Below are 107,458 nucleotides of genomic sequence, written 5' to 3' on the forward strand. Positions count from 1 at the left end.
GGCACCGCGCCAAAGTAGCTCTCAAGGCAGGAAATGGCAGTCGCTCCTTCGCTCAACTGCCTCTCCAAAGAATCCTTTCTCAGCCTAAACTCAACCCCAAAATCGCCATATGCGATTCCCCTGCCCTCGAGGGGGGGGATTAACTAAGGCTCGGCCTCGAACACCGGCGTCATCGCCCTGATCGTGCAGGGCGTCGGGTTGGCATGGCGAATGCGCACCCGCCCCTGCCCTTCCCAGCTATCGTCGATCGGCACCTCGACATTGCCGGTGAACAATTTCGCCATGCCGTCGGGAGCAACCACGGACGGGATGCGAACCTGCTCCCAGCGGCCGCGGATGAACGACTGGACCTGAAGCCCGGTTGTGTCGGTTTCCAGCAGCGAAAGAATGAGCTTGGCCACCTTCTTGCGCCGGCCGACGATCGATCCGTCGCGGCCGCCGACGTCGAGCTCCAGCGTGTTGGCTTCGGACTGGTAGCCGAGCCCGACCTGCCATTTGGCTGCCGTAGCCCCACCGGGCAGCGAAACCGCGCCAGCCGCCACCGCAAGGCCCTTGTAGACCTTGCCATCGGCCAGGACGTCGACTGTTTCGCCGTTGAGATGACCAAGCCCTGAGACCGTGCCGACAGCGACGCCGTCATAGGTCAGGCCGCAGTCGACTTCGAATGCATCGCCGATCCTGCCATACTCGAACGGCGCGGTCTTTATTTCGATATAGCGCCTGGTCACGCCGCCGATCGTGCGCTTGACGATCAGCCAGAGATCGTCATTGCCGTCCTGGCCGGGCGTCACCACGGCGCTTTCGACAACAGCCCAGTTCGATCCGGCGAAGCTTCCGGCGATCTGGTGGATATGCATACCGCGAACGTCTTGCGACGGCTGGTGCGTGTAGCCGCCGAGCTCGCCATCCCCGAGCGGAAACCACAGCAGCGGGTCGGGGTCGGTCTGGAAGGCGAGTTCGACGACGCCTTTCTTCGCAATGTGCTCCGATATTTGACCGACATCGTCGGAAGTGAAGCGACCGGTGGCGTTTTGCGTCAGCTCGGCGATCGATTTGCGGGAGCGGGTGACATATAGGAACGACTGCCCCGCATCGACGGGACGCAGCGGGGCACAGCCAAAGGTCCGGGACCGGCGGTTCTTGAACGAGGACGGCGTCAGCGCCTCGTCGATGCCCGAGCCCGACAGCGCCCTCACCCCGCCAAGCGTTCCGATGATCAGCGCACCGTCCGATTCCGCCACCCACGTAATGTCATTGGCCTGGCCGCCACCTGCCTGCACGAATTCCAGCGCGTCGGTGTCTTTCTCACCGGTGGCGAAGTTATCGAAATCGCCGGTTTGCGAGGCATAGACCGAGAATTTGCGGCTGAACGCCAGGCGCTCCTCGTAAAGCGAACCGCTCTGGACATACTTGCCGGGCACGAACGTGCCGAAACGCCAGCGGATGATCGGGCTGAGATCGGGCAGAGCATGCCCGTACAACTGGACCGTGACCACCGTGGCGCTGGTCCGGGCAACGATCTTGACCCAGCGCCAGAAGCCATCCGCGCCAAGCAGACGAATGGCGCGGCCGACATCGCTGGTCTGGAAGCCGATGCCGTCATTGATGCCGACGATCGAGGAGGCCGAAAGATCGAACGGCGTTTGCGACGGCGCGTATTCGTGCAGGGCCAGTTCGGCGATAGCGGTTCCATCGCTGCCGCCACCTGAAAACAGTAGCTGATAATATTCATAGGCAACCGTATTGCTGAAGCCGTCAAAGAAGCGGGTTTCCGACTTGGACCAGCCGGTCTCTCCGTCCCGGCTGTCGAGCGTCGTCCAGTCGGTGCCGTTGTGCGAGGCCTGGAACTGCCACTGGGTTGGCGATGCCGTGTCTGAGTGATCATTCGTCGCTGTAATCCAGTAGGCGTCGACGGTCTTGGACCCGCCGCCGCCGAACTGGTAACGCAGATACCCGCTGGGAAAGCCCGCTATGTTCTCCCCCTTCTGCTTGTCGCCATCGAACACCTGCCACACGTCGGATGAGCCGTTGCTGTTGCTGACCGTGCCGCTTGGCAGCGTATTCGAGGCCATGACCGGCATGGCGTTGCCGGTTGCGGCCGGTGTCAACGTCGTGGCGGTGGTGTTGATCTTGTCGTATGGGCCGTCGAGAAAGACGAAATCGGCGAGCGTCCAGGTCGTATGCGCGGTGCGCGTCAGTACCTTGACCGGATGATCCTTGTGGGTGATCCACATCTGGTCTGCCGACTGGACGAATTGCAGGTGGAACAGATCGGCCTCGAGATAAGGCGAAACGACTTCGACCGTGCTGACGCGCGCGCCATAGGCATAGACGCGGATGTAAAGATCGCCGAATTCGAGCGCATAGGCCTGGTCGGCCGAGAAGATGAACGGGATCAGCCGTGTCGCCTTTGCCGGAGCCTTCACCTCCGCGCAAAAATAGGTGCCGCCGCGCTTCCTGATGCCGCCATGCGGCAGCGTGACGAAGTTGGTGCATTTCGACAGCGCCGCCCGGTAAAGCTCGAGCGAGGCGCGAGCATGCAAGCGGGGAGAAATCTCGCCGCGGATGAAAGCGTCCTGGACCGGATAGAGCGTGGTCATCGGCCGACGAACCTGTTGTCGCCGCGCTGGAGAGCCCAGGAGGATCTGCAAAATCTGCCGCCGCGCTGGATGGCATTGGCCGAGTAGGCGGCATCCAGCGCCCTGTCATAGGCGCTGCGGGCGACGTCGATCATGCCGGCCTTGTGGGTCAACGGATGCGCGATCTTGATGGCGAGCGCCGCCACCATCACTTCGCTGAACAGCGCGTCCCAGTCGTTGGGGTCGGTCAGATTGGCGACATAGCGGATGATGCGCGGCCCGGCCAGATCGGAATAGATCAGCCCGGCCTCCTGCCGCCATGAGAGCGGAACGCCGTCCGGCTCGCCATTCCCTGTCAGCGGCAAGGGCCGCAGGCAATCGGCGGGAAGCTCATAGGCGAAGTTCAGCGTGCCAGCGCCGCTGCCGGTGTCGAAGCCGGCGACCGAGGCCGCCAGGATGGCGAAGACAAAGGCGTGCTTGGTCAATTCGGCCTCGCGGGTCAGGTCGAAATGCAGATTGAGCAGGCGCGCCGCCTTGGCGTCCTGGTCGAGGCTGTCGATCGGCGCCTCGTCGAGCACGGCGAGCGCCATGTTGGCGATGTCGAGTGGGGTGATGGCCATGGCTCAGGCCTCCGGCTGTGTGATTGGTCGGGGAAAACGGGACATGGTGCCTCCACGGCAAAAGGCCGCTTCGAGGCGGCTGGGGATTTCTTGTGATTTTGGCTTGGGCGGAACGTTGCACGTCTCGTGCATGGGCCGTCACGACGCCAGCCGCCCGTCAGGAAATGGCGTGGCAGACGCTTCGTCAGCCGTCTTTTTCCCATTCGAGCAAGGAAGACGGCAATGCTTGGGCTATTGCAGTTTCACGACACCGCCGCGCAACGCGGCGATGTCTTGAGTGAATTGTGTCAGCCGATGCGTGCGCTGGTCGAGATCCCTGTTTGGGCTGACTTGGCAAAGGCGCTTGGTTTCATCTTTCCGGCACCTCCCGCCATAGCCAAGCCCTTGTCCAGGGCATCCTGAAGACTCGGCGTGTAGTAGGCGGTGTTTTCCAGACCGCTGAAGAAGTTTATGCGATGAACCTCCCCCTTCTTGCTCATGACAATGCCCGCTTTTCGGAGCACTTCCTGAACTGTCTTGTACTTCATGTTCATAGTTACCTCCCTTGCCGAGACAGGCAGCATCGCCCTTTCTTGTAACTGTTTGGTGCCGTCGATTGACCAGAGGGCAACATGAATGTTGTAGCGAACCCCAAATTCACATCACTCTGACGCAGCGCGGCGGGTGAACTTGGGATTCGCCACAGTGGCCGACCTGGCGTCCCGAAGGAGCGGGACGTCTGACGCCCGCCCCTTCGCCCGATCACGCCTCGGTGGTCTTCAGCGCGATGAACGTCATGTGCTTGACGCTCGACGCCGTGCGGTCCCAGTTGGCCGCCAGTGCCAGCTCGGCATCGGTGGCGAATTCGCCGGCCGAGGACGCGTCGAGAAAGCGGGTGCCCGGCACATGCGGCACGAAATGCCGGCGGCCGACCATTTCGGTGACGCCGCCGCCATGGCCCTGCCGCGGCTTGCGGTCGAACTCGAGCGGCCCGCCTTCGGTGTTTACCGGCAGCTCGTTCCACAGAATCGCCTTGTCTTTGAACATGAACGCGGTGTAGACGCCGCCGGCAACCGGAATGTCGTCATCGACGACGGCCCTCAGCCCCATGTAATAGGGGATCAGCGGCCCGCCCTGCTCGGACGACGGCACATAGTCGATGAGGTCGGCGAGCTTCAGCGCCTTCATCTGCTTCGAATGGATCCAGATCGTCTTGAACTTGTCGGCGCGGTCGCCCATCAGGTAGGCGGCCTCGATGATATCGGTGTCGACGATGGAAGCACCGGTGATGCGCACCAGGTCGCCACCGTCATTGGCAATGTTGTCGGCCAGCACGCCTTTCAGTATGCCGAGCAGCGTCAGCTTGTTGGCGCGCTGCCAGTAGTCGGTCTGGCGGCGCACGATGAGTTTCTGCGGATCGTCGCCGGCAAGGATCGAGGTCAGGTCGGGAATGCCCCAGGCCTGCGCACGCACATTGCGGGCAGCCACATCGCGGCGCGCACCGATCTTCTTCATCTCGATCGAATCGGCCGGGTCGTCATTGACCGGCTCGGACGGATCGTTGCCGAGATCCTTCCAGCCGGGCATGTCGACGGAACGCCCGCCCATGGAGAGCTTCGAGGCGATGGCCGGGTCGGAAAACAGGATCCCGGCCTGGTAAATCTCCAGCGACTGGACGTGCTCCTCGAACGAGTATTGCGCATAGACGGACGGAACGATTGCATCCGCGATACGGGTATAGGCGTCTGCCATTTTTGTCTTCCTTCAGGTTTGGGGTCAAAGAGGGTTGTTGGGCATCCATAGGTCGGGGTTTTCGCCGGCCTCGCGTGCCAGCCGCCGGGCGCGGGCGGGGTCGCTTTTGACCAGGGCCGAGATGCCGGTCAGGTTGCGCTCGCCGGCGGCATTGCGCTTGAAGGGATTGCCTCCGCTCAAGGCAGCATTGCCGTCGATCGTGTCTTCGCGGAACATCGCCTCGCCGATGGCGTGGAACGCCTTGGCGATCTGCGGGTCTGTCAAGGCGCCGTCCGGCAGAAGGATGCCCTTCGCCTTGTAGGCATTGACCAGGCCGAGCTTCTTCATCGCCCGGTTGGCGACCTCGAGCTTCTGGCGAAAGCCATCGCTGCCGGTCGGTCCCCAATCCCTGACGAGGTCGTCGTGCGTCGTCTCGACCGAGCGGGCAACGGCGATTTGCTGTGCCTTGGCCTGCTCGGCCATGTAGCCGACGAAGCGGTCGTGATAGGCCTGCGCCACCTTCGGCGTAGCGCCTGCCTCGACCGCCCAGGCCTTGGAGGCATTGGCGAGTTCGTCCGAATACGCGAGGTTTTCGGGGAGCCCGTCGGGGCGCCGGTACTCGACCTTCTCGGGCGAGGTCAGCGGACGCATCGCCTCCGGCAGCCGGGCATGAAACCTGTCCCAGTCTTCCGCGGCTGCATCGGCTGCCGGAACGCGCAGGCTCTCACCCTGCTGCCGCTCCAGCTCCGCATAGGAGGCGAAAACCCGATCGAGGCTTTCAGGCTTGGTCCAGCCCTTGGTTTCAGCGAGCTTGCGGTTGCCTTCGGAAAGACCGTCAAACCAGCTTGCGGCCGTAGGCGGCGCGGACCCGTTTTCGCCGTCGGCCGGTGGCCGTGCAAGGTTGCCCGCCGGTGGCGCCGCCACCACGGACCCGGCGTCTGCCAGATCTGTCATGAGAAGATTCCTTTGCTGAGAGTTTGAAGGCCGGTGATGAGAGCACCGGCGGTGAACTTGGTATCTCCCCCCTCGAGGGGGAGATGGCCGGCAGGCCAGAGGGGGTAGCCGCGCGTGGAGCGCCGACCTCATCTGTCGCCGGGGGTCGCGCCCGGTCGAACCGACCCCCTCTGTCGCCTTCGGCGACATCTCCCCCTCAAGGAGGGAGATTGGCGCCTACGCATTGTCGCCCCAGTTCTCCCAGAGCAGCGTGACAGTGCCGGTCACGGCAATCGTGCCGTCGGCATCGATGTCGGTGCCGGTGGCAAACGCCAGGTTGAGATAGAGGTCGACCGGCGTCACGGTGCCGTCGAGCGTCAAGGCTGCGGCAACATCGGCAATCGACGCGCTCGACGGCGCGGCACCCGCGCCGTCCAGCGTGCGGCCGGTCGCGGCCAGCACATTGACCATGGTCAAGGCGAGCGCTGGGGTCGATGCGGCCGTCGAGCCGAGCGACCAGGTCAGCGCGGCATTGTCGTTGACGGTCGAGGCTCGCGGCGTCAGCACGGCGAACTGCAACCTTGCCGTGCCGCCCTTGATGCGGATCTTGCCATCGACGAAATCGAACAGCTTCTGGCTGGCATAGGCCAGTGCATCGGTGACCGGCACCGGCATGGCATTGAAGGAGAAGACGGTACGGTAGGCGCCGCCTTGTCCGGTCGTCCTGGCGGTAAGCCCTGCCTTGGGCGGGGCAAGGCCGGCTTCTCTGGCGGCGGCACGCGAAAGCGTCCGGGGAAGACCTCGGGTCATCTGGTATCTCCATTCTTTGGGATGAGGAAGGATTTGGCCGCTGCGCAGAAAAGCAGATCGGGGCGGCATAGCGCCGTCAAAGATGATCTAGTTTGGGCATGGTGCTACCAGACCGTAGTCACCGGCCTTCAGAAGAAAACAACCATGTCTTATTTCGTGAGGCACGGTGCCTATGTTCCGCCGCAAATGCGACCGTACTTGGCAAAATCGGCCCGTGTATTAGTTCATAGACTTCAAGGGAGTACCAGACGATGACCATGTCCAGAGCCATTGCCGCCATGCTCGTGACTGCCGCATTGGCAGGCTGCGCGCAGACCGAAGCACAGCAGAGAACCAGCACCGGGGCGCTGCTCGGCGCCGGCGCCGGCGCGCTCGCCGGCCAGGCCATAGGCGGCAACACCAAAAGCACGGTTATCGGCGCAGCCAGCGGCGCCCTGCTCGGTGCGGTCGTCGGCAACGCCACCACCCCGCAACCGCGCGGCGAACAGCTCTGCCGCTATCAGGATCGCTACGGCCGCATCTACACCGCTCCCTGCGACGACCGGTATTATAACGGTAATTATTGAGCGTAACGAAGCGCCGGCGGCAGCCAATCTCCCCCCTCGTGGGGGAGATGTCCGGCAGGACAGCGGGGCGCCGTAGGCGCCAGCCATAACAGCAATTCCAATCAATGCAGAACATTCAATCCACGAAATTTTCGTCCGCGAACATCTCGGCAAATTTCTGGGGTGGAGGGTTACGCCATTGACGCGAGCGATTTCGAGATTCCTTGCCACATATCCCGGATTGCTGCCGGCATCCCCTGCGGTATGTGGATAGCCTGGGCAATTGCGTCATGCCATTGTCCCTCGCCGCCATAGATAGATTGCAGTTTGGGCCCATTGCTGTCTTGCCAGCTTCAGCAACTGATCCCACCACGGCGTGCCCTGTTGTCGATGGATATCGCGGGGCAGCGCGATCCGGGTAGAATCGAGCTCATCGTCTCCGGTGCTGATTTCGGCAGGAGGCAAGCGCATGACGTGCCTAGGTCGGGTTTTGCAGTCCATCAGCTAAATCTCTGACGTGCGGAGTCACCAGGATCATTCAACCCTTTTCCGGCTCGTCGAATGAATGAATCCCGGCCGACTCATTGCCGAGGCGCTCAAACACGTCTAGCGCACGCTCAGAGACAACAAGCGTGTGGTTCGAAGCCATGCCGAAGTCATCTTGTCCCGGCTGCCCATGAATCTTCATCCAGACAAAGGTTGGAAGTTTTGTTTCTGGCTGCAGCCGATGAAACAACTCCGAAGCAGTGACCTCGACGTCGGCAAACGTCGCCCCTGAAACTCGCATCTTCAGCAGCTCCCGCTCGGCTTCTTTGGTGACAAGATAACAGGGAAAACTCCTTATCAGGACATCTCCGATCCAAACGTCAATCTCGTAGTGAAGTTTGTGCACAATCGGCGGGTGAACGCGGTTGTCGAGAACCGTATTTTTGCCAAAATCACCAGCAACAAATGGCTCTACATAATAGTAATCCATTACTCACCTATATATTCCGACATGCGGCACGAAATGGTGGCCATACTTCTTATCAATCATTGTCGAATGATCTAGAATCTGCTGCTCTGTCGGGTGCGGGTACTTTGCATAGAAGTTATCATTTTCGCTCCTAATGATAACAAGATGCAGGATATCATTTAAATCCTCGGGAATCCCGCGGAGATTTTCTAACGAGTTGATCTTTTTCTTCGACAGGAAATTTAGAAGCCTCTTGAGTAATTGCTGCTCAGCCTGATGATGAATTACTAAATCCTCGATGTTCACGTCGGGGTGCGCTTGAGCATACGCTTTCCGGTAATTATTGGTAGTCGCCTCGCCAAATTTCGCACCCGGATGCTCCACGCGACTGGGATCTCTGGCGAACAGTTCACTCGCCACCGCAGCAACCAACTCGCGGTCCAGTTTTGACTTCCGAGGCGAACGGGTCGTCTGGCTCCCGCCTTGCACGGGGCTGGGCGTCGTAATGCCAAAGAGGGCGTTGGAGTCAGCGATCGGAAGTTCCCCAGCGGCATCAAGCGACGTCCCGGGTAGTTTTGTGAAATTCTCCGGCTGTGAATTCGCCGGCATGGCTGGCGCAGTGCCTTCGCCGGCACCTAGCTTCTCAAGCTGACCAGGAGCAAGCTTGGAACTTGGCGCGGCTTCCAGACTGCCTATGGATCGTTCTGCATGCCCTGCCGCGCCAGAACCGACCGACTCAATTGCTCGCGCAATTCCTTTTTCGGGGACAACAGTTCGACCAAAAGTGGGCCACGGTATCGACCAGCCCAATGCATCAGATCCCTGATGCATCATCAGATTTTCGCCGCGGTTCGACGGCTCGTAGTAGGCATCCTTGTAATCTGGAGGGCTGATCGTTCCTCCGGATATGCCGTAGGCAACCCAATCATTTGCGTTGGCCAGGGCGATCCCTGCATTGGCAACTACCTTGCCAAGGGCTTTCCCCTCTGATGCCAACACCGAAAGGGTCGAAGGGGCCTTGTAGCCAGACTCAACTGGCATAATCCAGGCCAGATCGGCATCGGCCAGTTGCCGGGCCACGGCCGCCCGAGCGACAGGGCCGGACGTTCCCGCAAGCAGTCCGCCTAGCTTCGCATTTTTGTCCTGCTGGTACGCGATGCGGCTGTCATGGTTATCGGAGAGATCACGCAGAATGACCTGCGGCACGGGCTGAGGGTTCTCGATACCCAAATATTCTTGCGCGGCGACCGACATGGCTATCGCTTTGTCATAGGCGTCCTTGTCATAGCCGTTTGGATCCTCAAGCCCGCCGCCGATCACGGCTTTCCAGGCGGCATCGATATTGGGAAACACCTCGCTGACGTAGCCTCCGGCATCGGTTCGCCTGTGGTTCATGACCAGCCCTACCGCAGCAGCGGTCGCCTGACGGCGCGCCTGGTCTTCCTGCGAACCGTTCGGCCCGGAATCGGCGTCGCGTAGCGCCGCATGGACCGCTTGGTTCGGCATGGTGCGCATGCCGAAAACCTGCCTACCGACATCGGCTCGCCAGTCGAAATCCCGGAAGCGTTTGTCGCCCTTGTCGAGCCCATAGGCGATCCTGAAGGTGCCCCGGCCAGGCATCTTGCCGGAATAAGCGCCAGTCTGTGCGATGGCGTCCGGCGCGTTCTGCTCGGCGAGACCGATGTTGGTGCGAAGCTCAACCTGCTGAGCAGTGTTGGCCGCCTGCGCCTGTCGGATCAGCGCTGCCTGTTCCTGTTGCGGAAGGTCGTCCCTGAACGCCTGCGCCACCCTTTCATCAGGCGTCTGCTTGCCGACGCGATCACCCTTCGCTGCCGCCGCATTGGGCGCACCAAAGGCGCTGGAGCCGCCAACGACTTCGGTGGTGTCGTCCTTAGTTCGGTTTCCAGCCTGCGCGGCACCCAGCATCTCTGCAGCACGTTTCGGGTCCTGGGCGATCATCGCCTGGATCAGCGCCTTGGCCGTATTGCTGCGCCAGGCGACTTCCGCCGCTTGTCGGGCAAGCGGGTTGCGGAATTTGGCGATTAAGTCAAAGCCGTTCTGCCGGATCGCGTCGAAGTTCTCGGTGTCCTTGGGGTTGCTTTGCGCGATGGCACTGGTTGAGATGTTGTCGACCTTGGTCCACTCGGCCTGCTCATATTCGTCGCGCCGCTGAAGCTGCCTCGCAGCCATCCGTAGTGAGCCGGCCTCGCGCAATGCCTCTTTCTGCCTGGCGAAATTGGCGCGCTGGCTTTCGGGCATTTTCGGCAGGGCATCGGCGAACAGCGTGTCGAAAAGGCCGGTCTTGATCATCCGGCCGGTGCGCGGATCGACCTGGCCATACGTCGCGTCATGCAGGCCGGCACCATCGGCCGGCGCGTTTGCCGCCACCTCGTCTTCCGCCTGCCCGATCTGGCCGTTGAACCGACGGCGCGCGAGGTCGGCGTCGAACGCCTCCTCCTGCTGCTTCTGCTGCTGGTAGCGTTCGGCGACGGCAGAGAGCTCGTCGCCAAAACCCTGGATCGCCCTGCCGACCGGCGATCCTTCGGGATAGGAGAGCACATTGCCGGCATCGAGCCGGCGCTGGGCAAGCTGGAGAGGTATGGTCGCCATCTATTTGTGTCCTGCCATGAGCGCGCCGGGGATCGTGGCGCGGCGCTGCCGCGCGCCGGCCCCGTGCCGCCGCCTTCGTCGGGTCATGAATTTTGGAGAGGTCGCCAATGAGAGTGCCGCCGGCACTGAAGATGCTGGCGGTCTGCGCCGTCGGCTAAATGCCCTCGGCAAAATATTGTCATTCCCTTATGAGTTGGCCGGGCTCGCGGACTCCCGCGAACGATCGGTGGAGCAGGCCATGACTGTGGCAAGGCCGGCGCTCCTAAAGCCCCTACCCCTCCAGCCTCGCCGCCTTCTCCAGCGCCACCAGCTGCGCTTCGTCCAGCGTCAGGAAACCCATAATGTGCTGCACCACTTCGGCCCGCGCGTTGCTGAGCGCGCTGTGCAGCTCGAAGCCGATCGGCGTCTTGGTCTTGGCCAGCCATTCACCGTAGGACGGGCGGCGGTAATAGCCGGTCGCAGCCGTCAGGTCGGCCAGCACCATCTCGCCGTCCTGGCCCGAGAATACCCTGAAATAGGCTTTGGCCAGGGCATCCCGCGCCTTGGCCGGGCCGCCGGCCTGGCTGGAATGGGCGAAGCGTTTGCCACTCATGCCCCGCCACCCTGTACGTCGCCACCCTGTACGCCGTTGCCCTGCGGCATCAGCCCGCCGAGCCCATCGAGCAGGCCGCTGTCGCGCGCCTGCACTGTCGCCGGCACGGCATCCTTGGCCAGCTTGCCGGCAGAAACGATCGAAGCCATGCCTGCTTTTGCGGTTTGATCCTTGGCTCTGGCATCGCGGATGCCCGCCACTTCATCCTGGCGGCGGAAGATGCGTTGTGGGCTGCGGCCGGCGCCCTGCACGATCTTCAGCGCCTCGTCGCCGTCGATATTGTCCATGACGCCGGGGTCGAACTGCGCCATCTGCATGGCGGTGGTGACCACCTGGATGGTGTCGCGCGCTTCGGCCGAGCGGCGCAGCACGTCGAGCGGGCCGGTGAAGGTCGGCCGCAGCGCCTTGCCGGCAAGGCTCGCCGGCGGCAGGAAGCGGCTGTCTTCCTCGTAAAGTCCCTTGTCTTCCAGAATACCCAGCTCGCGGTCGAGATTCGAGGCAAAGCCGGCCTGGATAATCGAGCCGGAGGGGCCGAGCAGAGCACCCTTTTCCTCTTGCCGGATCAAGGCCTCGGTCGCCGTCATCTGCGGGTTCTGTACCAGCGTCTGGAACAGATTGACGAACATCATGTCGCGGATCTCCTCGGCCCGGCTGTCGGCGTAATTGAAGGCATAGGTCGGGTTCTGGCCGGTGGCGATCGGCGCGATCAGCGGTCGGCCGGCATCGTCGATCAGGCCGGGATAGTTCTCGCCGGGATTGAGCACCGGCACATAGTCGAGCCTGGCCTTGGAGGCGGTCGCCGGATCGGTGATCTGCTGAAGTGCGCGCAGGCCGGAGCGCCGCACGGCGTTCTCTTCGCGCACCGTCGTCAGTGCCTCGATGGTTGGCGAGATGCCGTAGGGATCGCCCTCGTAGCGGCGCCAGTTGAAGCACGACACCGGGAAGGAGCGAAAACCGCTTTCCCTGACGATCGCCTCCTCGTCCTCGATCACATGATAGGACGCGAACGCGGTGTCGAGATACTGGTAGGAGCCGCTCAGGCTGTACATCTTGCGCTCGTCGCGCGGCTGGATGCACTGGATCAGCGAGATTTTTGTCTCGCATTTGGCGGGGTCGTCGACCAGAACTTTGATCCGCGCCGGCAGTCTGTCGTAGCTGAGCAATTGCGCCGCCTGTCTTGCGGTGCGCTCGTAACGGCGGTGGAAAATGTCGACCTGGCCCCAACGGTTGCGCGAGAGATAGCCCTCGACCACCGGGATCGAGGCATAGCGGATCAGCGTGCTGCCAAAACCCTCCTCGGCGTAGAGATAAGCCGGGCCGTAGCGCACGACATTGCGCAGGCAGGCCTGCGTTGCCGGCACGAAGTTCGAATTGGCGGAGTAGCGCAGCGAGAACAGGAAATCGCGCAGCGCTTCCGCCCATTCCTTCTCCTCGTCGGTTTCCTCGTCATTGATTGCCGCGGTCGACAGCCCATGCCATTTCTCCGACTGCGGGATGATCAGGCTTTCCAGCCCCGCGGCCAGCCGGTTGGCGGCCGAGTTGATGGTATTGGCGTAGACACGCGCACCGTGCCGCTCCTGCCGCTCGGACTGCGAGTCCGCGCCGGCCTGCCGGCCGCCGCTCCACATGTCGGGCGCATCGGGATCGCAGAATTCGGACACCGCCTCCCAGACATGCTCATACTGGCTGCGTTCGCTCTCCAGTTCAGCCTGTCGCGACAGAATATCGCGAGCACGGGAATCGCTCATGGTCAGCCTCGCTTGATCGAATTGATTGAAAAAGAAAACGGCGGGCACGCCGAAGCCGCCGATCTCCCCACTTGAGGGGAGATGTCCGGCAGGACAGAGAGGGGTCGTCTCGCGTGGATCGGCGACCCCTCTGTCGCCTTCGGCGACATCTCCCCCTCAAGGGGGGAGATTGGAAGCGCCTTATTCCGCCGGCGTCGTCTCCAGCGCGGCTTTGCGCCCAAAGCGCTGCACCACGAAACGTCCCATCTTCTGGCCGGGCACTTCGATCAGCGTATAGGTGATCCAGGACAGCAGGCACACCACCGGCAAGACGACGACAACAACGATCGCGAAGCGCAGCGGCGCCGACAGCTCGTGGCCGAACTGGGTGATGACCAGAGCCGCGACCGGCTGGAGAACCAGCAGATGGATCAAATAGATGCTGAAGGAAAGCTCACCCATCAGATGAAAGAATCTGTTGGCGAGCGTGATGGCGATCTTTCTGGCAACGGTGCCCATCATTCCCGGCAGCATCCGGTAGAGAACCAGCGCAAAGAAACCCACAACGAGCGCTTCTCGCATCAAAAGCTTGCTCAGCCCATAGCCGCCGCCGAATGGCAGCGCGGCCAGCAGCATAGCCAATGTCAGATGCACGAAAGGCCGCTTTTGCCTTTGATGGACGACGCCCGCCAGCAGCATCCCGCAGAGGAAAATCTGCATCTTCAGCGGCAGGAACGACGGCATCGGAAAATGCACCGACAATTGTCCCATCAAGAACACGATCGCGCTGCCGGTCGCCGCGACCAGCATGGCGCTCGATATCCAGTCAAGCCTGCGGACCAACAGCATAATCGCCGGGAACACTGCATAGAACTGCATCTCCAAGCCAAGGCTCCAGTCGGGCAGCGGCGTGCGATAGGCGAAATTCGGCACCAGGCCGAACAGGAACAGCAGATGGGCGCCGACGTTTTTCAAGCCGCTGTCGAGATAACGCTCGGGCGCCTGCGGCGACCTCAGCAGGAACTCGTCGATGACCATCCTGGACTGGTAGAGATAGGGGCCAAGCGCCAGGGCGGCGAACAGCATGACGTAGAACAGCGGCGCAATCCTGAAATAGCGGCGGGTCCAGAACTTCAGCCAGGTTTCCGGCCTTTGCCAGGGCTCCTTGTCCTGGCGCAGCTGGTAGTGGAACACCATCAGGAAGCCGGACAGCATGATGAAGAGGTCGACGCCGAAATCCGGCTCGCCGAGAATAGGAATATGCCAGCCGGTCAACAGCAGGCAGTGTCCGATGAGCACCCAGATCGCGGCGAGCGCCCGAAGCCCGTCCAGGCACTCGATGCGCGATGACCGGGCTTCTGTCATGCCGGACTCCTCGATAGCCATGTTGCATTGCAGCATGGCGGCTGAGGAAGGAATGTCAACCGTGCGGAAGGAACACGAATTGCGCTCGGCTGTTACGGAAAACGCGGAAGCTGCGATCTCCCCCCTCGTGGGGGAGATGGCCGGCAGGCCAGAGAGGGGCGCTGTCCCGCCGGCATTTCAGCCAACCGCTGCACCCTCAGGCCCGTTCCTGATTGGAAACCGCAAAGGCGAGCGATCCTTCGCGCCCCCCTCTGCCCTGCCGGGGATCTCCCCCACGAGTGGGGAGATTGGCAGCTTCACCGCTTCTTCACCAACCTTGCGTGCCGGCGCCAGTATCACCAGGCCAGCACCCGGTTGCGGAACACTCGTCTCATGGCGCCCATGTCAAACCCCCAGCAGCACGCGGCGCTGGCCGGTCAGATCGCCGGACGACAAATCGGTCTTCACGGTTCCTGCAGTGCCATCATTGGCCGCAAGCTGAGCCCGTAACGCGGCTTCGCGCGCCTGCACGTCCTTGTCGGCAATGGTCGGTGTCGGCGGCAACGGCTTCAGCGCCGGCGGCTTTTGAAAAAGGCACATGGTTTTCTCCAAGGTGAGAGCTTCTTGTCCAGTCGTAGAGCAGAAAGTCCTCGCCGTTCCGGCCATAGCCCGGCAGGCGGCAGCGTTGCGTCGCGCCCAGCCGTGCAAGCCAGCGCAGCGCCAAACCGTTGGCGGCCAAGGCGCGGGCCTCGACCCGCCAGGCGCCGCGCGCGGCAACCTCCGGCCCGAGTACCGCGTGAAAGAACTCCGTAGTGGCAGGCACGCAGCGCCTCATGCGGCGCGTGCCCCAACTCCAGGCGATCCACAATCCGCTCCGCTGCTCGGCAGCACCGAAGCCGGCCTCCGGATTGCCGTCGAGCTCGGCGACATAAGCAAAGCCCTGCAGCGCCGTCAGCGCCAGCAAAGCCGGCGACCATGCGTCGAACTGGCAGTCGATCTCGGCCCGGTCTTCGGGCCGGAGGTTGGCGGCGATATAGGAGAGATCGCGCAAGGTGGCGGGGATGATACGGACGGTCATGTTGGGCCACTTTCCAGCAAGCTGCGAAGCGGAGAGCCATAGGAAAACGAGGCCGCCAAGCTAGATTGACTCTCTTTGCCGTCTGGATTTCCTTGGCCTATGATTTGTGGGTTTACCTATGGGGACAAGCGCATGACTTGTAGTAACTGCGCGCCGATCGAGGAGACCCGTACTATCTTTAGCACCGGTCGTCTCGCGGCGGCGATCACGATGGCCAAAGAGGCCATACGCGACGGCATTCTGCAGGAAGTACCGGGGGGTCCTATGTCGAGTGTCATCCCGTTCTCGGATCTCAACCCGGATGGACCATGGGACGATCTGCTTCGTTACCGCTTTCGGTGCACGACCTGCGCACAGGTTTTCTTGCTCTCGGCTGAGACCTATCACGGCAGTGGCGGCGAATGGGCTAAGGAGGCCGGCTAAGCTTTTCGGCGCTTCGTCACTATGCGTCCGCCGCGAACCTCAGTCCTGGCGTATCTTCGCGGACATCCGGCTGTCGATCTCGGTCAGCTTGGCGAGAATGCCTTCCTGCGCCTGCACCATCGCCTGTTGAACGCGGATCAGCTTGAAGGTGAGCCAGATCGTTACCCAAAGGCTTGCTGCGAGATAAATCAGCATCGGCATCCAGGAGATGAATATCCCGAGCAGCGAGTTTTCCGATTCCATATTGCCCCCTGATATGATGTTGCCGCTACATCGTAGTTTTGCTGCCGGGCGTGCATAAACGCAAGCATCGTCACCGAAACGCCCCCAGCGGATCGGCCTGCCCGGCCTTCTGCTTCGCCGCCTTGAATACCGCCGGATCGACCACCGCTTCCCTCAGCATCATCACGCCATAACGGGTCGCGGCCATCAGATCGTCGCGCAGCTTCACCACCTGGCCGTCCCTGCGGTGGTAGAGCCGGAACTCCTCGAACCAGGGCAGAAGCGTCGAAAACACCTTGAAGCGGCCGCTCTGCATGCGGTCCAGCATGTCCATCAGCCCGGCCTCGACCGAGACCGACCCGTCGGCGAACTGCGCATGGCTGGCGAGCATGTTCAGCCCATGTGCCGAATATTGCCTGGCAAGTGCGGTGCCGGCACCTTCCAGCGTCTCGCGACGGCCGTCGCGCGGCCAGGCCCAGGGCAGCCATTCGCCCCACGGTTTCAGCGTCAGCGCCTGCATGGCGGGAGTCTGCTGCGAGGCACGGCAGGCCTTCGTGACATAGACGACATCGGCTTCCGTGTCCCAGGCAAGCTCGACTGCGGCCGACGGATGGTCCCAGCCGAAATCGAGAGCGCCGAGCCGCGGCCAGTAGCGCGGCAGCCGGAACGGCTCGCAGGCGATCAGTTCCTCGGCCACCGGAAAGATGCGGCCGGAGCCGAGCACCGGAATGCCCTTGGCCCGCGCCTCGCGCTCATGCGCCGGATAGGCGGCAACGATCTCGGCGCGCTGCTGCGGCGTATAATGCTCGGCGTCGTCGATGGTCATGAAGGTGACGTGGCGGGTCATTGTTTTCACCCTCGCGGCATTGAATCATGGTGGCAGGTGTTGGACGTATGCTGCTGTTCGGTAAGATGTTTTCATGATGGCGGGACAGCGCCCCCCTCTGTCCTGCCGGACATCTCCCCCTCAAGGGGGGAGATGGCAGCTTCAGCGTCTCGCTTATCCACAAGCATTGGAGATTGGCGAAAGCCAATGCGACATCCAATCTCCCCACTAGAGGGGGAGATGTCCGGCAGGACAGAGGGGGGCGCGAAGGAACGCGAGTTGCGCGATTTCGCAGCCCTGTCATCCCCTCCCCATCCCTCCCACCTGCTCAGCCGACAAGAACAACAGCACCACATCGCTCATGCCGAGCAGCGGCGTGAAGGTGACGATGGTGATGCCGCCGGTGGCGTTGGTGCGGGTCAGGCCTTCGGAATAGATGTCGAGCGGCGGCTCCTCGTCGAACCAGACGCCGTGCAGCGTCTCGCCCTGCCACTTCTCGCGGCCCTTCTCGTAACTCTTGAACGACAGCACGGATTCGCCGGCCTGGACGTCGCCACCGCCGCCCCAGGCCACCACGACACTGTCGAGCGCGCCCGGCGCCCGCCCCGCCATCGTGCTGAGGATCGCGTCGGCCGGGATCATGCCGGTGCCCCAGGCCGCCTGCTGCTGCGGCGGGCCGATCAATATACGCTGCGGGTTGTCGCGCGTGCTTTCGCCGGTGACGCCGGCCGCCCACATCCGGACCGGACAATCGAAAACCTTGCCTTGCCACCAGTCGGGATAGCGGCCGGTGAGGTGCATCGCCCATTCGGCGCCGCCGGCCCTGGTCTTGCCGAGCTGGTTGCCGGCCATGAACAGGCGCTCGCGATTGGTCGCGCCGGCGGCGTGGAACTCGGCCTGTCGGGGATAGGGCCGATAGGCGGCAAGCTGGTTAGTGCGGCGCCTCCGGTCCAGCTCCGCCAGCAGGCTGAGATATTCCTTCCTTGCCGCCCGGCTGTGCGAGGCCTTTTTCGAGGCCCGGCTTCTCGAGGAACGGCCTAAGGACGGCTTCGAGGCCGCGGATGCGCTGCCTGATTTCGTCATCGCTCAATGCATCCAGATTGTTGATGTTGACACTAAGATCCTTGGGCAGCACCGACAGCACGAGCTTCAGATACTGGTCGGGCTTTTCGGCGCGCACCTCGGCGATGACGCCGGCACCATGGGCGCGGAAATCGGCGCGGATCGCTTCGAGAAAGCCGTCGGCCAGCGTCTTCTTCGCCCGCCTGGTCTGCTTGCCGGGTGCTTGATCGTGCGGCTGCGGATCGCCGGCGGAAGGAGCTTTGGCCATGCCCTACTCCGCCGTCCCGGCGGAGATCGCCGGCTTCTTGTTGCCTGGCCGCACGATGCGCTTGCGCGGCTTCGCTTTCTTGCCGGCGCGCGCCGACTTCGGCTTCGGCGGCTGGCTTGCCGATTTCGCATCGGTCGTCGTGCCAGGCCCCAACGTACTGGCGTCGGGCAACGCATTCAGCCTTGCCCTTAGAATTGCCGCCGCCTTGCCGTCGAGTGCTCCCAACGGGAAGCCGAAACCGCCGACCGCGTCGCCGGGGCCGCCGCGCACCATTCCGATCCGCACGCCAGCGGCGACCTGCTCGAAGCGGCCATGGCGTGCATAGGGTGCGGCGCCGGCGAACTCGCCAATAGCGCTGACGACCTCTCGGCCGTCATCGTCGATGATGATGGTGGCGTAACGGTTGGACATGGTGCTTTTCCTGGGATGGGCGCACGGCGGCGCGCTAATTTGAGGATCCTCGAGGTCGCGTTCCGTCGCGCCCCCCTCTGTCCTGCCGGACATCTCCCCCACAAGGAGGGGATTGGCTGTCATCACCGCTTTCGCCAATTTTGTAGGATGCAAAAAAGGTGCTGTCGCCCAAGCTGCCAATCTCCCCACTAGAGGGGGAGATGTCCGGCAGGACAGAGGGGGGGCGCTGTCCCGCCAACTTCACAGCCGGCAGCACGCACATCATTCGATCGAAAGATAAAGCCTGAACAAAAAACCCGCCTCGGCGGGCGGGTCGTTGGAGCCAATTAGCACCATACCCAAATTAGTAGCATAGCTGCCGGCACAAAGCAAGAACAAAATGTGGCGCACCGGCAGAAAAATGCGATTTCCTTTGCCCGCCGCGAGGTTGGTGCTCAAAGGACGGTCGTTAAGGTGGTGTTCCTTCGCGCCCCCCTCTGTCCTGCCGGACATCTCCCCCACGAGGGGGGAGATCGGCAGCTTTGGCGGCAGCGCCTTTTTGCACCTACAAAATTGGCGAAAGCGGCAATGACAGCCAATCTCCCCACTAGAGGGGGAGATGTCCGGCAGGACAGAGGGGGGCGCTGTCCCGCCGACTTCATAGCCAGCTCACGTAACGTCCGATCGAAAAAGAAGCCTGAAACAAAAAACCCGCCTCGGCGGGCGGGTCGTTGGAGCCAATTAGCACCATACCCAAATAAGTAGCATAGCTGCCGGCACAAAGCAAGAACAAAATTCACCTGAGACGCGAAAAAAACGCAGAGTAGCCGATTGGCGGAGCACGCTGGAATGTTCGGCGAGACGCCACCGTCCGGATCAGAACAGGCATTCGCGCGTTTGACCCTTAGCCAATGGGAGCAAAAATCATGAACGTCGCCAATCTGCAACTCGAAGGCCTGCTTATGGCCATCGCATCGATCAATCAGGTCCTGGTCCGCAAGGGCGTGCTCTCCGTCGAGGACATAGACATCGCCTTGCGCAAGGCCGAAGCCAGCGAGACCAACGAGGAAAGGTCCGAGGGCATGTCGGCGTCGAGCCGCGACGCCGTCAACTTCCCGATTCGACTGCTGGAGTTGGCCAATCAGTGTCAGCCGGAGACGGACATGCCGTCCTTCTCAAAACTGGCGCGCATGGTTGGTCAGATCAAGGAACCTTACAACGACCAGATGTGACACCGCGACCGAGGATGACCGCGGCAGCAAGCTTTGGCATCACCCCCTGCCAAGCCTCAGCGCCAGGACGCGGCCCGGCCCGTGCACGGCGGCAAACAGCAGCCCGGCCAGGAAGGTGAAGTGATCGACGAAGAAGCCGAACTCCGCCTGGTTGCCGGCCCAGTGCGACGGCCCGTGGAAGGCGAAGCCCAGGAACAGCACATAGGCGCCGGCGACGAGTGCTGCCCATGAGAAGAAGGCGCCAGTCAGGAAGCATAGAACGAGGACGACCTCAAGCAGGGCTGCGCACCAGGCCAGGAAGAGCGGGAATGGAAACCCGGCCGCCGCGATATAGCCGGCGGTGGCGCCGATATCGACGAATTTGAAGATCACGGCCATCAGGAAGACGGCTGCGAAGATCAGGCGGGCGATGAGGATTGCCGCGGTCTGCCACGGCGACTGGACGGTTGATTGAGCGGTTTCCAAGGTCACGACGTCCTCCCAAGAGTTACGATGGTTGTGCCCAAGGACGCACCACCAGCCGCAAGCCCGACATCATCCCCCGAAAAACCTGCAGGAGACAAGTGCGCGGGGAGAAGGCCTCGCAAGACCAGGTTCCTCGCCCCATTCATGGCGGAGAGGTGGCGCGGCGAAGCCGCGACGGAGAGGGGGACCGCGCCAGCAAAGAAAAGGCCCCTCCCCGGCCGCTTCGCGGCCCTCTCTCCGCCGCTTCGCGCGGGCGAAGAACCCGAGCCTGGAACTACCCTAAATTCACCTTCGGCTGGCTGATCGGCTCCCGTACGGTTCCATACTGGCTGCCCCAGCGGTCGGTCATCGCCCAGCGTATGTCCCACAGTTCCGGGAAGAAGCGGTGGCGGGCGCCGGCCTCCAGCAATTCGACCGGCCTGCCTTTCAGCGATTTCGCGCCGAGGCCGATCGTGCGGTGGATGAGATAGAGGTGGTTGGCGCGGAATTTCTGGAACAGCTCGTCGAACTCGACCAGCGCTTCGGCAACGACATAGCTGTCGCCGTGATCGTAGCCGGTATCGTAGACATCCTCGACCGAGAGGCCGCGGCCGTCGAGGTATGACGTCTTGAAGGCCCGCCACAGATCCGGCGGCAGACGCAACAGCTGCTTGAAACCCGGCGATTCCTGACCGCTGCCATTGCCGAGCTGCAGCCGGATCTGCTGGTATTCCTTGGGCGACATGGTTTCGAGCAGGTCGAGCTGCGCCGTCATCAGCCGCATCAGCCGGTGCACGCGCCCCATCAGCGTGACGATGCGATGCGTGTCCTGCTTTTCCAGGAAATCGACGACATCGACCAGCGTATAGGCGATGAGCTTCATCCACAGCTCCTCGACCTGATGCACGATCTGGAACTGCAGCTCGTCGGCATTGACCATCTCGGCCAGCGGCTTCTGGCAGGCCAGCAGCCTGTCGCATTTGAGGTAGACGCCATAGTCGCGCATCTCAGGCGTTTCGATGCGGGCATAATAGTCCTGCTTGTCCATGGCCATGCTCCTTGCCGCGGCCGTTGGGCCGCAGGCGTTTGTTGGATCCCAGCCCCCGAGTCTAATCGCTTTCTTGCCGAACATTGTCCCTTTCTGTTATTCGATTGGCGAGAAATGAAGGACGAAAGCTGCTTCTGAAGCAGACAGAAAGAACGAATGATGCTGGATGCGGTCGACCGGAAGATCGTCGCGGCGCTCGAACGCGATGCCCGCACCTCCTTTGCCGCGCTCGCCGACGAGGTCGGCTTGAGCAAGACGCCGTGCTGGAAGCGGGTCAAGGCGCTGGAGGATGCCGGCGTCATCCGCGGCTACTCGACCCGGATCGACCCGGCCAAGCTCGGCTTCGGCATCGAAGCCTTCATCCAGGTGTCGATCGATTTCGAACTGTCGGACGCCTTCGAGGCGGCGGTCAAACAGCATCCGCTGATCCGCCGCTGCCACGCCACGACTGGCGAGGCCGATTATCTCCTGCAGATCGTCACCGTCGACATGATGGCGCTCGACAGGATGCTGCGCGAGGAGCTTAGCCGGCTGCCCGGCGTGCGGCGCACGATCACCTCGATGGCGATGCGCGAGATCAAGGGCGGCATCTCGTTCGCCAATGCCGTCGGGCATACACAGACCAAGCGATAGACCGGTCAGGCCCTGGTCATCAGTTCGCGGCCTAGCCGCTTCGGTTGCTCGGCGCGCAGAACCACATTTGTCGTCACCGTGCCGTACCGGCCGATGCTGTCGACGATGCTTTCAAGGTCGGGCGGTGACGGGACCACGACCTTGACCAGAAAACAATCCTCACCGGTCACTCGCAGCACCTCGACCACCTCCGGCAATTGGGCGAACTTCTTCAGGCAGGCCTGGATATGCTCATGCGTGGTGCGCAGGCGGATGACCGCCATGGTGCCGAGCCCGAGCGCCGCCGAATTGATCACCGCCTTGTAGCCTGTGATGACGCCGCGCTCCTCCAGCCGCTTCACCCGTTCCGAGGTGGCGGGCTGGGACAGTCCGACGCGGCGGCCAAGCTCGGAGATGCCGATGCGGCCATCCTCCTGCATGATCTCAATGATCGCCAGATCGGTGGGATCGAGCCTTGGCCGATAATCGCCGTTCCGCATGATCCCCTTTAATCCATCGGATTTCATCGCTGCTTTCCGATGATCTCTCATTCCGCTGCCCGGGGAAAGACCTAGAATTGTGCGCGGCATCAGGAAAGAAGGGCTTCGCATGACCGACTTCATCATTGTGCCGGGCATCGGCGGATCGGGCAAAGCCCATTGGCAGACGCATTGGCAGCAGGCAAGCCCGGCGATGCGGCGGTTTAATCCGGCGAGTTGGGACGCGCCGGATTTCGACGACTGGGTGGCAGCATTGGAAACCGCTGTATGCCAGGCATGGACACCGCCGGTGCTCGTCGCCCATAGCCTCGGCTGTCTGCTGGTCGTACACTGGCAGCTGATCTCCCCCCGCTCTATCGGCGGCGCGTTGCTGGTCGCCGTTCCGGACCCCGCGTCGCCGGCCTTCCCCTCCTCCGCCCGGGCCTTCGCCGACGCGCCGCAACAGCGGCTTCGCTTTCCGTCGCTGATTGTCGCCAGCACCAACGATCCCTACGGCTCGCTGGACTATGTCAGGGCGAAATCCGAGCGCTGGGGCAGCGATCTCCATATCGCCGGGCCGCTTGGCCACATCAATGGCGACAGCGGGCTCGGCGACTGGCCGGTGGGAATGGAGCTGCTGACGGCTTTTCTCGGGCGAACGCAAGCAAGCGCCCGAGGCGCCGTACTTCAGCCGTGACCGCAATGGGACGGCTACCGCGCCGCCGTCCTGATCCGGTTTGCGCCGCGGCGCCGCGCCTCAGTTCGATGCTGCGGCAGGCGTGCTTAGCTCCAGGAACGGCACTGTCGAACCCGGGATCATCGACTTCGGCAATTCGCCGTTCCATCTCTCCGCCTTGGTCAGTTCGACCAGCAGCGGATTGTTGGCGATTGCGGCGGCGCGAGCCTTGATGGCGCCCGCGGTCGCATCGCCTTCGACCCTGGTCTTGTAGGCGCTGGCCTCGGCTTCGGCCTTGACGCTGTCGGCGCGGCCCTTGGCCTGGGTGACGGCGATATCGGCCTTGATCTTTTCCTGCTGCAGGTTCTGTTCCTGCTTCTGCACCTCGACCTGCGCCGTCATCCTGGCTTCGACCGCCTGCTCGTAGGCGTCGGAGAAGTCGATGTTCTCGACCTGCACGCTGTCTATCATCACCGGGCCGTCGGTTACCGCCGCGATGGCGTCGGCGACGTCCTTGTTGAACTTCGCCCGGTTCTGGATAACCGACACCGCGTCGTACTGGCCGAACACGGTCTTGATCTCCTGCGGTGCTTTCCTGGCAATGACACGGTCGGCCAGTGCCTCGATCGATCCGTAATTGGTGTAGACGTTGCTGACTTCGGCGGCCGGCACGTGGAAGTTGACGGTGACGCGCATGTCGGCCGGCTGCTGGTCGCGCGAATAGGCCTGCATGGCCGGCAGGCCGCTGCAATCGTTCTGGTTCTCGCAGCCCCATTTGAGCACCTGCTGGCGCAGGCTGATCTTCTCGACGCGCTGCAACCACGGCAGCTTGAAATGCAGTCCGGGATCGACGACCGAACTCAGCGCCCCGTTGGTCAAGAGCACGCCGCGGTCGCCCTGGTCGATCGTGTACCAGGATCCAAACAGCGCAAAGATGCCGAGCGCCACGATGAGGAGTGCGACCAGGCCGGAACCGATCGACCCCGACGCCGTCCCCGGCTTGCCCTGCGGACGGCCTGAATTGCCTTGCGTTTCGGTCATTACCCCACCCCAACCCGATTGCCCGTGCTGCTTTTGCCCACAATAGTGGCGGCATTGCAATCCTCTGGATATGGAAGGACCTTCGCGCCGGCCCCGGACCGGCGGGGTGGTCAGGCTGGCTAGCGGATTTCCCCTGCTGTCGCGGCAGCGGGCTGGGACGCGTTGGCTGGCGTCTCCTTCTGCCGTTCGGCATCGCTTTTGCGCTTCGGGCAATCCTCGTAGTCGTGGTCGCGCCCACCGCAGTAGGAGCAGCATTTTGCCGGCGCGTCGGCGCGAAGCATCGTTGGCATGCACAAGGATGCACGAAAACCCGACAGATTGCGACGGCTTGCGCACCGGCAACGTCGATTTCGCCACGGAACCGCTGCCGCCGCATGAAAGTTATCTGCTCATTGCAACGGGAGCACAGGACATGGCCGACGACCCGAACCGCTACGAGACCGGAGCGAGGAAATATCCGGCAAAGATGAGCCCCGACGCGGCCGACCAATTTTCGCAGGATGCGGCCGGCAACAAGCCGCCTCCCGGCGGCATGGGATTGACCAGGCCGGCTGACGATTTCGACGACAAGACCCGGCATTCGGAGGGCCAGAACCCGCCGCGCGCAGCGATCCGGCCAGACGACAAGGCCACCGCCAAGAAGCCCGGCGAGGACGCGAAACGATGAACGTCGCCAATCTCCAGCTCGAAGGATTGATGATGGCGATCGCGGCCGTCAACAATGCGCTGGTCCACAAGGGCCTGCTGTCGGTCGACGAGGTCGACATGGCGTTGCGCCAGGCCGAGGCGGCGATGACCAGCGACGAACGTCTCTATGAAGACATGTCGCCATCCAACCGCGACGCCGTCTGTTTTCCGCTCAGGCTGCTGCAGGCGGCCAACAATGCCCAAGGGGAAACCGGCGTACCGTCCTTTGCCGAACTGGCAAGGATGGTCGGCCGGACCAAGCAGCCCTATAACGACCAGATGTGATGGAGGACACCATGGCCGACGACAAATCCAAGACCAAGCAGGATCGCAAACTGGTTTCCGGCGAAGAGCCATACGAGGTCGCTGCCTTTGCCCGCAAATACGGCATACCGCAAAGCGAGGCCGCGACCATCATCAAGCGTTACGGCCCCTCGAGGAGGAAGCTCGACGCGCATATGGCGAGCCGCAACGCCTGATCCAACTCTGGCGGCGGCCGCCGTTCACGCCGGAAGCGTCCCTGCCCTGCCGCCTTGTTGAGAGTATTGGCACCGTCAGCCGTGACCTGTCGGGTTCGCCCCTGTGGGGATTCAACGCCTGGTTTTGACAGCCGCGGAATACTCTCGCGGCGCAACAACTCATTTACCTCGACGCTGTACCAGTCCGGTGAGCAAAGCCGGGGGTCGGATGCAGGAACAATTGTTGCGCTACGAATGTGTCATGGAGCCGAACGGCCGTTGGATGGTGTGGGACATCGTTCACGATCTGCCGGCGCAATTTTCGGAAATCGCGCTGATCGGCCTGAGCCGTCGTGAAGCGGTTTCGCTCTGCCGGCTGCTCAACGAGACGAGCCGTTCCGAGACGCGGCAGAGCCGGGCCTCCTGAGAAGCGCGTGCGTCTCAGGCCTGCCAGGCTAAGAGGATTTTACATGCGATCGACAATATTCGGTCTGGTCCTGCTGCTGCCGGCCGCCGCACTGGCCGAACCGATCGAGACGCAGAAGATCATCACGGCGGCGACCGGCGACTGGAACGGCGACGGTGCCGCCGATCTGGCGATGATCGTCGAGACCGAGCCCGGCCATCCCATGGACCTGCATTTGTTCCTCAGGGACCGCGACGGCAATTTTCTCGGACCTGCCGGGGTCGTGCATGAACAGATTTACGGCGAATGGAAGGATTACGAGCGGCCGGGCCCCGCCACATCCGACACCGAGCCCGAACTCACCGCGCTCCCCAACGGCTCGATCAAGCTCTATGTTCCGGCGATGGAGATCGGCAGCGAGCGGACCAACAAGACGCTGACGCTCGCCTGGCGCAACGGCACGTTCGTCGTCGCCGGTTTTGCCTACGAGTATTGGGATTACATGGACGACAATGTTGCCGGCGACTGCGACTACAATGTGCTGACCGGCAAGGGCAAAAGCAGCAAGAAGCTGGCGGACGGCAGCACCAGGCAAGCGACCGTATCGGTCGAAGGCAAGGTCATCCCATTCGCGGAATGGACCCCGGGCACTGGCTTCAGCGCTTGCGGAGAGTGAGAGGTTTCGGTTGCCTCACTGCAGCGGCGGCTTCCACAGCAGACTGTTGCGATCGGCGGACTTGACGCGCAGCCAGGTTTCGCGGCCGTCGCGCAGCACCCGGAGCGGGATCTCGGCGCCCGCCGGGCCGCTGTTCCAAAGCTTGCGATAAAAATCGGCAAGCCCATCGACCGCCGTGTCGCGGACATCCGAGATGACATCGCCTTGGCGAAGGCCCGCCTGGGCGGCTGGACCGCCCTCGGCGACGCTCATCACCACGACCTTGCCGTCGCTCTCGGCCGAGAAGGCGCCGAGCCACGGCCGCGGCGGCTTGGCGACCTGCCCGCGCGTCAGCAGATCGTCGAGGATGGGCGGCAGAAGATCGATCGGCACCACCATGTTGATGTCGGCGACCTCGCCGTTGCGGCTCATCTGCAGGCGCAGCGAACCGATGCCGAGCAGCCTGCCATCCGCGCCGATGAGGCCGGCGCCGCCCCATGAAGGGTGAGCCGGCGCCGTGAAGATCGCCTCGTCGAGCAGATATTCCCAATAGCCGGCGAATTCCTGCTTGGTGACGATTCGCGCCCGCACGGAGCGGCCGACGCCGTCGGAGAGCACGACGGGATCGCCGATCTTCGCCCTGGACGCGTCGCCGAGCGCAATGGCGGGCAGCCCGAGCGGCGCCAGCGCCTGCACCAGGCCGAAGCCCGACTCCTGGTCGTAGGCGAGCGCATGGGCGGGAACCACGCGCCCGTCCTGGTCGGCCAGCCAGACCTCCTCGGCCTCGGTGATGAGATAGCCGATGGTGAGTACCAGCCCGTCGCCGCGGATGACCACGCCACTGCCCTCGCGGCGGGTGCCAAGTGTATTTGCCGTGAAGGCGTCCTCCGGCACGGTGGCGCGGACGGCCACGATGGATCGCAAAAGGGGTTCGATATTCATGCTTTGGTTCCTGGCAATGTTCGCAGGCTGATATGGGCTATAGGTATGGCGCAGGTGATCAGGCGCAAGAGGTGGCGCCGGCTTTGGCGCGGACCGGCGCCGCGCCGTTCGCGCCGGGGTTTTGCAACGGCGCCGGCAGCCCTATCTGTACCTACGGCTATCCCAAGCTGCCTATGCAAAGTTCCTCCGCCATTACCCACGTTGATATCTGATATCCTCCCAACCCAACCTTCCAAAGGCCTCCCGAATGAACGACTACGCAACGGACCAATACACGCCGCCAAAAGTCTGGACTTGGAACAAGTCAAATGGCGGCGCTTTCGCCAGCATCAATCGGCCGATCGCCGGCCCGACGCATGACAAGAAACTGCCGGTCGGCAAGCATCCGCTGCAGCTTTATTCGCTGGCGACACCGAACGGCGTCAAGGTGACGATCATGCTGGAGGAACTTCTGGCGCTCGGTCACAGCGGCGCCGAATACGACGCCTGGCTTATCAGGATCAACGACGGCGACCAGTTCGGCAGCGGCTTCGTCGAGGTCAACCCGAACTCGAAGATCCCGGCCATGATGGATCGCAGTGGGAAAAAGCCGGTCCGCATCTTCGAATCCGGCTCGATCCTGCTCTACCTCGCCGAAAAATTCGGCGAATTCCTGCCGACGGAGCAGCCGGCCCGCGCCGAGACCCTGTCATGGCTATTCTGGCAGGTGGGCTCGGCGCCCTATCTCGGTGGCGGCTTCGGCCATTTCTATGTCTATGCGCCAACGAAGATCGAATATGCCATCGACCGCTTCGCCATGGAAACCAAGCGGCAGATGGACGTGCTCGACCGACGCCTCGCCGAAAGCGAGTATTTAGGCGGCAGCGACTATACGATTGCCGACATTGCGGTGTGGCCCTGGTATGGCGGGCTGGCCAAGGGCCGCATGTATGACGATTCCGGCGAGTTCCTGCAGGTGGAGCAGTACAAGAACGTGCAGCGTTGGGCCGACGCCATCGACGCGCGGCCGGCGGTCAAGCGCGGCCGCATGGTCAACCGCACCTTCGGCGAGCCTTCGATGCAGCTGCACGAGCGCCATGACGCCAGCGATTTCGAGACCAAGACGCAAGACAAGCTCGCGGCGGCCAAAAGCTAAGCCGACGACGCGCCGATCTCTCGCCTTGTAGGGGAGATCGGCAGCTTCGGCCGACTGCTCAGGCCCGTCTCTACCGCCGCCATCCAAGCTGGCATCAACAAAAGGGAGCTTGCCAGCCGGTTGTAAAATGTGGCGTTGGGCACCGTCGTACAAGCAGCAGGCAGGTTTTCCCGCTAGCTCAAAAACGACGATATGAGTTGGGCGATATATATTAGTTGACTAAACTAGCGGAACGTCCAATGCACATTCCCAGAACCGAACATGTCCTGTCTAGACCATCATATCTATATGGGACATTACTACATAAGCTGAACGCGACCTCGACGGTTCGGCGGCACAGCCCTCAGACGCCGCGGCTTTACCTCCGCGCTTTTCGCCCCGGATCCGTAGATCAACCGGACGACGAACAGGAAGTATCCAACCTGCATGACGATCAAGGTCAAGATCGTCCAGGCCAGCGTCTTCCAGATTGAACCCGTCGCAAGGTAAGTCGAGATCGCCACGATGGACGATATGGTGGTCAGCCCCACCAGGAACCGTGGAAAGTTCATGACTTTTGCGCCGCCCCGTAACTCGCAACAGCCGGGACGAACTCCCCTTACCCATTACCCCGGACCAACGTTTTCACTATTTTGGCAATTGCGCAACCACCAAATAGAACAGCGGTTAACGCATGCTTCCGTGATCAAGGGCTACGTGTCAGGTCACCAAGGTGGGCCGGCTTGGACGGCGGCGGCGCGTCCCTCCTCCCCAACCAGCTCTCCATACCTCCTCACAACCCCATCAAGCCCACGTATTCGCCACGTCTCCCCTTCGCGCGCCTCGAGATAGGACTGGCCGAGCGGGACTTTCCCTCCGCCGTCCGGCAGGTCCAGCACGTAGACGGGATTGCAGATGCCGGACAGGCGCGCACGCAAGGCGCTGACCAGCGCCTGGCCCTCGGCGATCGTGGTGCGCCGGTGCGCCATTCCGGGCACGAGGTCGCCGTGGTGCAGGTAATATGGTTTGACGCCAAGGCGGTACATCAGCTCGCGGCACAGCTCTTCCAACACCTCGACCGTATCGTTCACGCCTTTCAGCAGAACGCTCTGGTTGAGCAGCACGAAGCCGCCCTGCCGCAACGTGCGGCAGGCCCGCTCGGTCGCCTCCGTGATTTCGCGTGGATGGTTGAAATGGGTGACGACAGTGACCATCAGCCGGCCCTGCAAGGCTTGAACTAACCGGCCGGTGACGCGCGACGGCAGCGCGACGGGTACGCGAGTGTGGATGCGCAACAGCCGCACGTGCTGGATCGCCTCGACTCGGGCGCGGATTTCCGCCAGCGCCTTGTCCGGCAGCGACAGTGGGTCGCCGCCGGTCAGGATCACCTCGCGGATTTGCGGATGGGCCGCGATATAGGCGAAGGCCTCGTCGAGGGCTTCGCGCGTATAGCCGCGGCCGATCGAGGTCAACTGCTCCTTGCGAAAGCAGAACCGGCAATAGACCGCGCATTGATAGGTCGGGAACAGCAAAACCCGGTCGGCATGGCGATGCGTCACTCTTGGCACCGGACTGAAGGCGTGGTCGGCGATCGGATCGTCGAGTTCGCCCTCCTGCTCTGCCAGTTCGTCGGGCGACGGGATGACCTGAAGCCGTATCGGATCGGCGGGGTCGTTCCAGTCGATCAGGTCGAGATAGGCCTTGGGGATGCGAACCTTGTGGCGCGTGGCCGCGGCGTCGGCCGCCGCCCGCTCGGCTGGCGACAGCGGCAGCGAATCCAGATCGCCTACATGCCGCACGCCCTCGCGAACATCGTCCCGCCATGCGGCATCCGCTTCGCGAGCGCGCCGGTCATCGGCTGTCATGCCGGCCGCATCGACCGCCATGCTGGCGTCGGGGATGTCGGGATGTGAGGTCATTGCAGGCTCCTTGAATTTCGGCCGGGGTACAGCATTGGAGCCAGGACTTGAAGGCAATAAGCGGTGTTGGCCGGGTTGGAGGGCGCGGCAGGAAGCCACAACCGGCCACTGATCAGCACAATCGTCCAACATCGCTGAGGCAAAACATTAGCTTGCGCTCATATTAGCTTGAGCGTATACACATAAACGGCCGGTGATCTACCCCCCAACCGGTTAGGCTCGGCGCCAGTCCCTCCCTACCCCTCAGGTCAACGACGCCGGGCCGCTCGGGGTCCGCCCGGTCGCCCGCGGGAGACCGGACCTCTTCGTGTCGATCATGCCCCCTGCTCAAGCAGCACCCGCCTGAACATACCAGCTGAACACATCGGCGATGCCCGCGTCTCTCGGCCTTCCCGTCGCCGGCCGCGGTCGCTAATCTCGGATTGCGAAAAAGCTGGAGAAGAGCGTATCGCGAACGACTTGTCGCCAAGGCTTTTGGCGATCGTCAATGCCCTGCCCTTGCGGCAGGGCATGCGAGTGCTGGAGATCGGCTGCGGACCGGGCGCTGCAGCGCGCGAGATCGCGCGCCGGATCGGCGGCGGGCACGTGCTGGCGATCGACCGCTCGGCAAAGGCCATCGCGCAGGCCGGGGCCGCTTCGCGCGCCGAGATTGCGGCAGGCCGGCTGAGCCTTCGCCAGGTCGCCATCGAGGATTTCGAGTTGGAGGCCGACGAGAAGCACTTCGACATTGCCGTTGCGGTGCGCGTCGGCGCGCTGGACGGGCGTCATCCCGAAGCAGGAAAAATTGCCCTGCGACGGCTCGGCGCCGCGTTGACCGCGCAAGGCCGGCTGTTCATCGACGGCGGCGATCCGCTGCGCGAAATTGCGATACACGGCTGAACAGCTCGTGCTTAGCCTCCGGAATCGAAGCGGCAGAGCTGGGTGCGCGCCTCAGCTCCGCAACCCCGGCGCCTCCTGTCCGGTGCGCTCGACATACTCGGTATAGCCGCCGCCATAGGTGTGGATGCCCTCGGGCGTCAGTTCCAGCACCCGGTTCGACAGCGCCGCCAGGAAATGGCGGTCATGCGAGACGAACAGCATGGTTCCCTCGTACTGCGACAGTGCCGTGATCAGCATTTCCTTGGTGGCGATGTCGAGGTGGTTGGTCGGCTCGTCCAGCACCAGCAGATTGGGCGGATCGAACAGCATCAGCGCCATCACCAGCCGCGCCTTCTCGCCGCCCGACAGCACGCGGCACTTCTTCTCGATCTCGTCGCCGGAAAAGCCGAAGCAGCCGGCCAGCGCCCTGAGCGGCGCCTGGCCGGCCTGCGGAAATGCATCTTCCAGCGTCTGGAACACGGTGCGCTCGCCCTCCAGCACTTCCATGGCGTGCTGGGCGAAATAGCCCATCTTGACGCTAGGCCCGCGCGCAACCGTGCCATCGTCCGGCTCGGAAGCGCCAGCGACCAGCTTCAGCAGCGTCGACTTGCCGGCGCCGTTGACGCCCATGATGCACCAGCGCTCGCGGCGGCGCACCTGAAAATCCAATCCCGCGTAGATCGAGCGGCTGCCGTAGCCCTTGTGCACGTTCTTCAGCGTCACCACGTCCTCGCCGCAGCGCGGCGCCGGCTGAAAATCGAACGATACCTTCTGGCGGCGCTTGGGCGGCTCGACCCGGTCGATCTTGTCCAGCTTCTTCACCCGGCTCTGCACCTGCGCGGCATGCGAGGCACGCGCCTTGAAGCGCTCGATGAAGGCGATCTCCTTGGCCAGCATCGCCTGCTGGCGCTCGAACTGCGCCTGCTGCTGCCGGTCGGCGATCGCCCGCTGCTGCTGGTAGAATTCGTAATTCCCCGAGTAAGCGGTCAGCGAGCCACCATCGATCTCGACCACCTTGTTGACGATGCGGTTCATGAACTCGCGGTCGTGCGAGGTCATCAGCAGCGCGCCGTCGTAGTTCTTCAGGAACTGCTCCAGCCAGATCAGGCTTTCGAGGTCGAGATGGTTGCTCGGCTCGTCGAGCAGCATGGCGTCGGGCCGCATCAAAAGGATCCTGGCCAGTGCCACGCGCATTTTCCAGCCGCCGGACAGCTTGCCGACGTCGCCGTCCATCATCTCCTGGCTGAAGCCAAGGCCGTCCAGCACCTCGCGAGCACGCCCATCCAGCGCGTAACCGTCGAGCTCCTCGAAGCGGTGCTGTGCCTCGCCGTAACGGGCGATGATCTCGTCCATTTCACCGGCGCGATCGGGGTCGCCCATCGCGTGCTCGAGCTCACGCATCTCGGCCGCCACTTCGCTCACCGGCCCGGCGCCGTCCATCACTTCGGCAACGGCGCTGCGGCCGGACATGTCGCCGACATCCTGGCTGAAATAGCCGATGGTGACGCCGCGATCGACCGAGACCTGGCCCTCGTCAGGCTGCTCCTCGCCGTTGATCATGCGAAACAGCGTTGTCTTGCCGGCGCCGTTAGGCCCGACCAGCCCGACCTTCTCGCCCTTCTGCAACGCGGCGGACGCTTCGATGAAGACGATCTGCCGGCCGTTCTGCTTGCTGATGCTTTCGAGACGAATCATGGTTTTCCAGGAAAGGCCAAAGGAGAGTTCCCGCGCCAATACGCGATAGGCCGCGCCGGCGGAAGCCCGCAAGTGGTGAGGCGCCCCGCGCCAAATTGTCTGAACCCGCCAGTTTCTTCCCCGGCTGGATCAGACCCGGTGGGACGGGCCGGCGATGACGCGCACGGCGACGGCAAGAGGCTGGACTTCGAGATATGCGCAAATCCGCTTGCGGCAGCGCTAGTATGGCCCGCTATTGGGATGTGGGTTCAGTTTGAAATTCTGGCTATCGGCCGTGACCGGATTGCATTCGTGACAAGCTCCTGCGAAGAAATTCCCATGACACATGCAGCCGTAGCTTTCCTTGCGATCGTGACCTCGGTGTTGGTTGCGATCCTACCCGCACAATCGCAAGAGTGGACGCCCTCAGAGGACGCGGTTCGAGATGCAACGGAAACGGTTGGTCGCTATTTCCTTTCGCTCGATAGCCAAGAGTATGGGCGGGCATACGAAATGATAACTGATACCGCCAAAGCTTCGATCCCATCGAACACCTTCGTGGAGCAAAGTAAACGTTTTCATTCTCAGGCCGGCACTGTGCGCGAGCGCCGGCTACTCAAATTCACGTGGTTGAAGGACCCAGCGAACGCTGCCTTTCCTGGCGTTTATGCCGCAGTCGACATAGCGGCGAAGTTTGAAAACATCGATCGTTACTGCGGCTATATTGTCCTCTATCAGCGGCCGTCAGGTGGAAATTTTCGAGTCATGCGGGTCGAAAGCAACTTCATTGACAACGCTACCGCGAAAAGCATTGAAAAGACCCAATCGAAACTCGAATTGGATCGAGCATGGGCCGAGTTGTCGGCTAACTGTCCGAATTTTCCATCGTGAAGGTAAGGCGGTCCGTTTTTGTACCTTCCGCGACCATCGGCTTTTCGGCTTCCCTCGCTTCGATCAACGCAACGATGTCGGTGAACTCCTACAGTTTGCCGTGCCTGGACGCGAACGCAGCGAGAGCGCAGCTTTTGTCCTCACCCAACCCCCCGTTACGGCATAAGCGCCGGCGGTGCGCCCGTCCTCAAGTCGCACGATGGCGGTAACGATCGAACCGTAGGCGCTGCGCCAGACGCTGTGGATCCTCTCTTGCTCTTTGGCCGGTACGACTGCCCGTCCGGTGAAGCGCGCGTCGCTCCGCTGCATGGGGACAGGCTCGCCGCCGTCATGGACTGTTGCGCTGGTCCCGGTTCCGATCTTGTCACTAAGTAGCCGGCGGTCCGGACGATCACACCCGGCCCGATGTCCCACCCTCGCCAAAAATCCCGGTCACCCAGTCGATGAACACGCGTACCCGTGGCGCGAGCTGGCGGTTCTGTGGGTAGAGCGCCGACAGCGGTGTCGGCGACGGCGGGTAATCCGGCAGCACTTCGACAAGCGTGCCGCGTGCGAAATCCCCGGCGAAGCGGTAATGCGGCGCCTGCACCAGGCCGAAGCCGAGACGCGCCAGTTCCGCCATCGTGTCGGAGCCGTTGACCGTCACCCGGTTCGGCAGCGTGACATAGCGCAACGCGCCGCCAACGGTGAATTCGAGCGGCATGATCTCGCCGGTCCGCGACGAGCGAAAGCCGACCATCAGATGGCCTTCCAGATCGTCGGGGGTTGCCGGCATGCCGTGCTTTTCGAGATAGGCGGGGCTGGCGCAGGTGACCTCGCGCAATGTTGCCACCCGCCGCACGATCATGCCGCTGTCGGCCTGTTCGCCGGAACGCAGCACGCAGTCGATGCCCTCGCGCACCAGATCGACCAGCCGGTCGCCGTCGCCGATATGCAGGTCGATCCCGGGGTAGCGGTCGAGGAATTCGGTGAGCCGCGGCAGGATGAAATGGCGGGCCATGAAGCCGTGCACGTCGATCCTCAAAAGGCCTTGCGGCTGCGCCGATTGAAAGCCGGCCTCGGCATCTTCGACATCGGCAAGGATGGCGAGGCAGCGCTGGTAATAGGCCTGGCCGTCCAATGTCGGCCTGACATGGCGCGTGGTGCGTTCGAGCAGCCTCACCCCCAGCCGCGCCTCGAGATCCTTGATCGCCTCGGTGGCGCTCGATCGCGACATCGACAGATCGGCGGCGGCCGCGGTGAAGCTGCCGCGCTCGATCACACGGGCAAGCAGGCGCATCCGGTCGAGACTGTCCATCGCCATTGTTCGCCATATCCGAATGGTGTTGGCAAGTCCCGAGCGATTATCCCGCAGGATTTTATCGCCTATTTTCAGCGGACAAGAATTGGAGAGCTGACATGACTGCGCGGAATGCAAAGGTGGCGCTGGTAACCGGCGCCTCGAAGGGTATCGGCGCCGAAATTGCCAGAAGGCTGGCACGCGACGGCTTTTCGGTCGTCGTCAACTATGCCAGGGGCGCCGAAGCAGCCGAAGGCGTGGTGCGCGGGATCGAAGCGGCGGGCGGCATGGCGATCGCCGTTCAGGCCGATGTCGGCGATCCCAAAGGCGTGGCGCATCTGTTCGACGCAGCCGAGCAGGCGTTTGGCGGCCTCGACGTGCTGGTCAACAACGCCGGCATCATGAAGCTCGCGCCGATCGCGCAGATGGACGACACCGGTTTTGAGCAGCAGGTCGCGGTGAACCTCGGTGGCGTCTTCCGTGGCATGCGCGAGGCCGCACGAAGGCTGCGCGACGGCGGCCGCGTCGTCAGCTTCTCGTCCAGCGTGGTCGGGCTCTACCAGCCGACCTACGGCGTTTACGCTGCCACCAAGGCCGGCGTCGAGGCGATGACGCATGTGCTGGCCAAGGAACTCGGGCCGCGCGGCATCACAGTCAATGTCGTGGCGCCGGGGCCGGTGGCCACCGAGCTGTTCCTCGGCGGCAAGTCTGAGGCACTGGTCGAAACGATCACCAGGATGATCCCGCTGGGGCGGCTCGGCCAGCCCGCCGACATCGCCGGCGTGGTGTCGTTCCTCGCCGGACCGGACAGCGGCTGGGTCAACGGCCAGGTGCTGCGCGCCAATGGCGGCACGGTCTGACTTTATCTCCAACAACCAACAGGGAATCGACGTCATGCCGTTTGCAAACTTCAAGGTGCCTGAGCGCGCGCTGTCCGCCGAACAGAAGGAGGACCTCGTCCACAAGACCACAGCCCTGTTCGTCGAGATGTTCGGCGAAGGCGTGCGCCCTTACACGATGGTGCTGATCGAGGAGGTCGCCGATGGCGGCTACGGCCGCGCCGACGTGGTGTTCACGATTCCTGGGGCAGGATAAAATCCTGAACCCCAAGCACGGTCTTCACCCGCTCGAGCGCCAGCTCGTCATGAAGATTTCGATGGAAGAGACGTTGCAATAGGTGCCAAGGCCGCCCAGCGACGAGACGCGCAACGGCATGTCGGCAACGAAATGCCAGTTCACCCGCTGGTTCGGCGCGAACAGCTTCGACAATCATGTGATCGCTTCAACTGCCGCGGCCGCGAGCGAACGCGGGTTCGGGGACGGCCAAGCTGCCGATGCCCTTCTTTGAGTGACCGTCAAGGGAGAGATTGCAGCTTGGCGGTCGCACGCTAGATCGCAGGCAGAGGCTAACGCGAGGCCAGCCATGGACGATTGGAAGCTACCTTGGGACGGCGGTTGCCTATGCGGCGGGATACGCTTTCGCGTAAGTGCCCCGCCCTTGCTAACGATGGCGTGTCACTGCACCGGCTGCCAGAAACTGAGCGCCAGCGCGTATTCCTTGACCATCGCCGTGCCGAGCGCCGGTTTCGCCGTCACCCAAGGCGAGCCGGTGGTCGGCGGCCTGCACGGCCCGCACCGGCAACTCTATTGCCCGCATTGCAAGAACTGGATGTTCACGCGTCCGCATGGCCTGGACTTTTTCGTCAACATTCGTGCGACCATGCTGGACGAACATCATTGGTATGTGCCTTTCGTCGAAGTCTTCACATCGGAAAAGCTGCCCTGGGCTTCGACCGCCGCTACCCACAGTTTCGCTACGCAGCCCGACCTTGAGGGATACGTCCCTTTGATCGAAGCGTTCGCCCGTGAAGCGGCGCGGCCAACCTGACTGGTTGGCGCCCGGAAAGGCGGCGCCAGTTTTCGTGCTTCACCGCAACTCCACCCAGACAGGCGCGTGGTCGCTGGCGCCGGTCTCGCCGCGCACGTCGCGGTCGATGCCCGCCGCGACCAGCCGGCGCGACAGCTTCTTCGAGAGCAAGATATGGTCGAGCCGCAGGCCGGCATCGCGCGGCCAGCGATTGCGGCGATAGTCCCAGAATGTGTAGAGCGTCTCCGTCGGGTGCTTCTTGCGCAGCGCGTCAAGCCAGCCCTGGTCGAGCAGCCGCTGGAACGACGCGCGGCTTTCCGGCTGCACCAGCGCGTTGTCGTCATAGGAGCGGGTCGGGTAGATGTCGCGCGCCTCGGGCACGATGTTGTAGTCGCCGGCCAGCACCACGGGCAGGCCGGTGTCGAGCAACTGCGCCGCATGTGCCTCCAGCCTTTCGTGCCAGGCCAGCTTGTACTGGAATTTCGGGCCGGGCTGCGGGTTGCCGTTCGGCGCGTAGAGCGAGGCGACGACGATACCGTTGACCGCCGCTTCGATGTAGCGCGCCTGCTGATCGCTATCGTCGCCGGGCAGCGCCTCGCGGGTCAGAACGGGTTCTGAGCCACGCGAAAGGATGGCGACGCCGTTCCAGGTCGGCTGCCCGACCCAAACCGCGCCGTAGCCGGCGGCCGCCAGCGCAGTGCGCGGAAACTGCGTCTGTCTCGCCTTGAGCTCCTGCAGGCAGGCGATGTCGGGTTTGGCGGCGGCCAGCCATGCGAGCAGGTTCGGCAGCCGGCTGTTGATGTTGTTGACGTTGAAGGTGGCGATCTTCATCGGCCTGCTTCAGCGCACGATGCGTTCGGTCCACGCCTTCACCGCATCAGCGAGCGTCGTCAGATGATCGGCGGTGGAGAAGCCGGAGATGTTTTTGCGCGGCTTCAGATCATGGTCGCCATCTTCCAGCCAGAGAATCTCGATCGCCTCGGACAGAGCATAGGTCGCGACCTCGTCTTTGGTCCCGAACTCGTCGCGCGTGCCCTGGAGGATCAATGTCGGCGTCTTGAGATCGGCGAGGTGCTTTGTCCGAAGCTGCGTCGGTTTGTCCGGCGGATGGAAGGGATAGCCGAGGCAAAGCAGGCCCGAGATCTCGCCCTTCGAAAACATCTCGTCGGCGATCATCGAAGCGACGCGTCCGCCCATCGACTTGCCGCCGATGATGAGCGGACCGTCCACGCCCTTCCCCCGGAGGTCGGCGATCGCCTTGACGTATTCTGGGTTAACCGTCTCGGCGCGCGGCGGCGGCTTGCGATGGCCGTAGCGGCGGGCCGCCATGTAGTGGAATTCGAAGCGCGCGATGCGGAAACCGGCCGCGGCGAGCGCTTTTGCCGTGGCTGTCAGCGAGGGCGAGTCCATAGGAGCGCCTGCGCCATGCGCGAGCAAGATGGTGATGGCGGCGGTGTCGGGGCCGTCGAAGAGGAAGGTGGTCATGGGGCGGCCCACTTATAGAGGCCGCGTTCCGTCCCACCCCCCTCTGTCCTACCGGACATCTCCCCCTCAAGGGGGGAGATTGGATGTCGCCGCCGGTTTCGCCAACCACTAAAGCTGAAAGGCACGCGGGGCACCGAAGCTGCCGATCTCCCCCCTTGAGGGGGAGATGTCCGGCAGGACAGAGGGGGGTGTTCAAGCGCAGGCATTGGATTACCTCACCCCGCCGACTTTTGCGCCAGCTGCAAATCGACGAACTGTATCCCCTTGGCCGCCGTGCGCGCCCATTCGGAATTGGGATCGAGTTCGAGGTAGCGCACCCAGCGACGCCGCGCCTCGGCGAAATTGCCGGCGTCGAACTCCAGCCTCGCAAGGTTGAACACCGCGTCGGCATAATTGGGATCGAGTGCGATCGCCTTCAGCAAATGGCGGCGCGCCGAGGCTACCCGCCCCTCTTCGCTCATCAGCCCGGCAAGATTGAACCAGGCTTCTACGAAGCCGGGGTCGCACTTGATGGCGCGGGCATAGTCGTGCGCCGCCTCGGCCGCGTGGCCGGCCGCGCGCAGGCAGTTGGCGCGGTTGAAGGCGGCGATCGCATCGCTCGGATCGATGGCCAGGCAGCGCTGGTAGAGTGCCGCCGCCTGCTCGTGGTCTTCAGCCTCTTCCGCCGCCTCGGCATCGGCGAACAGCTCTTCCAGCGTGTCGTCATCCCGCGTTCCCAGATCGAACAGCAGCTGGCCGTCGAGTTCGCTCTGGCCTCCCTCGAGATAGATCGCGTCGGCCCTCCCATGCTGCGAGCCGACGGCGAGCGACTTGGCGGTGAGCGAGGCGACCGGGCCCGAGCGATGCACAGAGCGCGCGATCGCCCCCCACGAGGCGCCGCCGGCAACCAGCCCGGCATATTTGCGGGCGAGGATCAGGTCGCGAAAGGAATACGGTTCGCAATCATGCTCGAAGGCATCGAACAGCGACAAAAGGTCGAGATCCGCGCCGGTCAGCCGCGACTGGTCGATCAGCGACTGCCGCGACAGCGCCGAAGCCTCCGGCGCTTTCATCAGCCCGAGCAGGCGCAGGAAGCCGTTCTCGCTGACCAGCTTGCGCCCGGCCGCGCGCTCGGTGACGACGCGGCGTTCAATCTCGGTATCGCCGGCCCTGGCGAGCAACATGCGGCCCAACACGACATGTGTGGTGCGCCGAGTGACGCCGCGCCGCAACTGGCCGTGCCGGCGCTCGACCTCGCGCGCCGCCAGCCTAAGCGGAAAGGCCGCCAGCGCGCCGACGATGCCGAAGACCGTGCCGGCGAGAGCCGTCACGCCTTGCTCTTGCCGACGGCTTTGAGCAGGTTCGCCTTGAGCGGGTTTTCCTTGGCCGCGGCGGCGCCGGCCTTGGCGGATTTCGCCGCGGGCTTGGCCGTTTCATCGGCCTTGCTCTTGGACTTGGCCGGCGGCTTGGCCGATTGCGACAGGCTCGCCTTCAGCGCATCCATGAGGTTGATGACATTGCCGCGCTCAGGCGCCGCCGCGATGATAGGCTTGTGACCCTTGAGCTTCTCGCGGATCATTGCCATCAGCGCGATCTCGTAGCGGTCCTCGTAATTCTTTGGATCGAAGGCGGTTTCCTTCTGCTTGATCAGCGCTTCGGCCAATTGCAGCATTTCGGGATCGGGGTTTCCGGCCGGGATATTGCCGAAATATTCAGCCGTGCCACGCACTTCGTTCGGATTCCTCAAGGTGCAGACGAACATGCCGTTCTCGCGCGCGCCGATCGTCACGACGCGCTCGCGGCTGGACAGCACAAGGCGGGCGATCGCCAGCTTGCCCGATTTGCGCATCGCTTCGCGCAACACGGCAAAGGTCTCCTCGGCCATTGCGCCATCCGGCGCCAGGTAATAGGGCGCGTCCTGATAGATGACGTCGACCGAATGCTCGTCGACAAAAGCCTCGATGTTCATCGTATGGTTGGATTCGATGCGCACCGCATCGAGATCGGAGTCCTCGATGATGATGTACTGCTTGTCCTCGTATTCGTAGCCCTTGACCAGGTCCGAACGCTCGACCAGCCCGAGCTCGGGGTCGACCGGCTTCATGTTGATGCGGTTGTGCGTCTTCTTGTGCAGCTGATTGAAGCTGATGCGTTCGCTGGCGCTCGTCGCCGGATAGAGCCGGACCGGACAGCTGACCAGACTGAGCTTGAGGTAACCTTTCCAACTTGCCCTGGGCGCCATGAAATACTCCTACGCGGCCTTGTGCTGTCGAACAGTTCGCAGCGTTCATTCGTCCGGAGGACGAACGGGACTGCCGAAATCCTACAATACCGGGCCCTTACAATACCGGCAAATCCCTAGCGAAATCTTCCTCCGCTGAGAGCAGCCTGCACGCAAGAGGTCCATGGCGAAGAATAATTCAAATTTTCCGGAGCGTCGATGGAGTCTGGGAGCCCGCAGAACTACCTCGCGGTGGCTATCAACGGCAAATCCCGTGCGAAATCTTCCATGTCGGCCCAAGGGTCGCCTGACGTCGCCAGCAGGCCCGGCAGTGACGAATAATTCAGGTCCTGCGGGGCGTCGATGGATTCCAGGTCGCTCCAGCTCACCGGTGTCGAGGCCGGCAAATTGGTGCGGGCGCGCAGCGAATAGGGAGCCGCCGAGGTGTGGCCGCGCGCATTGCGGTGATAGTCGATGAAGATGCGCCGCTTGCGGTTCTCCTTGCCCATGGTGGTGGTGAAAGTGTCGGGCGCGGTGGCGGCAAGATGCGTGGAGATGGCGCTGGTCGCCCGGTGCAGTTTCTTCCAGTTCTGCTTTTGTGTCACCGGCACGGTGATGTGGATGCCGTGGCCCCCGGAGGTCTTGGCAAACGGCACCAGCCCTAGGGCTTCGAGCTCGCTGCGAATATGCACCGCCGCCTCCACCACGTCGCGCCAGGCGATCCCCTCGCCCGGGTCGAGATCGAAAACGATCAAATCCGGCTTGTCGAGCCGCGTGCGATGGGTGCCCCAGGTGTGGAACTCGACGACGCCGAACTGCGCCAGCGCCAGATAGCCCTTGGCGTCTTCCACCGAGAGATAGGATTTGGTCTCGCCCTCGGAGTTGGTCGCCTCGAAGGTCGCCACGGATGACGGCATGCCAGTGAAGGCATGGCGCTGGAAGAAACAGTCCTGCGGTCTGCCGGTCGGGCAGCGCACCAGCGACACCGGCCGGCCAAGGATATGCGGCAGCATGAAATCTCCGACCAGCGCGTAATAGACGGCAATGTCGAGCTTGGTCGGGCCGGTCTTGCCGAACAGCCGCCGCGTCGGGTTGGTCACCCAGATGGTTGCGAGGTCGGCCTCGGCGATCAGCCGCTTGCGCTTGGCCGAAACCGGCGTCGACAGGCCGACGTCGCGCAGGCCGCGGAATACGGCATGGCGCAGCGCATTGTCGGTGGTCCGGTTGGCGTAGTGGATATGCGCCGAAAGCAGCGGCCGCACCCAGTTCATCTCGCGCATGATTTCGCGCGGAACACCTTCCGGCGCGGACGCCCCGGCGCGCAACGGCTCCAGCCGCGCCAGCAACTCGCCGGCTGTGGCGGCGTCGAAGCCGGTGCCGACCTTGCCGCGATAGTGCAGCTCGCCATCCTCGAATTCGCCGAGACCGAGTGCGGCCAGCCCCTCGGCCGCGTCGGAGACAGTGTAGCCGGCGATAACGAAATCGCCGGTCTGAAGCGCCTTGGTCTTGGTCCAGGTCTTGGTGCGGCCGCTCTGGTAGACCGCCGTAGCACGTTTCGAGACGACGCCCTCCAGCCCCATTTCCGATGCCTGGTCATAAAGCGCCTGGCCGTCGCCCTCGGCGTGATCGCTGTACTGGATGGCGGAGTTGGCGCCAAGACCGGACAGCAGCTGCGAAAGCAGCGTCTTGCGCCGGCGGAGCGGCACTTGCCTTAGGTCCCAGCCGTCGAGATAGAGAAGGTCGAAGGCATAGAAGTGGAGCTTGTTGCCGGCGCCTTCGGCCAGCGCATCCTGCAAAAGGGCAAAGCGGCTGATGCCCTTGGCGTCGAGCGCGACGACCTCGCCGTCGATGATCGCCTCGCGGCAGGGCAGCCTGGCGAAGGCAAGCGGCAGGTCGCCATAGCGCTTCGTCCAGTCGAGACCGGCGCGGGTGATCAGCCTGACCTTCCCGTCGGAAACATGCGCCATGGTGCGGTAGCCGTCGAACTTGATCTCGTGCAGCCAGGCTTCGCCCGTTCGGGCCGCGGGATCATCGCCGCCCGGCGGCTTCGGAACCTGCGTAGCCAGTTGCGGCTCGATCCGGGAAGGCGACGGCGCCTTGACGGCGCCCGGCAAAGCACCGGGTTTCAGCACCACCGGCTTGGCAGGTTTGGCGGCGGGCTTCGGCGTTGCCGCCAGTTCCTCGATGCGGCGTCCGGATTTGACGCTTTCCGGCCGGGCTTCCAGTATGTCGAGCTTGGCGTCGGCGGCCAGATCACGCTCCTTGAACAGCAGCCAGTTCTTCTTGCCCTCATCCTCGCCGGCCTTCGGCTTCAGCCGCGCCAGCATCCAGCCGCCATTGAGCTTCTCGCCGGCTAGCCGGAACTTGAAGGAGCCGGTGCGCAGGCTCTTCTCGACGTCGTCCATCGGCGCCCAGATGCCGGTGTCCCAGACGATCATCGGCCCGCCGCCATATTCGCCCTCGGGAATGACACCTTCGAAGTCGATATATTCGAGCGGATGGTCCTCGGTCTCGACCGCCAGCCTTTTGTCGGCCGGATTGAGCGAGGGGCCGCGCGGCACCGCCCAGCTCTTCAGCACGTCGCCGACCTGGAGGCGAAGGTCGTAGTGGTCGGCGGTGGCGTGATGCTTGTGGACGACGAAACGATTGCCCTCAACGGCAACCAGACCACCGGCCGGTTCCGGCGTCCTCGTGAACTCGCGCTTGGCGCGATAGGCCTTGAGCTTCGAAGGAGCTGGCATGGACTAGACGTAGGTGGCGGGCAAAAGCAACGAGCGCAGCATCAAAATCCCATCGCAGCGGCGCTCCAATGTCACGGCATCGATCCCAGGGTCTCCGCGACGCAGTTTCGCTCCTGCTCCGCCCTGGGATGACGAAGGATGGGAGGTCACGCCGCTCAATCGTCGGTGGCCGGTGTCAATTCGAGTTCGGCCGGCGACAGGCCCTGCTGCAGCTGGCTGAGCCGGAATTCGTCGACCCAATAGGCCTCGCCATCGACCAGCACGCGCGCGCTGTAGCTGCCGGCCGAAAAACGCTGCGCGGTGATGTAGACCTTGTGGCGGTCGAGCGCCTTGCGCACCGCGGCGCGCTTGGATTTCTGACTGGCGACGGAACTAGCCATGCTGCTTACTCACGCACAAGCCGCGAGGCGGCGTGCCTTAAGGATGGCCGAGAGCGGGTCGGCTGTCAATTTGGCGGCCGCTGCGAGCCGCGCGCGGTGGCGCCTCCCTCTCTGTGGAAACGGAGCCGGTGCGCTATATTGCCCTGGCGGCTTGGAACGCGATGCTGATCCGGAGAACTTCACATGACATTGACGATGCGCAAACTCGGCAGCCAGGGGCTGCAAGTCTCGGCAATCGGTCTCGGCTGCATGGGCATGAGCCAGTCCTATGGCCCAGCCGACGAGGCGGAATCGACCGCCACGCTGCACCGCGCCATCGAACTCGGCTGCACCTTCCTCGACACTGCGGAAGTCTACGGGCCGTACGCTAACGAGGAGCTGCTCGGCCGCGCGCTGAAGGGCCGGCGCGATGAAGTGACGATCGCGACGAAGTTCGGTTTCCGCATCGAAAACGGCAAGCAAGTCGGCACCGAGCGCGACAGCCGGCCCGAACATATCCGCGAGGCTTTGGAAGGTTCGCTGAGAAGGCTCGCCACCGACCATGTCGACCTCCTCTATCAGCACCGCGTCGATCCGGCGGTGCCGATCGAGGATGTGGCGGGTGCTGTCCGCGAGCTGATCGCTCAGGGCAAGGTTCGCTTCTTCGGCCTGTCGGAAGCCGGTGCCGCCAACGTCCGCCGGGCGCATGCCGTTCATCCGGTGTCGGCAGTGCAGAGCGAATACTCGCTATGGGAGCGCAATCTGGAACCGGAGATCATCCCGCTGCTGAAGGAGCTCGGCATCGGCCTGGTGCCGTTCTCGCCGCTCGGCCGCGGCTTTCTCACCGGCGACGTCAGGCGCGCCGAAGACTATCCTGAGGGCGATTACCGGCGCGGCGACCCGCGCTACCAGGGCGCCAACTATGACGCCAACATGCAGGCGGCGGCCATGGTACTCGATATCGCCGCGGCCAAGCGCGTCAAGCCAGGTCAGATCGCGCTGGCCTGGCTGCTCCACAAGGGGAGCGGCTTCGGCATCGACATGGTGCCGATCCCCGGCACCAAGCGCAGAAAATACCTCGAGGAGAACGTCGCCGCGGCTTCGATCAGGCTCGACGCCGCCGAGATGCAGGTGCTCGACGACGCATTGGCGCCCGGCAAGGTCGCCGGTCCGCGCTACGGCGAGCGCACCATGATGATGATCGATCGGTAGGTCTTGCCTTCTCCCGTTCTTGCGCAAAGCGCCGGCCTTGGCTAGCATCCTTGGGCAGGCACCGAGCGGAGGAGAACGTCGCGGTGGACCGGCTGGAGCGCCGTTGCGTCCCTTCAAACACGAGTTGGGCGCTCGAAGGACACTCCATTTTTGAATCGACGCAAGGAACCTTCCGGAAAACCCATTCCGGTTCCGGGGTCGTGCGCTCATCTGGGAGGAGACTAAATTGATCAACAGACGTGAATTCCTGCTGTCGACCGCGGCGATGGGCGCCCTGGCGCTGGCCGCTCCGCAACTGGCTTTTGCCCAGGACAAGCTGACCATCCTCGGCTCGGTGCCGAGCCTCGGCTTTCCGTTCTTCGTGCACATGCTGAACCAGATCAAGGCGGAAGCCCAGGCGCAGGGCGTCAACCTGATCGAGAGCGACGGCCAGAACTCGGCGCCCAAGCAGACCGCCGACATCGAGGCGGCACTCGTGCAGAAGGTCAACGCCATCGTCATCTCGCCGCTCGACGTCAACGCGCTGGCCCCAGCCATCGAAGAAGCGGTCAAGGCCGGCGTTCCCGTCGTCACCATCGACCGCCGCGTCGACGGCGTCGAGGGCATCCTCGCTCATGTCGGTGCCGACAATGTCAAAGGCGGCGAGGCCGAAGCGCAGGCCATGGTGGCCGCGTTCCCGAACGGCGCCAAGATCTTCCATCTGCAGGGCCAGCCCGGTGCCGGCCCGGCGATCGACCGCAACAAGGGTGTGCACAACGTCCTCGATCCGATGAAGGACAAGTACCAGATCATCTTCGAGCAGACCGCCAACTTCGCCCGCGCCGAGGCGCTGTCCGTCACCGAGGCCGGCCTTGCCGCCAACGGCAAGCCCGACGCGATCATCTGCGCCAATGACGACATGGCGCTTGGCGCGGTTGAAGCCTGCGCGGCGCGCAACTTCACCGACGTCAAGATCTACGGCTTCGACGCGCTTCCCGAAGCGCTGGTCGCCGTGCGCGACGGCAAGCTGGCCGGAACGGTCGAGCAATTCCCCGGCGAACAATCGCGCACTGCGGTGCAGATCGCGGTCGCCTACGCCAGGGACAAGACCGAGCCGAAGGAAAAGCTGGTGCTTTTGACGCCGATCGTCATCGGCAAGGACAATCTCGACAAGGCGGAGAGGCTGGGCGAGACGAAGTAGGCGCCGAGGGCGCACAGCGCCAAAAGCAGCGTTCTGTCGCGCCCCCCTCTGCCCTGCCGGGCATCTCCCCCTCAAGGGGGGAGATTGGCAGTTTCAACGCGTTGCCTTCTCTTCAACGCCGGAGACTAGCGAAAGCCTGGGTGACATCCGATCTCCCCCTGAGGACCCTGAGGGGGAGATGCCCGGCAGGGCAGAGGGGGGCGCTGTCCCGCTGGCCTTTCGGGTGGATCGCAATTCAAGGAGCATCCTTTGCCAGTCGAAGCCATTGCGCCCTCTCCCGCCCTGCTCGCCGTCGAGGGCGTGACCAAGCGCTTTGCCGGCGTCACCGCGCTGAACGACGTTTCGCTTGAGGTCCGCCCCGGCGAGATCCTCGGCCTGCTCGGCGAGAACGGAGCCGGCAAATCGACGCTGCTCAAGATCCTGTCCGGCGTGATGCCGCCGTCCAGCGGCCGCATCGTCTTCGACGGTGTCGAATTCAGCCCGCACAATCCGCAGGATGCCAAGCGCCACGGCATCGTAACAATCTACCAGGAGCTGAGCCTGATCCCGACGCTGACCGTGGCGGAGAATATCTTCATCGGCCGCGCGCCGCTCGGCCGGTTCGGGCTGGTCAGTTGGCGGCGAATGGAGGAAGATTCCCGCACGATTATCGGTCGCGTCGGGCTCAATCTCGACCCGGCGACGCCGGTTTCCGCACTGTCGGTGGCCGAGCAGCAGCTGGTCGAGATCGCCCGCGCGCTATCGCTGAAGAGCCGCTTGATCATCATGGACGAGCCGACCTCGGCGCTGACCGAAACTGAAGTGCACAGGCTGATGTCGATCATGGACCGGCTGCGCAAGGATGGCGTCGCCATCATGTTCGTCACCCACCGGCTGGAGGAGGCATCGGCGATCTGCGACCGCATGACCGTGCTGCGCGACGGCAGGCTGGCCGGCCATCTCGACCGCGAAGGCGGGCCGATCAGGCTGCCGAAGATCATCGAGAAGATGGTCGGCCGTGCCGCTTCCGAGCTCTATGCCAGGCCGACGCAGCGCGATGTCGCCGGCGACGTCCGGCTCTCTGTGCGCGGCCTGCGCACGGTGCGCGATCCGCAGGCGCCGCACGCCATCGTGCTCGAAGGCGTCGATCTCGACCTCAAGGCCGGCGAAATCCTCGGCGTCGCCGGGCTCGTCGGCTCCGGCCGCACCGAGCTCGCCCGCGCCATCTTCGGTGCCGACCGCATTGCCGCCGGCACCATCATGCTTGACGGCAAGCCGATCGCGCCGGCCTCACCCGCCGACGCCATCGAGCTCGGCATCGGCCTGGTGCCGGAGGACCGCAAGCACCAGGCAATCTTCGCAGCACTCGCCATCCTCACCAATTTCTCGATCGCCGCGCTCGACCGCTACTCCAGTGTCGGTTTCATGGCCGAGCGGCGCGAACGCGAGGCGCTGGCGAACTACAGGAAGATGCTGTCGATCCGCATGGCTTCGCCCGAACAGGCGATCGAGGGCCTGTCCGGCGGCAACCAGCAGAAGGTGATCCTTGCCCGCTGGCTGGCGCGCGATCCCAAGGTGCTGATCGTCGATGAACCGACGCGCGGCGTCGATGTCGGCGCCAAGGCGGAAGTGCACCAGATCCTGGTGGAACTCGCCGCGCGCGGCATCGCCATCATGATGATCTCTTCGGAGCTGCCCGAGGTGCTTGCAGTGTCGGACAGGATCGTCACCATGCGGCGCGGGCGCATTACCGGCGAGATGCCCGGCGTCGAGGCGACCGAGGAGAAACTGATGGAACTGATGGCGCTCGACCAGAAGCAGGAAGCAACGCAATGACCAGTACGACCGAACGGAGCCAGCGCGGTGGCGTCAATATTGCGCGCCTGCTGATGAGCTTCGGCCCGCTGATGTTCCTGGCGTTGCTGATCGTCGTCTTCACCGTGCTGAAGCCGAGCTTCATCGACCCGATCAACCTGTTCAACATCATGCGCCAGATCTCGATCACCGGCCTGATCGCGCTCGGCATGACCTTCGTCATCCTCACCGCCGGCATCGACCTGTCGGTCGGCTCGCTGCTCGCCTTCTGCGGCATGGTCGCGGCGGTGGTGGCCAAAGGCGGCACCGCCAACACGCTGTCGCTGTCGACAACGGGCACGCAGGGTTATGGCTGGTTCGCCGCCCTTCTCGCCGCCGTCGTCGTCGGCGCCGTGGCCGGCGGCGTCCAGGGCTTTGCCATCACCAGGCTGAAAGTGCCGCCCTTCGTCGTCACGCTCGGCGGCCTAACCGTGTTTCGCGGCCTGACCTTGACAATCTCCAATGGCGGCCCGATCTCCGGCTTCGACGCCTCGATGCGCTGGTTCGGTACCGGCCTGATCGGCCCGGTACCGGTGCCGGCGATCATTTTCGCGATTGCCGCCATCCTTTGCCATATCGTGCTGCGCTACACGCGCTACGGCCGCGCGGTCTACGCAGTCGGCGGCAATGCCGAGGCCGCGCGCCTCTCCGGCCTGCGCGTCGACCGCATCCTGATCTCGGTCTACATCATCGTCGGCTTCTTCGCCGGCCTTGCCGCCTTCGTTTTGTCGGCGCGGCTCAACTCCTCCGAAGCCGTCGCCGGCATCGGCTACGAGCTGACGGTGATCTCGGCGGTCGTTATCGGCGGCACCTCGCTGTTCGGCGGCATCGGCAGCGTCGGCGGCACGGTGGTCGGTGCAGGACTGATCGGCGTCTTGCAGAACGGGCTGCAGTTCAACAACGTCTCGTCCTACACGCAAAGCATCGTCATCGGCCTGATCCTCATCCTCGCCGTGGCCTTCGACCGCTGGCTGAAATCGCGGGTGAGGCGGTGATGGCCGAGCGAACGCTGCGGTGCCATAAACTGCCCGGGAGGTGGCGATGCCTCAAATAAGAACCATGACCGAACAGGATGTTCCGGCGGTGTCGCGGCTGCTTGGAGGGTCCTGGCGACAGACCTATTCGCCGATCCTGGGTGCCGAGACCACGGCACGGCTGTCGGATGAGAGGCACGCGCCGGAGCGGCTGGCGTCCGAGCTCGGGGACGACAACAAGATGTCCTTCGTCGCCGAGCGGGCTGACGGCTCGCTCGCCGGTTATGCGATGGCAGCGATGGACGACAAGGGCGAGGTCATGCTCGAGCGGCTCCATATTGACAAAAGCGAGTACGGCACCGGTCTTGCCGCCGACCTGCTGCATGCCCTTCTTGCCGCGCACGCGGGTATTCCCAGCATCGCCCTGGAAGTGATCGAGGGCAACGACCGCGCAATCGCCTTCTATCGCAAGCACGGCTTCGAGGTCGTCGAGCGCCGGCCGGCTGCACACGGCGTGGGCGGCCACGCCTCGCTGATCATGCGCCGGCTGCTGCCGATGGCTTAGCAAGCGAAAGCGGCTGAGCGCGTAATCTCCCTCCTTGAGGGGGAGATGTCCGGCAGGACAGAGGGGGGGCGCCGCGCGTGAGGCGCCAACTTTCTCTTTCGTCCAATATGGCGCGCGCCAGGACGTACCGACCCCCTCTGTCGCCTTCGGCGAGATCTCCCCCTCAAGGAGGGAGATTGGCACTCGCTCAGGCCGGGGCGTTGACGCGCTGTGGGCGCGTTGCCCAGTCGGCAACCGTGGCGCCAGCAACGCTCTCGCCGGCAACCATCCCGTTCGTCTGCGGCGCAAGCAGGTCGTTGCGGCGGGCGAAGGCAACGAAGGTGGCGCGCGCCGTTTCGGCGTCGATCTCTCCTTCCAGTGCTGCACGGCACGCTTTTGCGGCGATGTCATGCGCGGCCGTCCGGCTCGTTGCCGGCCATTCAGCCAAAAGTGCATAGGCCTCAGCCGCGCTTTCTATCTTCGTCGGTGTACCGAGGCCGGTGAGGATGGTAACCGGCTTGTCGAACGAAGCACGATCCATGACACTCTCCTTTCCTGGCTCAATCGGCTCCTTTCGGAACTCAACCGCGCGGGCGCTTCGATCCTCGAGGGCCGCCTGCGGAACGATGCCACCGATCTGCGAGTTGGACGCAATCGGGGGCATGCCCGGCCGCGGCAGCAGCCGATGCACCTTGACCAGCGCTTCGAGCCAGGCCGCCACGCCCAGCGGCGGATGTTCGCGCCCGTAGAGCCACGCCTTTGCCTTGGCGAGCGGGTATCCCCCCTCTTCGGCGAAATCGTTTTCCGACCACCGCAGCAGGCGCAGGCATTCGCGCATCCGCGCCGCGATCATTTGCGCTCCTCCGTGCCGGCCCCCACGCGTTGAGCCGATAGAAACATCAGCGTGTAGGCCGCCTTGCGGCGGTCCCAGCCGGCCGACTCGGCCATATCCAGCAAGCCGTCGACCAAAGGCGCCAGCGCCGCCCTGCAGTCGGCTTCATAGTTGAAATCGTTTTTCGGGCGGGTCGGCGCCGCGATCTTTCCAAAACTGTCCATCATATCCATGGCAACACCTGCTCAGCATTAGTCCCGGACCGGCAAGACCGTGCCCGCTTTTGGCGGACACGGTCCATCTGCCGTTTCGAAGTCGCGCTTTGGAAGCCTGGCTTTAGAAGTCCATGCCGCCACCGCCGGGCATTACCGGCGCGCCAGCTTCCTTCTTCGGCTTCTCGGCCACCATCGCCTCGGTCGTCACCAGCAGGCCGGCGACGGAAGCGGCATCCTGCAGAGCGGTGCGCACCACCTTGGCCGGATCGATGACGCCCTGGCCGAAGAGATCGCCATAGTCGCCGGTCTGCGCGTTCCAGCCGAACGAGAACTCCTGCTTTTCGCGCAGCTTGCCGACGATAATCGAGCCTTCGGCGCCGGCATTTTCGGCAATCTGGCGCACCGGAGCCTCGATCGCGCGCCGCACGATTTCGACACCGGTCTTCTGGTCGGGATTGTCGACCTGAATATTGTCGAGCGCCTTTGCCGCCCGCAGCAGCGCCACGCCACCGCCGGGCAGGATGCCCTCCTCGACCGCGGCACGGGTGGCATGCATGGCGTCGTCGACCCTATCCTTGCGCTCCTTGACCTCTACCTCGGTCGAGCCGCCGACGCGGATGACGGCGACGCCACCGGCGAGCTTGGCCAGCCGCTCCTGCAGCTTCTCGCGATCATAGTCGGAGGTGGTCTCCTCGATCTGCGCCTTGATCTGGGAGACCCGGCCCTGGATTTCGCTCTTCGAGCCGGCACCGTCGACGATCGTGGTGTTTTCCTTCTCGACCACCACCTTCTTGGCGCGGCCGAGCATGTTGAGCGTGACGTTCTCGAGCTTGATGCCGAGATCCTCGCTGATTGCCGTGCCGCCGGTCAGGATGGCAATATCCTCCAGCATGGCCTTGCGGCGATCGCCGAAGCCCGGTGCCTTGACGGCCGCGACCTTCAGGCCGCCGCGCAGCTTGTTGACGACCAGCGTCGCCAGCGCCTCGCCCTCGACGTCCTCGGCGATGATCAGCAGCGGCTTGGACGACTGCACCACCGCCTCCAGCACCGGAAGCAGCGCCTGCAGGTTGGACAGCTTCTTCTCGTGGATCAGCACATAGGGCTCGTCGAGCTCGACGCGCATCTTGTCCTGGTTGGTGATGAAATAGGGGCTGAGATAGCCGCGGTCGAACTGCATGCCTTCGACGACTTCGAGCTCCGTCTCGGCGGTCTTGGCTTCTTCGACGGTAATGACGCCCTCATTGCCGACCTTTTCCATCGCTTCGGCGAGGAAGCGGCCGATCTCGGCGTCGCCATTGGCCGAGATGGTGCCGACCTGGGCGATTTCGTCGTTCCTGGTCACCTTGCGGGCATTGGCCTTGAGTTCGGCGACGACGGCTTCGACCGCCTTGTCGATACCGCGCTTCAGGTCCATCGGGTTCATGCCGGCGGCAACCGCCTTGGCGCCTTCCTGGACGATCGACTGCGCCAGAACGGTCGCGGTCGTGGTGCCGTCGCCGGCGACGTCGCTGGTCTTCGAAGCCACCTCGCGCACCATCTGTGCGCCCATATTCTCGAACTTGTCCTCGAGCTCGATCTCCTTCGCCACGGTAACGCCGTCCTTGGTGATGCGCGGGGCGCCGAACGACTTGTCGAGGACGACGTTGCGGCCCTTGGGACCGAGCGTCACCCTCACCGCGTCGGCGAGGATGTTGACGCCGCGCAGCATCTTCTCGCGGGCTTCGGTATGAAATTTCACATCTTTGGCAGCCATTGGATTACTCCTTCGATAGGCAGCTTCGTTGACTGGAATGCTTGTTCAGGCCCACTCAGGCAGCCTTCTTCATCTCGCCGGCGCCCTCGATAACGCCCAGCACGTCGCTCTCTTTCATGATGAGCAGATCCTCGCCATTGAGCTTGATCTCGGTGCCGGACCATTTGCCGAACAGGATGCGGTCGCCGACCTTGACGTCGAGCGGCTGCAATTGGCCGCTGTCGTCGCGCGCCCCCGGACCGGCGGCAATGACCTCGCCCTCCTGCGGCTTCTCCTTGGCGGTGTCGGGGATGATGATGCCGCCGGCGGTCTTCTCGTCGACCTCGATACGGCGGACCAGGATACGATCATGCAATGGACGGAACGTCATGTCGTTCTCCTCTCGGGACAAACAGATTTTCGAAGATCCTCCTGACCGAACCGGCAATATCGGCCCGGCACGGGGTGCGCGACCCCTTCATCAGGCATCGCGCGCATACGAACTAGTCGCGCTTTTTTCTGCTTTCAAGAGGGTCACGCAAAAATTTTAGCACTCGACGCATGAGAGTGCCAATGCACTGTAATCGTTCGCACATTAGCCGCTCTCAGCTAAAGTGCGGCTCAAATTTTGGCGCGATATTTCAAAATGCCGCCCGTCCGGAGCCGCTCGTGGCGGCGGGAACCTATGTGGAAGGCGAGGCGTTTTGCAGACCGAGATTTCAACGGACCGAGATTTCAACGGAAAGGACGATCGCATGACCAGCAGGGACTTTCAGCTCCAGATGCAAGGGTTTGGTCTTACCACGGCGGAGATCCACTACCGCCTGCCCGATCATCGGAGCCTGCTGCAACTCTATATCTGGCAGGAATACGATATTGCCCCCGATTTCCCGACGCTGAAGCATTTCCTCGATTTCTGGGAGCGCGAAATCGAAGGCCCGCTGCATTCGGTGCGCGTCGCCCATCATCACCTGATCCAGCCCTCCGAATGGCGTGCCGTAAACCGCATTATCACCGTCCACTGAGGAGCAAGCCGATCTGCCGCTAGACAGCGGGCAAAGTCTCTCGCGGTGAGGGAAAGGCAGTTGCCTTTTCCCCAACTTGTTTTGGATCTCATCGGAGGGTCCGGGCTAGCCGGCGTGGTCGACAGGCTCGCAGGCGAGCAATCCGGCGTTGCGCGCCGCCCTGACGAAGGCCTTGCGCGCATCTCGCGCGGTGCGCCAGCCGTCGAGCGCGTCGCGGCAGGCCCGATAGGCGGCGCGCCAACTCCGGCCGCGGGCACGGTCCGGCCACTGCTGACGCATGCATTCGATGGCTTCCCAACTACTGGCGACCTTGCGCTCGCTGGATTGGAATTTCAACGTGATCGGCTCGGCGAAGCGGACGTCGTCCATCACTTCCTCCTTGTTTTCTGATCGTCTTCTTGTTTGAGCAAGCAACGTCATGCTGGCGGCACCGGCGACCAGCCGGCGCCGCTGAAGGACATGGTTCGTCCCTTTGCGCGGTTCAAGAGCATCGCGGCAACAGCGGTTATTCCTCCTCGTCCGGCCCTTGCAGCAGTTCGATCAGCGTCGCTACTCTTGCCGTGGGCAGCGGTCGGCCTTCGTTCACCAGCGCCTCGTCGGCGGCGATCCAGGCCAGGGCCTCACGCAATTCCTGGACCGTCCCGTCCGTCGCCGCAATGTCGGCGATAACGGCGTCGTCGACCGGGCCCAGCACGGAAATGATCTCGTCGCGTGTCATGGTCAGCTCCATCTGCGAGTGCCGGGAATGGGCCCGGCAACACAAGAATCTGGGTCTTGACCTGCGGCAGACAATAACCGGCCGGGGAACTCGGCGTTGGCGATTGAAGCCAAACAGGCAATCTCCTGCCGGACATCTCTCACAAGTAGATTGGCAGCCTCGCCGAACCGACCAAAAACCGGCCCGAAAACCGGCAACGCGAGAGCGATCGGGGTCTTGACTTGCGGCGGACAATAACCAAATCGATGGCACCGGTCGCCGAAATGGGGCCGGCGAAACCAGGGAGCGCCAGCTCTTTGGCGCTCCTCGTATCTATGTTGCTCGATGGAGGATGTAGCTATGAGAACCGCATTCGACTTTTCCCCGCTCTATCGGTCGAGCATCGGCTTCGACCGCGTCTTCAACCTGCTGGAAAATGCGCCGCAGGCTTTCGACGCCTGGCCGCCCTATGACATCGCGCGCAGCAGCGAGAACAACTACCGCGTCACTATCGCCGTCGCTGGCTTTTCCGAGGACGACCTCGAAATCATTCATGAACCCAACCTCCTGATTGTCTCCGGCCAGCATAAGGAGCCGGACAACGCGGAGTATCTGCATCATGGCCTCGCCACACGGCCCTTTACCCGCCGTTTCGAGCTTGCCGATCACGTCAAGGTCGCAGGCGCCTCGCTCGACAACGGCCTGCTCAGCATCGATCTGGTACGTGAGGTGCCCGAGGAGATGAAGCCTCGGCGCATCGCCATCGCGACCGATGTCGCCTCGCCGAAGACCGGGCCGAAGGCCGCGCAGGTCGAAGCAAACAAGCAGGCTGCCTGAACGAACCAGTCGAGAAAGGAGACTATGCAATGGCTATTCGTGATCTCATTCCCTGGGGCCGGGAGAATAATCAGGCCCCCAGCCTGTTCCGCAGCGGCGATCGCGATCCCTTCCTGACGCTGCATCGCGAAATGAACCGCCTGTTCGACGAGGCGTTCCGCGGCTTCGACACGAGGCTGCCGTCGCTCGGTGGCTTCTCCGCTGCCGGCGCCAGCTGGCCGAGCGTCGAAATCTCCGATAGCGAAAAGGAGATCCGCGTCACCGCCGAGATCCCCGGAATGGACGAGAAAGACGTCGAGCTGCTGCTCGATGACGGTGTGCTGACGCTGCGCGGCGAGAAGCGTGAAGAGACCGAGGACAAGGACAGGCAGTTCTCCGAACGCTTCTATGGCCGTTTCGAGCGGCGTATCCCGCTCGGCTACGAAGTCGACGAAGACAAGGTCAACGCCGCGTTCCGGAACGGCGTGCTCAGCGTGACGCTGCCGAAGACGGAGCGCGCTCAGGCCAAGGCCAAGCGTATCGCCATCAACGGCGGCAACGGCAAGTCCTGATGGCTCGCAGCAGGATGACGCCCGCTTCTGCCCTGCCGGTTCCGGCGGGCAGAAGCGGGCAATGTCGATGACCCGTTCTCCCGACGCTCCGGTTCCGCCTAACCAGGCGCAGCAAGTCTTGCAGTGCCTGACGACCGAGCATTTCGTGCTGCAAAACGCTCGCGCCGCGACCATTCAGGAAGCGAACCAGCGAGCCAATCTGTTCCTGACGTCGGTCTCGAGCGCAACGATTGCCTGTCCTTCGTCGCCCAGGTCACGGAGATGGGCAGGCCGTTCGTGTTGTTCAGCCTTATCTTGCTACCTTGCCTTTTCTTCATCGGCCTGGTCACCTTCGTGCGCGCCGTGCAGGTTGCCATCGAGGACATGGTGCATGCCCGCGGCATGGCCAGGATCCGCCACTATTTCGTCGAGCTGGCGCCGGTCCTGCAAAGATACCTTGTCAACTCCACGCATGACGACCTCTCGGCGGTGCTGGTCGACAAGGGCCTCCGCCCCTCGCCGCTGCAATATTTCATGACCACCGCTGGGATGGTGGGCACGATCAACGGCGCCATCGCCGGCGCCTTCACCGGCATCGTTGTTAAGTCCGCTTTCGGCGGAGGCATGTCGCCCGGCGTGATTTGCGGGCTGGCGGTCTTCGCGACATGCATTCTCGTCCTGCGGCGTTATCATAGTCGCGCCTGGGCCACGGCCGAAGAAAGCTTGCCAGCACGGTTCCCGGTCGACAATGACAGGAAAAGCTAGCGCCGACATATCCGGATGTCGAAAAGTGGCAGGGCGCCGCCCTTGCGTCTTGCGCGCCAATTGACCATCCTCGCCAACATCATTTGCACCGCGGCCGGGGGGTTCGCACATGCCGACGCTTTATGCGCTGAAACCGGCGTTCCAGGCCAGGCTGCGGCCGCTTGCCGACGGCCTGGCCAAGGCCGGCGTCACCGCCAACCAGATCACACTGCTGGCCGCTGCCCTCTCGCTCGCCGCCGGCCTTGCGGTGGCAGCCCTTGCAGGCCGCCGCGCGGTCTTTCTGCTGATGCCGCTCGTGCTGTTTACGCGAATGGCGCTAAACGCCATTGACGGCATGCTCGCAAGGGAACATGGCCAGGCCTCGACGCTCGGCATGTATCTCAACGAGCTTTGTGATGTCGTCTCCGATCTCGCTTTGATCCTGGCCTTTACCGTCATTTTTCCTGCCTGGGGCGTCGTTGCATTCGCTATCGCGGCTATGATCGCGGAATTCGCCGGCGTGCTCGGCATCGCGGCCGGAGCTGGGCGCAACTATGCCGGCCCGTTCGGCAAAAGCGACCGGGCGCTGGCGCTTGGCATCCTCGCCGTGCTTATCGCGTCCGGCCTGTGGGTTCCGGCGCTCACGCCGCTCGTGTTTCCGGCCATGGCTACACTCTCGCTGGCGACCGCCATCAACCGGATACGCAGCGGCCTTAACGGGAGCGGCAGCTGAATTCCGGTCTCGCCAGGGAGAACAACATGCTTCACCAACAGACGGTTGCCGCGGTGGCTTCAGTCAATATCGAACGGGTGGCACAGGAGCGCAGCTTCAAGAGCCACGATGGCACAGAGATCTTCTATCGCTATTGGCCGGCGCTGTCGGAAAACCGCAAGGGCGCCATCCTGCTGTTCCACCGCGGCCACGAGCATGGCGGCCGTATGGCGCATCTGGTCGACGAGTTCCAGATGCCCGACCACGCCTTCTATGCGTGGGACGCGCGCGGCAATGGCCGCTCCGCCGGCGAACGCGGCTATGCGCCGTCGTTTGCCGCGCTGGTGCGCGACATCGATTGTTTTGTGCGCGAGATCGACAGCGACGGTTTTGCCCGGCGCGACATCGCGCTGATCGCGCAATCCTTCGGCGCCGTGCTTGCCGCCGCCTGGGTGCACGATTACGCGCCCGACATTCGCGCCCTGGTGCTGGCCTCGCCAGCCTTCTCGGTCAAGCTCTACGTGCCCTTTGCCAAGCAAGGCATTGCGTTGTGGCAGAAGCTGAAGGGCCGCTTCTTCGTGAATTCCTACGTCAAGGCGAAATTCCTGACGCATGACCCCGAGCGTATCGCCTCCTTCGACGCCGACCCGCTGATCACCCGGCCGATCGCCTCCAACATCCTGGTCGAGCTCTACGACCATGCCGCGCGCATCGTCGCCGACGGCCGCGCCATCACCGTGCCGACACAGCTTCTGATCTCCGGCAGTGACTGGGTGGTGCGGCATGAACCGCAGCACGAGTTTTTCGTCAATCTGGCGAGCCCGGCCAAGGAGCGGCATGTGCTGCCCGGCTTCTTCCACGACACGCTGGGCGAGCGCGACCGCCACAAGGCACTCGACCTGATCAGGCCTTTCCTTGAAAAGCAATTCGCGGCGTCGGAAAAGCCAATCGACCTGACCGAGGCCGACCGCGCCGGCTACACGCGCGACGAGGCCGACCGGCTGGCCTCGCCGCTGCCGCTGCTGTCGCTAAGGGGCCTCTACTGGGCAATGAGCCGCGCTTCGATCCGCATGGGCGCCTGGCTGTCGTCCGGTATGAAGACGGGGATTGCCACCGGCTTCGATTCGGGCTCGACGCTCGACTATGTCTACGAGAACGAGGCGCGGGGCATCAGCCCCATCGGCCGCATGATCGACCGCACCTTTCTCGATGCCATCGGCTGGCGCGGCATCCGCCAGCGCAAGCTGCATCTGGAAGAACTGATCGGCAGCGCCGCCGCCTCGCTTAAGGCCGCCGGCCGGCCGGTCCATATCTTCGATATCGCCGCCGGCCATGGCCGCTACGTGCTCGATGCCGTGCAGAAATGCGCCGAGCCGCCGGCAAGCGTACGGCTGCAGGATTTCTCCGAGCTCAACGTCTCGCTCGGCCGCAAGCTGATCGCCGAGCGCCAGCTGCCGGCGACCGTCACTTTCCATCAAGGTGACGCCTTCGACGCAACGATGCTGGCCGGGCTCGACCCGGCGCCGGATCTCGCCATCGTCTCGGGGCTCTACGAATTGTTTGCCGACAATACCGCGATCGGCCGCTCGCTCGGTGGACTGGCCAGCGCCATGCAGCCGGGAAGCCTGCTCGTCTATACCAACCAGCCCTGGCATCCGCAGCTCGAGATGATCGCGCGCAGCCTGACCTCGCATCGCGGCGGCCAGGCCTGGGTAATGCGCCGCCGCACGCAGGCCGAGATGGACCAGCTGGTGGCGGCCGCCGGCTTTGAGAAGCTCGACCAGCGCATCGACCAGTGGGGCATCTTCACCGTTTCGGTCGCGCGGCGCGTCTGAACATGGACTTGCCTGCCTCTGCCTTACCTGGCGATGCCCCTGCCCTTCCGGCCTTGCCGCGTGAGCGGTATCCCGGGATCGTCCTGCGCGCCGCATTGTGGCTGGCATTTCTGGCGCCGTTCTTCTACGCCACCTACGGCTTCGCCAATTGGCTGGCGTCGCGGCGCGACGATGTCGGCAGCATCGTCTTCGGCTGGGAGCATGGCATCCCGTTCCTTGCCTGGACGATTGTGCCCTACTGGTCGATCAACCTGTTCTATGGCTTGTCGTTGCTGTTGAACAATTCGAAGAGCGACGTCGACCGCCTTGCCGGCCGCTATCTGACTGCGCAGCTCGTCGCCGTCGCCTGCTTCATCCTGTTCCCGCTGACGGCAACCTTCGTGCGCCCGCAGACGAGCGGCCTGCCCGGCTTCCTGTTCGCCGTGCTCGGCGGCTTCGACAAACCCTTCAACCAGGCGCCGTCGCTGCATATCGCGCTGCTGGTCATCATCTGGGACCATTGGCGTTACAGATTGACCGGCATCGCCGGCTTCGCCTGGCATGTCTGGTGTTTCCTGATCGGCGCCTCGGTGCTGACGACGTGGCAGCACCATTTCATCGACATTCCGACTGGCGCGCTGCTCGGCCTTTTCGCCCTGTGGCTGTTTCCGCGCAACAGCGAGCTGCCGTTCACCGGCTTCCGCCTGAGCGCTGACCCGAAGGCGCGGCGGTTGGCGCTGTTCTATGCGCTCGGCGCAAGCCTTGCACTGACCGGCGCCACTGCCGGCGCGTTGGTCTCGGCGCTGTGGCTCATCCTGTTGTGGCCGGCACTGGCGCTGGCCATAGTCGCTTTCGCCTATGCCGGCGCCGGCGCCAAAGTGTTCCAGAAAACAGCCGATGGCCGCGTGTCGCTGGCCAGCCGTCTACTGCTTTGGCCCTACCGCCTTGGCGCCAAGGCCAATGTGTGGGCATGGACGCGAAAGCTTCCGGCGCATATCGTCGTTGTCGACGGTGTTTCCCTTGGCCGTTTTCCGACCGCCGCCGAAGCCGACCCTTTCGGCACGGTGATCGACCTTGCCGGCGAACTGGAAAGGCCGCGTGGCGCCTCGATCCGCTGGGTGAGCCTGCCCATGGTCGACCTTTTGCCGCCGTCTCGCCAGGCGCGTGCGCAAGCGGTGGCGGCGATCGAGGCGGCGCAGAAGCAGGGCGCGGTGCTGGTCTGCTGTGCGCTCGGCTTCCAACGCAGCGCCGCCGTGGTCGCCGAATGGCTGGTCGCCAGCGGCCGGGCCGCCACGCCCGATCAGGCGCGAGGCAAGCTCGCCGCCGCGGGCCGGCCGGTGCATCTTTGCACGGACGCACCGGCATGACCGCCTATCGTGACAGGGCCGAAGCGTTCGCTGCCGGGCTGATGGTGCAGGTGGCATGGCCGCTGCTGCTGATTGCTGCTGCCTTGCTGGCGGCGCCGGTCATCGGCCTGGCGGCTGCGCCGCAAACATCGTCGCTGTCCGCGGTAGCCTGGCTGATCGCCGCCGCAAGTGCCATAGCCACAATCATTCTCTCGGCCCTGCTTTTGTTCGACGCGCTGCTGTTTCGGCTGATGGCCAGCCACGCCAGCGAGGCAGCCGGCGACGCGGCGATCGACGACGTGCTGGCGCGCATGCGGCTGAAGTCCACGGCTGCCGGCGGCCGCTCGCTCGAGCAGCGGATGGCCGGCACGCGCCGCCTGCTCGCCAAGCAGCGTATCGCGTTCGGCCTGTTCGCGGCGGCCTCGCTCGTCGCGGCATTCTTTTGAGCCCGTCCATGACAAAGCTTCGCGTCAGCACCTATACCCTGCTGCAGACGGTGACCTCGGTCGGCCTGTCGGCGCTGGCCTGGGCGGTCACCGGCGTGCGGCCGATCTGGAACGGCAGCCAGCCATCGGACCGGCAGCGCATCTACTTCGCCAACCATGCCAGCCACGGCGATTTCATCCTGCTGTCGGCCTGCCTCAGCGAGAAGGAACGCGCCCGTACCCATGCGGTGGCGGCCGCCGACTATTGGGGCAAGACGCGGCTGCGCCGTTTCATTGCCGAGGACATGCTGTCTTCCGTGCTGATCCACCGGCAGTGGACGGATGAAACGCAGCACCCGATCTCGATCATGCTGTCGGTGCTTGACCAGGGCCATTCGCTGATCCTGTTTCCCGAAGGCACGCGCAACATGACCGACGAACCGCTCCTGCCGTTCCGCTCCGGCCTCTACAATCTGTCGATGGCGCGACCCGATGTCGAGCTCATCCCCTGCTGGATCGAGAACATGTCGCGGGTGCTGCCCAAGGGGCAATTCGTGCCGGTGCCGCTGCTCTGCCGCGTCGTCTTCGGCGCGCCGATCGCCATTCAACCTGGTGAGGAACGCCGCGCCTTTCTCGACCGCGCCCGCGAAACGCTGCTGGCGCTGAACCCCCGGCCGGAGCGAGACGATTGAGGATCAAGGCAAAATGCTGCCGATGATGCACGAAACCCTCATTCTGATTGTCGGCCTGCTGGCGGTGCTGATCAGCGCCAGCGTCGTCGCCGGCGTTTTGTCGTGGCGCGCGCCGAAGCCGTTGTCGCCGACGCTGGTCAACCTCACCCAGCGCATCAATGCCTGGTGGGTGATGGTGGTGGCGATCACCGTTGCCTTCTTCTTCGGCCGCCCCGGCATGACCATCCTGTTCGCGCTGATTTCCTTCGCCGCGTTGCGCGAATTCGTGACGCTGACGCACAGCCGCCGCAGCGACCACTGGGTGCTGCTCGGCATGTTCGGCATCGTCATCCCGTTCCAGTACTGGCTGGTGTGGACCGCCTGGTATGGCCTGTTCACCATCTTCATCCCGGTCTACTGCTTCCTGCTGATGCCGGCGATCACCGCGCTGCACGGCGACACCGAGCGCTTTCTCGAGCGCGTCTCGGCGCAGCAATGGGCGGTCATGATTTCGGTCTACTGCGTCAGCCACGTGCCGGCGCTGCTGACGCTCGATGTGCCTGGCTTCGAAGGCCGCAACCTGTTGCTGATCGCTTTCCTGATCATCACCGTGCAAGGCAGCGACGTGCTGCAATATATCTTCGGCAAGCTGTTCGGCCGGCATCTCCTGGCGCCGACGGTCTCGCCGTCGAAGACTTGGGAGGGGCTGGTCGGCGGGCTGGCGGCATCGAGCCTGCTCGGCGTGCTGCTGTCGTTTCTGACGCCGTTTTCGCCGCTGCAGGCAGCCGGCGTCGCCTTCATCGCCTGCCTGATGGGCTTCCTCGGCGGGCTGGTCGCCTCCGCCATCAAGCGCGATCAGGGCGTCAAGGACTGGGGCCATCTGATCGAAGGCCATGGCGGCATGATGGACCGTGCTGACAGCCTGGTCTTCGCCGCCCCGGTCTTCTTCCATACGGTGCGCTATTTCTGGACTGTATGAAGGTTGGCGCCGTTTGCCGCGGCGGACGGTTCAGCGCGACCTTGCGAAGATAACCTGATCCGTTTGGTTATTACCACTTTCGCGAAGCGGTAATAACCCGACCTGCCGCCGTCGTCGGCCGCGTTCATTTTGCCGCGGCGAGCGGCTCTTTCTTGCGCGCCGGCGTCAGGCGGCGCATGCGGCGTCTGGCGGTGGTCTTCAGCGCCACCGGCGGAGCGCTGGACAACGCGCCGATCACCGCGCCGACCATGCCGTGTGCGACGAAATCGGCGTTGATCTCATTGGCCAATCTGGCGTCTGCCTCCTGGTTGTCGCTGTCGGGCTCCGACCACAATACGACGCCCACCCGCAACCTTGGTTTGGCGCGTTTCAGCCGACGGACCAGGAACCGGCCGTGCTTGACGGAATCGCGGTTCAAAAATCCGACGACGACGGTATCGACGGCGTCGAGTTCAAGGCGGCGAATGCGTCCCGGTTCCAGATCGGCGAAGCTCGCCCTCAACACCGTAGCGCGCTGGACTTCGAGCACCTGCGCCAGCATGGCGGCAGCGGCGTCGTCGAGTTCGCCGCGCCCTCCGGCGCACAGCACCGACATGCCCGTGCCATCCGGCAGTTCGGTGTCGTCCTCGTCCTCCCCCTGAATCTGCTTGTCCTCGCGTACGCCGTTGTCCTCGGCTGCGGCCGTATCGTCCGCTTCCGCCTCCTCCTGCGCGCTGTCGTCGAGGTTCGCCACCATCGTCAGCGCGCTGCCGGCGACCTGCTGTCTTTGCTCATCGCTCAACACACCACGCACACGGTCCTGCTCGCCGAGCAGAAGTGCGGGAATCGCGACCTTGTCGTAGAACTCGACCAGATAGTTTTCCTCCAGCATCTCCTCGGCATGGTCTGTCGCTTCCTCGGGGTCGCCAGCCAGTAGCCGTTGGTAAAGCCGGGCGTGCGGTTCGAGCACGGGTTCGTTGCCGAACAGAACGTCGAGGAATTCGAACTGCGGCACATGGCGGCCGAGCACGACGAGGCAGACCGTGAGCGGCGTCGACAGAACCAGGCCCAATGGCCCCCAGAGCCAGGTCCAGAAGATCGCCGCCACGATGATGGCCAATGGCGACAGCCCGGTGCGCGAGCCGTAGAGCCAAGGTTCGATCACGTTGCCGGTGATCAGTTCCACCACCACGAAAAGCCCGGCGGTCCATAGCACGAGCGACCAGCCGGGCGCCACGGCCAGCGCCAGGAACAGAGGCAGCAGCGTCGCGATGACCGGGCCGATATAGGGAACGAAGCGCAGCGCCAGCGCCAGCAAGCCCCACAACAATGGATTGGGTATGCCCAGAACCCAAAGCCCGAACGTAATCGGTACGGCATAGACGATGTTCACGACCAATTGCATGAGCAGATATCGGCCGACCCGCTTGCCGGCATCCTGCAGCGCCTCGGTGGTTCGATGCAGATCGCCGTAGCCGACGAGACGTATGAAGCGATCGCGCAGGTCTTCCCGCTCGAGCAGCATGAATATGACGACCACGACGATCAGCCCGGCCGATGCCAGCGGGCTCAGCAGCGGGCCGATCAGATTCTGGAGAACCTCGAGCGGTCGTTCGCGCGCGACGATTTCGACCGGGATCGGCTCCCGCGGAGGCTGATCGGCGGCGGGTTGCACAGGTCCGGGTCTGTCGAGTTCCTGGCCGACGCGTTCGATCACCCGGCTCAATCTGGAAACGATACCGCCGCCGACGCCGGTGTCCTTGAGGGACCGGACCTTGGTCAGGATATTAGCCTGGTAAAGCGGGATGTTCTGCGCCAGTTCACTAACCTGCGTGGCGACGATGAAGGAGAACAGCGCCAGCACCGTGAATGCGCCGAGCACGCTCGCGATCACGGCAGGAAGACGCGGAATGCCGGCGCGCTTGAGTGCCGACACCATCGGTACAAGCGCAAAGGTAAGCAGCAGGGCGATTGCGATCGGCAGAAAGACCTCGCGCCCGAAATAGAGCGCCGCGACGGCCGTCACGACCGACGCTACGCTGGGCAACGATGTGTGCGGAAGCGCCCTGGCAGCGGCAACAATACCCGCCCGCCGGGGCTCCGCCAGGTGCGCGCCGTTTCGACGATTTGCCGCCACTTTATACCTCCGCCCCGCCGTCGTTATGATCGGGCATATTGAGCCGGCGTGCAACGTCGCAGCGCCTCCCCCAACTGGACACCGATTGCCTGGACCTTCGTTGGCTTTGTCGGGCTTCAGATCGGCAGCGCGGCTATTCAGTCACGGTAGAATTTTTTGCATAAATGGCGTCACGGGCAATCCTGTTCCATGTCTGCGCCAGAACGCGGAACTTTTGGGTCAAAACACCGTTCCTTCGTAGATCGCTGATGGACAACCTCAAAGCAGCAGCTCAGGAGGAATGATCATGAACATCAAGATGCTTTGCATGGGCGCGATGGCGCTTTCGATGATGACCGGCGCAGCGCTCGCCGCCGGTGCCACTGGCACTTCGGCGCTCGACGATCCGCAGAAAATGTCACCCTTCTTCACCGACGCCGGCATGAAGAGCATGAAGTCGGAAGCCGAATTCAAGACCGCATGGATGGCCATGTCCACGAGCGACCGGGCCATGGTGTTGAAGGAATGCAGCGACGCCGGCATTGCCAAAACGCATGCCGACTTCTGCAAGATGGCCAACCAGCTCGGTAACAAGTGACCGCCGGCTTCTTGCCGATGGCAATAACGGACCAAGCGAAAGGCGGGCAGGTCCGCCATTGTGCGACCTTCCAGTCTGCACCGGCGGGCGTTCAGCCATTTGATGTCGCTACGCCGGAATGTCCGCGCAATGAAGGCCACGGCTTTTGTTCGATTGCCGTGGCACCATCGGCATGGCCTGGTCGGAACGCATGTCGCGGAGTGGCAATGCCACCCCGAGCGGTCCCGTCTGCTCGCATCCCGCCGGTTGGCCTCCGCATGGCATTGCCGGCACCGGCAATCCGGGCGAGATCGAATGCAGCACCAGGCAGGTGAAGGCCTGGTGCTGAAGACCGAGTTTTTGAAAAAGGCCTGATCGCCTCGGCACCCTTCGCTTCCATATCAATCGCCTCGTGACTGAACCGCCAATGTGAGCGCCCATGTGGGAGGAGCCCGTCCCCTCGCCCTATGTTGCACTGCGTTAGATTTGTTGCATTGCAATATCGGCGCATCGGGTCGAGCCTCTGCGAAGGTGGGCATTCCTTGCACGAGGTGATTGTGTCGGCATCATTTCGGCCTGACATCGAAGGGCTGCGCGCACTGGCGGTGGCGGGTGTCATCGCCTTCCATTTTGGTCTCTCCGGCCTGCCCGGCGGCTTTGCTGGCGTCGACATCTTCTTCGTCATCTCCGGCTACCTGATTACAAAACACCTGGTTGCGGAAATAACCGAAACCGGGCGGCTGAACCTCTGGCGCTTCTACGCCCGGCGCGCCCGGCGCCTGCTGCCGGCGGCACTGTTCGTCATTCTCGCCACGCTGTTTGCTGGTTACTTCATCCTGTCGCCGGAGGAACAGGCGCTCTATTCGAAAGGCGCCATGTTCGCCTCCGCCTACATGATCAACCTCTGGCTGATCCGCTGGTCGTTCGACTATTTCGCCGCCGACGCCACCAACAACCCCTTCATCCACTTCTGGTCGCTCTCGGTCGAAGAACAATTCTATTTGGCATGGCCGGCGCTGCTTTTGATGGCCGCATGGCTGCGCCCGGGCAAGCGCACCGCTATAATCGTCATTGGCCTCGCCGGCCTAGCCTCCTTCGCCGCCTGCGCCTGGCTGACGGAAGTGTCGCAGCCCTGGGCCTTCTACTTCTCGCCGCTCAGGGCCTGGGAATTCGCCGCCGGCGGCCTCGCGACCATGGCGCCGGCAAAGATCTGGCGCGACCGGCCGCTGCTGGCCACGCTCCAGGCATGCCTCGGTCTGGTGCTGATTGCCTGGGCCTATCTAATGCTGGACGAAGACTCGCCGTTTCCCGGGGTGAATGCGCTGGCGCCTGTCGCCGGCACCGTGCTGCTGCTGCTCAGCGGCAGCGGCGGCCGCAATCTGCCGAGCGCCGTGCTGGCGCCGGCGCCCCTGCAATGGCTGGGACGGCTTTCCTATTCGCTCTATCTCTGGCACTGGCCAGTCATCGTCTACGCGGCGATGGTGGTTCCCAACCTGTCCATCCTGGACCGCTTTGCCTGCGCGGCGCTGACGCTGGTTCTGTCGATGTTCACCTATCATTTCATCGAGAACCCGATCCGCCGCAACGGCTGGCTGATGGCCGGAGCAGCGCGGGCGCTGGTGCCCGCCGTCGCGCTGACCGGCGCCGGCGTGGTCGCGGCCTATGGCAATGCGCGCTTTGCCGAGCACAATCTCAGCCCCGAACAGCACGTCATCGCCGACAGCGCCGCCCGGCTCTCCACCGTGCGCGCGACCAATGGCGGCTGCGTGCTCGATTTCGAGACCGTCAAGCCGAAGCCCTGCATGTTCGGCCGCAAGGATGCCCAGCGCTCGGTCGTGCTGTTCGGCGACTCGCATGCCGACCATTGGTCGACGCCGCTGATCAAGGCGGCCGAGAAGAACAATTTTCGCGTCGTCACCTTTCTCAAATCCTCCTGCCGGGCTTCGCGGGTGACGACCTGGAACTGGCGGCTGAAGCGCGACTACACCGAATGCGACCAGTGGCGCGAGCAGTCGGTCCAGGACATCATCGCGCTGCACCCGCAACTGGTGGTGATTTCGGAATTCTCGATCGGCAATGTGATGAAGGAATCGCCCGAGGAGTTGAAGCACGCCGATTGGCAAGCGCAGTGGCGGACGGGCCTCACCTGGACGCTTCAGGCCTTCAGCCAGGCCGGCATCAAGGTCGCGGTCATCAGAGACGTTCCCTACAATGCAAGCTACGCCGACAAATGCGTGGCGCGCGCTCTGTGGCGGGGCCAGACGCCCGCGACATGCGACACGCCGAGGATCATGGCGGCAAACGACGACATCGCCACAGTCGAGCGCGACATCGTGCGCTCGACGCCGAACGCCACTTACATCGACATGACCGACCGGTTTTGCGACCAGACCACCTGCCACGTCTTCATCGACGGCAAACTAGCCTTCCGCGACCGCCACCACCTGGCGACGCCCTTCGCCGAAACGCTGGAGCCGGCGGTGGAACGGGCGCTGTTTTCGGATGTGATGGCGGCGGCTGTGAAGTAACAGTGCGGGATCATGTCGGATCACGACCGACCAGCCCTTGGCGAGCAACCCACGCCAGGTCAGCTAAGGATGAGACCAGCCAGTAAAACGGTAAGGATAAGCGACAGCGGAACTGCAAGAAGGCAGCACAGCTCGAAAGTGTTGGCTCGCCAAGAAGTCATTGGTCGCTTTTCCATGTTGGCCTCCTCCCTCAACGGCCAGACCGGGACGGCAATTCTAGATGGTGCTCATCCCCACCACTCATCACGCAATTGGCGCAGTTCGTTCCGCTTCCTGGTCATCCATCGTGCACGCGCCAAATGTGTCGCCCACCCCCGGAAAGCCCTCTCCGGTTCCCGCTCCGGATCAATGTGCAGAACGATGCGGGCGACCTCACGCCAATCGGTTCCTTCCGCCGAAGCATCGAGCAGCCGGATATAAGTAAGCATGTGATCTTCGTCATAACCGGTCAGAACCGAAGACGTCGGCGCTGCGTTCGCGATATGAAGGTTTGGCGGCTTTAGCATTGCGACCTACCAGCACTGGCGCACCGTAGCAGCCTATGAAGAAGCCGGCGCCCTTTGATCGGAGGATGCGGATCGAGATTCGCCTCGACGGTCGACAAATGCGGGCCTCGGGCGGTGGTTCCCCGCCCAGTTGGGCTCACGCCTCACCCATCGCGATCGGGTGGACGCAATCTATGTATTTTACTATGTATTTCAGTGGAACCTAATTTAGTCGTCGCAATTATGCGTGCGTGAGAAAGCGTGAAATCCAGACCGTCACTGAAAGCCGGCTATCGCGGGATCAGTTGGCCGATGATCCAGTGATTGCAGTCGATTTGACCGAACGGATATTGCAGGCGGCCGACAACGACAGGATAGTCTGCCTCGTCGTGGCAACGGAGCAGCTGGAAGCCGACCGCATCGAGAAAGCGGAGCCTCAGGAGACCAGGATTGCCGCTAGTTTCGTCCGGGACTTTGAGGTCATGCTGCTTGTTCTTTATGCGGCCTACGCCCTCGCTGTGCTGGGTGCGACCGCCTTCGTTTTGCTGGAACTGGGCCATGTCCTATAGGTCGGTGACGGGACTGGCACCCCCCGATTGTCGCTGTTTGACGGGACACCGGGATACATACGGCGCGGACCACAACCGGCTCGAGGCTTGCGTCGACGGCCACCCTGCCGCACAGCCAGAGGCGTTTTCGCCCACGCGGCGCTAATTTAGGGCTCTAGGTTCGTGGCATCTTGCAAATTTGTGGAACGAGCCTGCCCTTCGCGGGTTTTTCTATTAGAGGGACGTTAAAGAAGGAGGTAGCTATGAAGAAGCTCCTGCTTGCCTCGGTGATCGCCGTCGCCTCGGCGGCTTCCGTGATCGGCCCCGCCAACGCCGGCGGCAGCGTCACGATCGGCATCGGCAACGGCTATGACGACGACTATTATTATCGCCACCATCGGTATTCCGATTACGACGATGAGTACGTCCCCCGTTACCGCTATGATGTCTATAACGAGGACTACGCGCCGCGCTACCGGTACCGGTACCACCGGCGCTGCCATACCGAAGTGATCAGGCACTGGCGTCATCATCACCGGATCATCGAAAGAATCCGTGTCTGCCGTCGTTGACGGATCGATCCGGCCGGTAGTGCCGGCCGGATCGGGCGGGGCTCCTCATCTTGGCTTGCGCATCAGCATCATGCCGTAATGCACGGCCAAAATGTCGAGCCCGATCTTGAGCAGTTTCACCACCACGTCGCGCGGCTCGCCCGCCTGTTCGGCCAGGCTTTTGACCGTTGCGTCGGCACAGCAGACCTTTTGCACGATGCCGGCGATCTCCCAATGGACAAGCGCCCTGGTGGCCTCCGCATGGTCGCGGCCGGCGGACAGGATGTGTTCTGCGACGCCGCTGCCGGTGCGGCCGCCGTCGACGCGCTCGGCCCAAGCCATCGGCTTGGCGGTTGCCTCCGACGAGTTGCGGAAATCCTGGCGGTAGCGCATCCCCGCCTCGCGCTGCTGGCGCGACAGCGAGGTGAGGCCGCTCAGCGGGTCGACATTGCGCACCCGCACGATGCCGCCGGTCGCGGTGTGGCCGTCATTGGAGACCTCATAGACGCGCGCCGCCTCCTTCGTTCCTTTGGCCAGCCGCTTACGGCCGAACCTGTCGTCCTTCAGCGCGAAATCATGGCCGATCTCCTTGCGGATGCGCACCTGCTCGGCCTCGCCTTTCGGCAATCGCGGCAGCCTGGCTTTTGTCTTTTGGGCGGTTTTGTTGCTCATCGGCTCGGTCCTCCTGTTTTTCTGTCGTCGGGCTCTGTCGAATTTCCGTCATCCACTGGGCTCAAATCGTTTCGGCCGGCAGCGTGCGCAGGAAGCGCGCCGCGTGATAGGCGCAGTAACTTTTCGAAGGCTTTGTGCGCAGCCCGCAGCACAGCATGTCTAAACCGGGGCGACTGCCGGGGGCATCGTTCTCGGCATCCTCCTGCAGCGTCGTGTCGAGCGGCGCGCGGCAACGGTCGAACAGGCAATCGATGAAGCGCATGGCGGCGGAATGTGGCTGGCGGCCGCCGGCGGCGATCGGGCGCGGCGCCGGCATTTCGAGCGGCTCGCCATCGGACCCGGTGATCCGAGCCGGACCCGGCTGCCAGGCCGGCGGCGCCAGCCTGGCCGACAGCCTTGCGGGGCGGCAGCGTGGCTCGGCCTTCGGAGCGGCCTCCGCTTGGCTTGCGGCATTTGATGGCTCAGGCGCCGAATCTCCGAGCCGGCCGCCCGAGCGTCCGCCACACCGGCCCTTGGATCTGGCAAGGCCGATGGTGCGCAAACGGGCGGTGCGGTGGACGATGCCGATGATGGCCGCGCGTGAGACCGGGCTACCACGCTGCGCACCGAGCCTGGTGGCGATCTTCGCGGCCGACAGCCCGCTCATCAACCAGTTCTTGATTTGTTCCAATTCAGAGGCGGAATAGCGGGCGGCCATGATGTTTTATTCCCTGCAAGGGTGGTTGTGTGTGGCGCCGGCTTCGCCGGCTCTCAGGCTGGAAAGCCGATCAGCCTTCGCGTGGCCTGCTACGATCGAGCTTCATCTCGGCCGCCTGCCTGGTTGCGCCGGAGACTGCCTTGCCCATCCGCTTGTCGAAGGCGATGACCGTGCCGTCTTCGGTACGGATCCAGGAAACCGCGGCACCCGCGTTGCCGGTCGACGGGTAATTCGTAGCCGGAGCCGTGAGGGGAACGGCTCCGGCCGTTCCGGCCGCTTGCGCTGCCGGATCCGAGGCGCGAGCCTCGGGCATAGCCCCGGCCGGGGAGGAGGACAGCCGCGACGAAGGGGAAAGGTTTGGCACATGCATGGCCTTGGCGATCGGTAGCGCTACCGCCTCCAGGCGACCGCTGCCGGCGCGCTGAAGGGATGATTCGAGGACCGAAAGCTGGTGAAGCGACTTGTGCATGACCGTATAAGAGCATAACTCAAACACTAATGCAAGCGATTCTTGCATAGACGAAATCGAATCTTATGCCTCAGATGGAGCCATGGCGAAAACTGCACTGTCGATCAAGGTCGGGGCGGCGATCCGCCGGGCGCGCAAACAGCGCGGCCTGGTGATGCGCCACATTGCCGAGCACAACGACACCGACGTCGCTGCCGTCGGCAATTGGGAAACCGGGCGCAACCTGCCCAAGACCGAGAACCTTTTGAAGACCGCCGCCTTCCTGCGCGTCGACCCGGTGGCGCTCGGCAAGGGCGAGGTCGTCTTCCTCGAAGATGCCGGGCCGGTTGCCGATGCGGAGATCGTCACCGATCCTGGCCCCCTGCCCGCCGGGCCGATGGATATCCAGCTTCTCGGCACCGCCGTCGGCGGCGACGATGGCGACTTCACCTTCAACGGCCAGCCGGCCGGCTATGTCCAGCGGCCGCCGGGGATCCGGCATCTGCGGAACGTGTTTGCGCTGCACGTGCTGAGCGATTCGATGGTGCCGCGCTACGAGCCCGGCGAGATGATCTATTGCGGCGGCCGCGAGGCCGTGCCCGGCGACCATGTGGTGATCGAGACGCTGCCCGAAGAGAACGAGCAAAACGGCAAGGCCTTCATCAAGAAGCTGGTCAAGCGCACCGCCGCTGAGTTGATCGTCGAGCAGTACAATCCGCCCAAGACGCTGACCTTCAACCGCTACGCCATCAAGAACGTCTTCCGCGTCATCCCGCTCAAGGAACTGCTGGGGTATTGAGGAGGGAGCTTTCCCTTCTCCCCTTGTGGGAGAAGGTGGATCGGCGCACAGCGCCGAGCCGGATGAGGGGTGCTGGAGGAAACTCGGCGTCAAAAATACGGAACGATTTTTAGAGCTTTACGTCTTCCTAGTAGCGATCCGTCCAACACCCCTCATCCGACCGAGCTTCGCTCGGACACCTTCTCCCACAACAAGGGGAGAAGGGAAGAGCAGTACGCCCTCCCCTCAAGCCCGCATCGACTGCTCCGGCTCTCGACCGTTGAGCAGGCGCGCCTCGGCGCGCACCCGTTGCCGGTCGTCGATGAAGGCGGCCTGGATCGAAACGGCGGCGCCCGGCAGGCCATCGGCACGGCAGGCCTTGCAGATGAGGCGCCCCGAAAGTGCTGATAGCGGTGTCTCCGGCCTCACCCCATGCCGCTTGAGCTCGGCCGGCTTCCACCACCTGTTACGGCCGCAATCGATGCACTCGACGGCAATCGAGACGACATCGGCGATCGTCGCTTCCTTGCCCGCCAATGCCATAGTCCATCCCCATTGTTCCTGATTTGTTCACATCATTATCGGTTTTCGGGGCGGAGTCGAGTCGGTTCCGCTTATATCAACGTTAAAGTTTCTCTTGTTCGATTATTTGAGTTATGCTTATATATCATGGGGGCTGGAATCGGCGCGAGCCACAGAACCGCAGCCGGCCGGCAGCAAGGGAGCGACGATGAACCCAGCCCAGTTCGCCCATGCCTGCGGCTATAGCGGCGACAGGCCGGCCATGCTTGCCGCTTTCGCGGCCATCCGCCAGGACGGCATCCGCAAGGCACGCCAGGGTCATCGCCAGCGCAAGGCGGCGATTGACCAGATGAAGCCGAGCCGCGCTCTGTTCCTGGCGGCGATCCGCCCGGCGCAGACAGCCGAGGAGGCACTCGAGGACGCCGCCCGCTTCCTGTCGATGTTCCGCAACATGCCGCGCTGGCGGCAGGAAAGGCGCGCCGCCGACCTCGCCCGTGCCAGACAGCAGCGCCTCTTCGCCCGCTTCTTCCGCCGCTACGGCCACCGCCTCTGGGCGTTCGAGATCACCTGAAGGCGCGGGCCTTCCCTTGCAAGTCAAAACGGATATTGCGATCCCCGACGTCGCACCGTATGTCTTCGCGCGATGAGCGAGATCGAATTCCGTCGCGCGCAGGCGCCCGACCTGCCGGCGATCGTTGCAATGCTTGCCGACGATGTGCTCGGCGCAGACCGGGAAGACCCATCCACGCCGCTTGCGCCATCCTATCTCGATGCCTTCAGCGCAATCGATGCCGATCCCAACCAGTTGCTGGCCGTGGCTGTCGAGGCCGGGCAAGTGGTCGGGACCCTGCAACTCACCTTCCTTCCGGGTATCTCCAGGAAGGGTGCCTGGCGCGGCCAGATCGAAGGCGTTCGCGTCGCCCGGCAATGGCGCTCGCGCGGCGTCGGCAAACTGATGGTCGAATGGGCGATTGAAACGTGCCGTTCGCGCAATTGCAGCTTCGTCCAACTCACCACGGACAAAGGTCGACGGGAGGCGCACGCCTTTTACGAGCGCCTCGGTTTCACCGCCAGTCATCTGGGCTACAAGATGGCGCTGTAGATCAGCATTTCATCGCATTCAGCGCCGACTGCTCATCTTCGCTACCCCACCCTGGATGGAGCATTGACAAGCCGGCCTATCGCCTTGCTCCATTCGCCCATGATTTACGACCGACCGTGGCTTGAAAAAGCCTTTCGCGCAAAGCCCCGGCAGAAGTTTCTGTTCTTCTGGGGCCATCAGCCGTCCAAGGACGGCCGCATAACCGCGTCGTGCTTCAGCCAGTGGTGGCATGCGCCCTTTACCATCGATGGCCTGAGCTATCCGACTGCCGAACACTGGATGATGGCCGAGAAGGCACGCCTGTTTGGTGATGCTCAGACCGCAACGCAAATCCTCAGGGCGGCGAGCCCCAAGCAGGCAAAGCAGCTTGGCCGGCAGGTAAGCGGCTTCGATGGGGCCAAATGGGACACGAATAAATATCGCATCGTGACTGAAGGGAGCTTTCAGAAGTTCCGTCAGAACGCGGCGCTGTGCGAATATCTGTTGTCGACGCATGACCGGGTGCTGGTCGAGGCGAGCCCTGTCGACCGGGTGTGGGGTATCGGCCTTGCGGCGGATGATGAGAGGGCGGCTAACCCGCTGCTGTGGCGCGGCGAGAACCTGTTGGGATTCGCGCTGATGCAGGCCCGGGACCGGCTGCGCGGCTGAACATTGGCACCCGCTCGTCATCAGCGGCAGCTTCCGCTGCTTGACAATGCGCGGGCAATGTTCTCTTTATGTTCCTATCATAACGCGAGACAACGCGGCGTTCGAGCCGCCGCGAGCGAACGGGCCGGATGGAAGCCAACATCCTCCACGCGGATCTGGATGCCTTCTATGCCTCGGTCGAACAATTGCTCGACCCGGCCTTGCGCGGCAAGCCGATTGCCGTCGGCGGCGGGGTAGTGCTTGCCGCATCCTATGAGGCCAAGGCGTTCGGCGTGCGCGGCGGCATGCCGGGACGGCGGGCGCGGGAACTCTGCCCGCAACTCATTTTCGTCGGCGGCCATTTCAAGGACTATCAGCGGCTGGGCGATGCGGCAATCAAGGTGCTCGGCGATTTCACGCCGGTGGTCGAGCGGATTTCGATTGACGAGGCCTTTGCCGACGTCGCCGGCTGCACCCATTTGTTCGGCGCGCCCGCCGAGATCGCTGGCAAGATCCGCCGCCGCGTGCGGGCCGAGCTCGGCCTGCCGATCTCGGTCGGAGTGGCCCGCACCAAGCATCTGGCCAAGATCGCCTCACAAGTGGCCAAGCCCGACGGGCTCGTGGTGGTCGATCCGCGCCACGAGCTGGAATTCCTCCATGAGCTGCCAGTCGGGCTGATGTGGGGCGTCGGCCCGGTCACCAGGGAGCGGCTGGCCGGTATCGGCGTCAACACCATCGGCGAGTTGGCGAAGACCAACAGTGGCGCGCTGGAGCGCCTGCTCGGGCCGGCGGCGGGAGAGAAATTGAATGCGCTGGCGTGGAACCGCGATCCGCGCAAGCTTGAGACGCAGCGCCGGGCGCGCTCGGCCGGCGCGCAATCGGCGCTCGGCCGAAAATCGGCCGACGAGCAGGTCTTCGTCCCCGCTTTGCTGCATCTGGCCGACAGGGTCGCCACCAGGTTGCGTGCGAAATCCCGGCCCGGCCGCACGGTGACGGTTCGTGTCCGCTTTGCCGATTTGCGCTCGGTGACACGCTCGGTCACGCTCGACCAGCCGATTTCGGCAACCGCCATGCTGGCCGAAATCGCCGTGGCGCTGGTGCGCAAGGTGCTCATCGACCATCCGCACGAAAAGACCATCTCGCTGCTGGCGATCGCCGTATCGCATCTGGAGCAGCATGCCGGCCTGCAACTGGAACTGCCGCTCGGGCTCGACGACGACCGCCGCCGCCCCGGCACCCGGAAGGGCGCGGCGCGCTGGATCGCGGATCGCGCCATCGACAAGATCCGCGACCGCTTCGGCTGGGAGGCGGTCGGCTACGCCTCGGTCGCGCTCGGACTACAGCGGTCGGTTCCCGACGCATTTCGGGAGCTGGCCGAGAAGGAATTGTGAGTTGCGCGGCGGCGGCGAAAAAAAGAAGAATTATCCGACAGGAGCCAGGGGCGATACGGCCGGCCCGTTCAAAGCCGTGCCGTCGACGGCAAAATGCGAGCCGTGGCAGGGGCAGTCCCAGCAGCGTTCCAATGAATTCCAATGGACATGGCAACCGACATGAGTACATGCGGCCGAGCGCTTGTGGAGCGTGCCGTCCTCATCGCGAAAAGCCGCGACTTTGGTAAGCCCTTCGCGCACGATAGCGCCCTCTCCCGGCCGCAGCTTATCGGCGGAATCGATTTCGCCAGGCGCGACATACTCGGCAAAACTCCTGATCGCTGTCGCATTCTCCGCCAAATAGTCGCCGATCGCCCGTACCGTCTTGCGGGAGGGTTCGTAAAGTTCCCGCCAAGGGCTTTCCCCCTTCAGGATCAGGTCGGAAACCAATTGGCCGGCAACAACCCCATGGGTGATGCCCTGACCGGAATCGCCGGTGACCACGAAGACATGCCGGTTGCCGGGATTGCGGCCGATGAACCCGGCATAGTCGACGGTCTCCATCACCTGCCCGGACCATCGATTGGTTTCCGCGCCGATATCGGGCACCAATTTTTTGATCCAGTCCGCCAGGGCCGCGAAGCGGTCGTCGGCATCGTCGGCCTGCCCTGTCTTGTGGTCCTCACCACCGACGATCAGAAAGTCGCTTTTGCCTTCACCAGGCTGCAGGCGAACGTAGTGATAGGGATCCAGCGTGTCCCAATAGAGAGCATCCGGCAAAACGTTGCGCGCGATCTCGAACGACATCGCGTAGGTCCGATACGGCGCTTGCTTGGTGTGGAGCGCGACCCGATCGTTGATCGGCGAATTGGTGGCGACAACGGCCGATCTGGCAGACACGGTAAAGCCCGAGACCGTGCTTACGCGGACGCCGCCGTCGGTCTCCGCGACCTTGTCGACGATGGTCTCCGCATAAAGCATGCCGCCGCGCGCGCGAATGCCCGCAGCCAGCCCGCGGAGATATTTGAGCGGGTGAAATGTCGCCTGATTGGCGTAGCGAAGGACGGGCGTATCCGAAAAGCCTGCAAACGGCACGCCTGCGGTTTTCTCGACGTCGACACCAATCTTCAGAGCGGCGTCCACTTCGCGCTCGATGACGGATTCCCTTCTGCCTGACGCCGGAAACAGAAAGCCGTCGAGGTGGCGGAAATCACACGCGATACCCTCTGCTTCCTGGATCGATTGGACACGGTCGATAGCCGCCGACTGGCTTTGGTAGTAAATCCGCGCCAGTTCCTCGCCGCGCAATTTGATCAGTTCCGAAAAATAGTCGTCGCAGATCGACGACAGATGCGCGGTGGTGCGTGCCGTCATGCCGCTTCCGATCCGGCCGCGATCGAGCACCGCCACCTTTTGCCCGGCGATCGCCAGTTCGTAGGCGACCGACAGTCCGGCAATGCCAGATCCGACGACCACCACATCGACCTGTTCACTCCGCTCGAGCGGAACCGCCTCAGGCGCGACTTCGGTTGCCGCCCAAAGCGATACAGTCCTTTCATCGCTGACATTCATGGCGGAACTTCCAGACGTGATAGCCGGTAAACGGACGCGAGGGTTCAAAGTTCCTCGACGCCTGCGTAAGCTTGACGTCACCGCCGGTCCGCCCCGACGCGTTGTGAGCCGGCCTGGCTGGGGCGGCGCGATGCACTTTGCGTCAGGAGGTATCGTTTCCTGCAAATGCGAGATTCGAGGCAGCCCTGGTCGTCAGACCAAAAGCGTTGCGCCGCCCCAAGCGATCAGGGCGGTGCCGGCCGCCCGACCAACCACCGGCCGGCAGGAAACACCGGTTCGACGAGAACCCACGAAGGTCCGAAAATGACCCAGAAGCGGGCGTTCGGCAGCGATCCGAGCAACAACGATTTGGCAGGACCGAAAATCGGCATGGAATGTCGCAATCATCATCATGTCCCGTCCAAGTTGTGGACACGTCCTTCTCAAAGGCGCACTCTTGGCATGCGAAACGCGAGCCAGAGTTTCGTCCAACGCTTCACATGCCTGACTTGCGTCGGTGATTGTCTGAGCCACCCGGATACTTCCGAATGGGCAGACTTCACATTGTGTCGCCTATCCGTGATCAGGCTACGGCCGAAGGCACGTTGCAGCCCGTTCCGGATCAACTGGGAGGTAAACAACATGCCTGATTTTCAGCGCAGAGAACTTCTTGTTCAAGGAAGCGCGGCTCTTGCCGCAATTGCTGCCCTCTATACCTCGCGTCGGGCTTACGCCTTTCCAACACGGCCGAGCGAGGAAGTTATTCCATGGCTGGATCAGCCGACCGAAAATCCCAATCCGGTAGGTATCCAGAAGCAGCTTGTCTGGGAGGATTTGGATAGCTGGATAACGCCAAACGACAAGTTCTTCAGCATCTCGCATTTCAACCGACCAACGATCGACGAGAAGACATGGTCGATGGAGATCGGAGGCCTGGTCAAGAAACCCTTAAAATTGACGCTCGCCGACATCAGGGCACGACCGCGGCAGGAGGTCGTTTTCACAGTGGAATGCTCGGGCAACCACGGGTTTCCCTTTTTCACCGGCGGCATCGGCAATGCCCGCTGGGCTGGGACGCCGCTCGCCCCGATCCTCGAGGAAGCCGGCGTTCTGGAGAAGGGCATCGAGGTCGTCTTTTTCGGTACTGACAAAGGCGAGGTCGCAATACGCGACGTCAAGATGCAGCAGAACTTCGCTCGCAGCATGTCGCTCGCCGACGCGATGAACCCCGATAATCTCCTCTGCTATGAAATGAATGGAGCCGTCTTGCCGGCGCCCAATGGCTTCCCGGTACGGCTCATTGCGCCAGGCTGGTACGGGATCGCCAACGTCAAGTGGCTAAAGCGCATCGAGGTTCGCGATACGCGGTTCATGAGCCTTCTGATGGCCCGTGACTATGTCACCATCCGGGAGGAGGACCACAACGGCGAGACCGTATGGGCCGAGACGTCAGTCGGGCGAGCGCTGATAAAGTCCGCGCCTGCGAAGGTTACCCGGAAAGACTCAGATTACCGCATCGTTGGCGCAGCCTGGGGGGCGCCGATCGACCGGGTCGAAGTGCAAATCGACCAGGGGCCTTGGGCACCAGCGACCATTGACCACAGTGAGGAGGCAGAACACGCCTGGAAAATTTGGTCCCTGGCTTGGGCAAATCCCTCTCCTGGAGAACACACGGTGACCTCGCGCGCGGTCAGCACCACGGGACAAATTCAACCGGCGATGGACGATCCCTTGATTGCCAAGAAACACACATACTGGGAGAGCAATGGCCAGGTGACGCGCCGCGTGCGTATCGGCTAGAGCATTTGGCAGCTAAATGGAGTCATTTGGCGTCCGCATAAATGCGGCAAAACAGATAGTTAGAGCGGATTACCGGTTCCAGGAGAGCCGGAACCGCTCTAAGAACTTGCTGCCATGTGGCACTTGCGTTTGGGTCAACCAGGAGGAGGCTGCCTGATCCGAAGGCTGGCGCCGCTCTATATCGAGCATGGCGGCTGTGGGCCGTAGATCCTCGTCGCGACGATACCGCTCCCCGAAATTGGAAGCGGAGCCCTTCAGCTTGGTGACCGAGGCGATGGCAGACTTGTTCGGTGGCGCAACCTTGGCCACGTCGCCTCCGCGCGCCATCTCGGCAAGCCCCTCACGGATCAATCGTACCGATCTCCGCATCGGGCAAGCACCAGGGTGCGTAGCGGAAATCGCGGATCTGGACGACCAGCTCGTCCCGCCATTCGACCAGCATGAAGCCGCGCACGTCGCCGTCCGGGTCCCCAGGGTTGCGGATGAGGATCGCCGGCCGGCCGTCGACAAAGCCCGGCGACAGCGCCCAATCGGTCGCGCGGTCGTAATTGCCGAAATAGGTCGACACCTCGGCCTTGCCGCGCAGGCGGACGCGGTTGACGACATCGAGCCGGACGTCCTCGGCGATCAGAGCCCTGACAGCGTCGAAGTCGCGCGCGTTGAACAGGTCGACATAGCGCCGCAGCCGGCGCTCGTCATCGGCGTCGAGCCTCGGCGCGAGCGCCTGCTCGGGCTGCAACGCCAGCAGCTTGAGCTGAGCCCGCCCGCGATGCAGCGCGGCCTTGGTGGCGGCGAGCGTCGCGCCGGTGACTTCGCAGGTCTCGTGCAGGCTGAGGCCGAGCACGTCGACCAGGATCACGGCGCTGCGCTGCGGCACCGAAAGCTGCATGAAGGAGCGCAGGCCGGTCTGGGCGGCGAGCCGGCTGTCGGCGCTGCCGGAGGGATCCTCGATGACGCTCATGTCGGCCTCGGTCATGCGCGACCTTTCCCGATTGCGCCGCCGCAGATGATCCTGCGCGGCATTGTGGGCGATGCGAAACAGCCATTGCTCCGGCCGTTCGACCATCGCGCCGCCGTCGATCGCCTGCAGCGCCTTGATCAGCACCTCCTGGACGATATCCTCGCCGTCGATCACCGAGCCGGCCATGCGCGCGCAGTAACGATGCAGCCTTGGCAGCAACCCGACGAGCATCGCCTCCAAAGTCGCCCTGTTCATTTTCGGCGTAGCGTCCCATTTCTGCGCGAGCGGCATGGCAGGCGCTACCCGGCTTTCTGATCCGCCAGCATACGGTAGTTGCCGATGACTTTGACAGGCGACCGCATTGCCGGGGTGGAGCGGCGCTGGGCGTGGTTTTCCGTAAACGCCTTGAAGGCCGCAAGCCCGGTCAGCGCCGACGAATCGCCGTCCTGACCGACGATGTGGACGAACGAACCGTCGTCCAGCTCGAGCACGAGATAGCGCACCGTCGGCGGTGCCGCCTCGCCCAGCGCTTCGAACACTTTTTCGACCAGCGCGCGGTTATTGTCCAGGTCGGCTTGGTTCACACCATATCGAATGAGCGCATAGTTCATCGTCGTCTCCTGACTGGTTGGTATGAACGAAGGACGACCGGCCGCGCCGAAAAGATTCTCATTGCCGAAGGATCTTTTCGGTTGCCCGCATCGTCTTTCCCGCGTGGGCGGCTGCGCGGCAGCCATCAAGCAGGAGAGACGATCATGCATATCCAGTTCGCCGAGCTTCCAGTGTTCGACCAGGACCGTGCCAAGGCGTTCTACACCAGGCATCTCGCCTGTCAGGTGCTGGCCGACCAGAAGATGGGCGATGGCGGCTGGCGCTGGATCGAGCTGGCATTTCCGCATGCCGTGACGAACCTGCATTTCATCAGGCGCGCCGACGACACCCCCGCCGCGGAGCCGGTATTGGTGCTGGTCGACGAAAATGTCGGAGCAATGACCGCGGCGTTGAAAGCGGGCGGCGTCGAGATCGTCACCGAACCTCATGAGGCGCCGTGGCAGCCGGGCCGCACGGTGGCGGAGTTTCGCGACAGCGAAGGCAACCGCATGGTCCTCGCCAGCCGATAAGCCTCCGGAACCCTCTGTCTGGCGGGGCGTCGTACCTAAGTCCTACCTCCGGCCGGACCATCGGCCGTGCTTCCTTCGCATTATTATTTCGTGACCTCTGCGCGCCGGAACCTTCCCTTGCATCGGGCGTTCGGGCGCTGTATTCGCGATGCCTCATATTTAGGCAGGCGGAGGAAATGCGAATAAGGGCGGGTGGCAAAACAAACATGGGCCGGGGAGGAGCATCTTACCATGTCGAACCGTAAAATCGGAATGTCCCACAGTTTGGGGCTGCGCGTTGCTGACCTCAAAGCCAGAATGCGAAGCGCCCAGATCACCGAGCACGAGATGAAGACGTTTCAGAAAGTTGCCGCCATCATGGGAGGCGCCGAAGGCTCCCTGCGGCTGGATGCCGACGATCTGATTGCCGCATCCTTCCTTGCCGATCCCCTAGAAGATCTCCCGCTACCCAGGTGAAGGGGGTGAACGCTGGTCAAATCCTATGGGATTGAACCTGCGATTCCCGCCGGCGGAGCATCCGCCACCCCAAGCCGCATGCCAGGAGGACGTTGGCCAGCGCCAGACCGGAAAGCGCGGCCAACGTCCCATGGGGGCCGAAGCGCTCCAGCAGCAATGCGCCGGCCGAGGGTGCCGCCGCCTGGGCGATCAGGCTCGGCATGGCGAGGCGACCCATTAGTCTCGCATAGCCGTTCGAGCCGAACAGCGCGAGCGGCAGCGTTCCCCGTGCGATGGATTCGAGGCCGATGCCCGCGCCATAGAAACTGAGCGCCACCGGGATGATTGGCATGCCGGCCCAGAGCGCCGAAACGCCGATCGCCACAAAGGCAACTGAGGCGAACTTGGTCAGGATCGGATGGTGGTAGCGCGCAATCATCATCTCGATCGCCCGCGCCGCCACCTGGGACGGGCCGACCAGAGCGCCGAGCCCGACGGCTGCGGCCAGCGCCATGCCGCTGCCCTGCAGGATGGTGAGCAGATGCACCGACAGCGTCGAGGAGATTACCGCCGCAAGCGTGAGGGTCGCGGCCAGAACGATCATGATCGACGGATCCATATTGTTTTCCAGGACCGGTGCCGCCTCCTGCAATTCTGGTTTGACTGCCGGTTGCGGCGCCGCGCGGGGCAGGATCACCAGATAGAGCGGAAGCGCAATTGCCAGCTGAAAGGCGGCGTAAACCAGGCAGGTGCCGCGCCAGCCGACCTCCCCCAGCAGCAAGGCTGAGATCGGCCAGCAGATCGTGCTCGCAAGACCGCCGAACAGCGTCAGCGCGGTGATGGCGGAGCGCGCGCCGTGGCCGTAGTGGCGGCCAAGCGTGGCGAAAGCGGCATCGTAGAGCCCCGCACCCATGCCCAGTCCGATGATCAGCCAGGCAGCGATATAGGCCGCAAGGTTGGGAGCAAGGGCTAGCCCGATCTGGCCGACCCCGATGCATCCGGCGCTGAATGCCAGGACGTTGCGGCCGCCATGCCGCTCGATCGATGAACCGACGCGCGGAGAAATCAATCCCGCCATGAGCAAGCCGAGAGACAGCCCGCCGACAACCCATGCCAGCGGCCAGCCGGTATCGGAGGAGACCGCCGGTGCAATGACCGCGGGAAGATAGTAGGACGATCCCCACGCCATGATCTGCGTCAGGCCAAGCGTGGTTATGATCGCGCCGCGGCTGCGCAGGACGGCCGTCGAAGGCGGCGAAAGGCTCATGCCGCGACGCTGCAACCGCAACCGCTTTTGCCGATCGTCTTCGCCTCGACATCGGCGACACAGCAGGCATCCGAAGCGGCGGGCGCCGGGCCGCCGCAGCACCCCTTGTCGGCAGTACCGATCGTCGGCACGGTGCAGACGCCGGTCTCCGGCAGCACTAGCTGGACATTGTCGGCCGCCACCATGTCGCCGGCGATCGCTGCGGCGACGGAGCGGACCTGCTCATAGCCGGTCAGCAGCAGGAAGGTCGGCGCGCGGCCATAGCTCTTGATACCGACCGTATAGAACCCTTGCTCTGGATGGCTGAGCTCGCGGTGACCGTGCGGCGGCACGTCGCCGCAGGAGTGCTCGTTGGGATCGATCAGCGGCCCCAGTGCCTTGACGCTTTCCAGCCACGGATCGAGCTCGAGCCGAAGCTCGCGTGTCAGCGACAGATCCGGGCGTTGTCCGGTCGCGGCGATGATACGGTCGACCGGGCCAAGCGCCTGCAAGCCGTCCTTGGTCTGGCCTTCGACGACCAGCCGTCCGTCGGCATCGCGGATCGAAACAGCCGCAAAGCCCGTCACCAGCCTGACGCCGCCGCTCTCGGCGAGTTCGCGCACTTCGGCGCCGAGTTCGCCGCGTGCCGGCAATTGGTCGGCATCGCCGCCGCCGTAGATGCGCACCAGGTCGGTGCCGCGCGTTGTCCAGATGAAAGCCGTGCCGGCGTCCACATTTGCCAGGCTGGCGAGATCCAGCACCGCATTGGCCGCCGAATGGCCGGAGCCGGCGACCAGCGTCGTTTTCCCCGCATAAAGGCTGCGGTCGCGGCCGAGAATATCGGGGATGCCGTAGGCGATGCGGTCGGCAAATTCGGCTTCGCCTTCTGCAGGAATTCCGCCGGCGCCGAGCGGGTTCGGCATCTGCCAGGTTCCCGAAGCATCGATGACGGCGCGGGCGCTGTCGCGCCTGGTGCCGGTGGCGGTTTCGACCACCAGCATGAACGGCCGGTTTTCGCGTTCCTTGCTCAGCACCTTGTCGGCGCCCCAGCGCGAAATGCCGACGACGCGGGCGCCGATTTCGATCGACGGCGACAATTGCGGAAGCTTTGCAAGCGGCTCGAGATAGTCCGCGACGAGGTCGTCCGCGGTCGGGAATGCCTCGGGCTCGCGCATCCGCCAGCCATGCGCCTCGAGCAGGTCTCTGGCCGCCCGATCGACGCAATAGCGCCAAGGCGTGAACACCCGGACATGGCCCCAATCCCTGAGATTGGATGCAACCGCATTGCCGGCTTCATAGACTTTGACAGGAACGCCCTGCGCGATGAGGTGGACCGCTGCCGCCAGACCGACCGGCCCGGCGCCGATCACCGCCACTGGGAGTTTTTCGATCGTATCCATATCTTCCATCCTTCCGGTAATTTCGAATTATAATGCCAAAAAAAAATCACGCCGCCGTTTTGGCGACCGCTTCCGCCGATGCCGGCGCACAGGTGCCGTCGGCGCAGCATTCGTCCGCGAGGTATCCGATGAGCCCGTTCATGGCGGGATAGTTGGCCCGGCAGATCAGCGTGGTCGCCTGGCGCTCCTGCGTTACCAGGCCGGTGTCGACCAGCCGCTTGAGGTGATGCGACAGCGTCGAGGCGGCGATGCCGAGCCTGTCCTGGATGCGCCCGACCGGCAGCCCCTCATCGCCGGCTCGCACCAGCGTCCGATAGAGCTGCAACCGCGTCGGGTTGCCGAGGGCTTCAAGTTGCGCGGCTGCTTTTTCGAGTTTCATGGAAATAAGCTATTTCCAGAATCGCTGCACGTCAAGAGAATTTCGACAAAGATCGAAATAAGACGATATCTAGCCGACGCGCTTACCGCTGGCGTCGATGACGACCTCGCCGTCCTCCTTGGTGAACGGGCCGATATCCGGATTGGGCAGGATATCGAGCACCGCTTCGGAGGGTCGGGCGAGCATGGTGCCGAGCGGCGTCACCACGATAGGCCGGTTGATCAGGATCGGATGCGCCAGCATGAAATCGAGGATCTCGTCATCGCTCCACTTGGGGTCGCCCAGGCCGAGTTCGCCATAGGGCGTGCCCTTCTCTCGTAGCAATTGGCGCGGCGTCATGCCCATCGCCGCGATCAGCTCGACGAGTTTTTGCCGCGATGGCGGGTTCTTCAGATATTCGATCACCTCCGGCTCCTCGCCGGACTGCCTGATCATGGCCAGCGTGTTGCGCGAGGTGCCGCAATCGGGGTTGTGGTAGATGGTGATGGTCATTGCGCAGCTTTCATCTGTCGGACTGGTTTCGGTTGGACGAGCAGCCACCCTGCCAATGCCATGGCCAGCAACGCGCCCAAAAGCTCGGCGGCGATGAACCCCGCCAGATCGGCGGGGCGGATCCCGGCAAACGTGTTGGAGAACGCACGGGCGATGGCGACGGCCGGATTGGCGAAGGATGTCGACGCGGTGAACCAATAGGCGGCGGTGATATAGAGCCCGACCAGCCAGGGCATCGAATCCGGACGTGAGCGCAGGCCGGCGAGGATGGTGAAGACCAGCCCGAAGGCGGCAACCAGCTCCGCAATCCATTGCCCGCTTCCGGTCCGCACCGTCGCCGACACTTGCAGGATCGGCAGTTCGAACATCGCATGCGCGAGCAACGTTCCGGTGATGCCGCCGGCAATCTGGGCGGCGACGTAAGCAAGCGCTGCGTTCGTTTCGATCTCGCGTCGAAGCGCAAATACCAGCGTCACCGCCGGGTTGAAGTGCGCTCCGGATATCGGCCCGAATATGGTGATGAGCACGACCAGGATCGCCCCGGTCGGCAAGGTGTTGCCGAGCAGGGAGACGGCGACATCATTGCTCAGCCTGTCAGCCATGATGCCGGAACCGACCACGGTGGCGACCAGCAGAGCTGTGCCGAGGGCTTCGGCGGCAAGGCGGCGGGAAAGATTGGCCAAGACGAACCTCCTCCCCCTAGCAGTTGCAGGTCACAGCCTGGATGACAGGTTGGCAAAGTTCCGGCGCGCCATTGCAGCAATCCTCCATGAGGTAGGCCAGCAGATCGCGAAAGCCGGTCATATCGGCGAAGTAGCGCACGCTGCGGCCCTCTCGTTCGGTCCGCACCAGGCCGGCATGGGACAGGATCTTGAGATGGGCCGACATCGTATTCGGCAACGCGGCGAGCCGTGAGGCGATCTCGCCCGCAGCTACGCCCTCGGCGCCGGACCGCACCAAAAGGCGAAAAACGTCCAGCCGGGTCTCCTGGCCGAGCGCGGCAAGTGCCGAAAGGGCGAGCGTCTTGTCCATATTTCCAGATTTCCAGAAATGAAGAATAGAGTCAACGCGCCTATGCCGGTGACGGCTCGCCTAGCTTATCAGCCAGGCACTGTGGCGGCGACCGCATCAGCGCGACCAAGGCCGGCAACCGCTTTTCTGACCCGCTGCAGATGCGCCTGGCGACCGGCGGCCGAGACGCTGTCCATCCGGTAGAGCGCCAGGAATTTGGTCCGGCACAGCGGATGGCAGACGGAGCGGAAGCCGCGCAGCAGGGTTCGCCGGCCGGGCTGCCCCATGATCCACGACATCAGCGGCGTGGCACCGCATGTGGTCATCGCCATCACCCGGCGTATGTGCCGCAATTTGGGCCGCGGACCGCGTCGTGCGGTCGGCATCTCGAAAGCGAAGCCCGGCACCAGCACGCGCTCCAGCCAGCCTTTCAGCATCGCCGGCAGGCCATACCACCAGGTCGGGTAAATGAAGACGACCGCCTCCGCCCAGAGCAGCTCCTGCGCATGTTCGTGCACGGGTTGCAGGTTCGCCGCCTTGTCGTGGTAGCCGCGCCACTCCTGCGTGCGCATGACTGGGTCGAACCCGGTCGCATAGAGGTCGAGCAGATGGACCTGATGGCCGCGTTCGGCAAGCGTCTCCAGCACCATGTCGCGGACGGCGCCATTGAAGCTGTCCGTGCAGGGATGGCAATAGACGACGAGGACCTTCATCTTGCGCTTAGCCCGGTCGGTCACGAAAGGATCGCGTGGTGCCTGCAGGCGTCGCATGCAAACAAGCCACCCGCAGACATAGTCGATCAGCTGTTTTCATGCGAAGCCCCGCAGCCCGTATCAAGACGCAACAGCTCCAGTCACGTCAAGGCCCGCTCGTTCGCTCAAAGAAAATTGCGCAGACATGGGCTTGCCGGAGGGCGCTGTCCCGGCCCTTCTGTCCCGCAAGCCGTCCGGTCCTTCAGTTGCCCATAAGCATTGCTTTCAGAGCATCCGCACCTAGCTTCAGGGCGTATCCAAAACCTCGGGAGAAAAAGATGCAGACAGGAAAACTGAGCGGCAAGATCGCCTTGGTGACTGGTGCCTCCTCAGGCATCGGCGAGGCCACCGCCTTGGCGCTGGCGGCCGAGGGCGCCACGCTGGTGATTGCTGCGCGGCGCACGCAGCGCCTGGACGATCTGGCGAGGCGGATCCGTGGCACCGGCAGCATGGCACTGCCGATTGCGGTCGACGTCACCGACGAGACGCAAGCCACGGCGATGGTCGAGCGGGTCCAGCAGGAGTACGGCCGGCTCGACATTCTGCTTGCGGTTGCGGGCGTCGGCGTCGCCGCGCCGTTCCGGAACACGACGCCGGAAGAGTACCGCCGGATGGTCGACGTCAACATTCTCGGGCTGCTTTATCCGATCCATGCGGCACTGCCCTCGATGCAGCGGCAAGGCGCCGGCCACATCGTCGTCGTCTCATCCGGCACCGGCCGTTATATCCACCCTTCGGTGGTCTATTCCGGCACCAAGCACGCGGTGAGCGCGATGGCGGAATCGCTGCGCCGCGAGATCGGCAAGGACGGTATCCGCGTCACCTGCATCGAGCCCGGCGCCGTCAAGACCGAGTTCACCCAGAATATGCGCGCGGATGTGCGCCAGGCGGTCGAGCAAAGGCTGGGCGACATGCAGCAACTGGAAAGCGAGGACATCGCCGCCGCCATCTTATACGCGGTGACCCAGCCGCCACGGGTCAACGTCAACATCCTGACCCTCTATCCGACCGAGCAGGCGTGAGGGCCGCAAAGGTGGTATCCTGCCGCCCCCGCAGCCCTGCAGCATCATCCGCCGGTCATCAGCGTGAACACAAGCTGCCGCAGCTTGCCGCCCGGGCCGAATTCGACCCGGTCGAAATCGCGGCTCGCCTGCCGCTGTGCCTGCGAAATTCCGGCGAGACGTCTCGTCACTTCGGTCCTGATCTTGCTGCAGCCGCGGTCATCGGCGACGGTCAGGCCGATGGTGGCCGCCTCGATCTTATGCACCATGTCGATGATGCTGGCGCCATGCACCTTCTCGTGGGCAGCAAGGCCGGCTGAGAATATCTCCCAGTTCTTCTGGATTGCGCCCGGCAGCCGCGCGGCCGGCTTCGGCAAGGTGTAGGTGATGATCAGCTTCGGTAGCGCCGACACCAGTACGCAGGCGTCGCCTTGCGGCTGGTAGTCCCTCACCCAGGTCAGCTTGAAATTGGTATGCGCGATGACGCGGCGCTCGCCGAGCAGCGGCCCGCGCCCACCGATCGAGGCATAGAGCTCCGGGCCGGACTGTCCTGAGATGGCATAGGTCTCGACCTTCTCGACCGCCTGCCAGCCGGCATGCGCCAGCGATGTCGGCAGACAGGCGAGCAGCAGGCAAAGGCGAACGGCTGTTTTCATGCAAGTCCTCGCAGCCGCTGCGCACGATGCAAATGACATGCAGTTCCCTTCCGTGGACATAGCCGGCGGCCGGCTATAGTGGGATGCTCGTATACAAGAATCCACAGGCAACGCCATGTCGCCGCGACCGAACATTGCCCGGCAACGCCCTGCCCCCCGGACCCAGCCTCCCGGTGTCAGCCTGCCGCGCGCTGTCTAACTTGGCCTGTGCTCGCGCAAGTCGGAGTGCGTTATCGCTTCTAGCTGACGCCTGAATGCTTCGAGTCGGGGTTGACATTCTGTGAAGGTGCGCCGGTTGCCGCCGCCCGCGAACGCTGCCATCACCTCTCCGATCAACTTGCCGCCAACTTCCCATGCGCATGCGTTCGGTCGGCGAGCGTTTCGATCACGCGACACTCGCCGACCCGCCCGCAGGCGCATTCCTCGACCATCTTCCGCAATTCCCTGCGCAGAGCCTTAAGACTGGCGATGCGCTTCTCCACCTCGACCAGCCGCGCCTTTGCGATCTCATCGGCGCGGGCGCATGATTGATCCGGATCGTCCTGCAACGAAAGCAGCGTACGGATCGCATCAACCTCGAAGCCGAGTTCTCGCGCGTGCCGGATGAAGGCAAGCCGCGCTACTGCCCTCCTTCCATAGCGTCGCTGCTTTCCTTCGGTTCGACCCGTTTCGGGCAACAGGCCAATTTGCTCGTAGTAGCGGATCGTCGGTATTTTCACCTCCGCGCGACGAGACAATTCACCGATCGACAAATCCATAAAAAAGCCTCTTGAACCTCTAGCCACTAGAGATCCTACAGTGTCTTCACTGAGGAGTCACCCCATGTCTGAAGCTTGCTGCGATCATAAAACCAAAAGCTGTGCGGGACCGCCGCCACTGGTTCTGCCGGCGAAGCTGCACGGTCATTCGCATGATCGTGCAGCGGAAGCGTCATGCTGTTCGGACGGCGTGCCGGTCTTTGACGGCATGAACCCGCGCTACAAGCGTGTGCTGTGGACGGTCATCGCTATTAATGCGGCCATGTTCCTGACCGAAATGACTGCCGGCTCACTTGCCGGTTCTCAGGCGCTGAAGGCCGACGCGCTGGATTTCCTCGCCGACACCCTCACCTATGGGCTGAGCCTTGCGGTCATCGGCGCGAGCTTGAGGACGCGCGCAACGGCTGCGCTGCTCAAGGGTCTGTCGCTCAGCCTGATGGCGCTTTGGGTTTCCGGCTCGACCGTCTATCAGACGCTGATCCTCGGCGTACCCAGCGCGGAAGTCATGGGCATCATCGGCTTTCTGGCCCTTGCCGCCAATCTTGCTTCCGTTGGTTTTCTGATGCCCTACAAGGATGGTGACGCGAATGTCCGCTCGGTTTGGCTGTGCTCGCGCAACGACGCGATCGGCAACATGGTGGTGATGGCCGCAGCTCTCGGCGTCTGGAGTACGTCAAGCGCATGGCCGGATCTGGCCGTCGCCGCACTTATGGCCGGTATCTTTCTAACCTCATCGGTGCAAATCCTGCGGCAGGCCTGGAGCGAATACCGCGAAGCCGCACCAGACCGAACGACTGTGCCTGCCGAATGATCTGTTGGTTATGTGGGCAAGAGCGGATGTCCAGGATACCCGTCTGGTTGTCTGTAATCGGGTCACGGAGCGACGCCTTGTGAAAGCGCCGCTCCCTGTCTTCTGCGCGATCATCGCCTGATCACGCACGCTGCCGAAAAGGGCGACGTCTCCGACGGTGATCGTGACCAGGTCGCAACCCCGCAGCTTGCTGTCGATGGCAAGATTGAACAGCGCAAGATCGCGTTCCGCACCTGATACTGACTTGCGCCGCATCCGATGAAGTGGACCACGCAATGCGCGCAGTCGCGCCATTCGCTGCGCCTCTAAAAAGCGCAAGGGCTCAAGTCGACCAAGGACGCCCGTCTGGAGGAAAAATCGGTTTCGCCGCTGCGTCGCCCCACGGATGAGGCGACCCACTGTTCCGCGGCGCTCGAGACGGCTCGCGAAACGGGCGACCCGCAGATGAATTTTTCGTGTTATGATGCGCTTGCAACACGCGTAATCTCGACCTCGGCAATATGGCAGAGGTCGAAAGCTATTGCCTTGGCACAGGAAGCTTTCGCCCCCGGCAACTTGATCGCCTCCGAAACGCTGGGTGTGCTGCTTTCCCTGACTGACCCAGGGCGAGGAGGTTGTCCATGTCCACGAGTAGTGTTGACCGCCCGCTGCAGCCGGGCGACCGGGCACCGAATGTTGTGCTCAACGCGATCTCACGCGAAGGCAAGATCGCGCTCGATGATTTTCGAGGCCGTAGCCCGTTGTTGATCGGTTTGTTCCGAGGCCTGCACTGTCCGTTCTGCCGGCGCCATGTCGCGGCGATGGCGCAACTTAAGCCGGCCCTGTGTGAGCAAGGCGTCGAATGCCTGGCGGTGGTCAATACGCCAGTCGAGCGGGCGCGGCTCTATTTCCGTTACCACCCGGCACCCGATCTTCTCGCTGCATCCGACCCGGAGCGGGCCTCGCACCGTGCCTTCGGCTTGCGCGAGGTCGGGATGGAAACGGTCATGGCGATACCGTTCCATCTCCCGGGCGAGCTGCCCGAGCCTATGGACGTCATGGCAATGAATGAATTTCTTAACAAGAAGGAAGGTTATGAGATTACGGAAGTCGATCAGCAGGCGATGGCTTCCAGCCAGGCGCAGCTTGTCGGTCAGTTCCTAATCGACCGGGCGGGCATCGTACGCTGGAACTTCACTGAAGTTCTGGAGGATGGCCTCAACACCTTCAGAGCGCCGAATCCAGAGGAACTGATGTCGGCAGCTTCCGAAGTTGCACATACTTAGGCTGCGGAACCAGGCTGCTGAAAACTCGCTCGACGAGCACCGAACTGTGGTGATTTTGGATTCAACCATCATCGAGATGCTCAGGCGCGGAGGGCTAACGGCCGGCTGGCGTGCCGTCCAAGTGGTACAGCGCGTGGTCCAGGCGGAGTGGCGCATGGTCGTCTTCGATCCCCATCAAGTCCCCCGCATGAGTTAGGACGTCCCGTGGGCACTGGGATGGTTTGCTGCCCGGGTGTGTACCCGGCGCGTTTACCTGAGGTGTCGCCCGGTGTCGGGCGGCAGCATCGGGAAGGTTCCTGGGCGCGTTGAAAGCGCACGGCGCTGAGCGGATCAAGATGGATCCGGCGCGGTCTTCTGCTCAACATTGCCGAAAGCTTGCGCCGCAAAGGGGCGGATCGCTGGTTGCTAGCGGGCGGCGAGCTTGTCGGACCGTTTGCAATACAGGCGGACGCCGACAGGCACGATCTCATAGCCGGCGTCGTTCAACTGGAGCTTCATCTCCTCGAAATGCCGCTTTGAGCCGCTGACGATCGATTCAGGCGTGTAGTCCCAGCCGTTGCGGGCGGCATTGGCCAGGATGTCGGCGTAGAGTCGCATGCTCGTGATTTTCACATCCGATTCCAGCACCTGCCTGCATCCTCTTGCGAACGACGGCGACAGACCCGCCGAAAAACTCAAAATCGTGCATGCAATAACGACCGAAACGGTACGCATGGAAGCCCTCCCCTGACTACAGCTGTTGCTGCGGGCGACCTTGCAGTTTGTGCGTCAGCGGCGGCATCGGGCAGATGCAGTATTCGACCTCCTGCATTTGTAGTATTCTTCCGCTGGGAACGGGGTTCCGGCATGATGCTCAACGACGCTTCGAAAGCGCAGGCGCTCGATGCCTTGTCGGTTCGCGAGCGCGCGGTTGCGGAAAAATTCGCGTCCGGTATGACTTACCGTGAAATCGGCAAGGCGCTTTTCATTGCCCCGACCACAGTTCGCACTCACCTTGCGAGCATCTACGAAAAGCTCGGCGTACGGACCAAGATCGGGCTTGCGACCTACTTTAGCGGTATCCCGCGCGCGTCGCAGGAAGCGCTTTTGCCTTTGTCCGAAGCCCCGCCAACGCTTGCCATGTTCCCGATTGAATGCCTCAATTCCGAAGAGCGATGGCGTCGCTTTGCCGATGGCCTGTCGTCGGACATCACCATCGACCTGGCGCGCTACGCAGGCCTGCCTGTCATAGCCTTTCACACGATGAAATCACTGGGCAGCAAGCCGGCCGATTTTGCCGCGGACGGTAAGACGCTCGGCGTCACCTATATAGTTTCGGGCCGGTTGCGCGCCGACGACCAGAGGGTTCGCTTGACGATAGAGCTTGCCGATGCTCGTAACGGCGTCAGCCTGTGGAGGGAGCGCTACGACCGGCCTGTCGAGGACATTTTCGAGCTGCAGGACAGCCTGACCGAAAGCATCATCAATGTGTTTGCCGGCAGTTACGGAACCCTCGCCACCGTCGGCCGCAACGCGGTTCGCCGCAAGCCGCCGGCCAGCCTGCGCGCCTATGATTGCTATCTGCTCGGTGTAGAACAGCACACGACGTTCAGCCGCGCCGGCAATGCGGCGGCGATCCGTCTGTTTTTACGAGCGCTGGAGCTTGACCCCACTTTCGCCAACTGCTGGGCCGAACTCGCCTATGCCTATTCGATCGAGGCCTGCAACGGCTTTGGCGACGACGTGCTGACCTCGATCGAGAACTGGCGGACGGCGGCTGAAAACGCACTGCGCCTCGACCCGACGGACAGCTGCGCCCACGCGTGCCTTGGCAACCTCAGAGCATGCCTTGGCGATCTCGAAGGAGCGGAGCGCGCCCACCGGCGCGCTCTCGAATACGGCTTCAATCATGCCGGCATATTGCCGCTACTTGCCGGCAGCAAGGCGCTTGTCGTTGGCGATCCGGCCGAGGCAATTCCGCTCATCGAGCGTGCCATGCGGCTTAACCCACTGGCCCCGCCCTGGTATTTCGGCATGCAGGGCCGCATTCTGTTCGCCGCCGGCAGACACCGGCAAGCCATTGCAGCGCTCCGCCGGAGTTCGCCGGAGTCGCCGGACGTGCTGATGTTTCTCGCGCTCGCGCATGCGGCCACGGGTGAGGCCGGCGAAGCGGCCAGGTTTGCCGCCCGTTTGAAAGCCGAATTCCCCGAATTTTCGGTCGAACGCTTCATCACTGCCTATCCCGTGACCAATCCGGATGCCGTGCTGGCCATACGCGACGCCGCAAGGCTGGCAAGGCTCATCTAACAGGGCCGCATGCATCCGAGGCGACATTCCAGTCCTTGCGTGGACACAGCCGGCAGCCGGTTATACTGGAAACGCGTAACGAGAACCAACGCCATGTCGCCGCGACCGAACATTGCCCGGCAGCGCCCTGCCCCCGGGACCCAGCCTCCCGGCGTCAGCCTCTGTCGCGCGCTGTCGAAGCTTGGCCTGTGCTCGCGCAAGCAGGCCGAGCTTCTGGTTGCAGAAGGCCGCGTGCGGGTCGCCGGCAAGATCGTGCGCAACGGCTCGATGCGCGTCGATCCCGGCCGCGACCGCATCGAGGTCGACGGCCGCCGTGTCGCCGCCGAGCGCAAGGTCTATCTGATGCTCAACAAGCCGCGCGGGCTGGTCACCACGCGTGACGACCCGCAGGACCGCGGCACCGTCTATGATTGCCTGGCCGGGCTCGACCTGCCTTTCGTCTCGCCCGTCGGCCGCCTCGACAAGGCCAGCGAAGGCCTGCTGTTGATGACCAACGACACGCGCCTCGCGCAGCGCCTGCTCGACCCCGCCTCGCATGTCGCCAAGACCTATCACGTGCAGATCAGCGCGCTGCCCGACGAGGCCATGCTGGCGCGGTTGCGCGCCGGCGCCACAGTCGACGGCGAATTGCTGACGACCCGCTCGATCGAGTTGCTGCGCGGCGGCACCAGCACCGCCTGGCTGGAAATCGTGCTCGACGAAGGCCGCAACCGCCATATCCGCCGGCTGCTCGCCGCTCACGATATCGAGGTGCTGCGCCTGGTACGGATCGCGATCGGATATCTGCAACTCGGCGACCTTGCCAAGGGCAAGGTACGCCATCTGACTGCCGAAGAGCTGCTGCTGCTTCGGGCCTGAGCGACCAGGCACTGGAGACCCGTCGAACCGAAGCGGCAATTGACATTTGCATCTCTGTTTCATATTTTACATTTGTGAAACCGAAATGCGCCGATGCAGTCAAAGTGTCAGGCTGACACGCATGGGCGAAGCTGGCTTGGAAGCCGGAGAGAAAATATGGCTACGGCGTTGCGGGCGGTTCCCAGATTCCTGGACGAATTGGGCACGTTTGGCGGTCTCAAGGGAACCGATATTGCAAACATCACCGACGTGTCCAAGGCCACGGTTTCGAGGTGGAAGGCCGGCGACATCAAGCCCCAGCCACGCAGCGAGCTCATTCTATCGGATCTGCACTATATCGTCGGCCGACTGCAGGAATTCTACGAGCCAAGCGATATCCGCACCTGGCTTTACGCTCGCCACCCGCAATTGAACGGTGAAAGGGCGATAGATCTCATTCACGACGACCGTGCTCTCGACGTGCTCAAAGTCATCGATCGGCTTGAGAACGAGGTCTTTCTCTAGTTGGCGATCGCCGGTCGGAAACGACGCGATAGCCGGCTCATCGACGCTATCGAGGCAATAGTTCCGGTCGAATACTCCGGAACGGTTTGGCGTGTCGTGCGCCAGGGCCGCAGCCCGATCCAGTGCTCGAGCTCCGGTGGCCGTTGGGACGATGGAACATTCGACGTGCTCTACACCTCGCAAGAGCGCGAAGGTGCCTTGAGCGAGATGAGATTCCACCTGACGCGGGGGCAGCCAGTGGTCCCTTCGCGTGTCAGATACAATCTCTTCGAGATCGATCTTGCTTTGGACAGGACGCTCAGACTGCTCGACCTGGCAGCCTTGCAGACCCTTGGCCTCGACCTTTCACGCTACGGGCAGCTTTCGTATCAGGAAAAGCACGCCGAATATCCGAGATCGCAAGACATCGGCGAGGCCGCGCATTTCCTCGATTATGACGGTCTGATCGTGCCCAGCACGCGATATGACGGCCTGAACGTCGTCGCGTTCTGTGATCGGCTGCCGGCCGGAGCGATAACGACAAGGACCGATCGCGGGGAAATCGACTGGACTTAGCGGCGGCCCCGCCGCCGTCGGGTGCGGCGCCGACCTCGTCTATATGGTGCAACATGCCGTCGGGTCTGCACAGCCGCGAAACGTGCCGATTGGCGGAGCTTCTCGGCGTCGTAGCCGCCGCTGAGCAGGCCGACGCCCAGCAGGACCGTGCGATGCGTCACCCGCCGCGAAGCGTCATGGATTTCGGCAAAATCCAGCCCATATCCTAGGTGTGGAGCTTTGAGCGTGAAACTCGCGCGTGCGGTTTTGCTTGCCGCGGCTTTCGTGGCTGTTGCGGCCGTTTGCCCCTCTTCAGCAACCGGAGAGGCGAATGGCCGGGAGAAAATTGCGTTGCGCGTCGAGATCGACGGCGCCATCGGTCCGGCGAGTGCCAGGCAGCTCGAGGAAGCGCTGGCGGTGGCCGCGGACCGAAACGTCGAGGCTCTCATCCTGCAGATGGACACGCCCGGCGGGCTGGTCACCAGCATGCGCGAGATGATCGCCGGCATTCTCGCCTCGCCGGTTCCGGTCATCGGCTATGTCGCGCCCGCCGGCGGGCATGCGGCGAGCGCCGGAACTTACATCCTCTACGCCACCCATGTGGCGGCGATGGCGCCCGGCACCAATCTGGGCGCGGCAACGCCGATCGAGATGGGCGGGCCGCTGCCATCGTTCCCGGACGGCGGCAAGAACGATGGCCCCGAGGGGGACAAGGACAAGAAGAACGCACCCGCGGGCGATGCGATGATCGCCAAGGCGACGAACGATGCCGTTGCCCTGATCCGCAGCCTGGCTGAATTGCGCGGGCGCAATGCCGAATGGGGAGAAAAGGCCGTGCGCGAGGCGGCCAGCCTGTCGGCCGGCGCGGCGCTGCAGCAGCATGTCATCGACTTCGTCGCCCGCGACACCACCGAACTGCTTCAACTGGCCGACGGCCGGACCGTCGAGATCGCCGGCAAAAAAGAGGCATTGGCGACCAAAGGGCTGCCGGTCGAAACGCTCGAGCCAGGCTGGCTTATCAGGCTTCTCGCCGTCATCACGGACCCGAACATCGCCGTCATCCTGATGCTGGTCGGCGTCTACGGCCTCGTCTTCGAGTTCACGAGCCCGGGCGCGGTCGCGCCCGGCGTGATCGGCACGATTTGCCTGCTGCTCGGGCTCTATGCGCTCAATCTCCTGCCGATCAGTTATGCCGGCCTGGCCTTGATGCTGCTTGGCATCATCTTCCTGGTCGTCGAAGCCTTGAACCCGACTGTCGTCCTTGGGCTGGGAGGCGTGGCTGCGTTTCTGCTGGGTGCTGCCATGTTGCTCAGGATCGAGGGGCCCGGCTTCGAGATGTCGTGGGCCGTTATCGGCACCGCCGCCGTCCTGACGCTCGGCCTGGCACTGTTGACCGGCAGCTATCTGTGGGCGGTCCGCAAGAACGTTCCGCGTGTTGGGGCACAGGCCATGCAGGGTCTGCCGGCGGAGGTCCTCGACTGGCAGGGCAGCGAGGGCCACGTGCTCGCCCGGGGCGAGCGCTGGCGGGCAAAAGCCGACGAACCGCTTGCAGTGGGCGACAGCGTCGAGGTGGCCGATGTCAGAGATCTTGTGCTGACGATACGGCGCCGCAATGTGAGAAGCGATGGAGCAAGGCAATGATCATCGGTTATGTGGCCTATCTGGCAGCAGCGCTCGTCGTGGTCATGTTCCTATCCGCGGCCATTCGCATCCTGCGGGAATATGAGCGCGGCGTGGTCTTCACGCTCGGCCGCTTCACCGGGGTCAAGGGCCCCGGCCTTATCATCCTCATCCCCTTCGTGCAGCAGATGGTGAAGGTCGACCTGCGAGTGGTGGTCCAGGACGTGCCGCCGCAGGACGTGATCTCGCGCGACAACGTCTCGGTGAAGGTGAACGCGGTGCTGTATTTTCGTATCGTCGACGCTGAGCGGGCGGTGATCCAGGTCGAAGACTTCATGACCGCCACCAACCAGCTGGCACAGACCACGTTGCGCTCGGTGCTCGGCAAGCATGAGCTCGATGAAATGCTGGCCGAACGTGACAAGCTCAACAGCGACATCCAGGAGATCCTCGATCAGCGAACCGATGCCTGGGGCATCAAGGTCTCCGATGTCGAGATCAAGCATGTCGACCTCAACGAGAATATGGTCCGCGCCATCGCCAAGCAGGCCGAGGCCGAACGGCTGCGGCGTGCCAAAGTGATCAATGCCGACGGCGAACAGCAGGCGGCGGCAAAACTCGTCGAGGCCGGCAAGATGCTGGCCGAGACACCGCAGGCCATGCAGCTGCGCTATTTCGAGGCTCTCCATGACATCGCCGGTGAGCGCTCGTCGACGGTCGTGTTTCCGGTGCCGATGGATCTGCTCGGTCATTTCATCAAGCAGGGAGGCGGAGGCGGCTGAGCGCGTAATTTCCCCCTCGAGGGGGAGATGGCCGCGAAGCGGCCAGAGGGGGTCGTCTCACATAGATCGCCGACGCCTTCCTCACGAGAGACGGCGCTGACGCTCCACGCGCCGCGACCCTCTGTCGCCCTCGGCGACATCTCCTCCTTAAGGGGGTAGATCAGCACCCTCACCTCCGCCACGGCGGGACCGGCGCAAAGCGTTTGCTGATCCAGTCGGCGAAGGCACGTGTCTTGGCGGCTTGCCCCTTGGCCGAAGGCATGACGACATAGACGGCGCCCTCATCGGCAAGCGTCCAGTTCTCCAGCACTGGCACCAGCCGGCCGTCAGCGAGCTCGCGTCCGACCAGCCAATCCGTGCTCATCATCAGCCCGACGCCTTGCACGGCGGCTTCGACCAGCACCTCGGCATCATCGGTGACCAGCGGGCCGGAAACCTCGATACTGACGCGCCGGCCCGAACTGTCGGTCATCTCCCAGGCTGGAAAGGTCTGGAAGCCTGAGAAGCCGAGACAGCTGTGTTCCAGCAGCGCTTCAGGTTCGGTCGGCGTGCCCCGGCGGGCGAGGTAGGACGGTGCGGCGCACAGCAGCCGCCGCCGTGTCGCGACCTTGCGCGCCACCAGCCGCGAATCCTCCAGTGCGCCGAGACGCACGGCGACATCGAAATTCTCGGCGACGAGATCGACGAAGCGGTTGGAGAACTCGGCCTCGATACGAACGTCGGGAAATTCGGCGAGAAACTGCGGCAGCAGCGGGGCGATCCACATGCGCCCGAACGAGCCGGGCAGCGCCAGCCGCAGCACGCCGCGCGGCCCGCCGCCGGCATGCGCCGACGCGGCAGCCTCGGCTTCGTCGACCGCGGCCAGGATGGCGCGGACACGGACGAGAAATTCCGAACCCGCCTCGGTCAGCGACACGCTTCGCGTCGTCCGGTGCAGCAGGCGCACGCCCAACCGCTCTTCCAGCGAGGCAAGGCGCCGCGACAGGGTCGTCGCGTCGCGGCCGATGCGAGCCGCCGCCTTGGTGAAGGAGCGTGCTTCGGCGATTGCCGCGAAGGCGGCCATTTCGGCCAATGCTGCCGGTTCTTGCGATTGCTGCATCACGCGCAGAGCTCAAATGTAAAAGCCAAGGATTATATACCAATAGCGCAGCAGCTAGTTTCACTCAATCCCGGCCAGTCAATCGGCCATCAACCGGAGTGAGACATGAAAGTGATCGAACTGACTGCCCCGAGACTGGACGCGTTTCGCGCGGCCACCGTTCCCACGCCTGAACCGCAGCGCGGCGAAGTGCTGATTCACCTGCGCGCCGCAAGCCTCAATTTTGTCGATGTCGCGATAGCGAGCGGCAACTATCCAGGTCCGAGCTTTCCGCTCATTCCCGTCGTCGACGGCGCCGGCGAGATCGTCGGCATCGGCGAGGGCGTGTCGAGGGTCGCCATCAACGACCGCGTCATCGCCCACGCAAAACCGCGCTGGATCGGCGGCCGTCCCCGGCCTTACGAGACCAGAGAGATGCGCGGCCTGACGCTGCCCGGCTCGCTCGCCGAGTATGTCGCGCTGCCGGCCAATGCCGTCGTGCCGATGCCGGCGCATCTTTCCTTCGAAGCGGCAGCGACGCTGCCGATCGCCGGCACCACCGCGTGGAATGCGCTTCGCGCCGCCGATGCCGGGCCGGGGTCGGTCGTCGTCCTGCTCGGTACCGGCGGTGTCTCGATCCTGACCCTGCAGCTGGCCAAGGCAGCCGGCGCGACGGTCATCATCACCTCGTCGTCGGACGAAAAGCTGGCCCGCGCCAAGGCTTTGGGTGCTGATCACCTCATCAATTATCGTCAGACGCCGGACTGGGACGCCAAGGTGCTCGAGTTGACCGACGGCCTCGGCGCCGATCTGATCGTCGAAACCGGCGGCTCGGCCACCTTCGCCCGCTCCATCAATGCCGCGGCGCTTGGCGGCACGGTGTTCGCCATCGGCTTCGTCACCGGCGCCGAGGCCACCACGAACCTGCTGCCGATCATCATCAAGGCACTCAAGGTGGTGGGCAACAACACCGGTTCGGTGTCCGACCTGCGCGACGCGGCGCGCGCCATCGGCGCCGCCCATATCGATCCGGTCATCGACACGGTCTACAGCCAGCACCAGGCGACCGAGGCCTACGCCCATATGGCAGCTGGCGGCCGGCATTTCGGCAAGCTTGCGTTCAGCCTGTCGTGGTGAGCCTGGAGAAGGCGCCGTCGCTGAAGCTGCCGATCTCCCCCTCGTGGGTCTCTCGTGGGGGAGATTGGCAGCTTCGCTGTCTGCTCTTAAATCAGCTTCTCCAGCGTGATCGGCAGGTCCCGCACCCTTTTCCCGGTGGCGTGGAACACCGCGTTGGCGATCGCCGGCGCCACGCCAACAATGCCCAGTTCGCCGACCCCCTTGCCGCCAAGCACCGAGGAGTGCGGATCGGGAATACCGACCGAGATCACCTCGATATCGGGAATGTCGGCATTCGTGGCGATGAGATAGTCGGCGAGATTGTTGTTGACGATGCGCCCATACCGACGGTCGACGATGCCTTCCTCGAGCAGCGCCTGGCCGATGCCCATGATGATACCGCCCTTCCACTGGCTTTCGGCGAGCTTGGGGTTGTAGAGCCGGCCCGAATCCAGCGCCGACACCACACGCGACACACGAACCGTGCCAAAGTCCTCGTCGACGCGCACTTCGATGAAATGCGCGCACCAGCTGTAGCGGGAATAGTCGCCCTCGGTGTGTGGCAGCGCCATGGCTATGGTGGTGTAGTTCTTGTAGCGGTCCTCGACCGTCGAATTGGCCGGCATGGTGTCGCCCTTCGCCTCGATATGCTCGCGCCCGACGCTCCTGAGCAGTTCGGCGATGGAAACTTCAGGGCCGTTGCCGCGCGGTGAAGCGATGCGGCCATCGGCGACGACGAGCGTGTTGGCCTGCAGCGCATGGAACGGCGAAGCCGGATCGCTGATGGCGAGCCCGATCAGTTGGTCGAGCGCGGCACTCGCCGCCTTGTGGACGGCGCCGGTCATCACCCCAGCCAGCCGCGAACCGCCGGTGACGCCGGCACGGGCATAGCGGGAATCGCCAAGCTTGATGACGACGTTTTCCGCCGGCACGCCCACCACCTCGGCGGCGGTCTGCGCCAGGATCGTGTAGGTGCCCTGCCCCATGTCGATCGATGAGCTTTCGACCTCGACCGAACCGCCGGCGAGAATGCGCACGACCGCTTCGCCATAGGCGCGCCGCACCGGGTAGGTGCCTGCCGCGACACCCCAGCCGATCAGCTGGTTGCCGTCGCGCATCGAACGCGGCTCGGGGCTGCGCTTCGACCAGCCAAAGGCTTCGGCGCCGGCGGCGAACGCCTCACGCAGCTGCCGTGTCGACCACGGCTTCTTCGCATGCGGGTCCTGCTCGGCATAGTTCCTTAGCCGGATTTCCAGCGGATCGATACCGACCTCATAGGCGAGCTCGTCGATGGCGCTTTCGATGCCGAAAGCGCTCGGGTTCTCGCCCGGCGCGCGCAATGCCCCCGGCACCACCGTGTTGACCCGCACGACGTTCTGCCGCGACGAGAAATTCGGCGTCGCGTACATGACCGAGGTGACCGAGCCGAGCGGCTCGACCCACATGCCGTCGACAGAGGTCTCGTTGACGCCGCGATGCACGATCGACTGGATTTTGCCGTCGCGATCGGCGCCGAGCGCTACCGTCTGGCGCGTCGCCGCCCGTCCGCCATAGGCGGTGAAGGTCTGCGGCCTGGTGACCGCTAGCTTCACCGGTCGTCCCAGCATTTTCGCGGCGACTGCCGCTACAGCGCCGTAGCCATAGGCAAACGCCTTGGAGCCGAAGCCGCCGCCAATATAGGGCGAGACAAGGCGCACATTCTCGAACGGCACGCCAAACCATTCGGCATAGGTCCGCGCCATGCCGTCGACCCATTGACTCGGCTCCCAGACCGTCAGCTGGTCGCCCTGCCACTTTGCGATCAGGCCATGCGGCTCCATCGGCGCCTGGTATTCGCGCGGCGTGTTGTAAGCGTTGCAGATCCTGACCGGAGCCGAGGCGAACGCTGTCTCCGCCTCGCCCCATTCCTTGGTCATGGCGTCGACCGGAATGCCGTCGCCGGCCTTCGGATCGCTGAGGTCGACGATCGCCAGCGCCTCGTCATAGGCGATCTTGACCAGCGCCGCGGCCGCGACCGCCTGCTCGAAACTCTCGGCCACCACCGCCGCGACATGCTGGCCGCTGAAGGTGATGTCGCGCGCCAGCGGGCAATAGGCGACATCCGGCGGCGGTGTGCCCAGCCAGTCCGTTGCGGTTCTCAGCGGCAGGATATTGTCAGGCGTCAGCACCAGCAGCACGCCGGCCGACGCTTCGGCCGCGGCCGTGTCGATCGAACGCACCCGGCCGGCGGCAATGGTGCTCTCGACCAGCACCGCATGGGTAAGCCCCTCGAGCCGCTGCTCGACGGCGTATTTGGCGGCACCGGTGATCTTGGCCGGGCCGTCGACGCGCGACAGCCGGCCGCCGACCTGATCGGCGAGGACGGCACCGTCCGAAGCGTCGCCGCGTTTGGCATCGCCGGGTCTTGTTCTGAACTCGTGAACGGTCATGCCGTTTCTCCCATTTTTAGGATGGCGCGGGCGACGACGCGCGGCGCCAGTTGGATCTTGTAGTGGTTGGCGCCATGGTCGACGGCGCCCTCGACGGCGAGCAGGCTGGCTTGCCTGACGACCTCCGGCTCGAGCACTTTGCCTTTCAGCGCCTCTTCGACGGCGCGGGCGCGCCATGGCTTGGTGGCGACGCCGCCAAGCGCGACGCGAAGATCGCGGATCGTGCGGCCGTCTGCCTCGAATTCGACACCGACGGCGGCACTTGCGGCGGCAAATTCGTAGGATTGCCGGTCGCGGACTTTCAGATAGGTCGAGCGTCTGGCAGCAGGCGTGCCCGGAATGCTGATCGCGGTGATCACCTCGCCCGGTTGGATCGCATGTTCCCGCTCCGGCGTGGCTCCAGGCAACAGGAAAAAATCGTCGACCGCGGCCTGGCGGTCGCCGAGATGCACCTTCGCATCGAAGGCGACCAGTGCAACGGCGAGATCACCGGGATAGGTGGCGATGCAGGCCTCGCTGGTGCCGAGCACGGCATGGCTGCGGGTGACGCCGCCGATAGCCGAGCAGCCGCTGCCGGGCGAGCGCTTGTTGCAGACGGGGAAATTCGACGGATCGCGGAAATAGGGGCAGCGTGTACGCTGCATCAAATTGCCGCCGATCGTCGCCATATTGCGCAGCTGCGCCGATGCCGCCTGCCACAGCGCCTCTGAGACGGCAGGGAACCCGCTCTTGATACCGGCATGGTCGGCCACGGTGCTCATCCTGGCCAGCGCCCCGATCGTGGCGCCCCGGTCATCGATCACGATCGTGTCCAGTCCGGTGAGATGGGTGATGTCGACCACGGTCTCGGGTTCGGCAACGCCGCATTTGGCGAGATCGACAAGCGTCGTGCCGCCGGCGAGCAGCATGGCGCCGGGCAGTGCTGCTGCCTCACGCGCTGCGTCGACCGAGCCGGCACGGAGATACGAAAAGTCCCTCATGATGTGGCCTCCACGGCTGCCTGGCGCACAGCGGCGACGATATGCGGATATGCGCCGCAACGGCAGAGATTGCCGGCCATGTATTCGCGGATCTCCTCATCGGAGCCGGCATGGCCTTCGCGAATGCAGGCGACCGCCGACATGATCTGGCCCGGCGTGCAATAGCCGCACTGGAAGGCATCCTGTTCGAGGAAGGCGGCCTGCACGGCATGTAGCGCGCCATCCTCCCCGGCAAGCCCTTCGATGGTGGTGATGGCACGTCCTTCGGCCTGCGCGGCAAGAGTCAGGCAGGCCAGCACACGCTGGCCGTCGATATGGACCGTGCAGGCGCCGCACTGGCCCTGGTCGCAGCCCTTCTTGGTGCCGGTCAGGCCGAGATGATCGCGCAAGGCGTCGAGCAGGGTAACACGCGGCTCGGCCTCGAGCTCATGTCGATGTCCGTTGATTTGAAGTTGGATTGGAGTTGGGGTTTTGCTTGTCATGGGGCGTCTGGCTCCAATTGCTTGACGCGGGAGGGGATGATCTGGCGCCCGGCCGGCGAGCGGCAAAGTCAGCTTATGGCTAGGTGAGGCTAACCTCCCCTTGCGGGGAGATGCCCGGCAGGGCAGCGGGGGTCCGCTTGACTTGATGCGACCTCCGGGAGGGCCGCGGCTTGCGAGGTCGAAAGACGTGACATACCCGATCCCGTGATTACATGATAAAGGCGCTCCACAAATCGGAGGCGCCTCCGTTTATTAACTAGGAGCGTGCTCCGCGCTGTTCAAGCCCCGGATCGAAATTGATCGAGATTGGAGAAAATTGGGGGCGGGCAGCAGCCGCCATGCCAGAAGACAAAAAAGCACCACCGGCCCAAGCCGGTGGTGCTCTCTGGACTGTCTGTAGGGGCAGGACAGTCCAATGATCCTGAGGGGATCGCGCTCAACCTGGGCTCATTTTTGCCCCACGGCATCGGCCGAACAGATGAGGAGTGCGGGCCGTGAGGAAATATCCTCCGTCGTCATCCACCGGCCGTGCACCGGAGGCGGGCAAGATGCCTCGCCTGCCGGAACGCCGGCCCAAACTCGATCCTGTGATTATAGTTACTTGCGATTATATTTGTCGGAGACGTAACGAAGGTGGAACAGTCTGCGTTCTTGAAACGGGGCCTGCCTATCCGATTATGCTTCGGATCAGCACTGGAGAAGAAATTGGCCGCGGAACCGCCCGTCATACATCGAGACAAAACCGAAACCGCCGTTGCAAAACCGCTGCGCGCCGACGCGCAGCGCAATCGCGACGCGCTGGTCGAGGTCGCGGCAAAGGCCTTTGCCGCGCATGGCGTCGACGCCTCGCTGGAGGAGATTGCGCGCCAGGCCGGCGTCGGCATCGGCACGCTCTACCGGCATTTCCCAACCCGCGAGCATCTGGTCGAGGTGGTTTATCGGCGCGAAGTGGAAGGGCTGTGCCAGGCGGCCGACGAACTCGCCCACGATCATGCGCCCGACGTGGCGCTTGAACAATGGATGCAGCGCTTCGTCGACTACATCGCCACCAAGCGCGGGCTGTCAACAAGCCTGCGCATCCTGCTCACGACCAACTCCACCCTGTTCTCCGACGTTTCGGGCAGGGTGACGCTCGCCTTGCGGCGGCTGATCGATGCCGCGGTCGCCGACGGCTCGATCCGCAGCGACGTCGATGCCTCCGACGTGCTGCATGCGCTGGGCGGCATCTATTCGGCCCCGGACACCAAGGACTGGCGCGACCGCTCGCGCCGATTGGTGTCGCTGCTGATGGATGGGCTGCGGTTTGGAGCGGCCAAATCCGGCCCATCCAAGGAATAGCGAATGCAGTGACTGTCCTTATTTCAGCGAGATGCTCATACCGCTGAGATCGGCATTGACTTGCAGACCTACCTGCCTGCCTGTGAGTTCGAGTTGGGCACCCTTGTCGTTGGTCATGACGATCACCTGGGCTCCTTTGCCGAGCGCGCCGCCACCGCCCGCTGCGCCGTAAACCCCCGTCACATCCCGGGCGCGCCGTATGTGGCGCACGGTACCTTTGAAATAGGTCTTGGAGGCACCGAAGGCGAGGCCGCCCGAGATGCCGCCGACCGAGATGGGATACCGGCGGCCATGGAAGGTCAGTGTGCCCTCGCCTCCAGCGCCGCCGATGAAGAAGGCCGCCTTGTAGATGGCGAAGCGGATCGTACCGCTGTCGGCATGTGCGACACTGGTAAAGCTAACTGCCGCCGCGGTTATGAGGGCAACCGCGACTGAACGAAATCTGGACGAAATCTTCATGATGAGAACTCCTCAAGATCGCCGCATGCCCAGCCGGCCGGGCACGTCGGCGCCGTATCAAAGTCATAGCTGAACAGTCTCGCCCGTCATTGGTTCCAAGCACGCGGCCTGAATCCGCTGCGAGAAGACCGCTACGAAACGAGGCGGATGGCGAGCGTAGTCCTGGCTGTAAGAACAGTGGCAGAATGGTGGGGATGATCGTAGGTGTTGAGGTGGAAATGGTATTAGTCTGCGCTGTCTGGGGTTTCGGGGGCGCGGCAAGGGAATGGACTTCAACTCACGGCATGGCTACCTCCTGATCGGCGGCCTGATCCTGGTCGGTGCCGGGCTCCTGATCCTTTCGCTGATCGTCAATCTTCGCGTGGCGCACAGCGTACGTGACGACGTACGCCATCGTGAAAAACTGCTGGAATATTATCGCAACATCTTTTCGCAGCTGGGCGTGATCATGATCGGGATTGGCGTGTCCCTGTTCATCTTCTTTTTCCAGCAGAATTATCAGGACCAGCGCAAACGCGAAGCGGAGCTCCAGCAGGTTCTCGCCAAACTGGCGGCGCGTGTTGCCCGCGGCAGCGCTGTCGTGGAGGCCCTCGGCGAATTCGACGCGCTGCTGGATGATGGTGGTGCTTATGTCAGTCCGGAACACGGCGGTGACAACGCCGCTGTCAGCGCCCACGGAACGGCGCTCGCCAAGCAGGTTTCCCAGATCCTTCTGGTCGAGCGCGACGTCGATGTTCAGGGGTTCGATATCCTGAATCTGTCGCGCGATTTCGAAGCATCGTTCGTCGTCAACGAGCTCAACCCAACGCTATGGTTCAACATCGTCCGGGACGAGAGCGACATCAAATATGCCACCACCCAGATCGCCCTTGATTACAAGGACCTGCAGGATGCGATCGGCGGCGAACCTATCGAGGTTGCGATCGCCAATCCCGAAAAGGAGCGGAAGATCAAGCAGGAGGTGCTCGACGTGTTTTATGATGCCGACCTCCTGCGCCAGCGCAGCAGGCGGTTTCTCGGCCGCGCGTGCTGGCTTTTCAGCAAGGGGCGCGACTTCGTCAAGCTTGCACCGGCCAATGAGATCGAAGCCGATGCCAAGTCGCACCAGGAATGGATCGATCGGTCGAAAGGCTTCCTGACGCAGTTGAAGTCGGGCAGCGGCGATTGCTTCAAATTGCTCCAGTTCGGCCCGGCATCCTGAACCGGCAAGCATCGCCGGCCCCGCGGCGGCTAATCCCCCACGCGTTGCAGCGTGCCGAGATGATTGTCGTCGAGAAATTCGACGGTCATGGCCGAGGCCTTGCCGTCGGGGCCGAGGGCAAAGCTGACGGCCGAAGGCCTGTCCGGCATCTCGGCATCGGGGAAGGTCACGAAGAGGTCGCGGTTGAAATGCTTCAGTGGATAGGACCGCGCACCGGCAGGCCCGACCTTGAGGACAAGAGCGTCTCCTTTGCCTGACACAATAGCATCGCCGATGAAGTCGTTGAAGTAACGGCCCGCGTAGGCGCTGGCCGGCGCCGCCGGACTTGCTGGAGAGGGCGGCGCGGCATAGGTAGCCTTGGCCGCCGCAATCACCGGGCCGAACATGCCTGCATAGATATCATTCCAAGCCTTTACCTTATCCTTTCCCAGCGTTCCGTCGAAGACGAGATCGGCGAAGCTGTCGGACAGTCCCTCCGGCACGCCTGTCGGAAAGGCGTTGGCGATGACGACGATCCCAAGCTTCTCCTCGGGAAAAAGCATCACCAGACTGCGGGCGCCGGCGCTGAAGGCGCCCGCATGGCCCCAGATCGGCCCGTGCCGGCCGAATTCGACATTCCAGCCGAGGCCGTAAAAGGCCTCGCCTCCGGAGACGGGGTTCTTGCCACGAACCATCAAGGGAATATGTGTCTGGTCCAGCGCATCGGCGGCAATGAGTCTCTTGCCGGCGTAGGCCCCGTTGCCGAGCACAAGGCGCATCCATTGCGAGAGGTCGCGTGCGGTGGAACTGACGCCGCCTGCTGGCGCCTGCGCATCCGGATAGCGCTGGACCTTGGCGGTCCACGCACCATCGATTTTGGCGTGGAGCTCGGCGCGGTTGGCGTGCTTGATGAAGTCCGAATGGCGGGAACTGGTCGAGGCCATTCCAAGCGGACGGTAGAGCTTCTCTTCGGCGACCTCTTCCCATGATTTGCCTGTCGGCTTCGCGGCCGCGACGGCACCCTCGGTCAGTCCGAAATTGCTGTAGGAATAGCCCGCACGGAAGCTCGATGACGGCGACACGAACCGCAGGCGGCGCAGGATCTCCGCG

At 63.5% G+C, this 107,458-nt stretch carries 123 protein-coding genes and 1 pseudogene (1 of these 124 cut by a window edge); 56 read left to right on the forward strand and 68 right to left on the reverse strand.

Annotation, left to right across the window (positions count from 1 at the left end; translation table 11 throughout):
• Positions 1–143: 143 nt before the first annotated feature.
• The 6 genes from NMG46_RS21860 to NMG46_RS21885 form a co-directional block, all read right to left on the reverse strand.
• Entirely contained in the window at positions 144–2,600 is a 2,457-nt protein-coding gene (locus NMG46_RS21860; RefSeq protein ID WP_254819607.1) for a hypothetical protein, read from the reverse strand.
• Entirely contained in the window at positions 2,597–3,199 is a 603-nt protein-coding gene (locus tag NMG46_RS21865) for a hypothetical protein (protein WP_254819608.1), read from the reverse strand. Before NMG46_RS21865 ends, NMG46_RS21860 begins: the two co-directional genes overlap by 4 nt.
• 287 nt (positions 3,200–3,486) lie before the next feature.
• Complete coding sequence (locus NMG46_RS21870; RefSeq protein WP_254819609.1) at positions 3,487–3,732, reverse strand: hypothetical protein; 246 nt, start codon at positions 3,730–3,732, stop codon at positions 3,487–3,489.
• Between the two features lie 208 nt (positions 3,733–3,940).
• Complete coding sequence (locus tag NMG46_RS21875; RefSeq protein ID WP_254819610.1) at positions 3,941–4,930, reverse strand: Coat protein; 990 nt, start codon at positions 4,928–4,930, stop codon at positions 3,941–3,943.
• Positions 4,931–4,954: 24 nt separating this feature from the next.
• Positions 4,955–5,863 (reverse strand): hypothetical protein, encoded by a 909-nt coding sequence (locus NMG46_RS21880; protein ID WP_254819611.1) that lies wholly within the window; start codon positions 5,861–5,863, stop codon positions 4,955–4,957.
• A 216-nt stretch (positions 5,864–6,079) separates the two neighbouring features.
• Positions 6,080–6,652: a hypothetical protein gene (locus NMG46_RS21885; RefSeq protein WP_254819612.1), complete on the reverse strand. Its 573-nt coding sequence runs from the start codon at positions 6,650–6,652 to the stop codon at positions 6,080–6,082.
• 251 nt (positions 6,653–6,903) lie between these two features.
• Here NMG46_RS21885 and NMG46_RS21890 point away from each other — a divergent pair, with 251 nt between their 5' ends.
• A complete protein-coding gene (locus tag NMG46_RS21890) occupies positions 6,904–7,218 on the forward strand; it encodes a YMGG-like glycine zipper-containing protein (RefSeq protein ID WP_254819613.1) in 315 nt (104 codons plus the stop codon).
• Positions 7,219–7,735: 517 nt separating this feature from the next.
• On the opposite strand, the gene NMG46_RS21895 is transcribed toward NMG46_RS21890, so the two are convergent.
• The 6 genes from NMG46_RS21895 to NMG46_RS21920 form a co-directional block, all read right to left on the reverse strand.
• On the reverse strand, positions 7,736–8,173 hold the full coding sequence (locus tag NMG46_RS21895) for a hypothetical protein (RefSeq protein ID WP_254819614.1): 438 nt from the start codon (positions 8,171–8,173) through the stop codon (positions 7,736–7,738).
• Positions 8,174–8,176: 3 nt separating this feature from the next.
• Complete coding sequence (locus NMG46_RS21900) at positions 8,177–10,762, reverse strand: hypothetical protein (RefSeq protein WP_254819615.1); 2,586 nt, start codon at positions 10,760–10,762, stop codon at positions 8,177–8,179.
• 271 nt (positions 10,763–11,033) lie between these two features.
• The gene (locus tag NMG46_RS21905; RefSeq protein WP_254819616.1) at positions 11,034–11,354 is read right to left on the reverse strand and encodes a hypothetical protein; all 321 of its coding nucleotides are present in this window, start codon (positions 11,352–11,354) and stop codon (positions 11,034–11,036) included.
• Complete coding sequence (locus NMG46_RS21910; protein WP_254819617.1) at positions 11,351–13,102, reverse strand: portal protein; 1,752 nt, start codon at positions 13,100–13,102, stop codon at positions 11,351–11,353. Before NMG46_RS21910 ends, NMG46_RS21905 begins: the two co-directional genes overlap by 4 nt.
• Positions 13,103–13,282: 180 nt before the next feature.
• Positions 13,283–14,446, reverse strand: coding sequence for an acyltransferase (locus NMG46_RS21915; RefSeq protein ID WP_254819618.1), 1,164 nt, complete (start codon positions 14,444–14,446; stop codon positions 13,283–13,285).
• Between the two features lie 463 nt (positions 14,447–14,909).
• A complete protein-coding gene (locus NMG46_RS21920; RefSeq protein ID WP_254819619.1) occupies positions 14,910–15,503 on the reverse strand; it encodes a hypothetical protein in 594 nt (197 codons plus the stop codon).
• Between the two features lie 132 nt (positions 15,504–15,635).
• On the opposite strand from NMG46_RS21920, the gene NMG46_RS21925 reads away from it, so the two are divergent.
• Positions 15,636–15,926, forward strand: a complete 291-nt coding sequence (locus tag NMG46_RS21925) for a hypothetical protein (RefSeq protein ID WP_254819620.1) — start codon at positions 15,636–15,638, stop codon at positions 15,924–15,926.
• A 39-nt stretch (positions 15,927–15,965) separates the two neighbouring features.
• Here NMG46_RS21925 and NMG46_RS21930 read toward each other — a convergent pair whose 3' ends face one another.
• From NMG46_RS21930 to NMG46_RS21955, 6 genes are all read right to left on the reverse strand, one after another.
• Positions 15,966–16,169, reverse strand: coding sequence for a hypothetical protein (locus NMG46_RS21930; protein WP_023675723.1), 204 nt, complete (start codon positions 16,167–16,169; stop codon positions 15,966–15,968).
• A 70-nt stretch (positions 16,170–16,239) separates the two neighbouring features.
• Positions 16,240–16,995, reverse strand: a complete 756-nt coding sequence (locus tag NMG46_RS21935) for a terminase family protein (RefSeq protein ID WP_368389312.1) — start codon at positions 16,993–16,995, stop codon at positions 16,240–16,242.
• Between the two features lie 279 nt (positions 16,996–17,274).
• The gene (locus tag NMG46_RS21940; protein WP_254819621.1) at positions 17,275–17,826 is read right to left on the reverse strand and encodes a terminase family protein; all 552 of its coding nucleotides are present in this window, start codon (positions 17,824–17,826) and stop codon (positions 17,275–17,277) included.
• 79 nt (positions 17,827–17,905) lie between these two features.
• A complete protein-coding gene (locus tag NMG46_RS21945) occupies positions 17,906–18,304 on the reverse strand; it encodes a hypothetical protein (RefSeq protein ID WP_254819622.1) in 399 nt (132 codons plus the stop codon).
• A gap of 3 nt (positions 18,305–18,307) precedes the next feature.
• Entirely contained in the window at positions 18,308–18,715 is a 408-nt protein-coding gene (locus tag NMG46_RS21950; RefSeq protein WP_254819623.1) for a hypothetical protein, read from the reverse strand.
• Between the two features lie 261 nt (positions 18,716–18,976).
• Positions 18,977–19,153 (reverse strand): hypothetical protein, encoded by a 177-nt coding sequence (locus NMG46_RS21955; RefSeq protein ID WP_254819624.1) that lies wholly within the window; start codon positions 19,151–19,153, stop codon positions 18,977–18,979.
• A gap of 467 nt (positions 19,154–19,620) precedes the next feature.
• Between NMG46_RS21955 and NMG46_RS21960 the strand changes: the two genes are divergently transcribed.
• Complete coding sequence (locus NMG46_RS21960; RefSeq protein WP_254819625.1) at positions 19,621–19,926, forward strand: hypothetical protein; 306 nt, start codon at positions 19,621–19,623, stop codon at positions 19,924–19,926.
• A gap of 39 nt (positions 19,927–19,965) precedes the next feature.
• On the opposite strand, the gene NMG46_RS21965 is transcribed toward NMG46_RS21960, so the two are convergent.
• Complete coding sequence (locus NMG46_RS21965; RefSeq protein WP_254819626.1) at positions 19,966–20,397, reverse strand: DoxX family protein; 432 nt, start codon at positions 20,395–20,397, stop codon at positions 19,966–19,968.
• Between the two features lie 268 nt (positions 20,398–20,665).
• Entirely contained in the window at positions 20,666–21,418 is a 753-nt protein-coding gene (locus tag NMG46_RS21970; RefSeq protein WP_254819627.1) for a tryptophan 2,3-dioxygenase family protein, read from the reverse strand.
• Positions 21,419–21,574: 156 nt separating this feature from the next.
• On the opposite strand from NMG46_RS21970, the gene NMG46_RS21975 reads away from it, so the two are divergent.
• Positions 21,575–22,051 (forward strand): Lrp/AsnC family transcriptional regulator, encoded by a 477-nt coding sequence (locus tag NMG46_RS21975; RefSeq protein WP_254819628.1) that lies wholly within the window; start codon positions 21,575–21,577, stop codon positions 22,049–22,051.
• 5 nt (positions 22,052–22,056) lie between these two features.
• Here the strand turns inward: NMG46_RS21975 and NMG46_RS21980 are convergent, their stop codons facing one another.
• Positions 22,057–22,557 (reverse strand): Lrp/AsnC family transcriptional regulator, encoded by a 501-nt coding sequence (locus NMG46_RS21980; protein ID WP_254819629.1) that lies wholly within the window; start codon positions 22,555–22,557, stop codon positions 22,057–22,059.
• Between the two features lie 82 nt (positions 22,558–22,639).
• On the opposite strand from NMG46_RS21980, the gene NMG46_RS21985 reads away from it, so the two are divergent.
• Complete coding sequence (locus NMG46_RS21985) at positions 22,640–23,206, forward strand: alpha/beta hydrolase (RefSeq protein WP_254819630.1); 567 nt, start codon at positions 22,640–22,642, stop codon at positions 23,204–23,206.
• A gap of 60 nt (positions 23,207–23,266) precedes the next feature.
• Here the strand turns inward: NMG46_RS21985 and NMG46_RS21990 are convergent, their stop codons facing one another.
• Complete coding sequence (locus NMG46_RS21990) at positions 23,267–24,226, reverse strand: prohibitin family protein (protein ID WP_254819631.1); 960 nt, start codon at positions 24,224–24,226, stop codon at positions 23,267–23,269.
• A gap of 298 nt (positions 24,227–24,524) precedes the next feature.
• On the opposite strand from NMG46_RS21990, the gene NMG46_RS21995 reads away from it, so the two are divergent.
• The 5 genes from NMG46_RS21995 to NMG46_RS22015 all read left to right on the forward strand — a co-directional run bounded on the left by NMG46_RS21995 (position 24,525) and on the right by NMG46_RS22015 (position 26,453).
• Complete coding sequence (locus NMG46_RS21995) at positions 24,525–24,893, forward strand: hypothetical protein (RefSeq protein ID WP_254819632.1); 369 nt, start codon at positions 24,525–24,527, stop codon at positions 24,891–24,893.
• Positions 24,890–25,198 (forward strand): hypothetical protein, encoded by a 309-nt coding sequence (locus NMG46_RS22000; RefSeq protein ID WP_254819633.1) that lies wholly within the window; start codon positions 24,890–24,892, stop codon positions 25,196–25,198. The genes NMG46_RS21995 and NMG46_RS22000 overlap by 4 nt, the downstream gene beginning before the upstream one ends.
• An 11-nt stretch (positions 25,199–25,209) precedes the next feature.
• A complete protein-coding gene (locus NMG46_RS22005; protein WP_023675702.1) occupies positions 25,210–25,392 on the forward strand; it encodes a DUF3606 domain-containing protein in 183 nt (60 codons plus the stop codon).
• Between the two features lie 223 nt (positions 25,393–25,615).
• A complete protein-coding gene (locus tag NMG46_RS22010; RefSeq protein WP_245274654.1) occupies positions 25,616–25,798 on the forward strand; it encodes a hypothetical protein in 183 nt (60 codons plus the stop codon).
• Between the two features lie 43 nt (positions 25,799–25,841).
• On the forward strand, positions 25,842–26,453 hold the full coding sequence (locus NMG46_RS22015) for a hypothetical protein (protein ID WP_254819634.1): 612 nt from the start codon (positions 25,842–25,844) through the stop codon (positions 26,451–26,453).
• A 15-nt stretch (positions 26,454–26,468) separates the two neighbouring features.
• On the opposite strand, the gene NMG46_RS22020 is transcribed toward NMG46_RS22015, so the two are convergent.
• Positions 26,469–27,374, reverse strand: coding sequence for a S1C family serine protease (locus NMG46_RS22020; protein WP_254819635.1), 906 nt, complete (start codon positions 27,372–27,374; stop codon positions 26,469–26,471).
• A 247-nt stretch (positions 27,375–27,621) separates the two neighbouring features.
• On the opposite strand from NMG46_RS22020, the gene yghU reads away from it, so the two are divergent.
• A complete protein-coding gene (gene yghU, locus NMG46_RS22025; RefSeq protein WP_254819636.1) occupies positions 27,622–28,509 on the forward strand; it encodes a glutathione-dependent disulfide-bond oxidoreductase in 888 nt (295 codons plus the stop codon).
• Positions 28,510–28,808: 299 nt separating this feature from the next.
• On the opposite strand, the gene NMG46_RS29745 is transcribed toward yghU, so the two are convergent.
• Together NMG46_RS29745 and NMG46_RS22030 are read right to left on the reverse strand one after the other, a co-directional pair.
• Complete coding sequence (locus tag NMG46_RS29745; RefSeq protein ID WP_302896853.1) at positions 28,809–29,060, reverse strand: exopolysaccharide production repressor protein; 252 nt, start codon at positions 29,058–29,060, stop codon at positions 28,809–28,811.
• A gap of 153 nt (positions 29,061–29,213) precedes the next feature.
• The gene (locus NMG46_RS22030; RefSeq protein ID WP_254819723.1) at positions 29,214–30,353 is read right to left on the reverse strand and encodes a KamA family radical SAM protein; all 1,140 of its coding nucleotides are present in this window, start codon (positions 30,351–30,353) and stop codon (positions 29,214–29,216) included.
• Between the two features lie 501 nt (positions 30,354–30,854).
• Between NMG46_RS22030 and NMG46_RS22035 the strand changes: the two genes are divergently transcribed.
• The gene (locus NMG46_RS22035) at positions 30,855–31,286 is read left to right on the forward strand and encodes a cyclopropane-fatty-acyl-phospholipid synthase family protein (RefSeq protein WP_368389313.1); all 432 of its coding nucleotides are present in this window, start codon (positions 30,855–30,857) and stop codon (positions 31,284–31,286) included.
• A gap of 51 nt (positions 31,287–31,337) precedes the next feature.
• Here the strand turns inward: NMG46_RS22035 and NMG46_RS22040 are convergent, their stop codons facing one another.
• Positions 31,338–32,960: an ABC-F family ATP-binding cassette domain-containing protein gene (locus tag NMG46_RS22040; protein ID WP_254819638.1), complete on the reverse strand. Its 1,623-nt coding sequence runs from the start codon at positions 32,958–32,960 to the stop codon at positions 31,338–31,340.
• A 138-nt stretch (positions 32,961–33,098) separates the two neighbouring features.
• Between NMG46_RS22040 and NMG46_RS22045 the strand changes: the two genes are divergently transcribed.
• Positions 33,099–33,830 (forward strand): DUF4019 domain-containing protein, encoded by a 732-nt coding sequence (locus NMG46_RS22045; protein ID WP_254819639.1) that lies wholly within the window; start codon positions 33,099–33,101, stop codon positions 33,828–33,830.
• A gap of 391 nt (positions 33,831–34,221) precedes the next feature.
• Here NMG46_RS22045 and NMG46_RS22050 read toward each other — a convergent pair whose 3' ends face one another.
• Positions 34,222–35,127 (reverse strand): LysR family transcriptional regulator, encoded by a 906-nt coding sequence (locus tag NMG46_RS22050; protein WP_254819724.1) that lies wholly within the window; start codon positions 35,125–35,127, stop codon positions 34,222–34,224.
• 101 nt (positions 35,128–35,228) lie between these two features.
• Here NMG46_RS22050 and NMG46_RS22055 point away from each other — a divergent pair, with 101 nt between their 5' ends.
• Together NMG46_RS22055 and NMG46_RS22060 are read left to right on the forward strand one after the other, a co-directional pair.
• The gene (locus NMG46_RS22055) at positions 35,229–35,969 is read left to right on the forward strand and encodes an SDR family oxidoreductase (protein ID WP_254819640.1); all 741 of its coding nucleotides are present in this window, start codon (positions 35,229–35,231) and stop codon (positions 35,967–35,969) included.
• A 34-nt stretch (positions 35,970–36,003) separates the two neighbouring features.
• Positions 36,004–36,204: a 4-oxalocrotonate tautomerase family protein gene (locus NMG46_RS22060; protein ID WP_254819641.1), complete on the forward strand. Its 201-nt coding sequence runs from the start codon at positions 36,004–36,006 to the stop codon at positions 36,202–36,204.
• A gap of 24 nt (positions 36,205–36,228) precedes the next feature.
• On the opposite strand, the gene NMG46_RS22065 is transcribed toward NMG46_RS22060, so the two are convergent.
• Positions 36,229–36,378, reverse strand: a complete 150-nt coding sequence (locus tag NMG46_RS22065; RefSeq protein WP_254819642.1) for a hypothetical protein — start codon at positions 36,376–36,378, stop codon at positions 36,229–36,231.
• Positions 36,379–36,532: 154 nt separating this feature from the next.
• Between NMG46_RS22065 and NMG46_RS22070 the strand changes: the two genes are divergently transcribed.
• Complete coding sequence (locus NMG46_RS22070; RefSeq protein ID WP_254819643.1) at positions 36,533–36,997, forward strand: GFA family protein; 465 nt, start codon at positions 36,533–36,535, stop codon at positions 36,995–36,997.
• A 39-nt stretch (positions 36,998–37,036) separates the two neighbouring features.
• On the opposite strand, the gene NMG46_RS22075 is transcribed toward NMG46_RS22070, so the two are convergent.
• From NMG46_RS22075 to NMG46_RS22100, 6 genes are all read right to left on the reverse strand, one after another.
• Positions 37,037–37,807: an exodeoxyribonuclease III gene (locus NMG46_RS22075; protein WP_254819644.1), complete on the reverse strand. Its 771-nt coding sequence runs from the start codon at positions 37,805–37,807 to the stop codon at positions 37,037–37,039.
• Between the two features lie 9 nt (positions 37,808–37,816).
• A complete protein-coding gene (locus tag NMG46_RS22080) occupies positions 37,817–38,461 on the reverse strand; it encodes an alpha/beta family hydrolase (protein ID WP_254819645.1) in 645 nt (214 codons plus the stop codon).
• 215 nt (positions 38,462–38,676) lie between these two features.
• A complete protein-coding gene (locus tag NMG46_RS22085) occupies positions 38,677–39,771 on the reverse strand; it encodes a tetratricopeptide repeat protein (RefSeq protein WP_254819646.1) in 1,095 nt (364 codons plus the stop codon).
• On the reverse strand, positions 39,768–40,682 hold the full coding sequence (locus NMG46_RS22090; protein WP_254819647.1) for a Ku protein: 915 nt from the start codon (positions 40,680–40,682) through the stop codon (positions 39,768–39,770). Before NMG46_RS22090 ends, NMG46_RS22085 begins: the two co-directional genes overlap by 4 nt.
• Before the next feature lie 221 nt (positions 40,683–40,903).
• Entirely contained in the window at positions 40,904–43,402 is a 2,499-nt protein-coding gene (gene ligD / locus NMG46_RS22095) for a DNA ligase D (RefSeq protein ID WP_254819648.1), read from the reverse strand.
• Positions 43,403–43,557: 155 nt separating this feature from the next.
• Positions 43,558–43,782: a hypothetical protein gene (locus NMG46_RS22100; protein ID WP_254819649.1), complete on the reverse strand. Its 225-nt coding sequence runs from the start codon at positions 43,780–43,782 to the stop codon at positions 43,558–43,560.
• 183 nt (positions 43,783–43,965) lie between these two features.
• Here NMG46_RS22100 and NMG46_RS22105 point away from each other — a divergent pair, with 183 nt between their 5' ends.
• The 5 genes from NMG46_RS22105 (at position 43,966) to NMG46_RS22125 (ending at position 49,525) form a co-directional block, all read left to right on the forward strand.
• On the forward strand, positions 43,966–44,973 hold the full coding sequence (locus tag NMG46_RS22105; protein WP_254819650.1) for an aldo/keto reductase: 1,008 nt from the start codon (positions 43,966–43,968) through the stop codon (positions 44,971–44,973).
• Positions 44,974–45,202: 229 nt separating this feature from the next.
• Complete coding sequence (locus NMG46_RS22110; protein WP_254819725.1) at positions 45,203–46,153, forward strand: substrate-binding domain-containing protein; 951 nt, start codon at positions 45,203–45,205, stop codon at positions 46,151–46,153.
• A gap of 249 nt (positions 46,154–46,402) precedes the next feature.
• The gene (locus NMG46_RS22115; RefSeq protein WP_254819651.1) at positions 46,403–47,968 is read left to right on the forward strand and encodes a sugar ABC transporter ATP-binding protein; all 1,566 of its coding nucleotides are present in this window, start codon (positions 46,403–46,405) and stop codon (positions 47,966–47,968) included.
• On the forward strand, positions 47,965–48,981 hold the full coding sequence (locus NMG46_RS22120) for an ABC transporter permease (protein WP_254819652.1): 1,017 nt from the start codon (positions 47,965–47,967) through the stop codon (positions 48,979–48,981). Before NMG46_RS22115 ends, NMG46_RS22120 begins: the two co-directional genes overlap by 4 nt.
• Before the next feature lie 46 nt (positions 48,982–49,027).
• Positions 49,028–49,525, forward strand: coding sequence for a GNAT family N-acetyltransferase (locus NMG46_RS22125; protein ID WP_254819653.1), 498 nt, complete (start codon positions 49,028–49,030; stop codon positions 49,523–49,525).
• 187 nt (positions 49,526–49,712) lie between these two features.
• On the opposite strand, the gene NMG46_RS22130 is transcribed toward NMG46_RS22125, so the two are convergent.
• The 4 genes from NMG46_RS22130 to NMG46_RS22145 all read right to left on the reverse strand — a co-directional run bounded on the left by NMG46_RS22130 (position 49,713) and on the right by NMG46_RS22145 (position 52,674).
• Entirely contained in the window at positions 49,713–50,045 is a 333-nt protein-coding gene (locus NMG46_RS22130) for a DUF982 domain-containing protein (protein WP_254819726.1), read from the reverse strand.
• Positions 50,046–50,353: 308 nt separating this feature from the next.
• Entirely contained in the window at positions 50,354–50,569 is a 216-nt protein-coding gene (locus NMG46_RS22135) for a hypothetical protein (protein WP_254819654.1), read from the reverse strand.
• 103 nt (positions 50,570–50,672) lie between these two features.
• Positions 50,673–52,304 (reverse strand): chaperonin GroEL, encoded by a 1,632-nt coding sequence (gene groL, locus NMG46_RS22140; RefSeq protein WP_254819655.1) that lies wholly within the window; start codon positions 52,302–52,304, stop codon positions 50,673–50,675.
• 55 nt (positions 52,305–52,359) lie between these two features.
• On the reverse strand, positions 52,360–52,674 hold the full coding sequence (locus tag NMG46_RS22145) for a co-chaperone GroES (protein WP_254819656.1): 315 nt from the start codon (positions 52,672–52,674) through the stop codon (positions 52,360–52,362).
• Between the two features lie 364 nt (positions 52,675–53,038).
• Between NMG46_RS22145 and NMG46_RS22150 the strand changes: the two genes are divergently transcribed.
• Positions 53,039–53,308 (forward strand): usg protein, encoded by a 270-nt coding sequence (locus NMG46_RS22150; protein WP_254819657.1) that lies wholly within the window; start codon positions 53,039–53,041, stop codon positions 53,306–53,308.
• Between the two features lie 105 nt (positions 53,309–53,413).
• Here NMG46_RS22150 and NMG46_RS22155 read toward each other — a convergent pair whose 3' ends face one another.
• Positions 53,414–53,677: a DUF982 domain-containing protein gene (locus NMG46_RS22155; protein ID WP_254819658.1), complete on the reverse strand. Its 264-nt coding sequence runs from the start codon at positions 53,675–53,677 to the stop codon at positions 53,414–53,416.
• A 136-nt stretch (positions 53,678–53,813) separates the two neighbouring features.
• The gene (locus NMG46_RS22160) at positions 53,814–54,026 is read right to left on the reverse strand and encodes a hypothetical protein (RefSeq protein WP_352475551.1); all 213 of its coding nucleotides are present in this window, start codon (positions 54,024–54,026) and stop codon (positions 53,814–53,816) included.
• Positions 54,027–54,365: 339 nt separating this feature from the next.
• Here NMG46_RS22160 and NMG46_RS22165 point away from each other — a divergent pair, with 339 nt between their 5' ends.
• The 9 genes from NMG46_RS22165 (at position 54,366) to NMG46_RS22205 (ending at position 62,063) form a co-directional block, all read left to right on the forward strand.
• Positions 54,366–54,842, forward strand: a complete 477-nt coding sequence (locus tag NMG46_RS22165) for an Hsp20 family protein (RefSeq protein ID WP_254819660.1) — start codon at positions 54,366–54,368, stop codon at positions 54,840–54,842.
• Positions 54,843–54,871: 29 nt separating this feature from the next.
• Entirely contained in the window at positions 54,872–55,393 is a 522-nt protein-coding gene (locus tag NMG46_RS22170; protein WP_254819661.1) for an Hsp20/alpha crystallin family protein, read from the forward strand.
• A 261-nt stretch (positions 55,394–55,654) separates the two neighbouring features.
• On the forward strand, positions 55,655–56,137 hold the full coding sequence (locus tag NMG46_RS22175; RefSeq protein ID WP_254819662.1) for a hypothetical protein: 483 nt from the start codon (positions 55,655–55,657) through the stop codon (positions 56,135–56,137).
• Positions 56,138–56,246: 109 nt separating this feature from the next.
• Positions 56,247–56,849: a CDP-alcohol phosphatidyltransferase family protein gene (locus NMG46_RS22180; RefSeq protein ID WP_254819663.1), complete on the forward strand. Its 603-nt coding sequence runs from the start codon at positions 56,247–56,249 to the stop codon at positions 56,847–56,849.
• Positions 56,850–56,875: 26 nt separating this feature from the next.
• Positions 56,876–58,663, forward strand: a complete 1,788-nt coding sequence (locus NMG46_RS22185) for a bifunctional alpha/beta hydrolase/class I SAM-dependent methyltransferase (RefSeq protein ID WP_254819664.1) — start codon at positions 56,876–56,878, stop codon at positions 58,661–58,663.
• A gap of 2 nt (positions 58,664–58,665) precedes the next feature.
• Positions 58,666–60,009 (forward strand): phosphatase PAP2/dual specificity phosphatase family protein, encoded by a 1,344-nt coding sequence (locus NMG46_RS22190; RefSeq protein ID WP_254819665.1) that lies wholly within the window; start codon positions 58,666–58,668, stop codon positions 60,007–60,009.
• Entirely contained in the window at positions 60,006–60,434 is a 429-nt protein-coding gene (locus NMG46_RS22195; RefSeq protein ID WP_254819666.1) for a hypothetical protein, read from the forward strand. Before NMG46_RS22190 ends, NMG46_RS22195 begins: the two co-directional genes overlap by 4 nt.
• 8 nt (positions 60,435–60,442) lie before the next feature.
• The gene (locus NMG46_RS22200; RefSeq protein WP_254819667.1) at positions 60,443–61,105 is read left to right on the forward strand and encodes a lysophospholipid acyltransferase family protein; all 663 of its coding nucleotides are present in this window, start codon (positions 60,443–60,445) and stop codon (positions 61,103–61,105) included.
• Between the two features lie 22 nt (positions 61,106–61,127).
• Complete coding sequence (locus NMG46_RS22205; RefSeq protein ID WP_254819727.1) at positions 61,128–62,063, forward strand: phosphatidate cytidylyltransferase; 936 nt, start codon at positions 61,128–61,130, stop codon at positions 62,061–62,063.
• Between the two features lie 124 nt (positions 62,064–62,187).
• Here the strand turns inward: NMG46_RS22205 and NMG46_RS22210 are convergent, their stop codons facing one another.
• A complete protein-coding gene (locus NMG46_RS22210) occupies positions 62,188–64,149 on the reverse strand; it encodes an AI-2E family transporter (RefSeq protein ID WP_254819728.1) in 1,962 nt (653 codons plus the stop codon).
• A 316-nt stretch (positions 64,150–64,465) separates the two neighbouring features.
• On the opposite strand from NMG46_RS22210, the gene NMG46_RS22215 reads away from it, so the two are divergent.
• The 3 genes from NMG46_RS22215 (at position 64,466) to NMG46_RS22225 (ending at position 67,263) form a co-directional block, all read left to right on the forward strand.
• Entirely contained in the window at positions 64,466–64,756 is a 291-nt protein-coding gene (locus tag NMG46_RS22215; RefSeq protein WP_254819668.1) for a hypothetical protein, read from the forward strand.
• 145 nt (positions 64,757–64,901) lie between these two features.
• Complete coding sequence (locus NMG46_RS22220; RefSeq protein WP_254819669.1) at positions 64,902–65,084, forward strand: hypothetical protein; 183 nt, start codon at positions 64,902–64,904, stop codon at positions 65,082–65,084.
• Between the two features lie 208 nt (positions 65,085–65,292).
• Positions 65,293–67,263 carry an acyltransferase family protein gene (locus NMG46_RS22225; RefSeq protein ID WP_254819670.1) on the forward strand — a complete coding sequence of 657 codons (1,971 nt, stop codon included), beginning with the start codon at positions 65,293–65,295 and terminating at the stop codon, positions 67,261–67,263.
• A gap of 227 nt (positions 67,264–67,490) precedes the next feature.
• Here the strand turns inward: NMG46_RS22225 and NMG46_RS22230 are convergent, their stop codons facing one another.
• Complete coding sequence (locus tag NMG46_RS22230; protein ID WP_254819671.1) at positions 67,491–67,769, reverse strand: DUF2285 domain-containing protein; 279 nt, start codon at positions 67,767–67,769, stop codon at positions 67,491–67,493.
• A 284-nt stretch (positions 67,770–68,053) separates the two neighbouring features.
• Here NMG46_RS22230 and NMG46_RS22235 point away from each other — a divergent pair, with 284 nt between their 5' ends.
• Positions 68,054–68,317 (forward strand): hypothetical protein, encoded by a 264-nt coding sequence (locus NMG46_RS22235; RefSeq protein ID WP_254819672.1) that lies wholly within the window; start codon positions 68,054–68,056, stop codon positions 68,315–68,317.
• Positions 68,318–68,559: 242 nt separating this feature from the next.
• A complete protein-coding gene (locus NMG46_RS22240) occupies positions 68,560–68,868 on the forward strand; it encodes a hypothetical protein (RefSeq protein ID WP_254819673.1) in 309 nt (102 codons plus the stop codon).
• 45 nt (positions 68,869–68,913) lie between these two features.
• On the opposite strand, the gene NMG46_RS22245 is transcribed toward NMG46_RS22240, so the two are convergent.
• The 3 genes from NMG46_RS22245 to NMG46_RS22255 all read right to left on the reverse strand — a co-directional run bounded on the left by NMG46_RS22245 (position 68,914) and on the right by NMG46_RS22255 (position 70,685).
• The gene (locus NMG46_RS22245; protein ID WP_254819674.1) at positions 68,914–69,519 is read right to left on the reverse strand and encodes a DUF6456 domain-containing protein; all 606 of its coding nucleotides are present in this window, start codon (positions 69,517–69,519) and stop codon (positions 68,914–68,916) included.
• Between the two features lie 61 nt (positions 69,520–69,580).
• A complete protein-coding gene (locus NMG46_RS22250) occupies positions 69,581–70,216 on the reverse strand; it encodes a GcrA cell cycle regulator (RefSeq protein WP_254819675.1) in 636 nt (211 codons plus the stop codon).
• A 70-nt stretch (positions 70,217–70,286) separates the two neighbouring features.
• On the reverse strand, positions 70,287–70,685 hold the full coding sequence (locus NMG46_RS22255; RefSeq protein ID WP_254819676.1) for a hypothetical protein: 399 nt from the start codon (positions 70,683–70,685) through the stop codon (positions 70,287–70,289).
• Positions 70,686–70,767: 82 nt separating this feature from the next.
• On the opposite strand from NMG46_RS22255, the gene NMG46_RS22260 reads away from it, so the two are divergent.
• Positions 70,768–71,463 carry a helix-turn-helix transcriptional regulator gene (locus NMG46_RS22260; protein WP_254819677.1) on the forward strand — a complete coding sequence of 232 codons (696 nt, stop codon included), beginning with the start codon at positions 70,768–70,770 and terminating at the stop codon, positions 71,461–71,463.
• 225 nt (positions 71,464–71,688) lie between these two features.
• Here NMG46_RS22260 and NMG46_RS22265 read toward each other — a convergent pair whose 3' ends face one another.
• Positions 71,689–71,985 carry a hypothetical protein gene (locus tag NMG46_RS22265; protein ID WP_254819678.1) on the reverse strand — a complete coding sequence of 99 codons (297 nt, stop codon included), beginning with the start codon at positions 71,983–71,985 and terminating at the stop codon, positions 71,689–71,691.
• A 187-nt stretch (positions 71,986–72,172) separates the two neighbouring features.
• On the opposite strand from NMG46_RS22265, the gene NMG46_RS22270 reads away from it, so the two are divergent.
• From NMG46_RS22270 to dinB, 4 genes are all read left to right on the forward strand, one after another.
• Positions 72,173–72,535: a hypothetical protein gene (locus tag NMG46_RS22270; RefSeq protein ID WP_254819679.1), complete on the forward strand. Its 363-nt coding sequence runs from the start codon at positions 72,173–72,175 to the stop codon at positions 72,533–72,535.
• A 72-nt stretch (positions 72,536–72,607) separates the two neighbouring features.
• The gene (locus NMG46_RS22275) at positions 72,608–73,066 is read left to right on the forward strand and encodes a GNAT family N-acetyltransferase (RefSeq protein ID WP_254819680.1); all 459 of its coding nucleotides are present in this window, start codon (positions 72,608–72,610) and stop codon (positions 73,064–73,066) included.
• Positions 73,067–73,165: 99 nt separating this feature from the next.
• Positions 73,166–73,714: an NADAR family protein gene (locus tag NMG46_RS22280; protein ID WP_254819681.1), complete on the forward strand. Its 549-nt coding sequence runs from the start codon at positions 73,166–73,168 to the stop codon at positions 73,712–73,714.
• A gap of 128 nt (positions 73,715–73,842) precedes the next feature.
• Positions 73,843–75,084 carry a DNA polymerase IV gene (dinB, locus tag NMG46_RS22285; protein WP_254819682.1) on the forward strand — a complete coding sequence of 414 codons (1,242 nt, stop codon included), beginning with the start codon at positions 73,843–73,845 and terminating at the stop codon, positions 75,082–75,084.
• A gap of 30 nt (positions 75,085–75,114) precedes the next feature.
• On the opposite strand, the gene NMG46_RS22290 is transcribed toward dinB, so the two are convergent.
• Both NMG46_RS22290 and NMG46_RS22295 read right to left on the reverse strand, forming a co-directional pair.
• On the reverse strand, positions 75,115–76,635 hold the full coding sequence (locus NMG46_RS22290; protein WP_254819683.1) for an FAD-dependent oxidoreductase: 1,521 nt from the start codon (positions 76,633–76,635) through the stop codon (positions 75,115–75,117).
• A gap of 192 nt (positions 76,636–76,827) precedes the next feature.
• Positions 76,828–77,028 (reverse strand): hypothetical protein, encoded by a 201-nt coding sequence (locus tag NMG46_RS22295; RefSeq protein WP_254819684.1) that lies wholly within the window; start codon positions 77,026–77,028, stop codon positions 76,828–76,830.
• Between the two features lie 228 nt (positions 77,029–77,256).
• Between NMG46_RS22295 and NMG46_RS22300 the strand changes: the two genes are divergently transcribed.
• The gene (locus NMG46_RS22300) at positions 77,257–78,414 is read left to right on the forward strand and encodes a sulfite oxidase (RefSeq protein ID WP_254819685.1); all 1,158 of its coding nucleotides are present in this window, start codon (positions 77,257–77,259) and stop codon (positions 78,412–78,414) included.
• Positions 78,415–78,483: 69 nt separating this feature from the next.
• Here the strand turns inward: NMG46_RS22300 and NMG46_RS22305 are convergent, their stop codons facing one another.
• Genes NMG46_RS22305 through NMG46_RS22315 form a run of 3 tightly spaced genes read right to left on the reverse strand, consistent with a single transcriptional unit; the run spans position 78,484 to position 79,986 of the window.
• Positions 78,484–78,765 carry a hypothetical protein gene (locus NMG46_RS22305; RefSeq protein ID WP_254819686.1) on the reverse strand — a complete coding sequence of 94 codons (282 nt, stop codon included), beginning with the start codon at positions 78,763–78,765 and terminating at the stop codon, positions 78,484–78,486.
• A complete protein-coding gene (locus NMG46_RS22310; protein WP_254819687.1) occupies positions 78,755–79,666 on the reverse strand; it encodes a sigma-70 family RNA polymerase sigma factor in 912 nt (303 codons plus the stop codon). Before NMG46_RS22310 ends, NMG46_RS22305 begins: the two co-directional genes overlap by 11 nt.
• 8 nt (positions 79,667–79,674) lie before the next feature.
• Positions 79,675–79,986, reverse strand: coding sequence for a hypothetical protein (locus NMG46_RS22315; protein WP_254819688.1), 312 nt, complete (start codon positions 79,984–79,986; stop codon positions 79,675–79,677).
• 144 nt (positions 79,987–80,130) lie between these two features.
• Between NMG46_RS22315 and NMG46_RS22320 the strand changes: the two genes are divergently transcribed.
• Together NMG46_RS22320 and NMG46_RS22325 are read left to right on the forward strand one after the other, a co-directional pair.
• On the forward strand, positions 80,131–80,496 hold the full coding sequence (locus NMG46_RS22320) for a VOC family protein (RefSeq protein ID WP_254819689.1): 366 nt from the start codon (positions 80,131–80,133) through the stop codon (positions 80,494–80,496).
• 231 nt (positions 80,497–80,727) lie between these two features.
• Positions 80,728–80,952, forward strand: coding sequence for a hypothetical protein (locus NMG46_RS22325; protein ID WP_254819690.1), 225 nt, complete (start codon positions 80,728–80,730; stop codon positions 80,950–80,952).
• 16 nt (positions 80,953–80,968) lie between these two features.
• Here the strand turns inward: NMG46_RS22325 and NMG46_RS22330 are convergent, their stop codons facing one another.
• The 7 genes from NMG46_RS22330 to NMG46_RS22360 all read right to left on the reverse strand — a co-directional run bounded on the left by NMG46_RS22330 (position 80,969) and on the right by NMG46_RS22360 (position 86,172).
• On the reverse strand, positions 80,969–82,198 hold the full coding sequence (locus NMG46_RS22330; protein ID WP_254819691.1) for an MFS transporter: 1,230 nt from the start codon (positions 82,196–82,198) through the stop codon (positions 80,969–80,971).
• Complete coding sequence (locus NMG46_RS22335; protein WP_254819692.1) at positions 82,195–83,577, reverse strand: FAD-dependent oxidoreductase; 1,383 nt, start codon at positions 83,575–83,577, stop codon at positions 82,195–82,197. The genes NMG46_RS22330 and NMG46_RS22335 overlap by 4 nt, the downstream gene beginning before the upstream one ends.
• A gap of 46 nt (positions 83,578–83,623) precedes the next feature.
• Positions 83,624–83,956 carry a helix-turn-helix transcriptional regulator gene (locus NMG46_RS22340; RefSeq protein ID WP_254819693.1) on the reverse strand — a complete coding sequence of 111 codons (333 nt, stop codon included), beginning with the start codon at positions 83,954–83,956 and terminating at the stop codon, positions 83,624–83,626.
• Positions 83,957–84,025: 69 nt separating this feature from the next.
• Positions 84,026–84,448: an arsenate reductase (glutaredoxin) gene (arsC, locus tag NMG46_RS22345; protein WP_254819694.1), complete on the reverse strand. Its 423-nt coding sequence runs from the start codon at positions 84,446–84,448 to the stop codon at positions 84,026–84,028.
• Entirely contained in the window at positions 84,445–85,131 is a 687-nt protein-coding gene (locus NMG46_RS22350) for an MIP/aquaporin family protein (protein ID WP_254819695.1), read from the reverse strand. The genes arsC and NMG46_RS22350 overlap by 4 nt, the downstream gene beginning before the upstream one ends.
• Before the next feature lie 16 nt (positions 85,132–85,147).
• Positions 85,148–85,480 (reverse strand): helix-turn-helix transcriptional regulator, encoded by a 333-nt coding sequence (locus NMG46_RS22355; protein ID WP_254819696.1) that lies wholly within the window; start codon positions 85,478–85,480, stop codon positions 85,148–85,150.
• Between the two features lie 68 nt (positions 85,481–85,548).
• Complete coding sequence (locus NMG46_RS22360) at positions 85,549–86,172, reverse strand: NAD(P)H-dependent oxidoreductase (protein ID WP_254819729.1); 624 nt, start codon at positions 86,170–86,172, stop codon at positions 85,549–85,551.
• A 317-nt stretch (positions 86,173–86,489) separates the two neighbouring features.
• On the opposite strand from NMG46_RS22360, the gene NMG46_RS22365 reads away from it, so the two are divergent.
• Positions 86,490–87,233, forward strand: coding sequence for an SDR family oxidoreductase (locus NMG46_RS22365; protein ID WP_254819697.1), 744 nt, complete (start codon positions 86,490–86,492; stop codon positions 87,231–87,233).
• A 44-nt stretch (positions 87,234–87,277) separates the two neighbouring features.
• On the opposite strand, the gene NMG46_RS22370 is transcribed toward NMG46_RS22365, so the two are convergent.
• Together NMG46_RS22370 and NMG46_RS22375 are read right to left on the reverse strand one after the other, a co-directional pair.
• Positions 87,278–87,868, reverse strand: coding sequence for a DUF922 domain-containing Zn-dependent protease (locus NMG46_RS22370; protein WP_254819698.1), 591 nt, complete (start codon positions 87,866–87,868; stop codon positions 87,278–87,280).
• 332 nt (positions 87,869–88,200) lie between these two features.
• Complete coding sequence (locus NMG46_RS22375; protein ID WP_254819699.1) at positions 88,201–88,626, reverse strand: helix-turn-helix domain-containing protein; 426 nt, start codon at positions 88,624–88,626, stop codon at positions 88,201–88,203.
• Between the two features lie 64 nt (positions 88,627–88,690).
• Here NMG46_RS22375 and NMG46_RS22380 point away from each other — a divergent pair, with 64 nt between their 5' ends.
• On the forward strand, positions 88,691–89,437 hold the full coding sequence (locus tag NMG46_RS22380) for a cation transporter (RefSeq protein WP_254819700.1): 747 nt from the start codon (positions 88,691–88,693) through the stop codon (positions 89,435–89,437).
• Positions 89,438–89,530: 93 nt separating this feature from the next.
• Here NMG46_RS22380 and NMG46_RS22385 read toward each other — a convergent pair.
• Positions 89,531–89,692, reverse strand: a pseudogene (locus NMG46_RS22385) (integrase); the annotation flags it as partial.
• A 365-nt stretch (positions 89,693–90,057) separates the two neighbouring features.
• Here NMG46_RS22385 and NMG46_RS22390 point away from each other — a divergent pair.
• Positions 90,058–90,702 carry a peroxiredoxin-like family protein gene (locus NMG46_RS22390; protein ID WP_254819730.1) on the forward strand — a complete coding sequence of 215 codons (645 nt, stop codon included), beginning with the start codon at positions 90,058–90,060 and terminating at the stop codon, positions 90,700–90,702.
• Positions 90,703–91,107: 405 nt separating this feature from the next.
• Here NMG46_RS22390 and NMG46_RS22395 read toward each other — a convergent pair whose 3' ends face one another.
• Complete coding sequence (locus NMG46_RS22395) at positions 91,108–91,314, reverse strand: hypothetical protein (protein ID WP_254819701.1); 207 nt, start codon at positions 91,312–91,314, stop codon at positions 91,108–91,110.
• A 234-nt stretch (positions 91,315–91,548) separates the two neighbouring features.
• Here NMG46_RS22395 and NMG46_RS22400 point away from each other — a divergent pair, with 234 nt between their 5' ends.
• The 6 genes from NMG46_RS22400 to NMG46_RS22425 all read left to right on the forward strand — a co-directional run bounded on the left by NMG46_RS22400 (position 91,549) and on the right by NMG46_RS22425 (position 97,286).
• Positions 91,549–92,988 carry a LuxR C-terminal-related transcriptional regulator gene (locus NMG46_RS22400; protein ID WP_254819702.1) on the forward strand — a complete coding sequence of 480 codons (1,440 nt, stop codon included), beginning with the start codon at positions 91,549–91,551 and terminating at the stop codon, positions 92,986–92,988.
• A gap of 93 nt (positions 92,989–93,081) precedes the next feature.
• Entirely contained in the window at positions 93,082–93,846 is a 765-nt protein-coding gene (locus NMG46_RS22405; protein ID WP_254819703.1) for a pseudouridine synthase, read from the forward strand.
• Positions 93,847–94,002: 156 nt separating this feature from the next.
• Positions 94,003–94,350, forward strand: a complete 348-nt coding sequence (locus NMG46_RS22410; protein ID WP_254819704.1) for an antitoxin Xre/MbcA/ParS toxin-binding domain-containing protein — start codon at positions 94,003–94,005, stop codon at positions 94,348–94,350.
• Complete coding sequence (locus NMG46_RS22415; RefSeq protein WP_254819705.1) at positions 94,351–94,905, forward strand: RES family NAD+ phosphorylase; 555 nt, start codon at positions 94,351–94,353, stop codon at positions 94,903–94,905. It abuts the gene before it with no gap.
• 225 nt (positions 94,906–95,130) lie between these two features.
• Entirely contained in the window at positions 95,131–96,525 is a 1,395-nt protein-coding gene (locus NMG46_RS22420; RefSeq protein ID WP_254819706.1) for a nodulation protein NfeD, read from the forward strand.
• Complete coding sequence (locus NMG46_RS22425; RefSeq protein WP_254819707.1) at positions 96,522–97,286, forward strand: slipin family protein; 765 nt, start codon at positions 96,522–96,524, stop codon at positions 97,284–97,286. Before NMG46_RS22420 ends, NMG46_RS22425 begins: the two co-directional genes overlap by 4 nt.
• Positions 97,287–97,455: 169 nt before the next feature.
• Here NMG46_RS22425 and NMG46_RS22430 read toward each other — a convergent pair whose 3' ends face one another.
• Positions 97,456–98,385, reverse strand: coding sequence for a LysR family transcriptional regulator (locus tag NMG46_RS22430; RefSeq protein ID WP_254819708.1), 930 nt, complete (start codon positions 98,383–98,385; stop codon positions 97,456–97,458).
• 105 nt (positions 98,386–98,490) lie between these two features.
• Here NMG46_RS22430 and NMG46_RS22435 point away from each other — a divergent pair, with 105 nt between their 5' ends.
• The gene (locus NMG46_RS22435; RefSeq protein WP_254819709.1) at positions 98,491–99,501 is read left to right on the forward strand and encodes an NAD(P)-dependent alcohol dehydrogenase; all 1,011 of its coding nucleotides are present in this window, start codon (positions 98,491–98,493) and stop codon (positions 99,499–99,501) included.
• Positions 99,502–99,587: 86 nt separating this feature from the next.
• Here NMG46_RS22435 and NMG46_RS22440 read toward each other — a convergent pair whose 3' ends face one another.
• From NMG46_RS22440 to NMG46_RS22450, 3 genes are read right to left on the reverse strand one after another with little or no spacing between them, the layout of a single operon-like run.
• Positions 99,588–101,909: a xanthine dehydrogenase family protein molybdopterin-binding subunit gene (locus NMG46_RS22440; RefSeq protein WP_254819710.1), complete on the reverse strand. Its 2,322-nt coding sequence runs from the start codon at positions 101,907–101,909 to the stop codon at positions 99,588–99,590.
• Positions 101,906–102,889 carry a xanthine dehydrogenase family protein subunit M gene (locus NMG46_RS22445; protein WP_254819711.1) on the reverse strand — a complete coding sequence of 328 codons (984 nt, stop codon included), beginning with the start codon at positions 102,887–102,889 and terminating at the stop codon, positions 101,906–101,908. Before NMG46_RS22445 ends, NMG46_RS22440 begins: the two co-directional genes overlap by 4 nt.
• Positions 102,886–103,371 carry a (2Fe-2S)-binding protein gene (locus NMG46_RS22450; protein ID WP_254819712.1) on the reverse strand — a complete coding sequence of 162 codons (486 nt, stop codon included), beginning with the start codon at positions 103,369–103,371 and terminating at the stop codon, positions 102,886–102,888. The genes NMG46_RS22445 and NMG46_RS22450 overlap by 4 nt, the downstream gene beginning before the upstream one ends.
• Before the next feature lie 705 nt (positions 103,372–104,076).
• Here NMG46_RS22450 and NMG46_RS22455 point away from each other — a divergent pair.
• Positions 104,077–104,709 carry a TetR/AcrR family transcriptional regulator gene (locus NMG46_RS22455; RefSeq protein ID WP_254819713.1) on the forward strand — a complete coding sequence of 211 codons (633 nt, stop codon included), beginning with the start codon at positions 104,077–104,079 and terminating at the stop codon, positions 104,707–104,709.
• Between the two features lie 18 nt (positions 104,710–104,727).
• On the opposite strand, the gene NMG46_RS22460 is transcribed toward NMG46_RS22455, so the two are convergent.
• Positions 104,728–105,168 carry a hypothetical protein gene (locus NMG46_RS22460; protein ID WP_254819714.1) on the reverse strand — a complete coding sequence of 147 codons (441 nt, stop codon included), beginning with the start codon at positions 105,166–105,168 and terminating at the stop codon, positions 104,728–104,730.
• Positions 105,169–105,433: 265 nt separating this feature from the next.
• Here NMG46_RS22460 and NMG46_RS22465 point away from each other — a divergent pair, with 265 nt between their 5' ends.
• Positions 105,434–106,369 carry a hypothetical protein gene (locus NMG46_RS22465; protein WP_254819715.1) on the forward strand — a complete coding sequence of 312 codons (936 nt, stop codon included), beginning with the start codon at positions 105,434–105,436 and terminating at the stop codon, positions 106,367–106,369.
• 29 nt (positions 106,370–106,398) lie between these two features.
• Here NMG46_RS22465 and NMG46_RS22470 read toward each other — a convergent pair whose 3' ends face one another.
• Positions 106,399–107,458: the 3' portion of a serine hydrolase gene (locus NMG46_RS22470; protein ID WP_254819716.1), read on the reverse strand. 503 nt of this gene lie beyond the right edge of the window; the window shows 1,060 of its 1,563 coding nt (coding positions 504–1,563); its start codon lies beyond the right edge, outside the window — the gene reads right to left on this strand; its stop codon occupies positions 106,399–106,401.

The sequence above is a fragment of the Mesorhizobium sp. LMG 17147 genome (genome assembly GCF_024297145.1).
GTDB lineage: Bacteria > Pseudomonadota > Alphaproteobacteria > Rhizobiales > Rhizobiaceae > Mesorhizobium.

What these genes read in the sequence shown, in the direction of transcription:
- NMG46_RS21860 (WP_254819607.1), bottom strand. Translation starts at nt 2,600, where the DNA reads ATGACCACGCTCTATCCGGTCCAGGACGCTTTCATCCGCGGCGAGATT.
- NMG46_RS21865 (WP_254819608.1), bottom strand. Translation starts at nt 3,199, where the DNA reads ATGGCCATCACCCCACTCGACATCGCCAACATGGCGCTCGCCGTGCTC.
- NMG46_RS21870 (WP_254819609.1), bottom strand. Translation starts at nt 3,732, where the DNA reads ATGAACATGAAGTACAAGACAGTTCAGGAAGTGCTCCGAAAAGCGGGC.
- NMG46_RS21875 (WP_254819610.1), bottom strand. Translation starts at nt 4,930, where the DNA reads ATGGCAGACGCCTATACCCGTATCGCGGATGCAATCGTTCCGTCCGTC.
- NMG46_RS21880 (WP_254819611.1), bottom strand. Translation starts at nt 5,863, where the DNA reads ATGACAGATCTGGCAGACGCCGGGTCCGTGGTGGCGGCGCCACCGGCG.
- NMG46_RS21885 (WP_254819612.1), bottom strand. Translation starts at nt 6,652, where the DNA reads ATGACCCGAGGTCTTCCCCGGACGCTTTCGCGTGCCGCCGCCAGAGAA.
- NMG46_RS21890 (WP_254819613.1), top strand. Translation starts at nt 6,904, where the DNA reads ATGACCATGTCCAGAGCCATTGCCGCCATGCTCGTGACTGCCGCATTG.
- NMG46_RS21895 (WP_254819614.1), bottom strand. Translation starts at nt 8,173, where the DNA reads ATGGATTACTATTATGTAGAGCCATTTGTTGCTGGTGATTTTGGCAAA.
- NMG46_RS21900 (WP_254819615.1), bottom strand. Translation starts at nt 10,762, where the DNA reads ATGGCGACCATACCTCTCCAGCTTGCCCAGCGCCGGCTCGATGCCGGC.
- NMG46_RS21905 (WP_254819616.1), bottom strand. Translation starts at nt 11,354, where the DNA reads ATGAGTGGCAAACGCTTCGCCCATTCCAGCCAGGCCGGCGGCCCGGCC.
- NMG46_RS21910 (WP_254819617.1), bottom strand. Translation starts at nt 13,102, where the DNA reads ATGAGCGATTCCCGTGCTCGCGATATTCTGTCGCGACAGGCTGAACTG.
- NMG46_RS21915 (WP_254819618.1), bottom strand. Translation starts at nt 14,446, where the DNA reads ATGACAGAAGCCCGGTCATCGCGCATCGAGTGCCTGGACGGGCTTCGG.
- NMG46_RS21920 (WP_254819619.1), bottom strand. Translation starts at nt 15,503, where the DNA reads ATGACCGTCCGTATCATCCCCGCCACCTTGCGCGATCTCTCCTATATC.
- NMG46_RS21925 (WP_254819620.1), top strand. Translation starts at nt 15,636, where the DNA reads ATGACTTGTAGTAACTGCGCGCCGATCGAGGAGACCCGTACTATCTTT.
- NMG46_RS21930 (WP_023675723.1), bottom strand. Translation starts at nt 16,169, where the DNA reads ATGGAATCGGAAAACTCGCTGCTCGGGATATTCATCTCCTGGATGCCG.
- NMG46_RS21935 (WP_368389312.1), bottom strand. Translation starts at nt 16,995, where the DNA reads ATGACCCGCCACGTCACCTTCATGACCATCGACGACGCCGAGCATTAT.
- NMG46_RS21940 (WP_254819621.1), bottom strand. Translation starts at nt 17,826, where the DNA reads ATGGCCGGCAACCAGCTCGGCAAGACCAGGGCCGGCGGCGCCGAATGG.
- NMG46_RS21945 (WP_254819622.1), bottom strand. Translation starts at nt 18,304, where the DNA reads ATGGCCAAAGCTCCTTCCGCCGGCGATCCGCAGCCGCACGATCAAGCA.
- NMG46_RS21950 (WP_254819623.1), bottom strand. Translation starts at nt 18,715, where the DNA reads ATGTCCAACCGTTACGCCACCATCATCATCGACGATGACGGCCGAGAG.
- NMG46_RS21960 (WP_254819625.1), top strand. Translation starts at nt 19,621, where the DNA reads ATGAACGTCGCCAATCTGCAACTCGAAGGCCTGCTTATGGCCATCGCA.
- NMG46_RS21970 (WP_254819627.1), bottom strand. Translation starts at nt 21,418, where the DNA reads ATGGACAAGCAGGACTATTATGCCCGCATCGAAACGCCTGAGATGCGC.
- NMG46_RS21975 (WP_254819628.1), top strand. Translation starts at nt 21,575, where the DNA reads ATGATGCTGGATGCGGTCGACCGGAAGATCGTCGCGGCGCTCGAACGC.
- NMG46_RS21980 (WP_254819629.1), bottom strand. Translation starts at nt 22,557, where the DNA reads ATGAAATCCGATGGATTAAAGGGGATCATGCGGAACGGCGATTATCGG.
- NMG46_RS21985 (WP_254819630.1), top strand. Translation starts at nt 22,640, where the DNA reads ATGACCGACTTCATCATTGTGCCGGGCATCGGCGGATCGGGCAAAGCC.
- NMG46_RS21990 (WP_254819631.1), bottom strand. Translation starts at nt 24,226, where the DNA reads ATGACCGAAACGCAAGGCAATTCAGGCCGTCCGCAGGGCAAGCCGGGG.
- NMG46_RS21995 (WP_254819632.1), top strand. Translation starts at nt 24,525, where the DNA reads ATGCACGAAAACCCGACAGATTGCGACGGCTTGCGCACCGGCAACGTC.
- NMG46_RS22000 (WP_254819633.1), top strand. Translation starts at nt 24,890, where the DNA reads ATGAACGTCGCCAATCTCCAGCTCGAAGGATTGATGATGGCGATCGCG.
- NMG46_RS22005 (WP_023675702.1), top strand. Translation starts at nt 25,210, where the DNA reads ATGGCCGACGACAAATCCAAGACCAAGCAGGATCGCAAACTGGTTTCC.
- NMG46_RS22015 (WP_254819634.1), top strand. Translation starts at nt 25,842, where the DNA reads ATGCGATCGACAATATTCGGTCTGGTCCTGCTGCTGCCGGCCGCCGCA.
- NMG46_RS22020 (WP_254819635.1), bottom strand. Translation starts at nt 27,374, where the DNA reads ATGAATATCGAACCCCTTTTGCGATCCATCGTGGCCGTCCGCGCCACC.
- yghU (WP_254819636.1), top strand. Translation starts at nt 27,622, where the DNA reads ATGAACGACTACGCAACGGACCAATACACGCCGCCAAAAGTCTGGACT.
- NMG46_RS29745 (WP_302896853.1), bottom strand. Translation starts at nt 29,060, where the DNA reads ATGAACTTTCCACGGTTCCTGGTGGGGCTGACCACCATATCGTCCATC.
- NMG46_RS22030 (WP_254819723.1), bottom strand. Translation starts at nt 30,353, where the DNA reads ATGACAGCCGATGACCGGCGCGCTCGCGAAGCGGATGCCGCATGGCGG.
- NMG46_RS22040 (WP_254819638.1), bottom strand. Translation starts at nt 32,960, where the DNA reads ATGATTCGTCTCGAAAGCATCAGCAAGCAGAACGGCCGGCAGATCGTC.
- NMG46_RS22050 (WP_254819724.1), bottom strand. Translation starts at nt 35,127, where the DNA reads ATGGACAGTCTCGACCGGATGCGCCTGCTTGCCCGTGTGATCGAGCGC.
- NMG46_RS22055 (WP_254819640.1), top strand. Translation starts at nt 35,229, where the DNA reads ATGACTGCGCGGAATGCAAAGGTGGCGCTGGTAACCGGCGCCTCGAAG.
- NMG46_RS22060 (WP_254819641.1), top strand. Translation starts at nt 36,004, where the DNA reads ATGCCGTTTGCAAACTTCAAGGTGCCTGAGCGCGCGCTGTCCGCCGAA.
- NMG46_RS22070 (WP_254819643.1), top strand. Translation starts at nt 36,533, where the DNA reads ATGGACGATTGGAAGCTACCTTGGGACGGCGGTTGCCTATGCGGCGGG.
- NMG46_RS22075 (WP_254819644.1), bottom strand. Translation starts at nt 37,807, where the DNA reads ATGAAGATCGCCACCTTCAACGTCAACAACATCAACAGCCGGCTGCCG.
- NMG46_RS22080 (WP_254819645.1), bottom strand. Translation starts at nt 38,461, where the DNA reads ATGACCACCTTCCTCTTCGACGGCCCCGACACCGCCGCCATCACCATC.
- NMG46_RS22090 (WP_254819647.1), bottom strand. Translation starts at nt 40,682, where the DNA reads ATGGCGCCCAGGGCAAGTTGGAAAGGTTACCTCAAGCTCAGTCTGGTC.
- ligD (WP_254819648.1), bottom strand. Translation starts at nt 43,402, where the DNA reads ATGCCAGCTCCTTCGAAGCTCAAGGCCTATCGCGCCAAGCGCGAGTTC.
- NMG46_RS22100 (WP_254819649.1), bottom strand. Translation starts at nt 43,782, where the DNA reads ATGGCTAGTTCCGTCGCCAGTCAGAAATCCAAGCGCGCCGCGGTGCGC.
- NMG46_RS22105 (WP_254819650.1), top strand. Translation starts at nt 43,966, where the DNA reads ATGACATTGACGATGCGCAAACTCGGCAGCCAGGGGCTGCAAGTCTCG.
- NMG46_RS22120 (WP_254819652.1), top strand. Translation starts at nt 47,965, where the DNA reads ATGACCAGTACGACCGAACGGAGCCAGCGCGGTGGCGTCAATATTGCG.
- NMG46_RS22125 (WP_254819653.1), top strand. Translation starts at nt 49,028, where the DNA reads ATGCCTCAAATAAGAACCATGACCGAACAGGATGTTCCGGCGGTGTCG.
- NMG46_RS22130 (WP_254819726.1), bottom strand. Translation starts at nt 50,045, where the DNA reads ATGGATCGTGCTTCGTTCGACAAGCCGGTTACCATCCTCACCGGCCTC.
- NMG46_RS22135 (WP_254819654.1), bottom strand. Translation starts at nt 50,569, where the DNA reads ATGGATATGATGGACAGTTTTGGAAAGATCGCGGCGCCGACCCGCCCG.
- groL (WP_254819655.1), bottom strand. Translation starts at nt 52,304, where the DNA reads ATGGCTGCCAAAGATGTGAAATTTCATACCGAAGCCCGCGAGAAGATG.
- NMG46_RS22145 (WP_254819656.1), bottom strand. Translation starts at nt 52,674, where the DNA reads ATGACGTTCCGTCCATTGCATGATCGTATCCTGGTCCGCCGTATCGAG.
- NMG46_RS22150 (WP_254819657.1), top strand. Translation starts at nt 53,039, where the DNA reads ATGACCAGCAGGGACTTTCAGCTCCAGATGCAAGGGTTTGGTCTTACC.
- NMG46_RS22155 (WP_254819658.1), bottom strand. Translation starts at nt 53,677, where the DNA reads ATGGACGACGTCCGCTTCGCCGAGCCGATCACGTTGAAATTCCAATCC.
- NMG46_RS22160 (WP_352475551.1), bottom strand. Translation starts at nt 54,026, where the DNA reads ATGACACGCGACGAGATCATTTCCGTGCTGGGCCCGGTCGACGACGCC.
- NMG46_RS22165 (WP_254819660.1), top strand. Translation starts at nt 54,366, where the DNA reads ATGAGAACCGCATTCGACTTTTCCCCGCTCTATCGGTCGAGCATCGGC.
- NMG46_RS22170 (WP_254819661.1), top strand. Translation starts at nt 54,872, where the DNA reads ATGGCTATTCGTGATCTCATTCCCTGGGGCCGGGAGAATAATCAGGCC.
- NMG46_RS22175 (WP_254819662.1), top strand. Translation starts at nt 55,655, where the DNA reads ATGGGCAGGCCGTTCGTGTTGTTCAGCCTTATCTTGCTACCTTGCCTT.
- NMG46_RS22180 (WP_254819663.1), top strand. Translation starts at nt 56,247, where the DNA reads ATGCCGACGCTTTATGCGCTGAAACCGGCGTTCCAGGCCAGGCTGCGG.
- NMG46_RS22185 (WP_254819664.1), top strand. Translation starts at nt 56,876, where the DNA reads ATGCTTCACCAACAGACGGTTGCCGCGGTGGCTTCAGTCAATATCGAA.
- NMG46_RS22190 (WP_254819665.1), top strand. Translation starts at nt 58,666, where the DNA reads ATGGACTTGCCTGCCTCTGCCTTACCTGGCGATGCCCCTGCCCTTCCG.
- NMG46_RS22195 (WP_254819666.1), top strand. Translation starts at nt 60,006, where the DNA reads ATGACCGCCTATCGTGACAGGGCCGAAGCGTTCGCTGCCGGGCTGATG.
- NMG46_RS22200 (WP_254819667.1), top strand. Translation starts at nt 60,443, where the DNA reads ATGACAAAGCTTCGCGTCAGCACCTATACCCTGCTGCAGACGGTGACC.
- NMG46_RS22205 (WP_254819727.1), top strand. Translation starts at nt 61,128, where the DNA reads ATGATGCACGAAACCCTCATTCTGATTGTCGGCCTGCTGGCGGTGCTG.
- NMG46_RS22215 (WP_254819668.1), top strand. Translation starts at nt 64,466, where the DNA reads ATGAACATCAAGATGCTTTGCATGGGCGCGATGGCGCTTTCGATGATG.
- NMG46_RS22230 (WP_254819671.1), bottom strand. Translation starts at nt 67,769, where the DNA reads ATGCTAAAGCCGCCAAACCTTCATATCGCGAACGCAGCGCCGACGTCT.
- NMG46_RS22240 (WP_254819673.1), top strand. Translation starts at nt 68,560, where the DNA reads ATGAAGAAGCTCCTGCTTGCCTCGGTGATCGCCGTCGCCTCGGCGGCT.
- NMG46_RS22245 (WP_254819674.1), bottom strand. Translation starts at nt 69,519, where the DNA reads ATGAGCAACAAAACCGCCCAAAAGACAAAAGCCAGGCTGCCGCGATTG.
- NMG46_RS22250 (WP_254819675.1), bottom strand. Translation starts at nt 70,216, where the DNA reads ATGGCCGCCCGCTATTCCGCCTCTGAATTGGAACAAATCAAGAACTGG.
- NMG46_RS22255 (WP_254819676.1), bottom strand. Translation starts at nt 70,685, where the DNA reads ATGCACAAGTCGCTTCACCAGCTTTCGGTCCTCGAATCATCCCTTCAG.
- NMG46_RS22260 (WP_254819677.1), top strand. Translation starts at nt 70,768, where the DNA reads ATGGCGAAAACTGCACTGTCGATCAAGGTCGGGGCGGCGATCCGCCGG.
- NMG46_RS22265 (WP_254819678.1), bottom strand. Translation starts at nt 71,985, where the DNA reads ATGGCATTGGCGGGCAAGGAAGCGACGATCGCCGATGTCGTCTCGATT.
- NMG46_RS22270 (WP_254819679.1), top strand. Translation starts at nt 72,173, where the DNA reads ATGAACCCAGCCCAGTTCGCCCATGCCTGCGGCTATAGCGGCGACAGG.
- NMG46_RS22275 (WP_254819680.1), top strand. Translation starts at nt 72,608, where the DNA reads ATGAGCGAGATCGAATTCCGTCGCGCGCAGGCGCCCGACCTGCCGGCG.
- NMG46_RS22280 (WP_254819681.1), top strand. Translation starts at nt 73,166, where the DNA reads ATGATTTACGACCGACCGTGGCTTGAAAAAGCCTTTCGCGCAAAGCCC.
- dinB (WP_254819682.1), top strand. Translation starts at nt 73,843, where the DNA reads ATGGAAGCCAACATCCTCCACGCGGATCTGGATGCCTTCTATGCCTCG.
- NMG46_RS22290 (WP_254819683.1), bottom strand. Translation starts at nt 76,635, where the DNA reads ATGAATGTCAGCGATGAAAGGACTGTATCGCTTTGGGCGGCAACCGAA.
- NMG46_RS22295 (WP_254819684.1), bottom strand. Translation starts at nt 77,028, where the DNA reads ATGATGATGATTGCGACATTCCATGCCGATTTTCGGTCCTGCCAAATC.
- NMG46_RS22300 (WP_254819685.1), top strand. Translation starts at nt 77,257, where the DNA reads ATGCCTGATTTTCAGCGCAGAGAACTTCTTGTTCAAGGAAGCGCGGCT.
- NMG46_RS22310 (WP_254819687.1), bottom strand. Translation starts at nt 79,666, where the DNA reads ATGCCGCTCGCGCAGAAATGGGACGCTACGCCGAAAATGAACAGGGCG.
- NMG46_RS22315 (WP_254819688.1), bottom strand. Translation starts at nt 79,986, where the DNA reads ATGAACTATGCGCTCATTCGATATGGTGTGAACCAAGCCGACCTGGAC.
- NMG46_RS22320 (WP_254819689.1), top strand. Translation starts at nt 80,131, where the DNA reads ATGCATATCCAGTTCGCCGAGCTTCCAGTGTTCGACCAGGACCGTGCC.
- NMG46_RS22325 (WP_254819690.1), top strand. Translation starts at nt 80,728, where the DNA reads ATGTCGAACCGTAAAATCGGAATGTCCCACAGTTTGGGGCTGCGCGTT.
- NMG46_RS22330 (WP_254819691.1), bottom strand. Translation starts at nt 82,198, where the DNA reads ATGAGCCTTTCGCCGCCTTCGACGGCCGTCCTGCGCAGCCGCGGCGCG.
- NMG46_RS22335 (WP_254819692.1), bottom strand. Translation starts at nt 83,577, where the DNA reads ATGGATACGATCGAAAAACTCCCAGTGGCGGTGATCGGCGCCGGGCCG.
- NMG46_RS22340 (WP_254819693.1), bottom strand. Translation starts at nt 83,956, where the DNA reads ATGAAACTCGAAAAAGCAGCCGCGCAACTTGAAGCCCTCGGCAACCCG.
- arsC (WP_254819694.1), bottom strand. Translation starts at nt 84,448, where the DNA reads ATGACCATCACCATCTACCACAACCCCGATTGCGGCACCTCGCGCAAC.
- NMG46_RS22355 (WP_254819696.1), bottom strand. Translation starts at nt 85,480, where the DNA reads ATGGACAAGACGCTCGCCCTTTCGGCACTTGCCGCGCTCGGCCAGGAG.
- NMG46_RS22360 (WP_254819729.1), bottom strand. Translation starts at nt 86,172, where the DNA reads ATGAAGGTCCTCGTCGTCTATTGCCATCCCTGCACGGACAGCTTCAAT.
- NMG46_RS22365 (WP_254819697.1), top strand. Translation starts at nt 86,490, where the DNA reads ATGCAGACAGGAAAACTGAGCGGCAAGATCGCCTTGGTGACTGGTGCC.
- NMG46_RS22370 (WP_254819698.1), bottom strand. Translation starts at nt 87,868, where the DNA reads ATGAAAACAGCCGTTCGCCTTTGCCTGCTGCTCGCCTGTCTGCCGACA.
- NMG46_RS22375 (WP_254819699.1), bottom strand. Translation starts at nt 88,626, where the DNA reads ATGGATTTGTCGATCGGTGAATTGTCTCGTCGCGCGGAGGTGAAAATA.
- NMG46_RS22380 (WP_254819700.1), top strand. Translation starts at nt 88,691, where the DNA reads ATGTCTGAAGCTTGCTGCGATCATAAAACCAAAAGCTGTGCGGGACCG.
- NMG46_RS22390 (WP_254819730.1), top strand. Translation starts at nt 90,058, where the DNA reads ATGTCCACGAGTAGTGTTGACCGCCCGCTGCAGCCGGGCGACCGGGCA.
- NMG46_RS22400 (WP_254819702.1), top strand. Translation starts at nt 91,549, where the DNA reads ATGATGCTCAACGACGCTTCGAAAGCGCAGGCGCTCGATGCCTTGTCG.
- NMG46_RS22405 (WP_254819703.1), top strand. Translation starts at nt 93,082, where the DNA reads ATGTCGCCGCGACCGAACATTGCCCGGCAGCGCCCTGCCCCCGGGACC.
- NMG46_RS22410 (WP_254819704.1), top strand. Translation starts at nt 94,003, where the DNA reads ATGGCTACGGCGTTGCGGGCGGTTCCCAGATTCCTGGACGAATTGGGC.
- NMG46_RS22425 (WP_254819707.1), top strand. Translation starts at nt 96,522, where the DNA reads ATGATCATCGGTTATGTGGCCTATCTGGCAGCAGCGCTCGTCGTGGTC.
- NMG46_RS22430 (WP_254819708.1), bottom strand. Translation starts at nt 98,385, where the DNA reads ATGCAGCAATCGCAAGAACCGGCAGCATTGGCCGAAATGGCCGCCTTC.
- NMG46_RS22435 (WP_254819709.1), top strand. Translation starts at nt 98,491, where the DNA reads ATGAAAGTGATCGAACTGACTGCCCCGAGACTGGACGCGTTTCGCGCG.
- NMG46_RS22440 (WP_254819710.1), bottom strand. Translation starts at nt 101,909, where the DNA reads ATGACCGTTCACGAGTTCAGAACAAGACCCGGCGATGCCAAACGCGGC.
- NMG46_RS22445 (WP_254819711.1), bottom strand. Translation starts at nt 102,889, where the DNA reads ATGAGGGACTTTTCGTATCTCCGTGCCGGCTCGGTCGACGCAGCGCGT.
- NMG46_RS22450 (WP_254819712.1), bottom strand. Translation starts at nt 103,371, where the DNA reads ATGACAAGCAAAACCCCAACTCCAATCCAACTTCAAATCAACGGACAT.
- NMG46_RS22460 (WP_254819714.1), bottom strand. Translation starts at nt 105,168, where the DNA reads ATGAAGATTTCGTCCAGATTTCGTTCAGTCGCGGTTGCCCTCATAACC.
- NMG46_RS22465 (WP_254819715.1), top strand. Translation starts at nt 105,434, where the DNA reads ATGGACTTCAACTCACGGCATGGCTACCTCCTGATCGGCGGCCTGATC.